The 91512-nt window shown below is 71.4% G+C and carries 87 protein-coding genes (1 of these 87 running past the window's edge); 19 read left to right on the top strand and 68 right to left on the bottom strand.

Going from position 1 to position 91512, the window contains the following annotated elements; translation table 11 throughout:
* Window positions 1–608: 608 nt before the first annotated feature.
* From tyrS to argC, 11 genes are all read right to left on the bottom strand, one after another.
* Complete coding sequence (tyrS, locus tag AC2AXK_RS10930) at window positions 609–1868, bottom strand: tyrosine--tRNA ligase (protein WP_484345395.1); 1260 nt, start codon at window positions 1866–1868, stop codon at window positions 609–611.
* 88 nt (window positions 1869–1956) lie between these two features.
* Window positions 1957–2610 carry a DNA-3-methyladenine glycosylase gene (locus AC2AXK_RS10925; RefSeq protein WP_484345394.1) on the bottom strand — a complete coding sequence of 218 codons (654 nt, stop codon included), beginning with the start codon at window positions 2608–2610 and terminating at the stop codon, window positions 1957–1959.
* Window positions 2607–3197 (bottom strand): AAA family ATPase, encoded by a 591-nt coding sequence (locus AC2AXK_RS10920; RefSeq protein WP_484345393.1) that lies wholly within the window; start codon window positions 3195–3197, stop codon window positions 2607–2609. The genes AC2AXK_RS10925 and AC2AXK_RS10920 overlap by 4 nt, the downstream gene beginning before the upstream one ends.
* Before the next feature lie 46 nt (window positions 3198–3243).
* Entirely contained in the window at window positions 3244–4665 is a 1422-nt protein-coding gene (argH, locus tag AC2AXK_RS10915) for an argininosuccinate lyase (protein WP_484345392.1), read from the bottom strand.
* Window positions 4658–5902 carry an argininosuccinate synthase gene (locus AC2AXK_RS10910; RefSeq protein ID WP_484345391.1) on the bottom strand — a complete coding sequence of 415 codons (1245 nt, stop codon included), beginning with the start codon at window positions 5900–5902 and terminating at the stop codon, window positions 4658–4660. The genes argH and AC2AXK_RS10910 overlap by 8 nt, the downstream gene beginning before the upstream one ends.
* Before the next feature lie 87 nt (window positions 5903–5989).
* Complete coding sequence (locus AC2AXK_RS10905; RefSeq protein WP_484345390.1) at window positions 5990–6535, bottom strand: arginine repressor; 546 nt, start codon at window positions 6533–6535, stop codon at window positions 5990–5992.
* On the bottom strand, window positions 6514–7446 hold the full coding sequence (gene argF, locus AC2AXK_RS10900) for an ornithine carbamoyltransferase (RefSeq protein ID WP_484345389.1): 933 nt from the start codon (window positions 7444–7446) through the stop codon (window positions 6514–6516). Before argF ends, AC2AXK_RS10905 begins: the two co-directional genes overlap by 22 nt.
* Window positions 7443–8720, bottom strand: a complete 1278-nt coding sequence (locus AC2AXK_RS10895) for an acetylornithine transaminase (protein WP_484345388.1) — start codon at window positions 8718–8720, stop codon at window positions 7443–7445. The genes argF and AC2AXK_RS10895 overlap by 4 nt, the downstream gene beginning before the upstream one ends.
* Entirely contained in the window at window positions 8717–9790 is a 1074-nt protein-coding gene (gene argB, locus AC2AXK_RS10890; protein WP_484345387.1) for an acetylglutamate kinase, read from the bottom strand. The genes AC2AXK_RS10895 and argB overlap by 4 nt, the downstream gene beginning before the upstream one ends.
* On the bottom strand, window positions 9787–10962 hold the full coding sequence (gene argJ, locus AC2AXK_RS10885) for a bifunctional glutamate N-acetyltransferase/amino-acid acetyltransferase ArgJ (protein ID WP_484345386.1): 1176 nt from the start codon (window positions 10960–10962) through the stop codon (window positions 9787–9789). Before argJ ends, argB begins: the two co-directional genes overlap by 4 nt.
* A complete protein-coding gene (gene argC / locus AC2AXK_RS10880) occupies window positions 10959–12038 on the bottom strand; it encodes an N-acetyl-gamma-glutamyl-phosphate reductase (RefSeq protein WP_484345385.1) in 1080 nt (359 codons plus the stop codon). Before argC ends, argJ begins: the two co-directional genes overlap by 4 nt.
* Before the next feature lie 64 nt (window positions 12039–12102).
* Between argC and AC2AXK_RS10875 the strand changes: the two genes are divergently transcribed.
* Window positions 12103–12351 (top strand): hypothetical protein, encoded by a 249-nt coding sequence (locus tag AC2AXK_RS10875; RefSeq protein WP_484345384.1) that lies wholly within the window; start codon window positions 12103–12105, stop codon window positions 12349–12351.
* Here AC2AXK_RS10875 and thiD read toward each other — a convergent pair.
* From thiD to AC2AXK_RS10835, 8 genes are all read right to left on the bottom strand, one after another.
* A complete protein-coding gene (gene thiD, locus AC2AXK_RS10870; RefSeq protein WP_484345383.1) occupies window positions 12339–13187 on the bottom strand; it encodes a bifunctional hydroxymethylpyrimidine kinase/phosphomethylpyrimidine kinase in 849 nt (282 codons plus the stop codon). The two genes, AC2AXK_RS10875 and thiD, sit on opposite strands and share 13 nt — an antisense overlap.
* A gap of 11 nt (window positions 13188–13198) precedes the next feature.
* Complete coding sequence (gene pheT, locus AC2AXK_RS10865) at window positions 13199–15778, bottom strand: phenylalanine--tRNA ligase subunit beta (protein WP_484345382.1); 2580 nt, start codon at window positions 15776–15778, stop codon at window positions 13199–13201.
* Window positions 15778–16884 carry a phenylalanine--tRNA ligase subunit alpha gene (gene pheS, locus AC2AXK_RS10860; RefSeq protein WP_484345381.1) on the bottom strand — a complete coding sequence of 369 codons (1107 nt, stop codon included), beginning with the start codon at window positions 16882–16884 and terminating at the stop codon, window positions 15778–15780. Before pheS ends, pheT begins: the two co-directional genes overlap by 1 nt.
* A 92-nt stretch (window positions 16885–16976) precedes the next feature.
* On the bottom strand, window positions 16977–17858 hold the full coding sequence (locus AC2AXK_RS10855; RefSeq protein WP_484345380.1) for a TrmH family RNA methyltransferase: 882 nt from the start codon (window positions 17856–17858) through the stop codon (window positions 16977–16979).
* 70 nt (window positions 17859–17928) lie between these two features.
* Window positions 17929–18315 carry a 50S ribosomal protein L20 gene (gene rplT / locus AC2AXK_RS10850; RefSeq protein WP_484345379.1) on the bottom strand — a complete coding sequence of 129 codons (387 nt, stop codon included), beginning with the start codon at window positions 18313–18315 and terminating at the stop codon, window positions 17929–17931.
* 73 nt (window positions 18316–18388) lie between these two features.
* Window positions 18389–18583, bottom strand: a complete 195-nt coding sequence (gene rpmI / locus AC2AXK_RS10845) for a 50S ribosomal protein L35 (RefSeq protein ID WP_484345378.1) — start codon at window positions 18581–18583, stop codon at window positions 18389–18391.
* 110 nt (window positions 18584–18693) lie between these two features.
* Window positions 18694–19800: a translation initiation factor IF-3 gene (gene infC, locus AC2AXK_RS10840; protein ID WP_484345377.1), complete on the bottom strand. Its 1107-nt coding sequence runs from the start codon at window positions 19798–19800 to the stop codon at window positions 18694–18696.
* 291 nt (window positions 19801–20091) lie between these two features.
* The gene (locus tag AC2AXK_RS10835) at window positions 20092–20928 is read right to left on the bottom strand and encodes a helix-turn-helix transcriptional regulator (protein ID WP_484345376.1); all 837 of its coding nucleotides are present in this window, start codon (window positions 20926–20928) and stop codon (window positions 20092–20094) included.
* Window positions 20929–21005: 77 nt separating this feature from the next.
* On the opposite strand from AC2AXK_RS10835, the gene ilvD reads away from it, so the two are divergent.
* Genes ilvD through AC2AXK_RS10815 form a run of 4 tightly spaced genes read left to right on the top strand, consistent with a single transcriptional unit; the run spans window position 21006 to window position 24835 of the window.
* Window positions 21006–22859 (top strand): dihydroxy-acid dehydratase, encoded by a 1854-nt coding sequence (ilvD, locus tag AC2AXK_RS10830; RefSeq protein WP_484345375.1) that lies wholly within the window; start codon window positions 21006–21008, stop codon window positions 22857–22859.
* A gap of 52 nt (window positions 22860–22911) precedes the next feature.
* On the top strand, window positions 22912–23292 hold the full coding sequence (locus tag AC2AXK_RS10825) for a DUF1844 domain-containing protein (RefSeq protein WP_484345374.1): 381 nt from the start codon (window positions 22912–22914) through the stop codon (window positions 23290–23292).
* Window positions 23289–24068, top strand: coding sequence for a hypothetical protein (locus tag AC2AXK_RS10820; protein ID WP_484345373.1), 780 nt, complete (start codon window positions 23289–23291; stop codon window positions 24066–24068). Before AC2AXK_RS10825 ends, AC2AXK_RS10820 begins: the two co-directional genes overlap by 4 nt.
* Window positions 24065–24835 carry a S1C family serine protease gene (locus AC2AXK_RS10815; protein WP_484345372.1) on the top strand — a complete coding sequence of 257 codons (771 nt, stop codon included), beginning with the start codon at window positions 24065–24067 and terminating at the stop codon, window positions 24833–24835. The genes AC2AXK_RS10820 and AC2AXK_RS10815 overlap by 4 nt, the downstream gene beginning before the upstream one ends.
* Window positions 24836–24844: 9 nt before the next feature.
* Here the strand turns inward: AC2AXK_RS10815 and AC2AXK_RS10810 are convergent, their stop codons facing one another.
* The 6 genes from AC2AXK_RS10810 to AC2AXK_RS10785 form a co-directional block, all read right to left on the bottom strand.
* Window positions 24845–25591 (bottom strand): SseB family protein, encoded by a 747-nt coding sequence (locus AC2AXK_RS10810; protein ID WP_484345371.1) that lies wholly within the window; start codon window positions 25589–25591, stop codon window positions 24845–24847.
* Entirely contained in the window at window positions 25588–26319 is a 732-nt protein-coding gene (gene priA, locus AC2AXK_RS10805) for a bifunctional 1-(5-phosphoribosyl)-5-((5-phosphoribosylamino)methylideneamino)imidazole-4-carboxamide isomerase/phosphoribosylanthranilate isomerase PriA (protein ID WP_484345370.1), read from the bottom strand. Before priA ends, AC2AXK_RS10810 begins: the two co-directional genes overlap by 4 nt.
* A 136-nt stretch (window positions 26320–26455) precedes the next feature.
* Complete coding sequence (hisH, locus tag AC2AXK_RS10800; RefSeq protein WP_484345369.1) at window positions 26456–27106, bottom strand: imidazole glycerol phosphate synthase subunit HisH; 651 nt, start codon at window positions 27104–27106, stop codon at window positions 26456–26458.
* Complete coding sequence (locus AC2AXK_RS10795) at window positions 27103–27564, bottom strand: hypothetical protein (RefSeq protein ID WP_484345368.1); 462 nt, start codon at window positions 27562–27564, stop codon at window positions 27103–27105. Before AC2AXK_RS10795 ends, hisH begins: the two co-directional genes overlap by 4 nt.
* Window positions 27561–28178: an imidazoleglycerol-phosphate dehydratase HisB gene (hisB, locus tag AC2AXK_RS10790; protein WP_484345367.1), complete on the bottom strand. Its 618-nt coding sequence runs from the start codon at window positions 28176–28178 to the stop codon at window positions 27561–27563. The genes AC2AXK_RS10795 and hisB overlap by 4 nt, the downstream gene beginning before the upstream one ends.
* Window positions 28175–29350, bottom strand: a complete 1176-nt coding sequence (locus AC2AXK_RS10785) for a histidinol-phosphate transaminase (RefSeq protein ID WP_484345366.1) — start codon at window positions 29348–29350, stop codon at window positions 28175–28177. Before AC2AXK_RS10785 ends, hisB begins: the two co-directional genes overlap by 4 nt.
* 96 nt (window positions 29351–29446) lie before the next feature.
* Here AC2AXK_RS10785 and AC2AXK_RS10780 point away from each other — a divergent pair, with 96 nt between their 5' ends.
* Window positions 29447–32167, top strand: coding sequence for a RecQ family ATP-dependent DNA helicase (locus AC2AXK_RS10780; RefSeq protein WP_484345365.1), 2721 nt, complete (start codon window positions 29447–29449; stop codon window positions 32165–32167).
* A gap of 56 nt (window positions 32168–32223) precedes the next feature.
* Window positions 32224–33051, top strand: a complete 828-nt coding sequence (locus AC2AXK_RS10775) for an alpha/beta fold hydrolase (RefSeq protein WP_484345364.1) — start codon at window positions 32224–32226, stop codon at window positions 33049–33051.
* On the opposite strand, the gene hisD is transcribed toward AC2AXK_RS10775, so the two are convergent.
* The gene (gene hisD / locus AC2AXK_RS10770) at window positions 33044–34369 is read right to left on the bottom strand and encodes a histidinol dehydrogenase (RefSeq protein WP_484345363.1); all 1326 of its coding nucleotides are present in this window, start codon (window positions 34367–34369) and stop codon (window positions 33044–33046) included. The genes AC2AXK_RS10775 and hisD overlap by 8 nt on opposite strands.
* A 76-nt stretch (window positions 34370–34445) precedes the next feature.
* Here hisD and AC2AXK_RS10765 point away from each other — a divergent pair, with 76 nt between their 5' ends.
* Entirely contained in the window at window positions 34446–34664 is a 219-nt protein-coding gene (locus AC2AXK_RS10765; RefSeq protein ID WP_484345362.1) for an RNA-binding S4 domain-containing protein, read from the top strand.
* Between the two features lie 8 nt (window positions 34665–34672).
* Here the strand turns inward: AC2AXK_RS10765 and AC2AXK_RS10760 are convergent, their stop codons facing one another.
* The 27 genes from AC2AXK_RS10760 to AC2AXK_RS10630 all read right to left on the bottom strand — a co-directional run bounded on the left by AC2AXK_RS10760 (window position 34673) and on the right by AC2AXK_RS10630 (window position 63998).
* Window positions 34673–35080, bottom strand: coding sequence for a PPOX class F420-dependent oxidoreductase (locus AC2AXK_RS10760; RefSeq protein ID WP_484345361.1), 408 nt, complete (start codon window positions 35078–35080; stop codon window positions 34673–34675).
* Between the two features lie 11 nt (window positions 35081–35091).
* Window positions 35092–35598 (bottom strand): NUDIX hydrolase, encoded by a 507-nt coding sequence (locus tag AC2AXK_RS10755; RefSeq protein WP_484345360.1) that lies wholly within the window; start codon window positions 35596–35598, stop codon window positions 35092–35094.
* A 23-nt stretch (window positions 35599–35621) separates the two neighbouring features.
* Window positions 35622–39176 carry a DNA polymerase III subunit alpha gene (gene dnaE / locus AC2AXK_RS10750; RefSeq protein WP_484345359.1) on the bottom strand — a complete coding sequence of 1185 codons (3555 nt, stop codon included), beginning with the start codon at window positions 39174–39176 and terminating at the stop codon, window positions 35622–35624.
* 9 nt (window positions 39177–39185) lie between these two features.
* On the bottom strand, window positions 39186–39752 hold the full coding sequence (locus AC2AXK_RS10745; RefSeq protein ID WP_484345358.1) for a GNAT family N-acetyltransferase: 567 nt from the start codon (window positions 39750–39752) through the stop codon (window positions 39186–39188).
* The gene (locus AC2AXK_RS10740) at window positions 39739–40677 is read right to left on the bottom strand and encodes an RluA family pseudouridine synthase (protein WP_484345357.1); all 939 of its coding nucleotides are present in this window, start codon (window positions 40675–40677) and stop codon (window positions 39739–39741) included. Before AC2AXK_RS10740 ends, AC2AXK_RS10745 begins: the two co-directional genes overlap by 14 nt.
* The gene (locus AC2AXK_RS10735; RefSeq protein ID WP_484345356.1) at window positions 40677–41327 is read right to left on the bottom strand and encodes a signal peptidase II; all 651 of its coding nucleotides are present in this window, start codon (window positions 41325–41327) and stop codon (window positions 40677–40679) included. The genes AC2AXK_RS10740 and AC2AXK_RS10735 overlap by 1 nt, the downstream gene beginning before the upstream one ends.
* 107 nt (window positions 41328–41434) lie before the next feature.
* Window positions 41435–41878 (bottom strand): TraR/DksA family transcriptional regulator, encoded by a 444-nt coding sequence (locus AC2AXK_RS10730; protein ID WP_484345355.1) that lies wholly within the window; start codon window positions 41876–41878, stop codon window positions 41435–41437.
* Between the two features lie 158 nt (window positions 41879–42036).
* The gene (locus AC2AXK_RS10725) at window positions 42037–42699 is read right to left on the bottom strand and encodes a DivIVA domain-containing protein (RefSeq protein WP_484345417.1); all 663 of its coding nucleotides are present in this window, start codon (window positions 42697–42699) and stop codon (window positions 42037–42039) included.
* 154 nt (window positions 42700–42853) lie between these two features.
* Window positions 42854–43141: a YggT family protein gene (locus AC2AXK_RS10720; protein ID WP_484345354.1), complete on the bottom strand. Its 288-nt coding sequence runs from the start codon at window positions 43139–43141 to the stop codon at window positions 42854–42856.
* A gap of 3 nt (window positions 43142–43144) precedes the next feature.
* Window positions 43145–43639: a cell division protein SepF gene (locus AC2AXK_RS10715; RefSeq protein WP_484345416.1), complete on the bottom strand. Its 495-nt coding sequence runs from the start codon at window positions 43637–43639 to the stop codon at window positions 43145–43147.
* Window positions 43640–43792: 153 nt separating this feature from the next.
* Complete coding sequence (gene pgeF / locus AC2AXK_RS10710; protein ID WP_484345353.1) at window positions 43793–44575, bottom strand: peptidoglycan editing factor PgeF; 783 nt, start codon at window positions 44573–44575, stop codon at window positions 43793–43795.
* Between the two features lie 5 nt (window positions 44576–44580).
* The gene (gene ftsZ / locus AC2AXK_RS10705) at window positions 44581–45930 is read right to left on the bottom strand and encodes a cell division protein FtsZ (RefSeq protein WP_484345352.1); all 1350 of its coding nucleotides are present in this window, start codon (window positions 45928–45930) and stop codon (window positions 44581–44583) included.
* A 196-nt stretch (window positions 45931–46126) separates the two neighbouring features.
* Complete coding sequence (locus AC2AXK_RS10700; RefSeq protein WP_484345351.1) at window positions 46127–46915, bottom strand: cell division protein FtsQ/DivIB; 789 nt, start codon at window positions 46913–46915, stop codon at window positions 46127–46129.
* A gap of 389 nt (window positions 46916–47304) precedes the next feature.
* Window positions 47305–48792 (bottom strand): UDP-N-acetylmuramate--L-alanine ligase, encoded by a 1488-nt coding sequence (gene murC, locus AC2AXK_RS10695; protein WP_484345350.1) that lies wholly within the window; start codon window positions 48790–48792, stop codon window positions 47305–47307.
* A complete protein-coding gene (gene murG, locus AC2AXK_RS10690) occupies window positions 48789–49928 on the bottom strand; it encodes an undecaprenyldiphospho-muramoylpentapeptide beta-N-acetylglucosaminyltransferase (protein WP_484345349.1) in 1140 nt (379 codons plus the stop codon). Before murG ends, murC begins: the two co-directional genes overlap by 4 nt.
* Window positions 49925–51241, bottom strand: a complete 1317-nt coding sequence (locus AC2AXK_RS10685) for an FtsW/RodA/SpoVE family cell cycle protein (RefSeq protein WP_484345348.1) — start codon at window positions 51239–51241, stop codon at window positions 49925–49927. Before AC2AXK_RS10685 ends, murG begins: the two co-directional genes overlap by 4 nt.
* Before the next feature lie 17 nt (window positions 51242–51258).
* Window positions 51259–52719 (bottom strand): UDP-N-acetylmuramoyl-L-alanine--D-glutamate ligase, encoded by a 1461-nt coding sequence (murD, locus tag AC2AXK_RS10680; protein WP_484345347.1) that lies wholly within the window; start codon window positions 52717–52719, stop codon window positions 51259–51261.
* Window positions 52701–53786, bottom strand: coding sequence for a phospho-N-acetylmuramoyl-pentapeptide-transferase (mraY, locus tag AC2AXK_RS10675; RefSeq protein ID WP_484345346.1), 1086 nt, complete (start codon window positions 53784–53786; stop codon window positions 52701–52703). Before mraY ends, murD begins: the two co-directional genes overlap by 19 nt.
* Window positions 53783–55183 carry a UDP-N-acetylmuramoyl-tripeptide--D-alanyl-D-alanine ligase gene (locus AC2AXK_RS10670; protein ID WP_484345345.1) on the bottom strand — a complete coding sequence of 467 codons (1401 nt, stop codon included), beginning with the start codon at window positions 55181–55183 and terminating at the stop codon, window positions 53783–53785. Before AC2AXK_RS10670 ends, mraY begins: the two co-directional genes overlap by 4 nt.
* Window positions 55184–55194: 11 nt before the next feature.
* Window positions 55195–56808: a UDP-N-acetylmuramoyl-L-alanyl-D-glutamate--2,6-diaminopimelate ligase gene (locus AC2AXK_RS10665; RefSeq protein WP_484345344.1), complete on the bottom strand. Its 1614-nt coding sequence runs from the start codon at window positions 56806–56808 to the stop codon at window positions 55195–55197.
* A 76-nt stretch (window positions 56809–56884) separates the two neighbouring features.
* On the bottom strand, window positions 56885–58645 hold the full coding sequence (locus AC2AXK_RS10660) for a peptidoglycan D,D-transpeptidase FtsI family protein (protein WP_484345343.1): 1761 nt from the start codon (window positions 58643–58645) through the stop codon (window positions 56885–56887).
* Between the two features lie 653 nt (window positions 58646–59298).
* On the bottom strand, window positions 59299–59718 hold the full coding sequence (gene ftsL, locus AC2AXK_RS10655) for a cell division protein FtsL (protein WP_484345342.1): 420 nt from the start codon (window positions 59716–59718) through the stop codon (window positions 59299–59301).
* Window positions 59715–60740 carry a 16S rRNA (cytosine(1402)-N(4))-methyltransferase RsmH gene (gene rsmH / locus AC2AXK_RS10650; protein ID WP_484345341.1) on the bottom strand — a complete coding sequence of 342 codons (1026 nt, stop codon included), beginning with the start codon at window positions 60738–60740 and terminating at the stop codon, window positions 59715–59717. The genes ftsL and rsmH overlap by 4 nt, the downstream gene beginning before the upstream one ends.
* 141 nt (window positions 60741–60881) lie before the next feature.
* Window positions 60882–61346: a division/cell wall cluster transcriptional repressor MraZ gene (gene mraZ, locus AC2AXK_RS10645; RefSeq protein ID WP_484345340.1), complete on the bottom strand. Its 465-nt coding sequence runs from the start codon at window positions 61344–61346 to the stop codon at window positions 60882–60884.
* A 415-nt stretch (window positions 61347–61761) separates the two neighbouring features.
* Window positions 61762–62199, bottom strand: coding sequence for a DUF3040 domain-containing protein (locus AC2AXK_RS10640; RefSeq protein ID WP_484345339.1), 438 nt, complete (start codon window positions 62197–62199; stop codon window positions 61762–61764).
* Window positions 62200–62239: 40 nt separating this feature from the next.
* On the bottom strand, window positions 62240–63499 hold the full coding sequence (gene dinB, locus AC2AXK_RS10635) for a DNA polymerase IV (RefSeq protein WP_484345338.1): 1260 nt from the start codon (window positions 63497–63499) through the stop codon (window positions 62240–62242).
* Window positions 63500–63518: 19 nt separating this feature from the next.
* The gene (locus tag AC2AXK_RS10630; protein WP_484345337.1) at window positions 63519–63998 is read right to left on the bottom strand and encodes an SAV_6107 family HEPN domain-containing protein; all 480 of its coding nucleotides are present in this window, start codon (window positions 63996–63998) and stop codon (window positions 63519–63521) included.
* Window positions 63999–64053: 55 nt separating this feature from the next.
* On the opposite strand from AC2AXK_RS10630, the gene AC2AXK_RS10625 reads away from it, so the two are divergent.
* Window positions 64054–64986: a spermidine synthase gene (locus AC2AXK_RS10625; protein ID WP_484345336.1), complete on the top strand. Its 933-nt coding sequence runs from the start codon at window positions 64054–64056 to the stop codon at window positions 64984–64986.
* Here AC2AXK_RS10625 and AC2AXK_RS10620 read toward each other — a convergent pair.
* From AC2AXK_RS10620 to AC2AXK_RS10605, 4 genes are all read right to left on the bottom strand, one after another.
* Window positions 64974–65912: a PAC2 family protein gene (locus AC2AXK_RS10620; RefSeq protein WP_484345335.1), complete on the bottom strand. Its 939-nt coding sequence runs from the start codon at window positions 65910–65912 to the stop codon at window positions 64974–64976. The genes AC2AXK_RS10625 and AC2AXK_RS10620 overlap by 13 nt on opposite strands.
* Before the next feature lie 94 nt (window positions 65913–66006).
* The gene (locus AC2AXK_RS10615) at window positions 66007–66447 is read right to left on the bottom strand and encodes a response regulator (protein WP_484345334.1); all 441 of its coding nucleotides are present in this window, start codon (window positions 66445–66447) and stop codon (window positions 66007–66009) included.
* A complete protein-coding gene (locus AC2AXK_RS10610; RefSeq protein WP_484345333.1) occupies window positions 66444–68201 on the bottom strand; it encodes a sensor histidine kinase in 1758 nt (585 codons plus the stop codon). Before AC2AXK_RS10610 ends, AC2AXK_RS10615 begins: the two co-directional genes overlap by 4 nt.
* Complete coding sequence (locus tag AC2AXK_RS10605) at window positions 68198–69469, bottom strand: PP2C family protein-serine/threonine phosphatase (protein WP_484345332.1); 1272 nt, start codon at window positions 69467–69469, stop codon at window positions 68198–68200. The genes AC2AXK_RS10610 and AC2AXK_RS10605 overlap by 4 nt, the downstream gene beginning before the upstream one ends.
* 137 nt (window positions 69470–69606) lie before the next feature.
* Between AC2AXK_RS10605 and AC2AXK_RS10600 the strand changes: the two genes are divergently transcribed.
* Window positions 69607–71850 carry a HelD family protein gene (locus tag AC2AXK_RS10600; protein ID WP_484345331.1) on the top strand — a complete coding sequence of 748 codons (2244 nt, stop codon included), beginning with the start codon at window positions 69607–69609 and terminating at the stop codon, window positions 71848–71850.
* Window positions 71851–71895: 45 nt separating this feature from the next.
* Window positions 71896–73107, top strand: a complete 1212-nt coding sequence (gene serA / locus AC2AXK_RS10595) for a phosphoglycerate dehydrogenase (protein WP_484345330.1) — start codon at window positions 71896–71898, stop codon at window positions 73105–73107.
* A 113-nt stretch (window positions 73108–73220) separates the two neighbouring features.
* On the opposite strand, the gene AC2AXK_RS10590 is transcribed toward serA, so the two are convergent.
* The 3 genes from AC2AXK_RS10590 to AC2AXK_RS10580 all read right to left on the bottom strand — a co-directional run bounded on the left by AC2AXK_RS10590 (window position 73221) and on the right by AC2AXK_RS10580 (window position 74377).
* Window positions 73221–73412 carry a DUF5302 domain-containing protein gene (locus AC2AXK_RS10590; protein ID WP_484345329.1) on the bottom strand — a complete coding sequence of 64 codons (192 nt, stop codon included), beginning with the start codon at window positions 73410–73412 and terminating at the stop codon, window positions 73221–73223.
* The gene (gene nrdR, locus AC2AXK_RS10585) at window positions 73409–73924 is read right to left on the bottom strand and encodes a transcriptional regulator NrdR (protein ID WP_484345328.1); all 516 of its coding nucleotides are present in this window, start codon (window positions 73922–73924) and stop codon (window positions 73409–73411) included. Before nrdR ends, AC2AXK_RS10590 begins: the two co-directional genes overlap by 4 nt.
* Before the next feature lie 93 nt (window positions 73925–74017).
* Window positions 74018–74377 carry a LysM peptidoglycan-binding domain-containing protein gene (locus AC2AXK_RS10580; RefSeq protein ID WP_484345327.1) on the bottom strand — a complete coding sequence of 120 codons (360 nt, stop codon included), beginning with the start codon at window positions 74375–74377 and terminating at the stop codon, window positions 74018–74020.
* Window positions 74378–74642: 265 nt separating this feature from the next.
* On the opposite strand from AC2AXK_RS10580, the gene lexA reads away from it, so the two are divergent.
* Window positions 74643–75377, top strand: a complete 735-nt coding sequence (gene lexA / locus AC2AXK_RS10575; protein WP_484345326.1) for a transcriptional repressor LexA — start codon at window positions 74643–74645, stop codon at window positions 75375–75377.
* 103 nt (window positions 75378–75480) lie between these two features.
* On the opposite strand, the gene AC2AXK_RS10570 is transcribed toward lexA, so the two are convergent.
* From AC2AXK_RS10570 to hflX, 3 genes are all read right to left on the bottom strand, one after another.
* Window positions 75481–76488: an L-lactate dehydrogenase gene (locus AC2AXK_RS10570; protein WP_484345325.1), complete on the bottom strand. Its 1008-nt coding sequence runs from the start codon at window positions 76486–76488 to the stop codon at window positions 75481–75483.
* Between the two features lie 52 nt (window positions 76489–76540).
* Entirely contained in the window at window positions 76541–78634 is a 2094-nt protein-coding gene (locus tag AC2AXK_RS10565; RefSeq protein ID WP_484345324.1) for an ATP-dependent DNA helicase, read from the bottom strand.
* 88 nt (window positions 78635–78722) lie between these two features.
* The gene (gene hflX / locus AC2AXK_RS10560) at window positions 78723–80273 is read right to left on the bottom strand and encodes a GTPase HflX (RefSeq protein ID WP_484345323.1); all 1551 of its coding nucleotides are present in this window, start codon (window positions 80271–80273) and stop codon (window positions 78723–78725) included.
* Window positions 80274–80393: 120 nt separating this feature from the next.
* Between hflX and AC2AXK_RS10555 the strand changes: the two genes are divergently transcribed.
* Window positions 80394–81044 (top strand): class I SAM-dependent methyltransferase, encoded by a 651-nt coding sequence (locus AC2AXK_RS10555; RefSeq protein WP_484345322.1) that lies wholly within the window; start codon window positions 80394–80396, stop codon window positions 81042–81044.
* On the opposite strand, the gene dapF is transcribed toward AC2AXK_RS10555, so the two are convergent.
* Together dapF and miaA are read right to left on the bottom strand one after the other, a co-directional pair.
* Complete coding sequence (gene dapF / locus AC2AXK_RS10550) at window positions 81041–82012, bottom strand: diaminopimelate epimerase (RefSeq protein ID WP_484345321.1); 972 nt, start codon at window positions 82010–82012, stop codon at window positions 81041–81043. The two genes, AC2AXK_RS10555 and dapF, sit on opposite strands and share 4 nt — an antisense overlap.
* Window positions 82009–82977 (bottom strand): tRNA (adenosine(37)-N6)-dimethylallyltransferase MiaA, encoded by a 969-nt coding sequence (gene miaA / locus AC2AXK_RS10545; protein ID WP_484345320.1) that lies wholly within the window; start codon window positions 82975–82977, stop codon window positions 82009–82011. Before miaA ends, dapF begins: the two co-directional genes overlap by 4 nt.
* A 64-nt stretch (window positions 82978–83041) precedes the next feature.
* Here miaA and AC2AXK_RS10540 point away from each other — a divergent pair, with 64 nt between their 5' ends.
* Both AC2AXK_RS10540 and AC2AXK_RS10535 read left to right on the top strand, forming a co-directional pair.
* Window positions 83042–83659, top strand: coding sequence for a type III secretion system chaperone family protein (locus tag AC2AXK_RS10540; RefSeq protein ID WP_484345319.1), 618 nt, complete (start codon window positions 83042–83044; stop codon window positions 83657–83659).
* Window positions 83656–84198 (top strand): type III secretion system chaperone family protein, encoded by a 543-nt coding sequence (locus AC2AXK_RS10535; RefSeq protein ID WP_484345318.1) that lies wholly within the window; start codon window positions 83656–83658, stop codon window positions 84196–84198. Before AC2AXK_RS10540 ends, AC2AXK_RS10535 begins: the two co-directional genes overlap by 4 nt.
* 4 nt (window positions 84199–84202) lie before the next feature.
* On the opposite strand, the gene miaB is transcribed toward AC2AXK_RS10535, so the two are convergent.
* Window positions 84203–85885 carry a tRNA (N6-isopentenyl adenosine(37)-C2)-methylthiotransferase MiaB gene (gene miaB, locus AC2AXK_RS10530; RefSeq protein WP_484345317.1) on the bottom strand — a complete coding sequence of 561 codons (1683 nt, stop codon included), beginning with the start codon at window positions 85883–85885 and terminating at the stop codon, window positions 84203–84205.
* Between the two features lie 125 nt (window positions 85886–86010).
* Here miaB and AC2AXK_RS10525 point away from each other — a divergent pair, with 125 nt between their 5' ends.
* The 4 genes from AC2AXK_RS10525 to AC2AXK_RS10510 all read left to right on the top strand — a co-directional run bounded on the left by AC2AXK_RS10525 (window position 86011) and on the right by AC2AXK_RS10510 (window position 89346).
* On the top strand, window positions 86011–86808 hold the full coding sequence (locus AC2AXK_RS10525) for an amino acid ABC transporter ATP-binding protein (RefSeq protein WP_484345316.1): 798 nt from the start codon (window positions 86011–86013) through the stop codon (window positions 86806–86808).
* Between the two features lie 58 nt (window positions 86809–86866).
* Window positions 86867–87712: a glutamate ABC transporter substrate-binding protein gene (locus AC2AXK_RS10520; protein ID WP_484345315.1), complete on the top strand. Its 846-nt coding sequence runs from the start codon at window positions 86867–86869 to the stop codon at window positions 87710–87712.
* A 156-nt stretch (window positions 87713–87868) separates the two neighbouring features.
* Window positions 87869–88489 carry an amino acid ABC transporter permease gene (locus AC2AXK_RS10515; RefSeq protein WP_484345314.1) on the top strand — a complete coding sequence of 207 codons (621 nt, stop codon included), beginning with the start codon at window positions 87869–87871 and terminating at the stop codon, window positions 88487–88489.
* Window positions 88486–89346 carry an amino acid ABC transporter permease gene (locus AC2AXK_RS10510; protein ID WP_484345313.1) on the top strand — a complete coding sequence of 287 codons (861 nt, stop codon included), beginning with the start codon at window positions 88486–88488 and terminating at the stop codon, window positions 89344–89346. The genes AC2AXK_RS10515 and AC2AXK_RS10510 overlap by 4 nt, the downstream gene beginning before the upstream one ends.
* A 31-nt stretch (window positions 89347–89377) precedes the next feature.
* Here AC2AXK_RS10510 and AC2AXK_RS10505 read toward each other — a convergent pair whose 3' ends face one another.
* Both AC2AXK_RS10505 and AC2AXK_RS10500 read right to left on the bottom strand, forming a co-directional pair.
* On the bottom strand, window positions 89378–90835 hold the full coding sequence (locus tag AC2AXK_RS10505; protein WP_484345312.1) for an Rnase Y domain-containing protein: 1458 nt from the start codon (window positions 90833–90835) through the stop codon (window positions 89378–89380).
* A gap of 148 nt (window positions 90836–90983) precedes the next feature.
* Window positions 90984–91512: the 3' portion of a regulatory protein RecX gene (locus AC2AXK_RS10500; protein ID WP_484345311.1), read on the bottom strand. 68 nt of this gene lie beyond the right edge of the window; the window shows 529 of its 597 coding nt (coding positions 69–597); its start codon lies off the right edge, out of view — the gene reads right to left on this strand; it ends in the stop codon at window positions 90984–90986.

Here is a 91512-nt window from a genome sequence, read left to right as displayed (position 1 = left end):
AAAACTTGCGTTTTCATATTTCGTACCAAATAAACCCCGCCACAACCAACCCGCACACCATGATGACGCACGGACCATGCCACGACGGAGGGTCTTGGCACTGACTATTAAGCACACTGTTGAGTTCTCAAGGAACGGACGCTCACCTCAACCAGACCAACCGGCCTGCTCTCGGGGCAACCTCTCCAGCCTAACCGAACCAACCCCCGCTGTCCAACCCCGCCCTCCCGGACCGAGCCACACACCGAAGACCACCTCAGCGGCCACTTCCGACCCGAACCCCATCCACCCGCTCACCGAGCGACCGAACACCAGTTCGAACCAGAACCCCACACTACAACACCCGCGAACCAGGTCCGCGCGCATCCTTCACATGTGGGTACCAACCCCGGGACCAGCCACTTCGCCGGCTCGTAACGAGCTTCGCAGTGGTGTCTGTTCCTCCCAGTCGGGCTGACGTCCAGAACATTACGTCGACATGAACGCGATCGTCAAGCGAGGTCCCGGGTGATCCGCCCCGGCGCCGGGGCGGAGCGCCGTCGGGCGCCGCTCCGCGCTCGGGCGCCAGCGACGAAGCGCTGGCGCACGCGCCCGGTCCGAAGCGCTCGTTATCCCGCCACGGCGACCGCGAGCGTGCGCTTGCCGCGTCGCAGCACGGCCCACCGACCATGCATGAGGTCCCCCGCCGCGACGGTAGCGTCCGCGTCCTCGACCTTGACGTTGTTGACGTACACGCCCCCCTCGGCCACGGCGCGCCGAGCCGCACCCTTGGAGGCCACGAGGCCGCTGGCGACCACCGCGTCGACCACGAGGTCTCCGACCTGCACAGGAGCTGACGGCAGCTCCGCGACCGCCGCGCCGAGCGTGGCCTCGTCCAGCTCGGTGAGATCACCCCGACCGAAGAGCGCCTGGCTCGCCGCGATCGCGGCGTCCGTGGCCTCCTTGCCGTGCACGAGCTCGCACACGTCCCGCGCCAGGACGCGTTGCGCCTCCCGGGCAGCCGGGCGCTCGACGACAGACGCTGCGAGCGCCTCGATCTCCTCAGCTGAGCGGAACGTGAAGATCTTCAGCCACCCCACGACGTCGGCGTCGTCGGCGTTGACCCAGAACTGGTAGAAGGCGTACGGACTCATCATCTCGGGGTCGAGCCACACGGCTCCCCCCTCCGACTTGCCGAACTTCGTCCCGTCGGCCTTGGTGATGAGCGGGGTCGCGAGCGCGTGAACCGTGCGCTGCTCCGACTTGCGGATGAGCTCGACACCGGCGAGCAGGTTGCCCCACTGATCGTTCCCGCCGGTCTGCAGCGTGCAGCCGTGCCGCCGGTTGAGCTCGAGGAAGTCCATGCCCTGGAGGATCTGGTAGCTGAACTCCGTGAAGGAGATCCCCTGCTCGCTGTTGAGCCGCCGGGCGACCGTCTCCTTCGCGAGCATCGTGCCGAGACGGAAGTGCTTGCCGACGTCCCGGAGGAAGTCGATCGCCGACAGGGAACCCGTCCAGTCGAGATTGTTTGCCATGACCGCAGGGTTGTCACCCTCGAACGACAGGAACCGGGAGATCTGCGCCTGCAGGCGCCCGACCCACTCGGCCACGGTCTCGCGGGAGTTGAGCACACGTTCCCCCGACATCCGGGGGTCGCCGATCAGCCCCGTCGCGCCACCGACGAGGGCGATCGGGTGGTGCCCGGCGAGCTGGAGATGCCTGAGCACGACGAGCTGCACGAGGTGTCCGTGGTGCAGGCTCGGCGCCGTGGGGTCGAAACCGCAGTAGTACGTCACCGGCCCGGCCTCGAGAGACTCACGTAGCGCCTCAAGATCCGTGGTCTGACTGATCAGACCACGCCACGTCAGCTCGTCCAGCACGTTGCTCACTGCTTCTCCTTCGGTTCCCACGGCGCCATCTCGTGCGACGCACCCGCCTAGTCTGCCGTGCCGACCCGCTCCGGGAGAACGCGCGCCCTCAGGCGCCGCGCCCGGGGGCGGCCGGCCGTCGACCGCCGGGGCGGAAGACGGAGACCGTCGGGTCACCCGCGAGCCAGAAGCGCCACGGATAGACCGCACCGTCCCCACCCGGTCCGGCGACACCGACCCGCGGGCCGGTGTCGATCGTCGACCCGGGCAGGACCCGCCCGGCCCGCACCACCACGCTGCCGCGGGGATCCGTCACATCGACCCCGTCGAGCTCGTGGGAGATGCCCAGAGCCACCGTGAGGCGCGCTGGACCGCTCGCGAGCATCTCGGGCCGACGGACCACCCCGCGGCGGAGCCGACGTTCCGTCGCCACGTCGGCCCCCTCGACGATCTCGCCGGCACGCAGCAGGACCGCGGAAGCGGCGCCGACCTCTCCTGCGACGACGTTCATGCACGAGTGCAGGCCCATGTGCCGGTAGACGTAGAGGCGTCCGGGCTCACCGAACATCGTCGCGTTGCGGGGCGTTCGACCGCGGAATGCGTGCGAACCCGGGTCCCGGTCGCCGCGGTACGCCTCCACCTCGGTGATCCGGGCCGTCACCGTACCGTCGGGCCACGTCGTCGTCACGTGCGCGCCGAGCAACGCGACAGCGAGCTCCAGGGCGTCGCGCTCGTACCAGGACCGGGGTAGGACACCGCTCATTCGCGCACCTCGGCGTCCGGCCAGCCGCAGACGGCACCCGCACCGTCGAGACGCACATGTGCCCGCTGCGCTGTCGCGTTGGCGGCGTAGTGTGCTCGCTCGTCGACCATGAAACGCTCCCAGTGGCTCCGCGGGGCGTCACCGTCACGGGCGAGCCCGCGCCGCAGGCGCAGGGCATCGTCCGCCTCCACCCAGACGATGAACGGCGCGAACACGTCGACGGCACGGGACGCCGATCCGCAGCCCTCGACGACGAGGTGCTCGGCGGGCAGCACGGTGTGGCGTTCGGCCCGCCGGCCGGTCGACCAGTCGTAGCGCGCGTAGGTCCCGGGCCGGTCGCGCGCGAGGGGCGCCAGCACCTCGTCGCACAGGATGCGGACACCCTCGTCCATGCCGGTCCATCCCTCGTAGAGGTCGTCCATGTGGACGACGGACGCGGGCAGCACCGCACCGAGCTGCGCGGCGAGGGTGGTCTTGCCTGAACCCGCCGGACCGTCGACGAGCACGAGCCGCGTCGAACCCAGGCCTGCCGGTACAGAGCGCAGGACCGCGACGAGTCGTTCGAGGACGCCGGAGGGGACGGTCACGCCGCAGCTCCGCGCGCCGTGCCCGCCCCCAGCAGCGACACCGCGGTCAGCTGTTCGCCCAGAACCGGAACTCTGCGGCGCGGACCTTCGCCTCGTCGAGCTGCTCGGCGACGCGCGCCGGTGCCGTCCCGCCGACGGCGTCCCGGGAGGCGAGCGACCCCTCGACCGTGAGCACGCTGCGCACAGCGGGCGTGAGGTGCTCCGAGATCGACGCGAGGTCGTCGTCGCTCAGGTCCCACAGCTCGATGCCGCGCTCCTCGCACACCCGGACGCACGCTCCGGCCACCTCGTGCGCGACGCGGAACGGGACACCGGAACGCACGAGCCACTCGGCGATGTCCGTCGCGAGGGAGAAGCCCTGGGGCGCCAGCGCAGCCATGCGCTCGGTGTCGAACGTCATCGTCTGCACCATCCCCGCGAACGCCGGAAGCAGCACGGTGAGGGTGTCGACCTGGTCGAAGACCGGCTCCTTGTCCTCCTGCAGGTCACGGTTGTATGCGAGCGGCAGGCCCTTGAGCGTGGCGAGCAACCCCGTGAGGTCGCCGATCACTCGTCCCGCCTTGCCGCGCGCGAGCTCTGCCACGTCCGGGTTCTTCTTCTGCGGCATGATCGAGGAGCCCGTCGAGAACGCGTCGTCGAGCCGGACGAAGCCGAACTCCTTCGTGTTCCAGATGATGATCTCCTCCGCGAACCGCGAGAGGTCCACGGCGAGCATCGCGGAGACGAACGCGAACTCCGCGACGACGTCCCGGCTGGCGGTCCCGTCGATCGAGTTCTCGACAGAACCGTCGAAGCCGAGCTCGGCCGCGACAGCCTCGGGGTCGAGCCCGAGCGACGATCCTGCGAGCGCACCCGATCCGTACGGCGACCGGGCCGCACGCACGTCCCAGTCGATGAAGCGGTCGACGTCGCGCAGCAACGGCCAGGCGTGAGCCAGCAGATGGTGCGCGAGCAGCACGGGCTGGGCGTGCTGCAGGTGGGTGCGGCCCGGCATCGGTGCCCCGGGGTGCGCCTCGGCCTGTGCCACGAGTGCGTCGACGACGTCGAGCACGAGGCGCGCGATCGTCCGCGACTCCTCCCGCAGGTACATCCGCACGAGCGTCGCGATCTGGTCGTTGCGTGACCGCCCGGCGCGCAGCTTGCCCCCGAGATCTGCGCCGGCCCGCTCGATGAGCCCACGCTCGAGAGCCGTGTGCACGTCCTCGTCCGCGGGGACCGGGAGGAACGCGCCGGACTCCACGTCCGCGGACAGCACGTCGAGGGCGGCGAGCATGTCCGTCAGCTCAGCCTCGGTGAGCAACCCCGCGGCGTGCAGCACGCGGGCGTGCGCGCGGGATCCCGCGATGTCGTGCTGCGCGAGCCGCCAGTCGAAGTGCGTGGACAACGACAACGCCTGGAGGGCCTCGGCGGGGCCGCCGGCGAACCGGCCGCCCCACAGGCGCACCCGGGTCTCGTCCTGCTCAGGCACCGGTCGACCCGAGGTTGCCCGCACCGAGGTCGACACCGTTGCCGAACTTCACGTCGCGTGCCGCGGAGAGCTTCGCGGTGAGACCGAAGATCTCGATGAAGCCCTTCGCCTGGGACTGGTCGAACGAGTCTCCCTCGTCGTACGTCGCGAGGTTGAAGTCGTACAGGCTCGACTCGCTGCGTCGGCCCGAGACGGTCGCCCGGCCACCGTGGAGCACGAGGCGGATGTCGCCCGAGACGTACCGCTGCGTGTCGTCGATGAAGGTCTCGAGCGAACGCTTGAGCGGGGAGAACCACATGCCGTCGTAGACGAGCTCCGTCCAGCGCTGCTCGACCTGGCGCTTGAACCGCGCCTGCTCGCGCTCGACCGTGACGTTCTCGAGCTCCTGGTGCGCCGCGATGAGCGCGATCGCACCGGGCGCCTCGTAGATCTCCCGCGACTTGATGCCCACGAGACGGTCCTCGACGATGTCGATGCGCCCCACGCCCTGAGCACCGGCACGCCGGTTCATCTCCTGGATGGCCTGCAACGGCGTCACGGCCACACCGTCGAGAGCGACCGGGATGCCCTTGTCGAACGTGATGATGACCTCGTCCGCGACCGGCGGGAACGTGGGGTCGTCCGTGTAGTTGTAGACGTCCTTCGTGGGCGCGTTCCAGATGTCCTCGAGGAAGCCCGTCTCGACAGCACGGCCCCAGACGTTCTGGTCGATCGAGAACGGGTTGTGCTTGGTCGTCGCGATCGGCAGGTTGTTCTGCTCGGCGTACGCGATGGCCTTCTCACGGGTCAGCGCGAGGTCACGGACAGGTGCGAGGCACTTGAGGTCCGGGGCGAGCGACGTGATGCCCACCTCGAAGCGGACCTGGTCGTTGCCCTTGCCGGTGCAGCCGTGCGCGACGGTCTGCGCGTCGAACTGCCGGGCGGCGCGGACGAGGTGCTTGACGATCGTCGGACGCGACAGCGCCGAGACCAACGGGTACCGGTCCAGGTACAGCGCGTTGGCGCGCAGCGCCGGCATGCAGTACTCCTCGGCGAACTCGTCGCGGGCGTCCGCGACGTACGCCTCGACGGCGCCGCAGTCGAGGGCACGCTGGCGGATGACCTCGAGGTCCTCCCCGCCCTGGCCGACGTCGACGGCCACGGCGATGACCTCGGCGCCGGTGCGGTCGGCGATCCAGCCGATGGCAACGGAGGTGTCCAGGCCGCCCGAGTAGGCGAGCACGACGCGTTCAGTCATGGCACTTCTCTTTCTCAACGATTGTGTACTGGTCAAGTGTGTCATCCACCGGTGCGCCCTCGGCGCCCGGCGGTCGGTCGGGGAGGATCAGGGGGCGTCGCTGGCGAGGGCGACGAAACGGGCTGCGAGCTCGTCACCGCCGTCGACGGCGCGGGCGATCACGAGGACGGTGTCGTCCCCGGCGATCGTGCCGAGGACGCCGGCGAGGACCGAGTGGTCGATCGCCGACGCGAGGTACTGTGCGGCACCCGGCGGGGTGCGGAGCACGACGAGGTTGCCCGAGCTCTCGGCGGAGACGAGGAGCTCTCCGCACAGGCGCGCGAGCCGGGCGGCGAGGTACTCCGCGTCGGTCGTCGCCTGCACCGAGCGGTCGCCCCCCTCCCCCGGCACGGCGTACACGAGCACGCCTGACGACGTGCGCACCTTCTCGGCGCGGAGCTCGATGAGATCCCGGGAGAGCGTGGCCTGGGTGACGTGCAGGCCGTCCTCGGCGAGCGCCCGTGCCAGCTCCGCCTGGGAGTGGATCTGCTCGCGCAGGAGCAGGTGCACGATGCGCGCGTGGCGGGCGGCCTTGGTGGCGGGAAGCGAACGCACCGGGCCGGGGCCGAGGCTCACGACCGCTCCAGGAGCCACGAGAGCAACGCCTTCTGGGCGTGCAGGCGGTTCTCGGCCTCGTCCCAGACGGCTGACTGCGGGCCGTCGATGACCTCTGCGGTGATCTCCTTGCCACGGTATGCCGGCAGGCAGTGCAGGACGATCGCGTCCGGCGCCGCGAGCGCGAGGAGCGTGCCGTCGACCTGGAACGGCACGAACGGGGCGTTGCGGTCCGCAGCCTCGTCCTCGTCCCCCATCGAGATCCACGTATCCGTCGCCAGGGCGTGCGCGCCTCGTGACGCCTCGGCCGGGTCGTCGGTGACGAGCACCGAACCACCGGTGAGATCCGCGATGCGCTGGGCGTCGGCGACGACGGACGGGTCGGGGTGGAAGCCGACGGGCGCGCCGATACGCACGTGCATCCCCGCCACCGCGCACCCCAGGAGATAGGAGTGCGCCATGTTGTTCGCGCCGTCACCGAGGTAGGCGAGCGCCAGGCCGGGCAGCGCGCCGACACCGCCCCTGCGCTGGGCGAGGGTGAGAAGGTCAGCGAGGATCTGGCACGGGTGGAACTCGTCGGTGAGGGCGTTCACCACGGGGACGCTGCTCGCTGCGGCCATCGCCTCGACGCGCTCCTGCCCGAAGGTCCGCCAGACGATGGCGGCCACCTGCCGGTCGAGGACCCGCGCCGTGTCGGCGACCTCCTCGCCGCGACCCAGCTGGGACCCGACCCCGTCGATGACGAGGGGGTACCCGCCCATCTCGGCGATCCCCACGGAGAAGGACACCCGGGTCCGGGTCGACGGCTTGTCGAACAGCACGGCGACGGCGCGCGGGCCGCTGAGCGGAGTCCGGGCGAACCGGTCCCGGGAGAACTCGAGCGCGAGCTCGAGCACCTCGGCCTGCTCCGCCTGCGAGAGGTCGTCGTCGCGCAGGAAGTGGCGGGTCATGACGCTTCACCGGGGAGCAGCTCGGACGCGGTCGCGGGCAGCGAGCCGAGGAAGGCCACGAGGTCGTCGGCCTGTTCACGCGTGAGGATGAGGGGCGGGGCGAGACGCAGCGCCGTGGGGCTGACGGCATTGACGATGAAGCCGGCATCCAGGGCACGGGACGCGACGGCGGGCGCGACCGGGTCCGTCAGCTCGATCGCGACGAGCAGGCCGACCCCGCGCGCCGACGAGACGAGGGGGTGCCCGAGCGCGCCGACCGCTGTCCGCAGGTGCTCACCGACGGCCGTGACGCTCGCGAGCAGGTCGTCCCGCTCGATGACACCGATCGTGGCGAGCGCGGCAGCCGCTGCGACGGGGTTCCCGCCAAAGGTGGTGCCGTGCTGCCCACGCGCCAGGAGCGTCGCCGCGCGTTCGCCGAACGCCACGACGGCGCCGATGGGGAACCCGCCCCCGAGACCCTTGGCGAGCGTGACGACGTCAGGGACCACTCCCTCCCCGACGAGCGGGAGCTGGTGAGCGAACCAGGCACCGGTACGGCCCATACCCGTCTGCACCTCGTCGAGGACCAGGAGCGCACCGTGCTCGGCCGTGAGCTCCCGCGCACGGGCGAGGTAACCGGCGGGCAGCGAACGCACCCCGGCCTCACCCTGCACAGGCTCGATGAAGAACGCCGCGACGTCCGCACCGGTACCGTCGGCGAAGGCTGCCTCGAGAGCATCCAGGTCACCGAAGGGCAGGAACTCGACCCCACCCGGCAACGGCTCGAACGGCTCCCGGTACGCGACCTTCGAGGTGAGCGCGAGCGCCCCCATGGTCCGTCCGTGGAACGCACCCTCGAGGGCGAGGATGCGCGGACGTCCGGTGCGACGCGCCATCTTGAACGCTGCCTCGTTGGCTTCGGTACCGGAGTTGGTGAAGAAGACCCGGGAGCCCTCGGACGCGCCCGCCAACTCCAGGAGCCGCTCAGCGAGCGCAACCTGTGTGGGCGTGGCGAAGAAGTTCGAGACGTGCCCGAGGGTGCCGAGCTGTGCGCTGATCGCGGCCGTGAGCGTCGGGTGCGCATGGCCCAGGGCGTTGACGGCGATGCCGGCGAGGAGGTCGAGGTAGCGCTTGCCGTCGGCGTCCCACACGTACGCACCCTCGCCGCGCACGAGGATCCGCTGCGGAGGACCGAAGGTGTCCATGACGGACGCGGTGTACCGCTGGGTCCACGCGGTGCTTGCCCCGCCGTCGGCCGCCAGGGTGGACGTGGTCGTCCGGATGGTCTCGGTCATGACGTCGTTCCGTCCGTGCTCGGTGGTGCGGGGGGTGCGGGGGGTGCAAGATGCTCGCCTGCGGGCGCAGGGACCGTGGTGCTCGGGGCGCGCACGACGTGTGCGGGGACGATCGGGATGGAGCTCGTCGTCGTCCCGGCGAGGCGCCCGTCGCTGTCCGGGACGACCATGGTGCCGATCCCCCGGGCCGTGAAGACCTCCATGAGGACGGCGTGGGCCACCCGACCGTCGATGACGTGCGCCTGGCGCACACCACCACGCACGGCCCGCAGGCACGCCTCCATCTTCGGCACCATCCCCGACTCGAGGCTCGGGAGGAGCTCCGCGAGCGCAGACACGGTGATCCGGCTGGCCAACGAGGACCTGTCCGGCCACGACGTGTACAGGCCCTCGACGTCCGTGAGCACGATGAGCTTCTTGGCCCGCAGCGCCACGGCGAGCGCCGCCGCCGCCGTGTCCGCGTTGACGTTGAGCACCTGGGTCGGGTCGGCGATGTCCGGGGCGATCGTCGAGACGACAGGGATGCGCCCGGCATCGAGCAGGTCCTGCACCGCACGGGGGTCGACCTCGACGACGTCGCCCACGAGACCGACGTCCACGGCCTCGCCGTCGACCGTCGCGTGCCGCCGGCGTGCGCGCAGCAGGCCGCCATCCTCGCCGGAGAGCCCCACCGCGTGGGGACCGTGGGCGTTGAGCAGCCCGACGAGCTCACGCGAGACCTTGCCCGTGAGCACCATCCGCACGACGTCCATCGCCTCAGGGGTGGTGACGCGCAGACCACCCTTGAACTCGCTCGCGATCCCGAGCCTGCTGAGCATCTCCGAGATCTGGGGACCGCCGCCGTGCACGATGACGGGGTGCAGCCCCACCTGGCGCAGGAAGACCATGTCCTGGGCGAACGCCGCCTTGAGGCGCTCGTCGATCATCGCGTTGCCGCCGTACTTGACGACGACGAGGGCACCGTTGAACTGCTGCAGCCATGGCAGGGCCTCGAGGAGGACCTCGGCCTTCTGCGCGGGGTCGAGGTCCGCGGTGTCGATGTGGCTGAGGTCGGTCGTGGATGTGCTCATGAGGAGTACGCGCTGTTCTCGTGGACGTAGTCGTGCGTGAGGTCGTTGGTCCAGACGGTCGCCTCGGCAGGTCCCGCGTGGAGGTCGACGAGGACGTGCACCTCGCGCCCCGCGGACAGGTCGACGAGGTCACGGTCGTCCCCGACTCCCCCTGCACGGCAGACCATGACGCCGTTGATCGACACGTCGAGCCGCGCAGCGTCGAACGCCGCCACGGACTCGGGAACGGTGCCGACCGCGGAGAGCACCCGGCCCCAGTTCGGGTCGTTGCCGAAGACGGCGGCCTTGAAGAGGTTCGAGCGGGTCACGGCGCGGGCGACCGCGACCGCGGCGTCCTCGTGCTCAGCACCCACGACGCGCACCGCGATGTCGTGGCTCGCACCCTCGGCGTCCGCGACGAGCTGACGTGCGAGGTCCGCGCAGACCTGGGTGACGGCGCGGGAGAGCTCCTCGAGGCCCACGGTCACGCCGCTCGCACCGGAGGCCAGCAGGATGACGGTGTCGTTCGTCGACATGCAGCCGTCGGAGTCGACGCGGTCGAACGTCGACCGTGTCGCTGACCGCAGCGCGGCGTCGACAGTCGCGGCATCGGCCACGGCGTCGGTCGTCAGGACGCTGAGCATGGTCGCGAGCCCGGGCGCGAGCATCCCCGCTCCCTTGGCCATCCCGCCGACCGTCCATGTCGCATCCCCGTCGCCCGCACTGACGACGGCGGTCTTGGGCACGCTGTCGGTCGTCATGATCGCCCGTGCGGCGTCGGCGCCACCGTCCACGGAGAGCGCGCCGACCGCGGCGTCGACCCCGGCGAGCAGCGCGTCCATGGGCAGCCGCGTGCCGATGAGTCCCGTGGAGCACACGAGCGTGTCACCCGCCGAGACGTCGAGCGCTCCGGCGAGATGCTCGGCGGTGCGGTGGGTGTCCCCGAAGCCCTCCGGGCCGGTGCACGCGTTGGCCCCGCCGGAGTTGAGGACGACGGCGCTGGCCCGGCCGTCGGCGACCACCTGGCGCGACCAGGCCACAGGGGCGGCGAAGACCCGGTTCGTGGTGAAGACGGCCGCGGCCGCGTCGAGAGGGCCGTCGTTGACGACGACCGCGACGTCCGGCAGCCCGGTCGACTTGAGCCCGGCCGCGACCCCTGCCGCCCGGAACCCCTGCGCTGCGGTGACACTCACGGGGCGACTCCCACCGTCGTCAGGCCGAGGGTCTGTGGCAGGCCCAGGGCGATGTTCATGGACTGCACGGCGGCACCCGCCGTGCCCTTGACGAGGTTGTCGATCGCCGTGACGGTGACGACGCGACCGGCGCGCTGGTCGAGCGCGACCTGGACGAGGGCGGTGTTCGCGCCCGTGGTCGCCGCGGTCGTGGGCCACTGCCCCTCGGGCAGGAGCTCGACGAAGGGCTCGCCGTCGTAGGCCTGCTGCCAGGCGAGGCGCAGGTCGGCCGGACTGATCGCGTCGTGCTCGGGCAGCAGACGCGCCGTGGCGGTCGCCAGGATCCCGCGGGACGTCGGCACGAGGACGGGCGTGAACGAGATGCTCACGCCGTCCCGGGCGCCGGCGGCGCGGAGGTTCTGCTCGATCTCCGGCACGTGCCGGTGCGAGCCACCGACCGCGTACGGCTGGAGAGAACCGAGCGCCTCGGATGCCAGGAGGTGCGGCTTGAGGGTGCGCCCCGCCCCGGAGTACCCGACCGCGAGGACGGCGACGAGGTCCTGGGGATCGAGGATCCCCGCAGCGACCCCGGGCTGCAGCCCGAGGGTGACGGCGGTGACGTTGCACCCGGGTACCGCGATGCGGCGCGCGCCGACGAGCAGCTCGCGCTGCTTGGTGTACGGCCCGTCGCCCGGGGCGACGTGGAGGAGCTCCGGGAGCCCGTACGGCCACGTGCCTGCGTGCTCCGACCCGTAGAAGTCCGCCCACGCGGCGGGGTCCACGAGCCGGTGGTCGGCTCCGAGGTCGATGACGAGGACGTCGTCGGGGAGCTGGGCGGCGATCTCACCGGACGCGCCGTGCGGCAGCGCGAGGACGACGACGTCGTGACCGGCGAGGTGCTCTGCGGTCGTGTCGAGGAGCACCCGGTCCGCGAGGGGCCGGAGGTGGGGCTGGTGCGCCCCGAGCGGGGTTCCCGCGTTGGAGTGGGCGGTGAGCGCCCCGATCTCTGCGTCGGGGTGCGCGAGCAGGAGCCGGAGCATCTCGCCCCCCGCGTACCCGCTGGCACCCGCCACCGCTACCCTGAACGTCATATGCATAACCATACACAGACCCGAGTTCTATACCAACAACAGGGGGCGGGCGGGCCGCTACCCTCGTGCCATGAACCACTCCTGGGCTGACGGCGGGTACGAGAACCAGGGACCGGGGCCGTCCCGAGGAGCTCGGGTCGCCCTGACCGTGCTCATCCTCGTCGTCTCCGCGCTGAGCGCCGTCGTGTACGCCAAGATCGGGATGGACCAGTCCAGGGCGCAGTGCTACGCGGACGCCCCTGCGGGCTCGCGGGTCGACGACGTCACGACGACCCTGCGATGGTTCCCACCCGGGTACGACTGCAGCTACACGGACTGACCGCTGCCGGCCACCGGAGGCTCCGCGGGCAGCAGGTGGTGGAAGTGGTCGATCGGCCCCCGGCCGCCGCCCACCTGCAACGCGTCCGCCGCGGCGAGCGCCCCCCCGAGCCAGTCCTTGGCGGCTCGGACACTGTCCTCCCACGTCGCGCGGCGCGGCCGCAGCGCGGCGACCGCCGCAGACAACGAGCATCCCGTGCCGTGCGTGTTCTCCGTGACGACCCGGGCGCCGTCGAGCTGCACGACGCCGTCCGCGGTGACGAGCGCGTCAGGGCTCGCGCCACCCTCGAGGTGCCCGCCCTTGACGAGGACCCTCGTCCCGCAGCGCTCGAGCAGCCGTCCACCCTGCGCCACCGCCGCGTCCCACGTCGTGGCACAGGACTCACCCAGCAGCGCCGCGAGCTCGTCGAGGTTGGGTGTGACGAGATGGGCATGCCCCAGGAGTGCCCGGAGCGCGTCCTCACCGTCCGGGTCGAGCAGGCGATGTCCGCTCGTGGACACCATGACGGGGTCGACGACGACCACCGGAGGACCGACCTCGCCGAGCCACTCGGCGATCACCCGTGCGTTCGCTGCCGTGGCGACCATGCCGATCTTCACGGCGTCGACGATGACGTCGTCGCTCACCGCGGTGAGCTGGTCCGCGAGCAGCTGTGCGGGCGGGACGTGCGAGGACCGCACACCTCGCGTGTTCTGCACGACGAGCGCCGTCACCACGGCCATGCCGTACGCACCGTGGGCGGCGAACGACTTGAGATCAGCCTGGATCCCCGCGCCGCCCGTCGGGTCGGTGCCCGCGATGCTCAGCACCCGTGGTCGCGACCCGACGAACGACACCTCGCGGGCCCTCAGGCCCGCAGCGTCGCGCCGACGCGACGGGCCGCTTCCGCGACCGCTGCGTCCCGGACCGCGGCTGTGTCCTGCGCCGTGAGCGTCCGGTCCGCCGCCCGCAGCCGGAGCGAGAACGCGAGCGACTTCTTGCCCGCGCCCACCTGCTCGCCGGTGAAGACGTCGAAGAGCCGGAGCTCCTCGAGGAGGTCTCCCGCACCGTCCCGGACGGCGTCGAAGACCGCACCCGCGGTGACGCTCTCGTCGACGACGAGCGCCAGGTCCTCCTTCGCGAGCGGGAACGTCGAGACGACCGCACCCTGGCGGGGCTCGAGCGGCGCTGCAGCGAGGAGCGCGTCCAGGTCCACCTCGAACGCGACGGTCCGGGCGGGGAGGTCGAGCTGCTCGACGACCTTCGGGTGCAGCTCCCCCGCGTGCCCGACGACGGTGCCGTCAGCGAGCGTGAGACGAGCACACCGCCCGGGGTGCCACGGCGCCCGCTCGGTGTCCCGCTCGACGGCGACGTCGACCCCCACGCGCTCGGCGACGAGCCTGGCTGCCGCGAGCGCGTCCGTCCAGTCGGCCTGACGCGCCGGGCCCCACCAGCTCGCCCGTTCGCGCTGGCCGGCGAGGACACCCGCGACGTGACGGGGCTGGGCGGGCACGGCGGCGTGCAGAGCAGCGAGCTCGGCGTCCGACGGGCGCGCGCCACCCGGCAGCTGAGGCGCCACGCTGGCCCCGTCCCGCGGGAGCGTGACGAGCCCGAGCTCGAAGACCGCAAGGTCGGTCGTACCGCGCGCGACGTTGCGCCGCGCTGTGTCGAGGAGCGTCACGAGGAGGTTCGTCCGCATGCGGGACCGCTCCGCCGACAGCGGGTTGGCGAGCGTCAGGGCACGGCGTCGCTCGTCCTGCGGAGGCAGGCCGAGCGCATCGTCCTGGTCGGTCCCCACGAACGGGTAGCTGAGGGTCTCGACGAACCCGTCCTCCGCGAGGGCGCGCGCGACCGAGCGTCGTGCCGTCTGGCCGCGGGTCAACCCGCGGCCGGGGGGTGCCACGGGCAGGATCGACGGGATCTGGTCGTACCCCGTGATCCGCGCCACCTCCTCCACGAGCTCAGCAGAGCCGACGAGGTCCGGGCGCCACGACGGCGGGACGACCTCGACGGTGCGCGTCGCCTCGTCGGTCACCGGACCCACGACGCAGCCGATCGTCTCGAGCGTCCCGACGACGACCTCCTCGGGGTACGGGACCCCGACGAGGCGCTCCGGGTCGGTGAGGGAGAAACGGATGGTGGACGGAGGCGTCACGGCGTCGAGATCGCTCACGGCATCGTCGACGACACCTCCACCGAGCTCGACGAGGAGCTCCACCGCGCGCTGCGCGGCCACGGCGGGCAGGCGCGGGTCGACACCCCGCTCGAACCGCTTGGCGGCCTCGCTCGGGAGCTTGTGCCTGCGCGCGGTGCGCGCGACGGACACCGGGTCGAAGTGGGCGGCCTCGACGAGGAGGTCGGTCGTCGTGGCCGAGACCTCCGTCTCGGCCCCACCCATGACGCCCGCGAGACCCAGCACGCGGGCACCGCGCCCCCCGGCGCTGTCCGTGATGAGGAGGTCCTCCTCGCTGAGCGTCCGGTCGACGCCGTCGAGCGTCACGAGGTGCTCCCCCGGTGCGGCGCGCCGCACGACGAACGGCGCGACGAGCGTCGAGAGGTCGTATGCGTGGAGGGGCTGGCCGAGGTCGAGCATGACGTAGTTCGTCACGTCGACCGCGAGCGAGATGGGACGCATCCCCGCCTGGGTGAGACGGCGCTGCATCCAGGCCGGCGAGGGACGTGCGGCGTCGACACCACGGACGATCCGGGTGACGAACCGGTCGCACCCGACCTCACCGCGGACGGGAGCCGTGTCGTCGACCTCGACGACGAAGCCGGACGGCGTCGCCGTCGGGACGTCCGGACGTCGGCCATGATCGGTGAACGCCGCACCCGTCGAGTGGGAGAACTCCCGGGCCACACCGCGCATGGAGAAGCAGTACCCGCGGTCCGGGGTGACGTTGATCTCGAGGATCTCGTCGCCCAGCCCGAGGAGGGCGACCGCGTCCGCGCCCGGCTCCAGCTCGACCCCGCTCGCCGCGTACGCCGCCGGGTCCAGGACGAGGATGCCCTCGTGCCCCTCCCCGAGGCCGAGCTCGCGCTCCGAGCAGATCATGCCGTCCGAGACGTGCCCGTACGTCTTGCGTGCGGCGATCGGGAAGGGACCGGGCAGCACGGCGCCCGGCAGCGCGACGACGACGAGGTCACCCGCCACGAAGTTGTGCGCCCCACAGACGATGCCCCGCGGGACGGTCGGCGCCCCGGACTCGTCACGGTCGTTGTGCGTACCGACGTCGACCTGGCACCAGTTGATGACCTTGCCGTTCTTCTGCGGCTCACCCACGAGCGAGACCACCCGGCCCACGACGAGCGGGCCGGTCACGGCAGCACCGTGGACCGCTTCCTCCTCGAGCCCGACGCGGACGAGGTCGGCGGCAAGCTGCTCGGCGGTGAGGCCGTCCGGGAGCTCGACGTGCTCAGCGAGCCAGTCGAGGGCGATGTACGGCATCAGAGCTCCATTCCGAAGTGCTGGGAGAAGCGGACGTCGCCCTCCACCATGTCGTGCATGTCCGCGATGCCGTGCCGGAGCATGAGGGTCCGCTCGATGCCCATGCCGAACGCGAACCCGGAGTAGACCGTGGGGTCGATCCCGGCGGCGAGCAGCACGTTCGGGTTGACCATCCCGCAGCCGCCCCACTCGATCCAGCCGGCGCCACCCTTCTTCTGCGGGAACCACAGGTCCATCTCGGCGCTCGGCTCGGTGAACGGGAAGAAGGACGGACGCAGCCTCGTGCGCGCTTCGGGCCCGAACATCGCCCGCGCGAAGTGGTCGAGCGTGCCGAGGAGGTGCGCCATCGTCAGGCCCTTGTCGACGGCGAGGCCCTCCACCTGGTGGAAGACAGGGGTGTGCGTCGCGTCGAGCTCGTCCGTGCGGAAGACCTTGCCGGGGCACGCGATGTACACCGGCAGCTCACGCTCGAGGAGTGTCCGGGCCTGGACCGGCGACGTGTGCGTGCGCAGGACGAGGTGCGGGTCCTGCGGCTGCGAGCCGTCGTCCCCCGGGGTACCGGCGACGAAGAAGGTGTCCTGCATCTGGCGGGCGGGGTGGTCCGGCCCGAAGTTCAGCGCATCGAAGTTGAACCACTCGGCCTCGACCTCGGGGCCCTCGGCGATCTCCCAGCCCATCGAGACGAAGAAGTCGCTCACGCGCTCCTGCAGCGCCTCGAGCGGGTGGCGCGCGCCCGCAGCCCGTCGTTCGACCGGCAGTGTCACGTCCACGGACTCCTCGACGAGCACCCGGGCGTCACGCTCCGCCTCGAGCTCGACCTGCCGGGCAGCGAGGGCCTTGCCGATCCGTCCGCGCGCGGGTCCGAGGAGCTTGCCGGCCGCCGCCTTGTCGGCCGGGGCGAGCCCGCCGATCTCGCGGTTGGCGAGGGCGAGGGCACTGCGATCGCCCGTGTGCGCGATCCTCGCGGCCTTGAGCGCATCGAGGTCCGCGGCTGCCGCGATCGCGGCGGTCGCCGCGTCCACCGCGGCGGCGACGGCGTCCGGGTCGAGCGGCGAGAGCGGCGCTCCGGACGTGGCGGACGGATCTGCGGGGGCAGGGGTAGACATACGTGCCTTCAGCTCCAGGCTTGTGCGGACGGGCGACCGAGCGGCCACGACGATTCTAGCCAGCGTGGCCCGTCGGTCCCCGCCGCGCAGACCTAGCGCTGAGCGCGGGAGCTCGCGTACAGGCAGACCGTCGCTGCCGCCGCGAGGTTGAGCGACTCCGCACGTCCGCGCAGGGGCACCCGCACGACGGCGTCGGCGAGGGCGCGGTCCTCAGGACGCAGGCCCCACGCCTCGTTGCCGAAGACCCACGCAGTCGACGCGCCCAGGTCCGGGAGGGCGCCGGACGGTTGGGCGCCACCGACACCGTCGGGGCCCGGTCCGCCGGTCCGGCGCACGGCGTCGGCTGCGTCGAGCAGCTCGTCGAGGTCGAGCTGACCCGATCCGTCGGCCGCGAGGATCGTGATGCCGGCGCCGCGCAGTGCGCTGCACGCCTCGTCCAGCGTGACGCCGGCGACCACCGGCAGGTGGAAGAGCGAGCCCGCCGTCGACCGGACGACCTTCGGGTTGTGGATGTCGACGCTCTCGGACGTCACCACGACGAGGTCGGCGCCCGCTGCATCAGCCGCCCGGATGACTGTCCCCGCGTTCCCGGGGTCACGCACGTGTGCGAGCACCGCGACGAGCCGGGGCGCACCCACGAGCACGGCATCGAGCCCGGCCGCCCCGTGCCGGGCCACGTCGAGGACCGCGACGAGGCCCTGGGCGTCGTCGCTCATCGCGGACAGCACCTCGTCGGTCGCCTCGTGCACGGCGAGCCCGGCACCGCGTGCCTCGCGGACGATCTCCGCGTACCGGTCCCGCGCCGTCTGCCCGACGTACACCGCGCGGGTGCGGTCTGCGGCGAACCGCACGGCCTCGCGCACGCTCTGCGGTCCTTCGACGAGGAAGCGCCCGGCCCGGGCACGCGCAGAACGCCCGGCCAACGAGCGCACTGCACGGACCCGCTCACTGCGGGGGTTCGTCAGCTCGATCATCGTCCGGGCGTTCTGTGTGTGTCGTCGCGTCCCGCCGTACCACGGCGGTCCCGCTCGTCGTCCGACAGGGTCAGACCGCGACCCGGGGAGCGTTGACGTCCTCGGGCAGGGCAGCCTTGGCGACCTTGACGAGAACGTTGAACGCTGCGACATCGCTCACCGCGAGCTCCGCGAGCATGCGGCGGTCGGTCTCGACGCCGGCAGCCTTGAGGCCCTGGATGAAGCGGTTGTAGGTCATGCCCTCGGCGCGTGCCGCAGCGTTGATGCGCTGGATCCACAGCCGACGGAAGTCTCCCTTGCGCGCCTTGCGGTCACGGTAGGAGTAGACGAGGGAGTGGGTGACCTGCTCCTTCGCCTTCCGGTAGAGACGCGAGCGCTGGCCGCGGTAGCCGCTGGCGCGCTCGAGAGTTGTACGACGCTTCTTCTGGGCGTTGACCGCCCGCTTCACGCGTGCCACGTGATGCTCCTTGCAGTTGGGGTCGGAAGGTGAATCGGTCGGCGCAGGCCCTCACGGGCCCGGCCGGGACGAGTCACTTGCCGAGCATCTTCTTGATGTTCTTGACGTCTGCGGGGCTGACGACCTGGTCGGAGGACAGTCGGCGCGTGACCTTGCTCGACTTGTGCTCGAGCAGGTGGCGCTTGCCGGCCTGCTCGCGCATGATCTTGCCGGTGCCCGTGGTTCGGAATCGCTTCTTGGCGCCGGAGTGCGTCTTGTTCTTCGGCATGGCTGCCGTTTCTCCTCAGGTCGGGTCGGGTGTCGTGTCGACATCCGACGTCGTGCGGGCGGAGCCGGTGGGCTCCAACCGGTGAGGTCCAGGACCTCGTCAGGTGGTCGTTACTCGCTCGGCTTCGGAGCGGGCTTGGGTGCTGCCGGCCGTGGGGCTCCAGCAGGCTTCGCAGCAGCTCCCGGCTTGGCGGTCGGACGCGGCGTTGCAGGCTTGGGAGCCGCCGCCGGCTTCGCTGCCTCTGCCGGCTTCGCTGCCTCTGCCGGCTTCGCTGCCTCTGCGGGCTTCGCTGCCTCCACGGGCTTCGCGGGGTCAGCAGCAGCGGGTCGAGCAGCAGGCCTCGACGCAGGCGCAGGACGTGAGGCCGGCGCCGGACGCGAGGCAGGTGCGGGACGCGAAGCAGGTGCGGGACGCGAGGCCTGGGCCGGACGCGACGCGGGCGCGGGACGCGACGCAGCAGCGGGTGCTGCGGCTGGCGCCTCGGCGGGCGCGGCGCTGGCGACAGGCACCTCCGCCTGGGCGACGGCGACCTGTGCCTCGAAGTCCGACGGTCCGGACTCCTCGGCAGGCTCGGGCGCCGGACGCTCAGGACGCTCCGCCTTCGCGGGCTGCGCCTCCTGTGCGCGACGGCGCTGCTCGTTCTTGGCCTCGGCCTTCTTCTTCGTCGGGCCGAGCACCATGATCATGTTGCGCCCGTCCTGCTTGGGCATGGACTCGATGAAGCCGAGCTCCGAGACGTCCTCGGCCAGGCGCTGCAGGAGCCGGACACCCATCTCCGGACGCGACTGCTCACGCCCGCGGAACATGATCATGACCTTGACCTTGTCGCCGGCGCTGAGGAAGCGCTCGACGTGGCCCTTCTTCGTCCCGTAGTCGTGCGGGTCGATCTTCAGGCGGAACCGGATCTCCTTGAGGACGGTGTTCGCCTGGTTGCGGCGCGCCTCACGGGCCTTCATGTCCGACTCGTACTTGAACTTGCCGTAGTCCATGAGCTTGCACACCGGCGGGCGTGCGTCAGGGGCGACCTCGACGAGGTCCAGGTCCGCGTCCTGGGCAAGGCTCAGGGCGACCTCAATGCGGACGACGCCGACCTGCTCCCCTGCGGGGCCGACGAGCCGGACCTCGGGGACACGGATCCGATCGTTGATGCGAGGCTCGCTGATGTGATGCTCCTCAAGACTTGTGGGAGTTCCGTCGGGAATGAGAAAGGCCCCCATCCCTGAGCACAGGGTGGGGGCCAGCAATCCGATGCCCGAGCGTCCCGCACGCTCACGCGTACGTCGATGCTCGACGCGGTCGCTCGGACGCGCGAGCGTCCGGTCGACTCGGACCGGAACCCGGACTCTGTTGTCACCATGGGTGAGCGATCGAGACTCGGGTGGGATGGACTCCACTTGTGCACCGCTCATCCGTTCTGACGCCTCCCCGGGAACTTCCGGGCGGGCAGCAGGTGGTCGAGCGGTCGGTCGACTGCTGACTCTAGCACGACCGGCGGGTCGTCATCATCCTCATGCGGCACGGAGCAACGTCGAGAGCCTCGTCGGTGTCATGCCGTCGTCGAGAGGCGTGTAGACGACGATGTGCAGCTCGGGGTGGTCCGCCGGCGTGAGCGTGTGCTGCTCGAGGTGCAGGTGCCCCACGCGGGGGTGGTGGAACAGCCGCTCGCGCGAGGCGAAGCCCTCGATGTCGTGGCTGAGCCACCCCTCGCGGAACTCCGGGCTGGCGTCGTGCAGCCGCGCGACGAGCCGGGCCACCGCAGGGGCACCGAGGTGAGGCCCCACCTCGGCACGGAACTCGGCGAGGAACCGTCGGCTGTCGACGTCCCAGGCGGGCAGGAGCTCACGGACGTACGGATCCGTGAACACGAGCCAGAGGAGGTTGCGGTCGCCCGGAGCCACGACCGCGACGTTCGGGTACAGCGCCGCGTAGGCAGGATTCCATGCAGCGATGCTCCAGTCCGGGGCGATCGCGAACGCGGGTGAGGAGTCGAGCGAGTCGAGGAGGCGCCGGACGTGGCCCGGCGCGGTCGCGTCGACGGCATCCGGCACCGCGGAGGGTGCGGCATACCCGGCGAGCGACAGCACGTACGTGTGCTCGGCCGCTGACAGGCGCAGGGTGCGCGCGACGGCGTCGAGCACCTGCCGGGAGGGACGGATGTCGCGGCCCTGCTCGAGCCAGGTGTACCAGGTGACCGAGACGCCGGAGAGGTAGGAGACCTCCTCGCGCCGCAAGCCCGAGGTGCGTCCGCGTCCGACCGCCGGCAGCCCCAGGTCTGCCCGGGCGAGCTGCCCCCGCCGGGCACGCAGCAGCGCTCCGAGCTCGTGGCGCTGCTCCTGGGTGGTCACGCGCTCATGCTAGTAGTGCCAGTACTAGCATCCGGACCGTCTTCCCGGGCATGCCCGCCGTCGGGGAGACTGCGAGCATGCCCACACTCCGCTCCCGCACAGTCACCCACGGCCGCAACATGGCCGGCGCCCGCGCCCTCCTGCGCGCTGCCGGCGTCGAGCGGGAGGACATCGGCAAGCCGATCATCGCCGTCGCGAACAGCTTCACCGAGTTCGTGCCCGGCCACACCCACCTGCAGCCCGTCGGACGCATCGTCTCGGACGCCATCAAGGCGGCGGGCGCGGTGCCGCGCGAGTTCAACACCATCGCCGTCGACGACGGCATAGCGATGGGCCACGACGGGATGCTCTACTCGCTCCCGTCGCGCGACCTCATCGCCGACTCCGTCGAGTACATGGTCGAGGCGCACCGCGCGGACGCGCTCATCTGCATCAGCAACTGCGACAAGATCACCCCCGGCATGCTCATGGCAGCGCTGCGGCTCAACATCCCGACGGTCTTCGTCTCGGGCGGGCCCATGGAGGGCGGCACGGCCGTCCTCGTCGACGGCTCCGTGCGGACCCGGCTCAACCTCGTCTCGGCGATCGCCGACGCGGTCGCCGACGACGTCTCGGACGCCGACATCGCCCGCATCGAGGAGGCGGCCTGCCCCACGTGCGGCTCGTGCTCCGGCATGTTCACCGCGAACTCGATGAACTGCCTCACCGAGGCCCTCGGCCTCGCGCTCCCCGGCAACGGCTCCGTCCTCGCGACGCACACCGCGCGGCGCGGCCTCTACGAGGACGCGGGACGGGCCGTCGTCGACATCACGCGCCGGTACTACGACGACGGCGACGAGTCGGTGCTGCCCCGGAGCATCGCCTCGCGCGCCGCGTTCGACAACGCGATGTCCCTGGACATCGCGATGGGCGGCTCGACGAACACCGTCCTGCACCTGCTCGCGGCCGCCCAGGAGGCCGGGCTCGACTACACGCTCACCGACATCGAGGAGCGCTCCCGTGCGGTGCCGTGCCTGAGCAAGGTCGCACCCAACGGGATCTACCTCATGGAGGACGTGCACCGCGCCGGCGGTGTGCCCGCGATCCTCGGTGAGCTCTACCGTGCCGGGCTGCTCGACGAGGACGTGACGACCGTCCACTCGCCGTCGATGAAGGAGTGGCTGACCGCGTGGGACATCCGCAGCGGCTCCCCCTCCCCGGAGGCCGTCGAGCTCTTCCACGCCGCGCCCGGCTGCGTCCGCTCCGCGACCGCGTTCTCCCAGTCGGAGCGGTGGCACTCCCTCGACACCGACGCCGCGAACGGGTGCATCCGCGACGTCGCGCACGCCTACTCCGCGGACGGCGGGCTCGCCGTGCTGCGCGGGAACCTCGCGCCCGACGGCGCCGTCGTGAAGACCGCGGGCGTCGACGAGTCGATCTGGACGTTCAAGGGCCCGGCGGTCGTCGTGGAGTCCCAGGAGGACGCCGTCGAGGCGATCCTCTCCGGACGGATCGTGCCCGGAGACGTCGTCGTCATCCGGTACGAGGGCCCCCGTGGCGGACCGGGCATGCAGGAGATGCTCTACCCGACGTCCTACCTCAAGGGTCGGGGCCTCGGCGCAGCCTGCGCGCTCATCACCGACGGACGCTTCTCCGGCGGGACGTCGGGGCTGTCGATCGGCCACGTCTCCCCCGAGGCCGCGTCCGGCGGAGCGATCGCCCTCGTCGAGGACGGGGACACGATCGTCATCGACATCCCCTCGCGCACCATGCACCTCGACGTCCCGGACGCCGTGCTCGACGAGCGTCGAGCAGCGATCGAGGCGGGCGCTGGCTACGTACCGCGCACCGTGCGGCCGCGACGCGTCTCGACCGCACTGCGGGCGTACGCCGCGCTCGCGCTGTCCGCCGACAAGGGCGCCGTGCGCGACGTCACGCGGCTCGGCGGGTAGCCGCAGGTGTTCATGGTCGACCGCAGCACCCCGACTTTGTGACAATGGGGCCATGACCTCCGAGCAGACCGACCCCCGCCAGCCCGCACCCCACGAGCACAGCGCGCCGCAGGCGATCCGTGACATCGCGGACGTGGCGGCCGTCGAGGTCATCACGACCGCGGCCGTGCACCTCATGAGCGCCGCCGCGGTCAAGTGCGGGCTGGCCGACGAGGCGGACGCCGGACGGCATCTCGACCTCGACGAGGCACGCAAGCTCATCAACGCCCTCGCCGCGCTCGTCACGACAGCGGCGCCGGACATCGGCAGCCAGCACGCACGCTCGCTCCGCGACGGGCTGCGCTCGCTCCAGCTCGCGTTCCGTGAGGCGTCGATCTACCCGGACGCTCCGGGCGAGGGCCCGGGCGAGAAGTTCACCGGGGCCGTGAGTTGACAGACCCCTCGCCCTGGGCCGGCGAGCGCCCCGCCCGGGACCACGGCGACGACGGGGCGAGGGACGTCCCGGCGGACTATCCTCCTGCGGCGAGACCGAGCTTCGACATCCCGGTGTCCGCGCCCGTGAGCGTGCACCTCGGCGGGACCGACCCCGCCCTTCCCGTGCCTGTCCACGCTCCGCGGCCCGACGACGCCGCACGTGCCGGGGCGGACGGACGCCGCGACGCCGGAGATCTCGGCGTCCGGTCGCGCCGCGTCCGGCGACGGCCAGGTGCACGTGCCGGGCTCTGGGTGCTGTCGGTCCTTCTCGTGCTCGCCCTCGCCGGCGGCGCCTACGTCGGATACCTCGCGGTCCGGTGGGCGGACCGCAGCGACGCGTGGGAGGCGGAGTCCCGGGCCCTCGGCGCCGAGGTCGCGGAGCTCACCGGCGACGTGAGCGGCATGACGGCGGAGCTCACGACGGTGCGGGACCAGCTCGCGACCGCGCAGACGAGGATCACCGAGCTCGCCGACGAGAAGGCCCAGGTCGGAGACGACCGGGAGAGCCAGAAGATCATCGCCGAGGACGTCCAGGAGGTCGCTGAGACCGCGCTCGACGTCTCGGCCGCCCTCGGTGACTGCATCACGGCCCAGAACACGCTCCTCAACCTCATGGCGGAGCCTGACGCGACGACCCCCGAGGCCGTCCAGACGGCCGTCGACCAGGCGGAGTCGGTGTGCTCAGCGGCGGTGGACGACTACAACTCGCTCCAGGACGACCTGGCGGAGCTGTGACAGTCACCGCGCGCCGTACCGGCGCTGCCGCTCTCCCCCTCGCCGTCCTCTCGCGCGCAGCAGCAGCGGTCGTCGCACTGGCCGCCTGCACGGCGTGCGGCATCCTGCCCGACGCGCCGCCGCCGATGCCCGAGACCGTGGTGCCGAGCCTGGCCCCCGGGCCTCCGGAGGGCCAGGGCAACCTCTCGGCCGACGGGTTCGACGCTGCGCAGCAGATGGCCGTGCGGATCCGCAACGTCAGCTGCGACGGCGTCGTGCGTGGGACCGGCTTCGCGATCGACGCCCGCACCCTCATCACGAACAAGCACGTCGTGGAAGGCAGCACGCAGATCCAGCTGAGCACGTACGACGGGCGTGATGTCGACGTGACGAACTCCGGGACGGCTGATCTCGCCGATCTCGCGATCGTCCGCACGACCGAAGATCTGGACGCGTACCCCGACCTCGCGGTCGAGGACCCGCAGCCCGGTGACGACGTCACCGTCGTCGGCTATCCCAACGGGGGGCAGCTCACTGCGACCAAGGGCGCGGTCATCGCCTACACGTCGGACCCGCTCAACGCCAACCTCGGTCAGGTGCTCCTCACGGACGCGCCCGTGGAGCCCGGCAGCTCGGGTTCCGCGGCGCTCGACGAAGAGGGGCGGGTCATCGGAGTCGTCTACGCGAAGAACGGCCAGGGTCAGAGCTACGTCGTCCCCGTGAGCACCCTGCGCGGCCTGCTGGACGACGACGCCGGATTCGCAGCACAGACCCCACCGACCTGCTGAGGCAGCCGGTCAGGCGCGGTCGGCACGCCCGACGCGCAGCTCGAGCGAGTCGACCCGCTCGCTGATCACCGTGCTCGCGCCGAGCGCCTGGTTGACCTCGGCGAGCACGGCATCGAGCTGCCCCCGGGTGAGGCCCCCGTCGATCCCGAGCACCACCGCGACCTCGGCGCCCCGCCCGACGTCGGCACGCACGCGGACGACCGAGGGCACGGCACCGACGGCCTCGGCGATCGCGGCAGCGACCTCCGGGTCCACGACCCCGTCGGCGACGGCCGGCGTCCACCGCTGCCCCCGGGCGATGGCCCACACCGCCGGACGCGGCACGACCACGCTCACCGGCCCGCCCGGATCGAGGACGAGCAGCGCCCAGCCCTCCTCCACCGCGGACAGCGCGGCACGCGCGGCGTCCGCCGGAACGGGACGTGCCGCGGGGCTCCAGGCGGCCATCGAGGCGACGCTCGAGAACACCGGCAGCGCCTGACGACCGTCTGCGGACTGCAGCGCGACGACGCCCGCTGACGCCTCCTTGTCCACCTCGAAGCCGTGGTCACCGGCCCCGCTCGCCTCGAGCTCGGCCAGCACGGGGACGAGCACGCGGGCAGCAGCGAGCCGCGTCACCACCTCGGCGAGCGCCGCCTCGCCCCGCGCGTAGCGGTCGAGCGTCGCGGCGAGTGCGGGATCAGCCGACCCGTCGTCACCGGCGAACGGTGAGGCGCCGGGCAGCGCCCGGCCGGAGGGCTGTGCGTCGTCGGTCACGGACGCCCTGCGACGTCGAGCGCCTGCGGAAGGGTGAACGCGCCCGCGTAGAGCGCCTTGCCGACGATCGCGCCCTCGACCCCCGCGGGGACGAGCTCACGCAGCGCCTCGAGGTCGAGCAGGCTGGAGATCCCGCCGGACGCGACGACCGGCGAGCTCGTGCGGCTGCTGACGTCGCGGAGCAGGTCGATGTTGGGGCCGCGCAGGGTCCCGTCCTTCGTCACGTCGGTGACGACGTACCGGGGGCACCCCGCTGCCTCGAGGCGGTCGAGCACCTCCCAGAGGTCTCCACCCTCCTGGGTCCAACCACGGGCGGCAAGCGTCGTGCCGCGGACATCGAGGCCCACGGCGATCGCGTCTCCGTGCTCGGCGATGACCCGTGCGGTCCACTCCGGGTTCTCCAGCGCCGCCGTGCCGAGGTTCACGCGAGCGCATCCCGTCGCGAGTGCGCGCGCGAGCGACTCGTCGTCGCGGATACCGCCGGACAGCTCGACCTTGACGTCGAGCCGGCCGACGACCTCCGCGAGCTGCTCCGCGTTCGACCCACGGCCGAACGCGGCGTCGAGATCCACGAGGTGCACCCACTCCGCCCCGCCGTCCTGCCAGTCGAGCGCCGCGGTGAGCGGGTCGCCGTAGGAGGTCTCGGAGCCGGCCTCCCCCTGGACGAGCCGGACGGCCTGTCCGTCGGCGACGTCGACAGCAGGGAGCAGGATGAGGCGGTCTGACATGGTGGGTGGATCCTCTCGGGGACCGTGGGTACGGGCTGGACGGAGACGAGCGGTGGCGGCCCGAGGGGCACACCGGGGGAAGAGCCGCGGGGCCGAGGACGGACGGTCGCCGGGCCGGGTGCGGCTCACGGTCGGGTCAGAGCGTGCGGATCCAGTTGCGGAGCAGCTGTGCGCCGGCGTCCCCCGACTTCTCGGGGTGGAACTGGGTCGCCGACAGCGGGCCGTTCTCGACGGCCGCGACGAACCGACCCCCGTGGTCGGACCACGTGACGAGCGGAGGGCGGAACCGGTCGTCGTGCGCGGCTCCGGCGCCCAGCGTGAAGTCGCGCGCCGCGTAGGAATGGACGAAGTAGAACCGCTCCTCCTCGATGCCCTCGAAGAGGACCGAGCCCTCGGCCACGTCCACGGTGTCCCACCCCATGTGGGGCACCACGGGCGCTTCGAGGCGGTCGACGACCCCGGGCCACTGGGCGAGGCCGTCCGCGTGGACGCCGTGCTCCTCGCCCGCGTCGAACATGACCTGCATCCCGACGCAGATGCCGAGGACGGGACGTCCGCCAGCGAGCCTGCGCTCGATGATCTGCCCGCCCCTGACGGCATCGAGGCCCCGCATCACCGCCGCGAACGCCCCCACCCCGGGAACGACGAGGCCGTCGGCCTCCCCTGCGGCACGCGGGTCCGCGGTGAGCTCGACGGTCGCTCCGGCACGCTCGAGCGAACGGACAGCGGACCTGACGTTGCCGAAGCCGTAGTCGAGGACGACGACCTTCTTCCCTGTCCCGTTCACCGCTTCCCCCGGGCTGCTCGTGCGGTGGCGGTCAAGGACCGCATCGCCTTCCAGCGGGACATCCCGACGCTCGACACGACACCCTCGACGTCGTGGACCGAGACGGCACCGAGGAGCAGGTCCTCGAACTCGTGGGGGGCGCCGTCGAGCACGAGTCCCGGCGCGAGGTCACCGGTCCGCGTGCCGTCGAGCCACTGGCCCGCACGGATCTGGCCGTTCTCGGCCTCGACGAGGAGGAGGGGGACGGATCGCGCCACGGTCGAGACAGCCGCCGCGATCGCGGGCGCGCTCTCCGGGTCCCGGCAGACCGCGTACGCGCCGATCGGGGACGTGACGGCATCCACCTGCGCCTTGTGCACGGCGCAGGCGGCAGCGAGCGCCTCGGCGGTCGCGATCTGGGTGAGCAGGATCGCGATGCGTGGGCTGGCCTCGGGCCGGTCCGGCGTCGGGGCGCTCATAGCGCGCCCTTCGTCGACGGGATGCCGACGACGCGTGCGTCGGGCTCCACCGCGGCGCGCAGAGCGCGCGCGAGGGCCTTGAACTGGGCCTCGACGATGTGGTGGGGGTCGCGGCCGGCGAGCACGCGCATGTGGATGCAGATCCCCGCGTGGTGCGCGATCGACTCGAGGACGTGCCGGGTGAGCGATCCCGTGAAGTGGCCGCCGATGAGGTGGTACTCCTGACCAGCCGGCTCGCCCGTGTGGACGAGGTAGGGGCGGCCCGAGACGTCGACGACCGCCTGCGCGAGGGCCTCGTCGAGCGGGACGGTGGCGTCGCCGAAGCGTCCGATGCCGCTCTTGTCCCCGAGGGCGACACGGAGCGCCTCGCCGAGCGCGATGGCGACGTCCTCCACCGTGTGGTGGGCGTCGATGTGCGTGTCGCCCGTGGCGCGGACCGTGAGGTCGACGAGGGAGTGCTTGCCCAGCGCGGTGAGCATGTGGTCGTAGAACGGGACCGACGTGGAGATCTCCGTGCGACCCGTCCCGTCGAGGTCGATCTCGACGAGGACGCTCGACTCGCTCGTCGTGCGCTCGATGCGCGCAGCGCGCCGGGCCGTCTGGTCAGCGGTCACAGTCCTGCTACCTCCACGAGTGCTTCCTTGAATGCGGTCATGTCCTGCGGGGTTCCGACAGAGACGCGGAGCCAGCCCTCGGGCCCGGTCTCACGGACGAGCACGCCGCGGTCGAGAAGACCCTGCCACACGGCGTGACGGTCGTCGAACCTGCCGAAGAGCACGAAGTTCGCGTCGGTGTCCGCCACGACGAGCGGCTGCCCGCCGCGGCGCTGGGCGCGCAGCCACGCGACGGTCTCGTCGCGCTCGACCCGCAACGCGTCGACCTGGGCGAGCAGTGCCCCGGAGTGCTTGAGTGCCGCCCGAGCCACCGCCTGGGTCACCGCGGACAGGTGGTACGGCAACCGGACCACGCGCAGGGCGTCGACAAGGTCCGTGGACGCCGCCAGGTACCCCAGACGCGCACCCGCCAGCGCGAAGGCCTTGGACATCGTGCGGCTCACGGCGAGGTTGGGGTAACGGTCGAGGAGCTCGAGCGCCGACGGCACGCCCGAGCGACGGAACTCGGCGTACGCCTCGTCGACGACGACGACCGCTGCCGCCCCGTCGAGGTCCACGGCGAGCGCCGCCTCGCAGACCGCCTCGACCGTGGACAGCGGCAGCGTGGTTCCCGTGGGGTTGTTGGGGCTCGTGAGAAGGATCACGGCGGGCTGGTGCTCGGCGATCGTGGCGACGGCGACCTCGGGGTCGACCGTGAAGTCGGGCTCGCGCGGGCCCGCAACCCATGCCGTGAGGGAGTCTCGTGCATACTCCGGGTACATCGAGTAGGTCGGCGCGAACGACAGCGCCGTACGTCCCGGACCCCCGAACGCCTGCATGAGGTGCAGCATGACCTCGTTGGACCCGTTGGCCGCCCACACCTGCTCCGGCGCCACCCGGACGCCGGACTCGGTCGCGAGGAAGGCGGCCAGGTCGCCGCGCAACCCCAGGAACTCGCGGTCCGGGTAGCGATTGAGGGTGCCGGCCGCGACGGCGACGTCGCGCGCGATGGTCTCGATGACGTCGGGCGCCGGCGGGTACGGGTTCTCGTTGACGTTGAGCAGGTGCGCGACGTCCAGCTGCGGGGCTCCGTAGGGCTCCATGCCGGCGATGCCGTCACGGACGGGCAGCCGGAAGGGTCGCTCGGCTGCAGGACGCGCGGAGGCGGCTGACGAGAGGGAGGGCGGGGTCACCGTCCCAGTCTACTGAGCGTGTCGAGGCGATAGCTGCGTCCACAGCCTGCGCGGCGGGGTCGTCGACCAGGGCGCACGCTCCGTAGGCTGGAGACCATGACCTCACCCGGTGAACCGACCCCTGCGGACGACGCCGAGACTCCCCCGGCCGCCTCGTCGCCGCGGCAGCGCGGGCCGAAGCGGTGGGGGGTCGAGCCCGACTGGTCGAAGCTCCCGTCGACCCCCCGGCGCCGGCCCATGATCGACGACGGGCCGGGGTGGGGGGCGTCGTCGTTCGACGCCCGGGCCTCGGACGACGAGGCGCAGCACGGGGCGTCGCCGGCGCCCGCCTGGCAGACGCCGGGCTTTGTCACCCCCGAGCCCACCGAGCCTGCGCCGAGCACACCAGCACCCGCAGCAGACCCGGCTCCGCGCCGGGAGCCGGCCGCCCCCACGACTCGTCCGGAGACAGACATGACGGCACGACCGACCCACGCCCCCGACCCGGCGACGGACCGACGACGGACGACGGCCTCCGACGACCCGTACGCGGACGTCCCGTACTTCGACGAGCCCGCTCTCGAGGACCCCGACGACCACCGTCCAGGAGACGTGTCCGGCCAGGCACGCACCACCGGACCGTCCACGCCCGGGACAGATCGACCGACGGTGCGAGCGACAGCCGCCCGCCCCCGGGTCACGGTGGGTGCGGACGAGGACCTGCGGGGCGAGGCCGAGGCTGCCCTGCAGCGCCTCGTGGGGCGCAGCGACGCGGTGCTGCGGGACGACCAGTGGACCGCGATCGACGCCCTCGTGCGAGAGCAGCGACGAGCGCTCGTCGTCCAACGCACAGGGTGGGGCAAGTCCGCCGTGTACTTCGTCGCCACCGCCCTCCTGCGCGCTCGCGGCGCAGGGCCGACGATCATCGTCTCGCCCCTCCTCGCGCTCATGCGGGACCAGATCGCGGCGGCCGAGCGGGCTGGTATCCGCGCCGCGACGATCAACTCAGCGAACGTCACCGAGTGGGACGAGATCCACGAGCGGATCGCCGCGGGTCAGATCGACGTCCTGCTCTGCTCCCCGGAGCGGTTGAACAACCCCGCCTTCCGCGACGAGGTCCTTCCACGCCTCGCGGCCGACGCCGGTCTCGTCGTCATCGACGAGGCGCACTGCGTCTCGGACTGGGGGCACGACTTCCGCCCCGACTACCGCCGCATCCGCACGCTGCTCGCCGAGCTGCCGGAAGGCATCCCGGTGCTGGCGACGACCGCCACGGCCAACGCACGCGTCACCCAGGACGTCGCCGAGCAGCTCGAGATCGCCGGCGACGACGCCCGGACCGAGGTCCTCGTGCTGCGGGGCGGTCTCGACCGCGAGTCGTTGCACCTTGCCGTCCTGCGGCTGCCGGACCAACCCAGCCGCGTCGCGTGGCTCATGGAGCTGCTGAGCTCGACGACGGGCTCCGGGATCGTCTACTGCCTCACCGTGTCCGTCGCCGAGCAGGTGGCGTCCCAGCTCAAGGAGGCAGGCATCCCGGTGGCGGCCTACACCGGCCGGACGGACCCGACGGAGCGCGAGGCGCTCGAGGCCGACCTCAAGGCGAACCGGGTGAAGGCGCTCGTCGCCACCTCCGCGCTCGGGATGGGTTTCGACAAGCCGGACCTCGCGTTCGTCGTGCACATGGGGGCACCGAGCTCCCCCATCGCCTACTACCAGCAGGTCGGGCGCGCCGGCCGTGGCGTCGACGAGGCACTCGTCGTGCTGCTGCCCGGCGAGGAGGACCGGCGGATCTGGGAGTACTTCGGGTCCCTCGCGTTCCCCCGCGAGGACCAGGTCCGCGCGACCCTCGACGCACTGGCCCGCGGCGGCACCCAGTCGGCACCGTTCCTCGAGACCCAGGTCGACCTCACACGCTCCCGCCTGGAGATGATGCTCAAGGTCCTCGACGTCGACGGGGCGGTCAAGCGCGTCAAGGGGGGGTGGGAGTCCACCGGCCGGGGATGGACGTACGACGCGGAGCGGTACCGCAGGGTCGAGCAGGCGCGGCTCGCCGAGCAGGCCACGATGGTCGACTACGTGACGACGGACGAGTGCCGCATGGCTTTCCTGCGGGCCACCCTCGACGACCCGGAGCTCGTCCCGGGCACCCGGTGCGGGCGGTGCGACACCTGTGGTGGGGTGACCCTGCCCGCTGCTCCCTCGACCGACCACGTCGCACAGGCCCGCAGGGCCATGGACACGCCCGGCGTCGTCGTGGAGCCGCGCAAGATGTGGCCGTCCGGGATGGCCTCTCTCGGCATCGAGCTCCAGGGGAAGATCCCGCCCGCCGCCCAGCACGCAGCCGGTCGCGCGGTCGCGCGCCTCGACGGGCTCGGCTGGTCGCAGCCCCTGCGCGAGCTCTTCGCTCCCGAGCGCGCGGACGGCGAGGTCCCGGTGGCGCTGCGCAGGGCCGCCGTCCAGGTGCTCGACGCCTGGCCCGAGGGCACCGCCGTCGACGGGGTGGTCGCCCTGCGGTCCGTCACCCGGCCCGTGCTCGTCATGCACCTCGCGCAGGGCCTCGCGAAATACCTCGGCAAACCGTTCGTCGGGACGGTGGGACCGGTTCCGGCGCACCAGGATCCTCCACGGCACGACGTGAACTCCGCCATGCGCCTCGCAGCGGTGCACCATCGCCTCGCGCTCGAGCTCGCCCCCGCCGCGCTCGCCGGGCTCGCGGGCCGCTCGATCCTGCTCGTCGACGACTACGTGGACTCCGGATGGACGCTCGCCGTCGCGACGCGACTGCTGCGCGATGCCGGTGCCGCGAAGGTCGTCCCGCTCGTGCTGGCGCAACGGTGACCCGCGGCGCACCATAGCAGGGGGGCAGCACCCGACCGTCCGACGGGAGCCACGGCATGACCGAGCACAAGATCCGTCTGCCCGACGGGCGCGTCCTGCGGGCGCACGCCGCGGGGCCGCAGGATGCGACAGCAACCATCCTCTGGCATCACGGCTCGCCCCAGACGGGTGCCCTGCTGCCGCCCGTGGTGGCCGCGGCCGAGGCCCTCGACGCGCGGGTCGTGTCGTACGGGCGACCGAGCTACGGGGGCTCCACACCGTCCCCCGGACGTGATGTCGCCTCCGCGGCCCTGGACGTCCTCGCCGTGCTCGACGCTCTCGACGTCCGCACGTGCGTGACGCTCGGAGCGTCCGGGGGCGGTCCGCACGCACTCGCGTGCGCCGCGCTGCTCACGGACCGGGTGCGCGCCACGGTCTGCCTCGCCGGGCTCGCGCCGATCACGGCGTCCATCGACTGGTTCGCCGGGATGCACTCCGACGCCGCGCTCCGGGCGGCGTGCGCCGGGCGCGAGGCGCGTGCTGCGCTGGCCGCGGAGGAGGAGTTCGACCCGCGCTCCTTCACGGACGCGGACTGGGCGATGCTCGGGAGCACCTGGGCGTCCCTGGGGCAGGACTCCGGACGTGCCGAGGAGGCTGGCGTGGACGGGCTCGTCGACGACGACGTGGCGTTCGTCCGCGACTGGGGGTTCGACCTCGCGGCTCTCCGCACACCCGTGCTTCTCGTGCACGGCATGCGGGACCGGGTGGTGCCCGTGTCGCACTCCCGCTGGCTCGCGCGGACGCTGCCGACAGCCGAGCTGTGGCAGCGTCCGGACGACGGGCACGTCTCCGTGCTCGCGGCGCTCCCTGCCGCGGCGGCCTGGGCGGTCGCCCGGATCAGCTGAAGCGCGCCTGCACGGCCTCGCCGTGGGCGGGGAGGTCTTCCGCGCGCGAGAACGCGACGATCTTCGAGGCGATCTCCGCCAGGCCCTCACGCGAGTACTCGATGACCTGCACGGCCTTGATGAAGCTGTGCACACCGAGCCCGGACGCGAAGTGCGCGCATCCCCCGGTCGGCAGCACGTGGTTCGAGCCCGCCATGTAGTCACCGAGGGACACGGGCGAGTACGGACCGACGAAGATCGCCCCGGCGCTCGTGATCCGGTCAGCGACGGCCGAGGCGTCGACCGTCTGGATCTCGAGGTGCTCGGCCCCGTACGCGTTGACGACCTCGATGCCGTGGTCGACGCTGTCGACGATGACGATCCCCGACTGCGGGCCGGACAGGGCCTGCAGGATCCGCGCCGAGTGGGCCGCGACGCCGGCGCGTCCGTCCAGGCGGGCCTCGACCGCACCGGCCAGCTCGACGCTCGGCGTGACGAGCACCGATGCAGCCGACGGGTCGTGCTCGGCCTGGCTGATGAGGTCCGCCGCCACGTGGTCCGGGTCGGCGGTGCCGTCGGCGAGCACCGCGATCTCGGTGGTTCCTGCCTCCGAGTCGATCCCGACGACGCCCCGCACCGCACGCTTGGCTGCCGTGACGTAGACGTTGCCGGGACCGGTGACCACGTCGACCGGCTCGCACAGCACCGCGCCGTCCTGGGGTTCGCTGCCGCTCGCGCCGTACGCGAACATGGCGACCGCCTGCGCACCGCCGACGGCGTACACCTCGTCGACGCCCAGGAGTGCACACGCGGCGAGGATGGTGGGGTGCGGGAGACCGTCGTTCTCCTTCTGCGGCGGGGACGCCACCGCGAGGGAGGGCACACCGGCCTCCTGAGCAGCGACGACGTTCATGACGACCGACGAGGCGAGCGCGGCAAGCCCACCGGGGACGTAGAGCCCCACCCGACCGACCGGCACCCACCGCTGCCGGACCCGGGCGCCGGGGGCGAGGTCGACGGTGAAGCCAGCGGGCTTCTGCGCCGCGTGCACGGTCCGGACGCGGGAGATGGACTCCTCGATCGCGCTGCGGACCTCGGGGTCGAGGCCCGCGAGCGCTGCCTCGAGGGCAGCCGACGGGACGCGCAGGTGCTCCGGACGGACCCCGTCGAACCGCTCCGCGAGATCACGGAGCTCAGCCGCACCACGGGAACGCACGCCGGCGATGATCGGTGCCACGCGCTCGGCGGCGTCCGCGACACGCAGCTGGGGGCGCGGGAGCACGGCGACGAGCTGACGGGCTGACAGGGAGCGACCGCGCAGGTCGAGTCGGTTGATCACCCTTCCATCCTAGGCGGCGACAGGGCGGCTGCCGAGGAATTTTCGCGCATGCTCCCCGGGGACGACAATGGTCTCCATGAGCACCGTTCCCATCAGCGACGACGTCATCCGCCTCGGGCAGTTCCTCAAGCTCGCGAGCCTCGCCGAGTCCGGTGCGCAGGCGAGGGACCTCATCGCCGACGGTGAGGTGAGCGTCAACGGTGAGGTCGACACCCGGCGTGGCCGCCAGCTGCGCAAGGGTGACGTCGTCGAGGTCGACTCCCCGACCGGCAGGGCGAGCGCCACGGTCGGCTGAACCGGTCCTCAGCGCTGCATGTAGCTCGAGCTCATGACCCGGTCGGCGGTGATCTCGATGACGACGCGGCGCGGGTTGACGGACGGTTCCTTGTACCGGCGCGCGTAGCGGCGCTCGGCGTCGAGGACGCGGTCCGGGTCGTCCGACACGCGCGTGGGCCCTTCGAGCGTGATCCAGCGGCCGCCGTCGACCTGGCAGACCGCGGCCCGCGGCGCCGTCCCACCCGGTCCGGGTCGAGCGGCGTTGCGGGCCTTGACCGACGGGCCGCTCGTGATGATCCGGACGAGGCCCGTCTCCGGGTCCCACGTGAAGCCCACGGGCACGACGTGCGGGCTGCCGTCGGCGCGCAGGGTCGTCAGGGTGGCGAGGTGCCGTTCGATGAGGAACACGTGCTGCTCTGGGGTCAGGTGGATCACGAGGTCCGAGTCTAGGCGTGACGTGGCCGGGCGGCCTCGCGGTGCGGGCGCGGGCCGTCGACCTCCTGCGGAGCCGCGAAGCCGAAGGTCATGAACGACGGTGGCGTCCCCACGGCCAGGGCATCGAGCACCGCGCGTTCGTGCGGGACCACCGGGTCGGGGAGTGCGTCGAGGGGGAACCACCGCAGGTCTGCCGCCTTGTCGTGCTCGCGGAGGCGCGGCTCTCCGTCCCACTCCCTGCACGCGAAGAAGAAGTCGACCCGTTCCTCGTCCGGCCCGATGCCGGCATTCGTCCGGTGCATGACGGTCACCGGTGCGAGGCGGTCCGGACTCAGGTGGAGGCCGAGCTCCTCGAACGCCTCGCGGCAGGCGGCCGCGTCCGCGGGTTCGCCCTCCTCGACGTGCCCCGCGGCGCCCGCTGCCCAGTGCCCGTCCATGTAGCCCGTGCCGCGGCGCAGCTGCAGCAGCACCGATGGTCCGGGCTCGTCCCTGACAAGGAACACGTAGGCCGCTGGCACCACACGGAACCGCCGAGCGGGCGTCACGGGGCGAGACACCCCGGCCCGAGCAGAGCCTTGAGGTCACCGAGCAGGGACGGCGTGCGCTCCACCCGGAGGTTGTCGTCCAGGCGGAGCACCTTGGCGCGGCCCGGTGTCGTGAGCTTGAGGTGCACCTCGGTGACCCCGGGGTGGGTCCGCAGGATCTCCCGGATCCCCTCGACGACCGGCTGGGTGCACCGGGACTCCGCGAGCGTGACGAGCACGGGTGCGTCCGCCACGGCCGAGACGTCGGGCAGCGACACCTCCATGGCCTGGAGCTGCATCGTCTCGTCGCGTCGTCGGACACGTCCCCGCAGCACGACGACCTGGTCCTCCGCGAGGATCGTCGAGTACGCGAGATACGTCTCACCGAAGAACATCACCTCGACACCGCCGTCGAGGTCCTCGATCGTCACCGCCGCCCACGGGTTCCCCTGCTTGGACATCTTGCGCTGCAGCGAGGTGATGAGCCCCGCGATGACGACCGTGGAGCCGTCGGGCCGGGCGTCGTCGGCGAGCAGCGTGGCGATCGACACCTCGGCGGCCTGCTGGAGCACGTGCTCGAGGCCGGAGAGCGGGTGGTCGGAGACGTAGAGCCCGAGCATGTCGCGCTCGAACGCGAGCAGCTGCTTCTTGTCCCAGTCCGGCAGGTCGGGGATGTCGACGCTGAACGACATCCCGTCGTCGGCGCCGTCGTCCCCGCCGAACCCGGCGAAGAGGTCGAACTGTCCCTCTGCCTCCTTGCGCTTGACCCCGATGACCGAGTCGACCGCCTGCTCGTGCACGACCTGCAGCGCCCGCCGCGTGTGCCCGAGAGAGTCGAACGCTCCTGCCTTGATGAGGGACTCGACGGTCCGCTTGTTGCATACGACGGCCGGGACCTTGTCGAGGAAGTCCGTGAACGACGTGAAGTCGCCCTTGGCCTCGCGCGTCGCGACGACGGCGTCGACGACGTTCGCGCCGACGTTGCGCACCGCCGTGAGTCCGAACCGGATGTCGGTGCCGACGGCGGTGAAGTTCGCCGAGGACGAGTTGACGTCCGGCGGCAGGACGGTGATGCCCATGCGCCGGCACTCGTTGAGGTAGAGCGCCGACTTGTCCTTGTCGTCGCGGACGCTCGTGAGCAGCGCCGCCATGTACTCGGTGGGGTAGTTCGCCTTGAGGAACGCCGTCCAGTAGGACACGACCCCGTACGCGGCGGAGTGCGCCTTGTTGAACGCGTAGTCCGAGAACGGCAGGAGGATGTCCCACAGCGCCTTCACGGCGGCCATCGAGTACCCGCGCTCGACCATCCCGCCGGAGAAGCCCTCGAACTGCTTGTCGAGCTCCGACTTCTTCTTCTTGCCCATCGCGCGACGCAGGATGTCGGCCTGACCGAGCGTGAAGCCGGCGACCTTCTGCGCGATCGCCATGACCTGCTCCTGGTACACGATCAGGCCGTGCGTCGTGCCGAGGATCTCCTGGAGCGGCTCCTCCAGCTCCGGGTGGATCGGCACCACCGGCTGCGCGCCGTTCTTGCGCAGCGCGTAGTTCGTGTGGGAGTTGGCGCCCATGGGGCCTGGTCGGTAGAGCGCACCGACCGCGGAGATGTCCTCGAAGTTGTCGGGACGCATGAGCTTGAGCAGCGTCCGCATGCCGCCGCCGTCGAGCTGGAACACCCCGAGCGTGTCTCCACGTCCGAGCAGTGCGTACGTCGCGGGGTCGTCGAGCGTGAGCGTCTCGAGCTCGACAGGCTCCTTGCCGTTCATGACGATGTTCTCGAGGGCGTCGTCGAGGATGGTGAGGTTCCGCAACCCCAGGAAGTCCATCTTGATGAGCCCGAGCTCTTCGCACTTGGGGTAGTCGAACTGCGTGATGACGGCGCCGTCCTGCGGACGGCGCATGATGGGGATGATGTCGATGAGCGGGTCGCTCGACATGATGACGCCCGCCGCGTGGACACCCCACTGGCGCTTCAGCCCCTCGATGCCCTTGGCGAGTTCGACGACGCGCTGCGCATCGGGGTCCGTGGCGTGGACCTGGCGGAACTCCTCCGCCTCGTTGTAGCGCTTGTCCGCCGGGTCGAAGATCCCGGTGAGCGAGATGTCCTTGCCCATGATGGCCGGGGGCATGGCCTTCGTGAGCTTCTCGCCCATCGCGTAGGGCAGCCCGAGCAGCCGGCTCGAGTCCTTGAGAGCCTGCTTGGCCTTGATCGTGCCGTAGGTGACGATCTGCGCGACGCGGTCCTCGCCGTACTTCTCCGTGACGTACCGGATGACCTCGCCGCGCCGGCGCTCGTCGAAGTCGACGTCGAAGTCGGGCATCGAGACGCGGTCAGGGTTGAGGAACCGCTCGAACAGCAGACCGTGCTGGATGGGGTCGAGGTCCGTGATGCGCATCGCGTACGCGACCATCGAACCGGCACCGGAGCCACGCCCCGGACCGACCCGGATGCCGTTGTTCTTCGACCAGTTGATGAAGTCGGCGACGACGAGGAAGTACCCCTCGAACCCCATCTGCGAGATGACCCGCGTCTCGTAGTCCGCCCGCTCGCGCACCTCGGTCGAGATCCCGTCCGGGTAGCGGTACCGCAGCCCGGCCTCGACCTCCTTGATGAACCACGAGGTCTCGTCCTCGCCCGGCGGGCAGGGGTAGTTCGGCATGTAGTTGGCGGAGGTGTTGAACGACACCTCGCACTGCTCGGCGACGAGCAGCGTGTTGTCGCAGGCCTCGGGCAGCTCCGCCCACGTGCGCCGCATCTCCGCGGCCGACTTCACGTAGTAGCCGTCGCCGTCGAAGGTGAACCGGTCCGGGTCCGCGAGGGTGGAGCCGGAGTTGATGCACAGCAGCGCGTCGTGCGCGTCGCTGTCCTCCTGCTTGACGTAGTGCAGGTCGTTCGTCGCGAGCAGCGGCGCACCGATGTCCTGCGACAGGCGCATGAGGTCCTTGAACACGCGCGTCTCGATGTCGAGACCGTGGTCCATGAGCTCGACGTAGAAGTACTCCTTGCCGAAGATGTCCTGCAGCTCGCCAGCCGCCCGGACGGCCTCGTCGTACTGGCCCAGGCGCAACCGGGTCTGCACCTCGCCGGAGGGGCACCCGGTCGAGGCGACCATGCCCGAGCCGTACCGCGAGAGCAGGTCGCGGTCCATCCGGGGCCACTTGCCGAGCTGCCCCTCGAGCGAGGCGAGGGAGCTCATGCGGAACAGGTTGTGCAGCCCGTCGTTGTTCCGTGCCCACATCGTCAGGTGGGTGTAGGCGCCGCGCGCCGAGACGTCGTCGGCCTCCTGGCCCTTCTCGCCGAAGCGGACCCGCGTCTGGTCGAACCTGCTCGTCCCGGGTGTGACGTACGCCTCGACGCCGATGATGGGCTTCACGCCCGCGTCGGTCGCCTGCTTCCAGAAGTCGTAGGCACCGAAGAGGTACCCATGGTCCGTCGTGGCGATGGCCCGCTGACCGAGGCGCTTCGTCTCCTCGAAGAGGTCTCCGAGCCGCGCGGCCCCGTCGAGCATCGAGTACTCGGTGTGCACGTGCAGGTGGACGAAGTCCTCGGACGTCGAGGAGACAGCAGACGGCATGCGACGAGTCTAAGTCGCGCGGACGACCTTCCAGGCGTCCCGGTGCCAGATGTTCGCGTCGAGGTAACGGTCGTCACCGATGACGTACCCGAGGCGGCGGTAGAACCCCGCGGCCGACTCCTGGGCGCTGAGCTCGACCCTGACCGACCCGTCGACGGCGTGCTGGGCGAGCGCGACGCGCTCGAGCTCGGTCATGAGCCGCGCACCCGTCCCCGTGCCCCGCCACGGCGCACGGACGGCCACCCGACCGATGTGCACGACACCGGGCTGAGCGGGATCCCACAGGACCCGCCCCGTCGCGACCGCCGCCTGGCCAGGCGTCTCCGCGCCGCCGGGCGCGTCTGCGCCGCGGAGCTCCCCCGCAGCGGCGACCTGGTCGCGTGCCACCAGGAGCAGGTGCGTGGTCGTCGGATCGGTGTCGGCCGCGTCGATCTCCTCCTCGACGGGTACCCGCTGCTCGACGACGAACACCTCGGTCCGCACGTGCCACGCAGCCTCGAGCTGCTCGCGCGTCGCCACCCGGACGACGTCGAGGGCCTCCGTGCGCGCCGGAGGCTGCCCGTCAGCGATAGACATCGCGCACGACCTCGAGGGCGTCCGCAAGGTCCTGCGGGTACTCGCTCGTCACCTCGACCCAGGCGCCCGTGGCCGGGTGCTCGAAGCCGAGCCGGTGCGCGTGCAACCACTGCCGGGAGAGCCCGACCCGCGCGGCGAGCCTCGGGTCAGCGCCGTACGTGAGGTCGCCGACGCACGGGTGGCGCAGCGCCGAGAAGTGCACCCGGATCTGGTGGGTGCGGCCGGTCTCGAGGTGCACCTCGACGAGCGACGCGGCAGAGAGCATCTCGAGCACCTCGTAGTGCGTCACCGAGGGCTTGCCCGACGCTGTGACCGCGAACTTGTAGTCGGCGCTCGGGTGCCGACCGATCGGCGCGTCGATGGTGCCCGTCGTCGGCTCGGGATGACCCTGGACGAGCGCGTGGTAGACCTTCTCCACCGTCCGCTCCTTGAAGGCCCGCTTGAGCACGGAGTACGCGTGCTCGCTCTTGGCGACCACCATGAGCCCGGAGGTCCCGACGTCGAGCCGGTGGACGATCCCCTGCCGCTCCTGGGCACCCGAGGTCGAGACCCGGTAGCCCGCAGCCACGAGCGCGCCGACCACGGTCGGGCCGGTCCACCCCACGGACGGATGGGCAGCGACGCCGACGGGCTTGTCGACGACGACGATGTCGTCGTCGTCATACATGATCGACATCCCCGGCACGGGCTCGGCGACGACCTCGGGGCCCGGCCGCGCGTCCGGCCCCGGGAGCTCGACCTCGAGCCAGCCGCCGGCGTGCAGACGATCCGACTTGCCGACGGTCGCGCCGTCGAGGCGGACGCCGCCCTCGGCGGCGACCTGCGCCGCGACGGTCCGGGAGAGTCCGAGCATGCGCGCCAGGGCGGCATCCACCCGCTCCCCCGCGAGCCCGTCAGGCACCGGGAGCGCGCGCAGCTCTCCCATCAGTCCTCGTCCTCCACCCCGTCACCGGCACCGGCACCGGCGCGGCCCCGCGGACCACCGTCCAGCGGCACGTTGAGGAGGGTGAGCACAGCGATCCCCACGGCGGCAGCGACGATGGCGATGTCGGCGACGTTCCCGACGAAGGGGCCGTAGTCGATGAAGTCCACGACATGACCCTCGGGGAAGCCCGGAGCCCGGAACAGCCGGTCCACGAGGTTGCCGACTGCCCCGCCGAGGACGAGTCCGAGGGCGACACCCCACGGCACGGATCGCACCGACCGCGCCATGATGACGACGGCGACGACGACCACCGCGGCGACGAGTGTCAGCAGCCACGTCATCCCGCTGCCGAGCGACAGCGCCGCACCGGAGTTGTAGATGAGCCGGAGCTGGACGAGCTCGCCGAGGAGAGGCTCTGCCGCGGCTCCGGACGTGAGCGTCGACTCGGCCCACATCTTCGTCAGCTGGTCGACGACGAGCACCACGACGGCGAGAGCCCCGATCCGCAGGAGTGGGCCAGCACCGCGCCCCCCCGACCCGGACGTCGGCGCGCCGCCGTCCTCGTTCGAGGTGGTCCGGCTCGGCGCCGCGGCGGGATCCGCGGGGGTGTCCTCGTGGCCGAGGGCGGGGTCGTCAGCAGTCTCAGACATCACCGTTGAAGTCTCGCACGTCCGAGCAGCGACCTCTGTCACGGCCGTCTCCATCGTCCGGTCGTCCGCCTGGAGGACCGGACGGCTCCCCCGGCCTGGTGGGACCGTCAGCGACGCTCCTCGCGCTGCTTGCACACGACGCACAGCGTTGCCCGCGGGAACGCCTGCAACCGCGCTTTGCCGATGGCCTGCCCGCACGACTCGCACGCCGCGTAGGTGCCCGCACCGATTCGCGCCAGCGCACGCGAATTCTGGTCGAGCAGGTCGCGCGTGTTGTTCACGAGCGTCAGCTCCTGCTCGCGCTCGAGCGCCGACGAGCCTGAGTCCGCCTGGTCGTCACCCGCCCCGTCGCCGGAGTTGCGCAGCAGGTCGGAGAGCTCATGGTCAGCGCTCACGAGCTCGTTCTCGAGCCTGCCGTGCTCGGCGATGAGCTCGTCAGCAAGGGCTTCGATCTCCGCCACCTCCCACGAGGTCTCGCCGTCCCGCACGACGAAGTGACGGACGTCCTGCGCCAGGTTGGGGAACCGCTCCTTCGCTGGAGCGGTGCTCATTGCGTCACGAGTCGACATCGCGGCTTCTTTCATCAGATGTGGCAGAGGTGGATACACCGGAGCCGGTGCGCACAGGTCCGCGGAACCGCGTGCAGCGGCTGCGCTCGTGTTCGCACCGGCTCCGGCAGTCGGCGTACGACCGCCAGTCCAGCTGTGGCTCAGATGCCTTGCTTGCCCTGGCCGTCCGGGCGAGCGTTGGGAAGGGCGCTCCCGCGGTTGTCCAGGTCTCCGAGCAGGTTCTGCAGGTAGCTCTTCAGGCGGGTCCGGTAGTCGCGCTCGAAGATTCGCAGCTCGTCGATCTTGCGCTCGAGCAGCGAACGCTCCTGCTCCAGCTGGGACAGCGTGCGCTTCGAGGTCTCCTCGGCCTCGCGAACGATGCGCGATCCTTCGGCCTTCGCCTCGGAGATCAGCCGGTCGCCCTCCTCCTGGCCGGCGCGCACGTGGTCGTCGTGCAGCTTCTGGGCCATCTGGATGATGCCCGTGGCCATCTCCGGCTCGCGCGGCGCGGCTGCGGTCGCGGTGACGGGTGCGGCGACCGGCGCCGGAGCCACGACGGGAGCCGGCGTCGGCTCCTCGGGCGCCTTCTGCACCGGTGCAGCCGGGGCCTGCTGCTGCTGCGCGTTCGCGCGGCTGAGCTCCGCGACACGACGCTCGGAGGCCTCCAGCTTTGCCTTCAGGTCGTCGTTCTCCGCATAGAGCTCCCGCAGAGTGTTGAGCACCTCGTCGAGGAAGTCGTCCACCTCGACGACGTCGTAGCCCTCCCGGAACTTGGTCGCCGGGAACTTCTTGGTCAGGACGTCATCTGCTGTGAGCAGTGCCACCATCGTTTTCACCTCGAATACTTGCGCTGGTCTCTTCGGTCATGAACACCGACCGCCACGGGTCACGCTAGCGGATGTTCGCAGGTCCGCGCGCCCGGGAGGGGTCGGTGAGGTGTCGACGCTCGTCGACATCAGGGGACGGCCGACTCCTCGCTCATAGTGTCGCCAGGGCACGGAACAACCCCATGACGAAGCTCGTGGCCACGATGAGCACGAGGAACGCGAGGTCGAGCCGCACCGGTCCGATGCTCAACGGCGGGATGACCCGCCGCAGGAACCGCAGCGGCGGGTCGGTCACGGTGTAGATCGCCTCGACGACGACGAGCATCGCGCCCCTCGGACGCCAGTCGCGCGAGAAGACCTGGACCCACTCGAACACCGCGCGCCCGAGGAGCGTGATGATGAAGACGAGGCACAGGAATGCGAGAAACTCCCAGATCACGCGTCAGCTCTGGTTGTAGAAGCCGGCACGCGGCACGCTCGACTTCTCGGCGGCCTGCTCCTCGCCCGAGACCTCGACGTGCTCGGGCGAGAGCAGGAAGACCTTGCTCGTCACCCGCTCGATGGCACCGTGCAGGCCGAAGATCAGACCGGCGGAGAAGTCGACGAGCCGCTTTGCGTCGGCGTCGTCCATGTCGGAGAGGTTGATGATGACGGGGGTCCCGGCGCGGAAGGCCTCGCCGATGACCCGTGCGTCGTTGTACGACCGCGGGTGCACCGTGGTGATCCGGCGCAGCTCCAGGGGCGGCACGGGAGCGACAGGCGCCTCGCGACGCGACATCGACCGGTTGATGGGCGTGACCTGGGCCTCGTACTCCTGCGGCACGTCAGCTCCTACCTCGTCGTAGTCGTCATAGTCGTCGTAGCTGTCATTCACGACCTCGCCTCGATCGTCAGCGAGGCCTAGGTACAGCATGGTCTTGCGCAGCGCTCCGGCCATCGCCATTTCTCCGTTCCTGCTCGGGATCGTCAGCGGACTCGCCCGGCTGCCCGGCTGCTGACGCGTTGCCCACGCTAGCCCAGCGGTGCGGAACCCACCGGTCGACACGCCCGGCGCCCGTGGCTGATCCGGCAGACGCCCGTCCACCATGCGTCATCCGTCGCGGCCGGGCGGAAGGACGATGATGCCCGCGAAGCGGCCGGTGGTCCGTCCGGCCGCTGTGGCCCGGCGGTGCGAGAAGAGGTCCTCATCCGTCATCGTGCACCTGGGGACGTCGCGCACGTCGCGCACGCCGGCCTCCCGCGCCTGGGCGCGGACCGCGGCCGGGAGGTCCAGCCCGGGCGTCCCCGCCCTCGTGCGGGAGCGCGCAGCCGGGACGCGCGCCACGACGGAGTCGGCCATGTCCTGCGGCACCTCGTAGCAGGAGCCGCAGACGGACGGGCCGACGACGGCGACGATCTCGTCGAGCCGCGCTCCCCGGTCGACCATCGTCGCCACCACGGCTCCGACGACCCCGCTGACGACCCCGGCGCGTCCGGCGTGCGCGACCGCCACGACTCCGGCCGCCGCGTCGGCGAGGAGCACGGGCACGCAGTCCGCGACGAGCACCCCGAGTGGCACGCCGCGGCGTGACGTGACCATCCCGTCGGCATCACCGCGCGCTCCCGCCGACGTCGGCGGTGGCTCGTCGACACGGAGGACGGCCGCACCGTGCACCTGCGTCGCATACGAGACAGGTGCACCGGCCCGGACATCGACCCGCTCCCGGTTCCGCGCGACGGCTGCCGGGTCGTCCCCCACGTTCGTCCCGAGGTTGAGCGAGCACCACGGGTGGCTCGACACGCCGCCGTGGCGGGTGGTGAAGAAGGCGCGGACACCCGGCCCGAGGTCGATGTCGATGACCTCGGACCGGGCGTCCTCGCGACCGTCACCCATCCGACCTACTTGAGGAAGTCCGGGATGTCGAGCTCCTCCGCACGACGGCGGGGCGGCTCCTCGTCGAAGATCCGAGGAACTTCGAGCTGTCCGGTCCGCTGCACGGCGTCGGGATCGGTCGACAGGAATGCTGGCGTCGCCTGCTGCTGCGCCGTCGCCGTGCCCTGCTGGTGCTCGACGTACACCGGCTGCCCCGCCGGGTCCACGGGCCCGGCGTCATGCGTGTCGTAGCCGGAGTCCAGGGGGACGACGGGCCGGGCCAGCGCGTGCGCGCCCGTGGTCGTCGGGACCGGCGCCTGGGGAGCCCTGCTCGCGGGCACCGGGACCGGTGCGGGCGCGGGAGGAGCGGGCGCCTCGGGAGCGCTCGCGACGCGACCGGTGCCCCGCGAGTCCTTGCGGGTGAGCGGCGCTCCCCCGTCGAACCCGGCGGCGATGACGGTGACGCGCACCTCGTCGCCCAGGGCATCGTCGATGACGGCTCCGAAGATGATGTTCGCCTCGGGGTGGGCTGCTTCGTGGACGAGGCGCGCTGCCTCGTTGATCTCGAACAGACCGAGGTCCGAGCCACCCTGGATGCTCAGGAGCACGCCGTGCGCACCGTCGATGCTCGCCTCGAGCAGCGGTGAGGAGATGGCGAGCTCGGCAGCCTGCACCGCGCGGTCGTCGCCCCGGGCGGAGCCGATGCCCATGAGCGCACTGCCCGCGCCCTGCATGACGGACTTGACGTCGGCGAAGTCGAGGTTGATGAGTCCGGGTGTCGTGATGAGGTCCGTGATCCCCTGGACACCTGAGAGCAGGACCTGGTCCGCCGAGTGGAAGGCGTCGAGCGCGGACACGTTACGGTCCGACATCGACAGCAGCCGGTCGTTCGGGATGATGATGAGGGTGTCGACCTCGTTGCGCAGCGCCTCGATCCCTGCGTCCGCCTGGGTGGCGCGTCGACGCCCCTCGAAGGTGAACGGCCGGGTCACGACCCCCACGGTCAGGGCGCCGAGCGAACGGGCGATCCGCGCGACGACGGGTGCGCCACCCGTACCTGTCCCGCCGCCCTCACCGGCGGTGACGAAGACCATGTCCGCGCCGCGCAGGACGTCCTCGATCTCCTCCTCGTGGTCCTCGGCGGCCTTCTTGCCCACCTCGGGGTCGGCGCCGGCGCCGAGCCCACGGGTCAGCTCACGTCCGACGTCGAGCTTGACGTCGGCGTCCGACATCAGCAGCGCCTGGGCGTCGGTGTTGATCGCGATGAACTCGACACCCTTGAGGCCGACCTCGATCATCCGGTTGACGGCGTTCACCCCGCCGCCGCCGATGCCGACCACCTTGATCACTGCTAGGTAGTTCTGCGGAGTTGTCACGTCCGTGCCTCTCGATCTCGGGACCCTGGACCCTCACCCTCAAGTAGAGGGTTATAGTTATGTCAGGCTGTCTGTGCGTGACGCTATGCGGGCAACCGTCTCCTATCAACGACCTCCGCCGCGTGTCGGCGAACGAGTTCCCCAGGCTGTCCTCCCCCGACGGCGGGCCGCGCGCTCCGAGCGGCCCGGACCGCCGTCACCGGGTGATGGGGAACGTCGGAGCCGACAGGTCGAACACCTGCGCGCCAGCTGTCTGCTCCGCCCCACGCAACGTCTGCAGGACACGGATCTTCAGCGCAGAGTCCTGGGAGCTCCCCCACTCGACGACGACGCCGTCGCGAAGAGTCAGGGTGACCGCATCCTGCGTCGTCGCCGTGATCCCCCCGACCTCTGCGCTGAGCTCAGGCGGCAGGGCACGCAGGATCGCCAGCGCAGCATCGAGCGTCCGACGGTCGTCACCCGTGAGCGGGATGCTGATGACCGGAAGCTCAGGCGGCGCCTCAGCAACCCGGTCGACCTCGACCGCCTCCTCGTCGAGCAGTGCGACGCCCCCGTCGACCGGGACCGCTGCGACCGGCTCACGGGCGACGATCGTCACGGCAAGGCCCGCAGGCCACTGTCGCCGTACCGTGACGTCTCGCACGTTGGGCACAGCGAGCAGCTCGTCGCGCAGGCCGCCGGTGCTCACCAACGCCAGAGCCGTCCCGTCCTGCGCTGCCACGACGTCCGCCACCGCAGCGGCATCCACCGACGTACCGGTCCCGCTCACCGTCACGCGCGATGCATCGAACCTCAGGAACTCGGAGTAGAAGACCGCCCAGACCGCGCCCGCGAGGAGCAGGACCGCGACAAGGGCGAGCAGCACCCGCCGGACGAGCCTGTGCCGCCGCATGGACCGTTGCTCCGCGAGGCGTTCAGCCATCCCGGTGGAGAGCACGGAGATCTTGCCGCTGGCAGGTACCGCACCCGCAGGGGGCGGCACCACGAGAGCACGCGAGCCGCGCGGAGCGGTCGTCGACGTCGCACCCGTCGGGGGCCCAGGAACTGGCCGCGCGGTGCGCGCAGCGGTGGACCGCGGCGTCGCCGGACGGCGTTCGGCCGGCACCGGCGCAGCGCCCGGAACCGAGCCCGACGCCGTGCCGCCCCGCCCCCCGTCGGGCGCGGCACCCGGCCGAGGCGATCTCTGGCGGGGCGCAGGTGGGCGCGGTACGGGCGGGCGCGGCGCGGGCGGACGGGGCGCGGGCGGACGTTGGCGCGATGACGGCTCGGACCCGCTCGTGTCGCCGCGGCGCACACCTTCCTCGGCGCCCTGTGTCGCCGGAGCGGCCGGGCGCGGTCGCGGCGGCACCGGCCTGCGGGGTGCGACGGGAGGCTTCACGAGGCCGGGCCCCCAGGCAGAGCGCCAGGCGCAGCGCCATCCGCCCGCACCCTGAGCACGTCGAGGACGACGTCGCCGAGCTCCGTCACGTCACCGGCCCCGACCGTGAGGACGAGGTCGCCCGGGCGGGCGCGCGCAGCCAGGTACTGGGCGGCGGCGACGCGGTCGGCGACCACGTGCCCGCGCCCCGGGGTCCGCATCCGGTCGACGACGAGCTCCGGTCCCACCGCCGGGTCCGGGTCCTCGCGCGCGCCGTACACGTCGCACACCACGACGTCGTCAGCCAGCTCGAGGGCCTCGGCGAACTCGGTCGCGAAGATCCTCGTCCGGGAGTACAGGTGGGGCTGGAAGAGCACGAGGATCCGGCCGTCGCCCGCGATCCCCCGTGCAGCGCGCAGAAGCGCAGCCACCTCCGTCGGATGGTGCGCGTAGTCGTCGACGACCCGCACCCCCGCAGCCTCGCCCCTCGCTTCGAAGCGTCGACCTGTGCCCCGGAACGCCGCGAGCGCGTGTGCCGCGGCCGCAGGCTCCACACCCAGCGCGATCGCCGCCAGCAGGGCAGCGGTCGCGTTGCGTGCGTTGTGCTCACCCGGTGCGCGCAGACGGACCGTGACCTCATCGCCGTCGGCGCACGACGGCAGGCCCGGCGCCAGGGTCACCGTGAAGCTCGAGCCACCTCCGGCGGTCACCGTGTAGCCGGAGATCCGCGCTGCGGCGTCGGCCGCGGTCCCATAGGTGAGGACGCTGCGACCCTGGCGCGCGCACGACGCGGCGAGCGCTGCGGAGCCGGCGTCGTCGGCACACGCCACGAGGTGTCCGCCGGGCTCGATGTTCCCGGCGAAGGACTCGAAGGCGCGCTCGAACGCCTCGGTCGTGCCGTAGTGGTCGAGGTGGTCCGGTTCGACGTTCGTCACGATCGCGACGGTCGGGCGGTAGGCGAGGAACGAGCCGTCGGACTCGTCGGCCTCCGCGACGAGCGTGTCTCCCCGGCCCAGGTGCCCACCGGGCAGCGGACCGTCCTCGGTGAGCACCGACCCGCCGATCGCGAACGACGGGTCGAGACCGCACTCCCGCAGGACGACCGCCGTCATCGCAGACGTCGTCGTCTTGCCGTGGGCGCCCGCCACGGCGACCGAGCGTCGTCCTGCCATGAGCAGGGCGAGCGCGTCCGACCGGTGCAGCACCCGCACCCCCGCCGCACGTGCGGCGACGAGCTCAGGGTTGGACTCCCGCACCGCGCTCGAGACGACGAGAGTCGTTGCGCCGGCGACGTTGCGCGCATCGTGCCCGATGAACACATCGATACCACTCGATCCCAGGGTGGCCGTGACGGCACTGGCCCGGGCGTCCGAGCCCTGCACCGGCACCCCCTCGGCGGCCAGGAGCTGAGCGACGACCGACATGCCCGCTCCCCCGATCCCCACGAGGTGCACCCGGCCGAGATCCTCGAGCGCGAGGCCGTCCACCGACGCGGCCGTCCTCATGCCCGCCCCCGTCCGGCAGAGCGCTCGACGAGGTCCGCGACCCGCGCAGCTGCATCGGGGACCCCCACGCCGAGGGCTGCGGCGGACATGGCAGCCAACGCGTCAGGGTCCGCGAGGAGGGGCAGGACCGTCGCCTCGAACCACTGGGGTGTGAAGTCGTCGTCGCTCACAAGCACCCCACCGCCCGCCCCGACGAGGGGCTCTGCGTTGAGCCGCTGCTCCCCGTTGCCCACCGGCAGGGGGACAAAGACACCCGGCAGACCGAGGACAGCGAGCTCGCAGACCGTCCCGGCGCCCGATCGGCACACCACGAGGTCCGCGGCCGCGTACGCGAGGTGCATCTGCGAGAGGTACTCCTGGACGTGGTAGAGCGCAGCCTGCTCGGCAGGCAGCCCTTCCAGCGATGCGCGCACCGGAGCGGACTTGCCGCGACCTGTGAGGTGCAGCACCTGGATGCCGGCCCCCGTCACTCGCGCCGCGACGGCGGCCAGCGTCTCGTTGAGCCGCTGCGCACCGAGCGACCCCCCGGTGACGACGAGCACCCGCCGAGCCGGGTCGAGGCCGAGCTGCTCAGCAGCGTCGACCCGCGCCGCGTGGCCGTCGAGGGCACGCGCGGCGACGAGGTCCGCGATCTCCCGCCGCAGCGGCAGGCCGGTGACCGTCGCGCCCCGGAGAGGCGTCCCGGGGAACGTCGCCGCGACCTCGGCAGCCCAGCGGGCACCGAGCCTGTTCGCCAACCCGGGCCGGGCATTCTGCTCCTGCACGACGATGGGCACACCCCGGCGCCGCGCGGCGAGGTACGCGGGCGTCGAGACATACCCTCCGAACCCCACGACGACACGCACGTCGTTGTCGTCGATGGCTGCGCCGGCGGCACGCACGGCGGCACGGAGCCGACCAGGGAGGTGGAGCCACGCACCGCTCGGTCGTCGGGGCAGCGGGACGCGTGGCACGAACCGCAGCGCATAACCGCGCTCCGGCACGAGCTCGGCCTCGAGGCCCTCGCGCGTCCCGAGCACGGTGATCGTGCGCTCGGGGTCACGGCGCCGCAGCTCGTCGGCGACCGCGAGGAGCGGGTTCACGTGGCCTGCGGAGCCGCCACCGGCGAGCAGGACAGAGTTGGTCACGTCGATCATCCTCGTTCTGTGGTGCGGTTCGGGCCGGTGCGCGCCTTCTGCGTGGCGCGCCCGACGACGGCGATCGACCGGCGCACGACGCTCGGTCGCGTCGCGAGGGCCTCCCGGGCACCGGGCTCGTCCCGCGCGAACGCGATGACGATGCCGAGAGCGAGCATCGTCGCCACGAGGGCGGACCCGCCGGCGGAGACGAGCGGGAGCGGGACGCCGATGACGGGGATGAGCCCGGTCACGACACCGATGTTGATGAGCGCCTGGCCGACGATCCAGCAGGCCAGCGCAGCGGTGGTCACCTTGACCATGGGGTCGGGGTGCCGCTGCACGACGCGCACCATCCCGACGCCGAGGATCGCGAACAGCGCGAGGACGAGGAGCCCTCCGAGCAGCCCGAGCTCTTCCCCGATCACCGCGAAGATGAAGTCGTTGTGCGCCTCCGGCAGGTACGACCACTTCTCTCGACCCGCACCCAGCCCGACACCGGTCACGCCGCCCGTGCCCAGCCCCTCGAGCCCCCGCTGGACCTGGTAGCAGGCGCTCGTCACGTCGCACTCCCCGCTGAACGTCGCGAGGATCCGGGAGATGCGGTTCTTCGAGCTGAGCACGAGGGCCGCGACGGCGAGCACGACGCCGCCGGCAGCCACCGCGAACATCCGGCCCGGCACTCCCGCCACGAACATCGCGCCGGCGACGAGGAGCATGAGCACCATCGCCGTGCCGAGGTCGTTCCCGCCGAGCACGAGCGCGATGACGAGCCCTGCCATCGGCACCGCCGGGACGAAGGCATGCTTCCAGTTCCCGAGCAGCGGCGTCTTGCGGCCGAGCACGACCCCGAGCCAGACCGCGAGCGCGACCTTGGCGAGCTCTGACGGCTGGATCGTGATCCCACCGCCCAGGTACACCCAGTTGGTGTTGCCCATCACGCCTCGGGCCATCGGGGTGAAGATGAGCAGCTGGAGACCGATCGCACCGAAGAGGCCGAGCCATGCGACGCGCTTGAAGAAGAACGGACGCAGGTGTGCCGCGGCGATCATGAACGGCAGGCCGATGAGCGCGAACTTCGTCTGGTCGAGGAACACGGAGTACGCGGACTCGCCCTCCTGCAGAGCATCGACCGCGGAGCTCGAGAGCACCATGACGAGGCCGAGCACGAGCAGGAGCGTCGTGGCCCCGATCATGAGGTAGTAGCTCGTGACCGCGCTGTCCCACTGGGCCGTCCACGCCTCGCGGAGACCCACCCGCTCACGCCCACGCGCCGCGACCGTGCCCTTCTCGCGGGAGGGCACGGGTGGCGGCGCGGTCCCTGGAGTCCTCACCGTCGACCCGGCCACGCTCAGGACCTGCCCTGCGTGCCCGCCAGCCGGCGGGCCTCGCGCGCGAACATCTCACCACGCTCGGCATACGACCGGAACTGGTCCATCGACGCGCACGCGGGCGCGAGCAGCACCGTGTCACCGGCCCGGGCCAGGTGGGAGGCCGTCTCGACGGCACGCTGCATCACCGTCCCAGTGTCGCCAGGATCGACCTCGACGACGGGGACGTGCGCCGCGTGTCGGGAGACCGCCTCACGCAGCTCGCTGTGGTCCACGCCGATGAGCACGACGGCCCGGAGCCTGTCGGCCCGCTCGGTCACGAGCTCGTCGAACGTCGCCCCCTTGGGCAGACCGCCGGCGATCCAGACGACAGACCCCGCAGGGAACGCAGCGAGGGACGCGGACGCCGCGTGCGCGTTGGTCGCCTTGGAGTCGTCGACGTACGCGACCGTCGTGCCGTCACCCGTGTCCCGGACGGCGACCGTCTCGATGCGGTGTCCACCCGGGGAGAACGCCCGCAGCCCGTCCCGGACGGCGCGCGCCTCGACCCCGTAGGCACGGGCGAGCGCCGCGGCCGCCAGCGCGTTCTCGACGACGTGCGACGGCACCCGGCCGTCGGGCCCGGCCAGGTGCCCGAGGTCGTCGAGGGTAGCCAGCTCAGCGGCGCTGCGGTGCCGCTCCGGGTCATCCTGGGCCGCGTGGAACGCGCGATCGCACAGGATGCCGTCGACGACGCCGAGCTGTCCCCGGGCAGGAGCGCCCCGGGTGAAGCCGACGGCTCGTGCCCCCTCGACGACGTCCGCCTCACGGACGAGCTGCTCGGTCCGCGCATCGGCGACGTTGTAGATGCATGCGACCTGCGCGTTCCGGTACACGACCCCCTTGGCCTCGGCGTAGGCATCGAGGGAACCGTGCCAGTCCAGATGGTCGGGCGCGACGTTGAGGACCGCCCCGGCGAGCGCGGACATCGAGTGCGTGTAGTGCAGCTGGAAGCTGGAGAGCTCGACCGCCAGGACGTCGAGGGTCGCATCGAGGGCCGCCTCGACGAGCGGGCGCCCGATGTTGCCGACAGCGGCCGTGGCGCGCCCGTCCGCGCGCAGGATCGACGCGAGCATCTCGACCGTCGTCGTCTTGCCGTTCGTCCCGGTGACGGCCAACCATGGCGCCGGCTCCCCCTTCTCCGCCGGGACGCGCAGCTGCCAGGCGAGCTCGATCTCGCTCCACACGGGGATCCCCGCCCGGGACGCGGCGTCGAGGACGGGCGAGGAGGGCGCCCACCCGGGAGAGGCGATCACGAGGTCGACGTCCGCGAGGTCGACCTCGCTCGGGTCCGCGAGGTCCGCGTCGGGCGCCTGGGCGTCCACGGTCCGCACGTGGGCGGCCCGCCCGTCCAGCGCAGCCACCACGGCGCGACCGGTGACACCGAGACCGAGGACGAGGACGCGGGACCGGGCGAGGTCTGTCACAGCCGGGTGATCCATTCCGCGTAGAAGATACCCATGCCCAGCGCGACGAACAGCCCTGCGATGATCCAGAACCGGATGACGATCGTCACCTCGCCCCAGCCGGACAGCTCGAAGTGGTGGTGCAGCGGCGCCATCTTGAACACCCGCTTGCCGGTCATCTTGAAGAAGCCGATCTGGATGACGTCGGAGAGCACGACGAGCACGAACAGGCCACCGATGATCACGGCGAGCAGCTCGGTCCGGGAGAGGATCGAGAGACCGGCGAGGGCTCCGCCGAGCGCGAGCGACCCGGTGTCCCCCATGAAGATCTTCGCGGGAGACGCGTTCCACCACAGGAACCCGAACAGCGCACCGACGATCGCCGCCGCGACGATCGCCAGGTCGAGCGGATCACGCACCTCGTAGCAGCGGGGCCCCGCCGAGCTGAGGAACTGGCAGTTCTGGTTGTACTGCCAGATGCCCATGATCACGTAGGCACCGAAGACGATGAGGGAGACGCCGGTCGCCAGGCCGTCGAGCCCGTCGGTGAGGTTCACGGCGTTGGACCACGCGGTGATGATGAGGTTGGCCCACAGCACGAAGAGGATGAGCCCGACGGTCGTGCCCGCGAAGGCGAGGTCGAGGTTCGTGTCCCGGATGAAGGAGATCTTCGTCGAGGCCGGCGTCCGGAAGTTCTCGTTGGGGAACTGCAGGGCGAGCACCGCGAAGGTGATGCCGACCACCCCCTGCCCGACGATCTTCCACCGTGCGGAGAGGCCGAGACTGCGCTGGCGCGAGATCTTGATGTAGTCGTCGAGGAAGCCCACGAGGCCGAGGCCGGTCATGAGGAAGATGACGAGGATCGCAGACATCGACGGCACGTCGCCGCGCACGATGGCCGAGGCCGCCCACCCTGCGAGGGTCGCGCCGATGATGACGACGCCGCCCATCGTCGGCGTACCGCGCTTCGTGTAGTGCGCCGTCGGACCGTCCTGCCGGATGAACTGGCCGTAGTTGCGCCGGACGAGCAGCCGGATGAACAGGGGGGTACCGAGCAGCGCGACGAGCAGCGCGACTCCGGCGGCGACGAGGACGGCGATCACGGGGCGACCGACTCCCCCGCGAGCTCGTCCCCGAGGCGCCAGAGACCGGATCCGTTCGACGACTTCACGAGCACGACGTCCCCCGGACGCAGCTCCTCCGCGAGCAGCGCGGAGGCTGCGGCGACGTCGGCGACCTCGACGACCTCGTCGCCCCAGGACCCCTCCTGCAGAGCGCCGTCCGCGATCCCCGACGCGCCGGGACCGACGACGACGAGCCGCTTGATGTTCAGTCGCACGGCGAGCCGGCCGATCTCGTCGTGCTGCTCGCGCGAGTCCTCCCCGAGCTCGAGCATCTCGCCCAGCACGGCGACGGAGCGCCGCTCGCGTCCAGCGACCACCGCGAGCGCCTTGAGCGCGGCGCGCATGGAGTCAGGGTTGGCGTTGTAGGAGTCGTCGATGACGGTGATGCCGTCGGCACGCTCGGTGACGGCCATCCGGTGCGGGCTCGCCGGCGTCGCGCGGCTCAGCCCCTCGGCCACGACGTGGACGGGGAGCCCGAGCTCGATCGATGCGGCCGCCGTGGCCAACGCGTTGGTGAGGTGGTGCTCGCCGACGAGGCGCATCCGCACGGGTGCGGCCGATCCGCCCGCCCGGAGCTCGAACGAGACGCATCCATGGGGATCGATGCGTACGTCGTGAGCAGCCACGGCCGCGTCGCGGACCGTCCCGAAGGTCACGACCCGCCCGGGCGCGAGGTCACGCATCGCCACCACACGGAAGTCGTCTGCGTTGAGCACGGCGACGCCGCCCGGCGCGAGCCCTGTGACGATCTCCGACTTCGCGCGCGCGACTGCCTCGATCCCGCCGAAGCCGCCCAGGTGCGCGCTGCCCACGACGAGGACGATCGACACGTCCGGGGGCGCGATGCCCGTGAGGTACGTGAGCTCGCCCGGCGCGGCCGCGCCCATCTCGAGCACGAGGAAGCGCGTGTCGCGGTCCGCCCGGAGCACGGTGAGCGGCAGGCCGATCTCGTTGTTGAACGACGCTTCAGGGGTCACCGTGGCCCCGGAACCTCCGAGCACCTGCCCGAGCAGGTCCTTCGTCGTCGTCTTGCCGACCGAACCCGTCACGGCGACGACGCGCAGGTCGCCGCCCTCCCGCAGCCGCCGCAGGTGCTCCGCCGCAAGTCGGCCGAGCGCCGCCGGGACGTCGTCGACGACGACGCAGGGCACCCCGTCGATCTCGTGCGCCGCGAGCACGAGGGCTGCACCGGCAGCCACCGCGGCGCCGGCGTGCTCGTGGCCGTCAGACTTCTCACCGCGGATCGCGACGAACAGCGAGCCCGGCACCACCTTGCGCGAGTCGACCACGACAGGCCCATGGACCCGGACGTCGTCCGCGGCCGAGAGCCGACCATCCGTGGCGTGGGCCACCTGTGCTGCAGTCAGATCGATCACTCAACGCTCCGTCACTTGTCGTTCTCGTGCCCACGCCGGGAGAGCTCCCGGCGGGCGGCCCACGCCTCCAGGACCGCGTCGCGGTCGTTGTACCGGTGGAACACGCCAGCGATCTCCTGGACAGGCTCATGGCCCTTGCCGGTGATGATCACGGTGTCGCCCGCGCCTGCCAGCGACACACCGTACGCCACCGCTGCGCGGCGCGGCTCCACCTCGTGGACGTCAGCTCCGCCGGGCCGCTGGGCCCTGGCACCGTCGAGTATGGACGACCTGATCGAGGCGGGCACCTCCGAGCGAGGGTTCTCGTCCGTGATGATGAGCACGTCCGCGAGCCGGGCGGCGATCTCGCCCATGAGCGGCCGCTTTCCGCGGTCACGATCGCCGTCGGATCCGAACACGATGATGAGCCGGCCGGGGGTGATGGACCGCACACCGGTGAGCGCGAGCTCGAGAGCGTCCGGGGTGTGCGCGTAGTCGACGAGCACGAGCGGTCCGTCCGGTGTGCGCTCGACCACCCGTTCCATCCGCCCGGGGATCGCGGCGCAACCAGCGATCCCTGCGGCGGCCTCGTCGAGAGGAACCCCGGCCCTGTGTGCGACGACGAGCGCGACCGCCGCGTTCGAGACGTTGACGGTGCCGGGCAACGGACTGCGCGCCTCCACCCGCTCGCCGGCAGGACCGGTGAGCACGAAACCCGAGCCCACACCGTCGAGCCCGACGTTCGCCTGGGTCACCGTCCAGTCCGCTGCCTCGTAGCCGGGCGAGCCCGGACGCGACGCGACCGTGTCGACGGGGATCATCGCGTCCTGCGCCAGCCGGACACCCCACTCGTCGTCCACGCAGACGACGCCACGGGCGGCAAGGCCCGGTGCGAAGAGCCGGGACTTGTCCCGGAAGTAGCCTTCCATGTCCCCGTGGAAGTCGAGGTGGTCACGCTGCAGGTTCGTGAACGCCACGACGTCGAACGTCATCCCGGCGACGCGCTCCAGCGCGAGGGCGTGCGAGGAGACCTCCATCGAGGCGGCACTGACGCCCTTCTCGAGGGCGAGCGCGAGGATGCCGTGCAGGACAGGCGCCTCGACCGTCGTGCGGGGGCTCTCGATGGACTCGTCGCCGATCCGCAGCTCGATCGTGCCGACGATCGCCGTCGTGCCGTGCAGCCGGCCCAGCGCCGCGTCGACGAAGTAGCACGTCGTCGTCTTGCCGTTGGTCCCGGTCACACCCACCGTGACCAGCCGTGATGCCGGCTCGTCGTAGAACCACGCGGACAGCGCCCCCAGGGCCCGACGGGCGTCCGCCTCCTCGGGCAGCACGAGGACGGGCGTCTCGGGGATCCGCCCTTCCGCGACGGCGGCACGGACGAGCTCGGCCCCCTCGGCGTCGGTGAGGACGGCGACGGCTCCCGCGGCGACGGCGGCCGCGGCATACCTCGCGCCGTGCGCCGTCAGGCCGCGCAGACCGACGAAGAGGTCGCCCGGGAGGACGTCGGCGCTGCCCACCGCGAGACCGCTCGCACGGACGTCGGGGACGGTCTCCCCTACGGCGATCTGGAGAGCCTCCGCGATCTCAGCGAGGGTACGGGAAGGGCGTGCGGTGGGTCGCAGGCGACCCTGCTCGGACGTCATAGGGCCAATCTATCGCGGGTCTCCGGGCACGCCGCGCGCGCTCCGGTGGCGGAGTCGTGGACGCCGGTGAGCGCCGTCACCACGTCGCCGGGAACAGGTCAGGAGCGGTCCCGGTCGGGGCGACCCCACGCTGCTGCAGCCCGAACGCCATGAGCTCGGAGAAGACCGGAGCAGCGGCGGTGCCACCGAAGATCGTGACCGTCGGATTGTCGATGAAGACCCCGATGGCCAGCTGGGGGTCGTCGACGGGAGCGACGCCGATGAACGACGCGAGGTACCTGTCGAGCCCTCCGGCACCGTCGGGCATCTGCGCGGTCCCGGTCTTTCCTGCGACGCGGTACCCGCTGATCGCCCCGTTGGACCCGGTGCCCTCCACGACGGCGGACTCCATCATCTTGAGCACCTGGTCGGCGGTGCTCTCCGAGACGACGGGGACGGGATCCGGCACCTCCTTCGGGGTGAACTGACCGTCCGGCGACGACGTCCCTGCGACGAGGTGCGGCGTCGTGCGGACACCCCCGTTGGCGATCGTCGCGAAGACGTTCGTCGCCTGGAGCGCCGTCACCGACAGCCCCTGGCCGAACAGCACGTTGTACTGCGTCCGTCCGTCCCACTCGGCGGCGTCGCGCAGGAGGCCCTTCTCCTCCCCCGCGAGCTCGATGCCGGTCCGCGCACCGAACCCGAACTTCGTCAGGTAGTCGTGGCGCACCTGCACGGGTATGTCCTGCCCGGCCATGACCGTGCCGGCGTTGGACGAGTCGGCGAGGATGCCCGTCAGCGTCCAGTTCTCCACCGGGTGCGGGTGCGAGTCGTTGATGAGCTGGCCGTTGGGGGTCGTGTACTTGTCCCCCACCTGGTACTGCGTCGTGGGAGTCGCGAGCCCGGTCTCGATGAGCGCGGCCATCGTGATGACCTTCGCGGTCGACCCCGGGTCGAAGATCGTCGAGGTCGCCTTGCTGCCACCGAAGCCGACGGGCGCGTTGGGGTCGATGGAGCCCGCGTCCGCGAGAGCGAGGATCTCGCCGGTCCGCACGTCCTGCACCACGGCCCACCCGCCCTCGGCCCCCATCGCCTCCACCTGTCGGTCGAGGGCCGCCTGGGCCGTCCACTGCAGGTCGTTGTCCAGCGTGAGCCGCACGTCCGAACCCGGCACGGCCGGGTCGGTCGACTGCTCGCCCGTGGGGATGCGGTGGCCCTTGTAGCCCCGCTCGTACGTCATCAGCCCCGGCGTCCCCGACAGGACGTCGTCGAGCGCGTACTCGAGCCCGGACTGGCCGGTCCCCTCCGCCCCGACGAACCCGATGAGGTTTCCCCCGGTCGTGCCCGCAGGGTACGACCGCTTCGGGTCGGGGGTGCCGAAGACACCGGAGATCCCCAGGCCGCGGACGGCCTCCCACGTCTCCGGAGCAACGTCCTTCGCGATGATCTTGTGCTTGTTCTCGCCGACCATCTGCGCTGCGAGCTCGGGGGCAGAGAGGCCGAGCAGCGGTGCGAGGAGACGCGCCGCCTCGGGAGCTCCTCCGACCATCGCGCCCTCCACCTCGTGCTCCCACTCGGCGATCAGGGGTTGGTCGATGAAGATCTCGTAGCGGGTGACCGAGGTGGCGAGCACGACACCGTTCGCGTCGGTGATCTCTCCTCGCACGGCTGGGATCGTGACCTGCTTGATCCGCAGCGCCTGGGCCTTCTCGGCGAGCTCGTCGCCGAGATAGCCCTGGATGTAGACGAGACGGCCGGAGAACACGACCAGCACGAGCATGACGATCACGCTGAGGTAGCGGATCCGCCGATCAGGGTGGCCGGGCGCCGGCTCCTTGCGCGGACGATCGGCGCGCACCCGGTCCAGGACGCGTCGGTCGGCTCCGCCGCTGGCGGACCGTGGGGGCCGCCCGCCGGCCACGTCGCGTGACGCGGTGCGGGCGGGCGCGGCAGCGTTCCGCACGCGTGGTCGCGCTGCACCGGCGGGAGCACCGGTCCGTCCGGTGCGTGCACCGTCCGCGGGGCGTCCCGTACGCGCCGCACGTGCGGCACCACTGCTCCGGGCGGGACGCGGGTCGCCTGCTGCCACACGTGGGCTGCGAACCCGGTCCGGGACAGGTCGAGAGACCGTGGTGGCGCTCGGCCCCGCAGGTCGAGCCTGAGGCGACCTCTTCGCCACCGGCCGCTGGTCCGTCGCACGCTGACCCGACGCCGCGCCATCCTCCCGGACAGGCCGGGCGGGCCGCGCGTCGCGCTGACGGGCGGCCGACGTCGGCCTCGGCGTCGGCCTGGGCGTCGTGCGTCCCGTCGCGCTCGTCGTCGGACCGTCCGCACGTGGACGGACGGCGGGGCGCGCCGACCGCGCGCCCGCCGTCCGCTCGCCCCCCGCGACCGAGGCCGCGCGCGGCTGCCGGGTCGTCGAGGCCTGCGACCGCCCACGCGGCGTCGCCCCCTCGCCGCGGGAGCCCGTGGGGCGCGGCACCCCGGCGCCACGCTCCGGTCGCCGCTCCGTCACTGCGTGCCGCCTGCTGCCGGGGCTCCGCCGTACACCGTCTGGTCGGCGAGCCGCAGCGTCCCCGGGTTGTAGAACCGGACCATGCCCAGCTCCGTAGCGCGCGCAGCGAGTGCCTGCGGCGACTTCTTCTCGTCGAGCGCTGCGCGGAGGTTGTCCCCCACCTCTGCCTCCCGCGCGAGCTCCCGCTGGAGGGTCTGCGCTTCGTACGCCCCGTTGGCCATCGCCGTGTTGAGCACGAGCGTACCGAGCAGTGCCGCGGCCAGGATCCCGATGCACAGGAGGACGAAGGGGACCCGGCTGCGGGAGTACGAAGGGGCTTCGACGAGCTGGAGCCGGGGCGCTTCGTTCGCGACCGAGGCGACGGGCGACCGGTCGGTCGACGTGACGCGTACGGCAGCGGCATGTGCACGGCTCATGGTGTGCGCTCCCTACGGGTCTTCATGTGGTCGGGGGTGGGACGGATACGTTCGACGGCGCGCAGGCGCACCGATGCGGATCGAGGATTACGAGCGAGCTCGGCCTCGTCGGCCTCCTCGGCTCCTCGGGTGAGCAGCCTGAGATAGGCCCGGTGCGTCTCGGGCTCGACAGGAAGGTCGGGTGGCGCGCTCGAGGTGACTCCCCGCGCGAACGCGCGCTTCGTGAGCCGGTCCTCGAGCGAGTGGTACGACTCCACGACGAGGCGCCCTCCGACGGCCAGGGCCTCGATGGCAGCCGGCAGCGCTCGCTCCAGCACCTCGAGCTCACCGTTCACCTCGATCCGCAAGGCCTGGAAGGTGCGCTTGGCGGGATTGCCCCCGGTCTTGCGCGTCGCGGCCGGGATGCAGGCCCGGACGAGATCGACGAGATCGGCTGACCGCTCCCACGGCCTCGTGGCACGCCGCGCGACGATCGACCGGGCGATCTTCGCCGCGAACCGCTCCTCGCCGTACTCACGCAGGATTCGAGCGAGGGCGCGCTCGTCGTAGGTGTTGAGGACATCCGCCGCCGTCAGCTCAGCGGTCGCGTCCATACGCATGTCGAGCGGTGCGTCGTGCGCGTAGGAGAAGCCGCGCTCGGACTCGTCGATCTGCAGGGAGGAGACACCCAGGTCCATGAGGATCCCGTCTGCTCCCGAGATCCCCAGGCCGCTGAGGACCTCGGGGATCTCGTCGTACACCGCGTGGACGCCCACGAACCTGTCCCCGAACACTGCGAGCCGCTGCCGCGCGAGCGTCAGCGCCTGCGGGTCCCGGTCGATGCCGACAGCCCGGACGTCGGGAAACCGTCTCAGGACCTCATGGGTGTGCCCGCCCATACCGAGCGTGCAGTCCAGGTAGACGGCGCCGGGCTTGCTCAGCGCGGGCGCGAGCAGGTCGACGCACCGCTCGAGCAGGACAGGGACATGACGGTCCGCCGCATCGGTCGGACGTGCTGCATCCCCACCGGCGTCGTTCGTCATGGGTGTGTTCCTGTCCCTGGTCATGTCGGATGGTGTCGTGCTGATCGTCCGGGCCGCCGGATCAGGTCTCCCTCCGCGTCCCTCTGGCACCGGGGAAGTGCGCCAGAGCGGGCGGGAGGAGGCCTCATCCGACGGCCGCGCTCACATCCGCAGTCCTGGAAGGATCTCTTCCGCGGTGTCCGCATAGGTGTCCACCTGTTCAGCGAGGTAGGTCTCCCATGCGGCGGCGTCCCAGATCTCGACACGGGTCCCCGCACCGATGACGGCGACGTCGCGGGAGAGGCCGGCGTACTCCCGGAGGCTCGCCGGGATGGAGACCCTTCCCTGCTTGTCAGGCACCTCGTCGCTGGCTCCGGAGAGAAAGACCCGCAGGTAGTCGCGCGCCTGCTTGCTCGTCACCGGAGCCTGTCGGATCTGCTCATACATGCGCGTGAACTCGTCCATCGGCAGCAGGAAGAGGCAGCGCTCCTGCCCCCGAGTCATGACGAGCCCAGGTGCCAGCCGAGACCGGAACTTGGCGGGAAGGATGAGGCGTCCCTTCTCGTCGAGACGTGGCGTGTACGTGCCGAGCAAGAGGCCTGGGCCGCTGCCGAACAGTTCTGTCACTGTCCGCACCCCTTCCTTTTGCTCCAGCAATCCCCACGGTACTCCACTTTCCTCCACCTGCAACGAGAGCATGGGCAGAATTCACCCACTCTCGGGCCATTTGCGCAGGTCACGCAGCTGAGGCGTGGTGGAGGGCGTTGACGGTCCTGCGGCCGCGCAGCGGTCCGCGGCCGCCGAGGCCTGATGCCCGGGGCGCCCCCGGCTCCCGACGGCGCGCGCACGACGGGCGCCCGCACAGTCAGGCGCCCAGGCGCGTCAGGAGCGCCGGGACCCGAGGGTGGAGGGAAGTGGGGCGGCGGGAAGCGGACCCACAACGCACATGAGCCCTACCGCAGTGCGGTAGGGCTCATGGGTGGTACGTGTCGTGCGGCCGGACGTGGGTCCGGTCGCCGTGGGACGTGGCGCCGCGTCGGGATCAGCCGCGCTCGTCGCGGCGACGCTCCCAGCGCTCCTCGAGTCGTTTCATGAACGACTGGCTCCGCCCGGAGGTCGCGCTGCCCGGCCGGGCTCCCTTGCCGCGCGGGCCCGAGCTCCGCGGTCGTTCGATCTTTCCGTCGCCGGCGACGATCCCCGTGGGCCCCGACAACGGCGCGGGTCGCTTCGGTTGTGCAAACGCGTACGTCACGGCTCCGAACATGATGACGAATCCCACGACGCCCACCCAGGGAACGGACTGAGCGACACCGAGCACGAGGAGCAGCAGGCCGACGAGCAGCCCTACCCCGGCGACGACGTAGCGGAGTCCCGACCGGGGGGACGAGGACTGGAGCGTCGTGGCGAGCCGTGGGTCGTCAGACGTGAGCTCTCGCTCCATCTGCTCCAGAACACGCTGCTCGTATTCGGACAGAGGCATCTCTACCCCCGCGCTCTCGGTGGTCGGACCGTGTCACTTCTCAGGATAGTTGCACATCCCGAACTACGGTAGTCGAGGAGGTCGGGCGCACCCCTGCACCGATCGCCCCGTGCCCGAAGCGCTCGCGCACCTGATCGACCGCGAGCTCGACGGACCTCGTCTGTGCGTCAGTGTCCTCGACCGCGTCCTCCAGCGTCGGCTGGACACCAGACCGCGAGCGCACCTCGAGCCCCTCCGCCCGAACGCCCACGAGTCGTACCGGAAGCCCGCGCAGATCCACCGACGAGACGAGCTGGCGCGCGACGAGATAGACCTCCCGGCCAGAGTCCGTCGGCGAATGGAGCGTCCGGGAGCGGGTGAGCGTTCGGAAGTCGCTCGTGCGCACCTTGACGCTGACGGTGCGCGCGAGGAACCCGTGGGAGCGGAGACGCGCACCACACCTGTCTGCCAGCTCGAGGAGCTTCGACTCGACCACAGAGACGTCGTACTCGTCGCGCGCGAACGTGCTCTCGCCACCGATGCTGCGCTCCTGCCGGACGGGCTGGACCGGTCTGGGGTCGCGCCCCCACGCCAGGTCGTGCAGGTGCGCAGCGGAGGCGACGCCCAGGATCTGTCGGAGCACGCCGCGGTCCGAGTGCGCCAGCTCCGCCACCGTCGTGATCCCCCACCGAGCCAGGTTGTGCTCCGTCTTCTCGCCGACTCCCCAGAGAGCGCCCACCGGCAGCGAGTGGAGGAACGGCACCGCGGCGGCGCGAGGGACGAGCATGAGCCCGTCGGGCTTCGCGTGCGTCGACGCGAGCTTCGCGACGAACTTCGTCGAGGCGACACCCACCGAGCACGTGATCCCGAGCTCCCCGGAGACCCGCTCCCGGATGGCACGCGCGATGTGCACGGCTGGTCCGAGCCGCCGTCGCGCACCGGAGACGTCGAGGAACGCCTCGTCGACGCTCACCTGCTCGACGACCGTCGTGACGTCCCGCAGGATCTCCATCGCGCGGCCCGAGACCTCGCGGTAGGTAGCGATGTCCGGTGGGATGGTGACCGCCTGCGGGCACAGACGTCGTGCCATCGCAGCAGGCATGGCCGATCGCACGCCGAACGCCCTGGCCTCGTATGTCGCTGCGAGCACCACCGCGCGGTCGGAGCCTGCGACGATCACCGGCTTGCCGCGCAGATGAGGCCGACGAGCGATCTCGACCGAGGCGAAGAACGCGTCCATGTCCACATGAAGGATCGAGCAGCCGTCCTCGTCGTCCCCCCACGACCGTCGGGCGTCGCGCGCCCGGGGCGCCCGGCTCACGGCGTGGCCCCTCGTCGGATCATGACGCCCAGCCAGCGTCCGCGACAGCGTCGCCGCCGAGGTGCGCACTCACGACATCCCTGAAGTCCTCAGCCGCAGCCACCCACCGCGCTGCCAGCGCATCGTCGACCATGTCCGAGCGTCCTGCAGCGACAGCCGCTCGGAGCCGGGCGCCAGCCTCGAAGTACGCGGCCCAGTCCGCGAGCCGGGGCTCCGCCTTCTGCAGCTGCTGCCAGGCGCTCCGTGGGCGACCCCGCGGGGGATGGACTCCCGCTGCGGCGAGCGCGGCTCCCGCGATGCGGAGCGCCGCGAGGTGCGCGTGGAGGAAGCGCTCGGCGGGGTCGGACGCAAGCTGGGAGGCCAGCAGCTCTGCATCACCGCGGCCGAGCATCTCCATGGAGGCGCGCGAGATGGGAGCCCGCCCGCGTGGAGGAGCGTCGACGAGCGTCCGCCCGACCGCCCCGCTGTCCCTCGTGCCCATGATGACCTCCCCGCTCATTCTCGAACACCTGTTCGAACACTGTCAAGCAGTCCGGACCACCTACGCTTGCTCCATGGCCCGTCGCCCGTCCCGCACCGCATCCTCCACCGGGCCACTGACACCCGGCTCGCGGGCCCCCCTCCCCTCCGGACCCGTCACCACGGACCACGGGGTGGTGGAGATCGTCCGCGACCGGGACGCCCCCACGGCACTCACCCTTCTCGTCAACGGTGCACCCAGCTCCTTCATCGACCTGGACGATCCGCGGCACGTCGGGTTCGAGTACATGGAGATCATGTGCGCGATCATCGACGAGGTCCGCGAGGGTCCGGTCGACGCCGTCCACCTCGGCGCCGCAGGGTGCGCCATGGCCCGGTACATCGACGCGGCCCGGCCGGGGTCACGACAGATCGGGATCGACATCGACGGACGCCTGCTCGAGCTGGTCCGGGACTGGTTCGCCCTCCCCCGCTCGCCCCGGCTGCGCCTGCGCGCCGGAGACGCGCGCGACCAGCTCGCGTCGCTCCGATCGGCGTCCGCCGACATCGTCGTCCGCGACGTCTTCGCCGGGGACCGCACTCCCGAGCACCTGCTCACGCGCGAGTTCGGGGAGGAGGTGCTCCGCGTGCTCCGGCCCGGCGGGGTCTACCTCGTCAACTGCGCCGACCGCCCGCCGCTCGTGACAGCCAGGTCCGAGATTGCGACGCTCCGCGCAGCGCACGCCGCCCACCTGGCGGCCGGCGCAGGGAGCACGGCGGACCTTCAGCTCGCCCTCGTCTCCGAGCCCGCACTGCTCAAGGCGCGCAGGTACGGCAATCTCGTCCTCGCGCTCGTCGCCCCCGGCGGAGAGCCAGGGGACCCGCTCCTCGGATCAGCGACGCTGGCCCGGCGTCTGCGCACGCTCGCAGTGCCGGCACACATCGTCCTCGGTCCCGAGCTCCGCCGCTTCGCCGGACAGGCACCGGAGCTGCGCGACCCGCAGGAAGCGGCCGGTCAGCTTCCCTGAACGTCGCCGCGGTGCTGCGAGAGGAACTTCTCGAACTCCGCGCCGAGCTCGTCCGCCGTCGGCAGGTCGGTGGCGTCGGCGAGCAGGTTCTCGCGGGCGGCCGACTGAGCGAACGCGTCGTACTGCTCCTCGAGCGCCTTGACCACCCCGGCGACGTCCTCGGACTCACGCATCTGACGGGCGATCTCCTCGTGGGCCTCGTCCGCGGCCGGGGCGAGCTCCTCGACGCGCAGTGCCAGACCGGTGAGGCTCTCGACCTGGGTGAGCGCCGCCGCCGTCGCCGGCGGATACACGGACTGCGCAAGATAGTGCGGCACATGGATGGCATACCCCACCGCGTCCCGACCTCGCTCGCCGAGGCGGAGCTCGAGGAGGCTGGCTACGCTGCCGGGCACCTTGACCCTGCCGAACCACGAGACCGATGCCCCGGCGAGGGTCTCGCGCGTTGCGTGGGTCGTCGAGGACACGGCGCGGGTGTGCGGCACGCCCATCGGTATGCCGTACGCCGACACCGTCAACGACACCGCGAACCGCTCGACGAGCTGGCACACCGCTTCGACGAACCGCTCCCACTGCACATCGGGCTCGCTGCCGTGGAGCACGAGCACCGCGGTGCCCTCGGCGTCCCGCACGAGATCGATCGCCAGCACCGGCGCTTCGTACTCGGCCCACGACCGGGCGTCGAACACCATCATCGGTCGCCTCGAGCGGTAGTCGAGCAGCTGGTCGACGTCGAACGTCACAAGACGCTGGGCGTCCCCCTGCCCGAGCAGGTGCGTCGCGGCCGTGCCGGCGACCCCACCTGCGTCGACGAGACCCCGCACCGTGTTGATGAGCACGGGCCCGGTGCCGCCCGCCGTCGCCGGCAGCCCGAGCTCCGACTCGACCACGGCGTCCACCTCGTAGATCCCCTGAGGATCAAGCACCACACGTCTCCTGTCGCTGGTCGTCCGCGGACCGCGCTGGCGGTCCGAACCTCCGAGGGGTACAACGCTCCCGGCGGTCCGATTCTTCCCGCGGTCAGCGAGAGGGGAGGCGCACCACGGACACGAAGAAGTCGTCGATCTGGCGGACGACCTCGATGAAGCGGTCGAAGTCGACGGGCTTGGTCACGAACGCGTTCGCGTAGAGGGAGTAGCTGCGCACGACGTCCTCCTCGGCCTCCGAGGTGGTGAGCACGACGACAGGGATCTTGCGGAGCTCGGGATCCGACTTCAGCTCGGAGAGGACCTCGCGCCCGTCCATCCTCGGCAGGTTGAGGTCGAGCAGGATGAGGTCCGGCGTCGTCGCCCCGGCGTAACCACCCTCCTTGCGGAGGTACTCCATCGCGCTGACGCCGTCGCTCACCACCGAGAGGCGGTTGGCGACCTTGTTGTGCTCGAACGCCTCCTGGGTCATGAGGACATCACCCGGGTCGTCCTCGACGAGCAGAACCTCGATGATCTGGGTGACGTCGCTCACATGTTCTCCTTGCGATCCGCGGACGGACCGTCGACTCGGGCGGGCGCAGCCACTTCGGCGCTCTCTGCGGACGAGGATACCGCCACCCCCGTGCCATGGGGTCCGACGACGTCCCAGCCGGCCGGAGCCGCCTCGTCGATCGTGGTGGAGATGACGTCAGGCAGCGTCCACCGCACCGTGGTCCCGTCGGTCCGTTCGGGGCTGCTCGCGTCGTCGTCGCCGGCCTCCACCTGGGTGGGCTCGTCGATCCAGATCTCGCCTCCGTGGAACTCGACGATCTTCTTGCACAGCGCGAGGCCGATGCCGGTGCCCTCGTAGACGTCCTTGGCGTGCAGACGCTGGAAGATGACGAAGACCCTGTCGAGGTACTGCTTCTCCACCCCGATGCCGTTGTCGGTGCACCACAGCTCCCACATCTCGTCCCTGCGGCGCGCGCCGACCCGCACGTGCGGGTCGCGGCCGGGTGCCCGGAACTTGATCGCGTTCCCCACGAGGTTCTGGAAGAGCTGGACGAGGAGCCCGTGCTGGCCGATCACCGTCGGGAGCGGGTCACGGTCGACCCGGGCGCCGGTCGTCGCGATGGTCTCGCCGAGGTTCGCCAGCGCCACGGCCAGGGCGTCGTCCAGGTCGACGGGCTCAGGGTCACCCAGCGAGCGCCCGACCCGGGAGAACCCGAGGAGGTCCTGGATGAGGCGCTGCATGCGCTTGGCGCCGTCGACGGCGAAGTCGATGTACTGGTCCGCGCGGTCGTCCAGCTGGCCGCCGTAGCGCTTCTGCAGCAGCTGCGTGAAGCTCGCCACCTTGCGCAGCGGCTCCTGCAGGTCGTGCGACGCGACGTAGGCGAACTGCTCAAGGTCACGGTTGGACCTGCGCAGCTCCTCGGCCTGCTCCGTCACGAGGCGGTGCGCCTCGGCGATCTCGGCCCGGGACGTGCTCGCTGCGGCCATCTGGGTGACGAGGGCGACGCGCATGGTGTCGACCGCACCGGCGAGCGCCGCGATCTCTCCCGGGGCCTGCGTCCGGACCGCCTGGTCGAGATTCCCGTTGCTCACGGTCTCGGCCTTCGCCGCGAGGTCGGCGATCGGCTCGAGCACGCGCTGACGAAGAGTCCGCCAGAGCGCCAGGCCGACGACGAGGCCGGCGAACGCGAGCATGATCACCGTGAGGAACAGTGCCTGCGTCCACGACGCCAACGTCTCGGCGGCATCGTTGCGGGCCTCCCGCAGCCCTGAGACGAACGCGTCGGCGGCCTTCTCGGCCTCGGCGCCGAGCGTGGCCCCCTCGGTGAGGAGGTCCGCAGGCACAGCGTCCGGTCCACCGGCGCGCACGAGCTCCCTGACGGGGTCGGCGAAGTCGTCCTCCCAGGCGCGCGCTGTCGCCGACGCCTCGTCGAGAGACTCGACGAGCACCGAGTTGCTGCCGAGCTCGCGGACCACGTCGCTCCGCACGCTCTCCGGGCGTCCGCTCTCTCCGTCGACCGGTTCGAGCGTGCGCTCGTAGCCGGTGACGAGGTAGGCGTCCATCGCGACCTGGGCGTCGTCGATCCATGCCTGGTGCTCCTGGGCCGCGACGATCGCACGGAAGTAGAAGTCGGTGACACGAGACTGGTAGTTGACGACCTGCACGAGCGCGACCACGGCGAACGCCACGATGACGAGGAGCACGGCAGCGGACGCTCCGAGCATCCGGGCGAGGTGGTGTCGGAGCGTCGGCGACGCCTCGGCGTCGGCGGTCGGGGTGCCGGACGTGCTCACTGCCACTCCTCCGCGTCCGCGAGCGTCGCCGTCCGTCGGCCCGCGGCATCGTCACCACGACCAGGCCAGCCGACGAGGAGCACGGCGGCGTCGTCTGCCAGGCGTCCCCCGTGCGCCGAGTGCACGCGGTGCAGGAGCCGCTCGACGAGGTCGTCCGTCCCCGCGGCGAGCTCTGCGTCCACGACCTCGAGCAGACCGTCGAGACCCAGGCGGGCAGCGACCTGCACGCCCGGCCCCTCGAGCACCGTCGGCGGGGCGTCGAGGATCGTCGTCTCGAGGAGACCGTCGGTGTAGATCATGAACCACCAGGTGTCGCCCAGCTCGACGCGCGTCGGCTCCCACCGGCCGTCGACCGGGATGCCGAGTGCCGGCCCACGCCCCTCGGCGGACATCGGGGTGCTCACGTCACCCAGGACGATCGGGGCCGGGTGCCCGGCCAGGTAGAGGTCCGCCGAGCGCCGGTCGGGAGCCACGACGACCTGGCACAGGGTCGTGAACGTCTCGGGCCGTGCCCGTTCGTGGACGAGCACGCGTTCCACGAGCGACAGCACCTCGCCGAGCGGCACCCCCGCGAGCACGAGCGTGCGCCAGGCGGTGCGCAGCGTGGCACCCAGCGCTGCCTCGTCCGGGCCGTGCCCGGCGACGTCGCCGACGATGCACGCCAGACTTCCGTCCGGCCGCTCGAGGACGTCGTAGAAGTCGCCCCCCAGGAGTCCGCTGCCTCCGGGTAGGTACCCGACATGGATCGAGAGGCCCGTGTCACGTACGACCGGTCGAGGGAGGAGCGCCCGCTCGAGGCGCGCGGTCTCCTCCGCACGCACGGCGTTGCGGTAGATGGTCCGCTCCTGCTCGTCCGAGCGACGGCGCTGGACGGCGTACCGGACGGAGCGTGCAAGGAGGTCGGGGTCGATGTCGTTCTTCACGAGATAGTCCTGCGCGCCTGCAGCGACGGCCGCGACGCCCATCTCCACGCTCGACAGGCCGGTGACGACGACGAGGGCCGGCTGCTCCGGGGCGGCCCTCAGCGCCGTGACGCCGGAGAGTCCGACGGAGTCCGGCAGCCCGAGGTCGAGGAGCACGCAGTCGACGTCGAGCATGCCGAGAGCCTCGTCGACGGAGCGCGCCCGGGTGAGGAGCACCTTCAGGCCTCCGTCCTCGAACATCGTCTCGACGAGGACGGCGTCGCCGTCGTCGTCCTCGACGAGCAGGACCCTGACCGGCCCCTCCTCGCTCGGCGCTGTCACGTCGGGGTCTCCTGGGTCGGGCATGCCCACGATCGTAAACGGTGGCGAGCGCTCCTCCTCCCCCCGGTGACGGACGGCGGCGCACGAGTCACCGCGGATCAGCCATAATGGACGGCCGCGATCGGCTGACGACGCGATCCCCTCGTCCCGGAAGGACACGTGTGAGCGACCAGGCCGCTGAGGTCAGCCTCGAGCAGCAGACCGTCGATGCCCTGTACGCACGCCTGGACGAGCTTCGCGCCGCCGCCCGCGGCCGACTCCGGGACGTCCGGCGCGGAGGCCCGAGCGGGTCACCGCAGAACCGGAGCGAGCGTGACGCCTTCGCCACGCTGTACGAGGACCGCATCGCGCTCCTCGACGCCGTCGAGGACCGGCTGTGCTTCGGTCGTCTCGACTTCGACGCGGGTCCCCCGCGGTACATCGGGCGCATCGGCCTCACCGACGTGGAGCACACGTCGATCCTCACCGACTGGCGCGCCCCGGCCGCCCAGGCCTTCTACCGGGCGACGGCTGCCCACCGGGACGGCGTCGTCCGACGCCGTCACCTCGTCACGCGCAGCAGGCGGGTGACCGGGATCGAGGACGAGATCCTCGATCTCGAGATGTCGAGCGAGGATCAGGCCGGGCTCGCGCTCTCCGGCGAGGGCGCCCTGCTCGCGGCACTCACGGCCGGCCGCACCGGACGGATGGGTGACATCGTCGCGACCATCCAGTCCGAGCAGGACACGATCATCCGCGGAGAGCTGCAGGGCGCGCTCGTCGTGCAGGGCGGCCCCGGGACCGGCAAGACCGCCGTGGCGCTCCATCGCGCCGCCTATCTCCTCTACGCGCACCGCCGGCTCCTCGAGCGCTCCGGCGTCCTGCTCATCGGGCCCAGCCAGTCGTTCCTGCGGTACATCGACCAGGTCCTCCCCTCGCTCGGCGAGACCGGCGTCGTCAGCACGACCATCGCCGACCTCCTGCCCGGCATCAGCGCGCGTGGGGACGAGGACCCCCGGGTCGCCGAGATCAAGGGGCGCCCCGAGCTCGCCGGCGTGATCCGTCGCGCTCTGGCGGCCCGTCAGCGCGTGCCGGAGGCCGACGTGCACGTGCGCGTCGACGGGCACGACATCGTCGTCCGTCGACGCGACGTGCGCGACGCCATCGCCCGCGCGCGTCGGCACCGCAAGCCGCACAACCTCGCACGCGTCTCCTTCGTCCGGGACATGCTCTCCCGGCTGGCCGACCAGTACGTCGAGCAGATGCGCTACCCCCTCGCGGACGACGAGCGCGGCGAGATCATCGAGGAGCTGCGGACCACCCGCGAGATCAGGATCGCGCTCAACCTCGCCTGGATGCCCCTCACCCCCCAACGGCTCGTCGAGGACCTCTACATCAAGCCTCACCGGCTCGCGGAGGCGGCCCCGGGGCTCTCGGCCGCGGAGCGCGCTCTGCTCGCGCGTCCCGCCGGCTCGCCCTGGACGGAGGCCGACGTCCCGCTGCTCGACGAGGCCGCAGAGCTGCTCGGCGAGGACGACCAGGCAGCCCGGGCGCAGGCACGCCGCGACTCGGAGGAACGTGCCCGCGACCTGGACTACGCGCGTCAGGTGCTGGAGAGCTCCGGTGGCGGCGGCATGGTCAACGCCGAGGTGCTCGCTCAGCGGTTCAGCGCTGGTGGTGGATACCTCACGACGGCGGAGCGCGCCGCGAAGGACCGTGCGTGGACCTTCGCTCACCTCGTCGTCGACGAAGCGCAGGAGCTCTCGGCGATGGCGTGGCGGATGCTGCTGCGCCGGTGCCCCACACGGTCCATGACGATCGTGGGAGACGTGGCCCAGACGTCGTCGCCCGCCGGTGCCCGGTCGTGGTCAGCCATGCTCACTCCGCTCCTGCGGGACTCCTGGCGCCTGGCCGAGCTCACCGTCAACTACCGCACACCGCAGACCATCGCGTCCGCCGCTCGTGCGATGGCGCTCGAGGCGGGGCTCCCTGTCTCCCCCCTCACCTCGGCCCGCGAGGTGCCGGACGCGCTCGTCGTGCGGACCGTCCCCGCCGCCGAGGTCGTACCGGTGGCAACCCGCGAGGCCCAGGACGCCGTCGCGCGTCTGCACCGCGCGGGCCAGGGCGGGACGGTCGCCGTCATCGCACCCGCACCGCTCGTCGCGACGACGCGGGACTCCGTCGGCGCAGCCCTGGCGTCGGACGAGGCGTCCACAGCCATGGTCTCCGTCCTCAGCCCGAGAGAAGCAAAGGGCCTGGAGTTCGACGTGGTCGTCCTCGTCGAACCCGCGCAGGTGCTCGCTGGCCCCGGCGGCGCCTCAGACCTCTACGTCGCCATGACCCGCCCGACGCAGGCACTGCGCATCGTGCATGCCGAGCAGCTCCCCCCGGGCATGCGCGATCAGGGCACGCCGATGTCCGAGTGACAAGACCCGTTTGGCTGGCGGCGCAGGAGAGAGGAGCATGACTACGTGCTCAAAGCCCTGCTCCTGGAAAACGTCCACCCGCTCTCCGTCAAGATCCTCGCGGACCACGGCATCGATGTCGAGGTCCGGTCCGGAGCGCTTGACGAGGACGAGCTGATCGAAGCGCTCGCGGGCGTCCACATCCTCGGCATCCGCTCCAAGACCCAGGTGACCGAGCGGGTCATCGCCGCGTCGAGCGAGCTGTTGACGATCGGTGCATTCTGCATCGGGACCAACCAGATCGACCTGCGCGCCGCTGCGAGCCACGGGGTCGCCGTGTTCAACGCACCCTTCTCGAACACGCGGTCCGTCGTCGAGATCGCACTGGCCGAGATCATCTCCCTCACGCGTCGCCTCACGGAGCGGGACAAGGCCCTGCACGACGGCGTCTGGGACAAGTCCGCCGAGGGCTCCCACGAGGTGCGAGGTCGCACGCTGGGCATCGTCGGGTACGGGAACATCGGCACCCAGCTCTCCGTGCTCGCTGAGAACCTCGGCATGTCCGTGGTGTTCTTCGACACCTCTGAGAAGCTCGCGCTCGGCAACGCACGCCGGCTGGACACCCTCGAGGAGCTCCTCGCCGTCGCGGACATCGTCACGCTCCACGTCGACGGCCGAAGCGGCAACGCCGGCCTCTTCGGTGCCGCGCAGCTCCAGCAGATGAAGCGAGGGGCGGTCTTCCTCAACCTCTCCCGCGGCTTCGTCGTCGACACCGCCGCGCTCCGCGAGGCCATCGTCTCGGGCCACCTCGCGGGTGCCGCGATCGACGTGTTCCCGCACGAGCCGAAGAAGCGGGGTGACGCATTCGAGTCCGAGCTCCGCGGTCTGCCGAACGTCATCCTCACGCCGCACATCGGCGGTTCGACCCTTGAGGCGCAGGAAGCCATCGGGGTGTTCGTCGCGAACAAGATCCGTGACTACGTCCGCACCGGCACGACGACGCTCAGCGTGAACATGCCCAACCTCGCGCTGGAGAACTCCACCGGGGTCGCCCGCGTTGCCCACCTGCACCGCAACACCCCTGGCGTGCTGGCCGCGGTGAACAAGACGTTGGCCGAGCACGGCACGAACATCGAAGGCCAGCTGCTGGCTACCCGCGGGGAGATCGGCTACGTCGTCACGGACGTCGGGTCGACGCTCGAGGCAGCGGTGATCGAGGCGCTGCGGGGCATGGACCAGACGATCAAGCTCCGCGTCCTCACCGAGGCGCGCGCCTGACCTGCCCCGGACACGACGAAGGGCCCGAACCGTTGACCACGGTACGGGCCCTTCGTCGTCGCGGACGCGCAGTAACAGGAGGCACCGCCACGGCCTGTGACGGTGAGCGGGACTCAGCCCGACTTGCGTCGGAACGTGCGCTGCACGGGTCCGGTGGTCTCAGAGGAGTGCACCGACCCGGTGTTCGACGATCCCTCGCTCGTTCTGTGGCGCGCTGCGTTCTTGCGCTCCAGCGCCTCCTTGAACTTCGCCTTCGTGTCCGCGCTGACCGCCGCGGTGTCCTTGTCCTCGCTGTCGTGCGTCATGAGGCCTCCTCTTCGTCGTCGTGCCGGTCGCTGCCTGGGCCGTCGTTGTCCGCCGCTGCGGCCTGCTCGTGCTCAGCACGGAGCAGGTTGATCGCTGCCTCGAAGTCCTCGAGGGAATCAAACCCCTGGTACACGCTCGCGAAGCGCAGATACGCGACCTCGTCGAGCTCGCGCAGCGGGCCGAGGATCGTCAGGCCGATCTCGTAGGCGTCGAGCTCGGCGCTTCCCGTCGCGCGGACCGACTCCTCGACGCGTTGTGCGAGCAGCGCGAGGTCATCCTCGCTCACCGGCCTCCCCTGGCACGCCTTCCGTACACCGTTGACAACCTTCTCGCGGCTGAACGGCTCGGTGACTCCGGATCGCTTGACGACGGAGAGGCTCGCGGTCTCCAGGGTGGTGAACCGTCGGCTGCACTCAGGGCACTGGCGACGTCGCCGGATCGAGGCGCCGTCGTCGGAGGTGCGGGAGTCGACCACACGAGAGTCCGGGTGACGGCAGAACGGGCAGTGCACGGGCGCCTCCTGAGCATCGACTGCGAGCGTCGATCGACCCGCTGTCCGGTGCCACCCTACGCGGGACCCGGCCGCCCGCGCACGTGCTTACCCTCAGCGCACGGGCAGGAGGATCTGCTCGCCCACCTGCAAGGCAGCGCTGCTGCGCCCGTTGAGGGTGATGATGTCGGCGACGACATCACGCACGTCCTCCCCCGGCAGCGCGACCGAGGAGGCGAGTGCCCACACCGTCTCGCCCTGGGCGATCGTGTACGGCACCACCTCGACGGGATCCCCCGGTCCGCCTGCGAGCGCGCGCCCGCCGAGGAGCACGCCCCCGAGCACGAGCATCACCGCGAGCATCCACAGGACGACACGTCCGCGGCGCGTGAGGACGAGGTCGGGTTCCCGGATCGTGCGGGCGCTCGTCGGACGGGCCGCCAGGGCCCCGGTTGCGCTCGTGCTGTGCGCCATGATCGCTCCTTCCAGTTCGCGGGTCGGCGTCAGCCGGACCCCGCGATCGAACACATGTTCGTAGAACAAGTGTACGAACGACGCCCCAGATGGCAAGGGGTCGGGCCCAACACGCTCGAACATGTGTTTGAAACGTGGGCGGCACAGCCCTAGGCTGAGGCAGAACCGTCGAGACGCACTCGACCACGACCCACTGACACCGGGCGCGGACAGGGTGGCCACCAGGCGCGCGACGGGCGCGGACGACGACCGGAGGACCCTCGTGGTGACGAACATCAGCAAGGCCGCTGCGCAGAGCGTCGCTCCCGGCCAGGGAGCTGCGTCGAGCGAGCCGGCCGACGGACTCAGTGCGCGCCAGCGGCGGGTGCTCGAGACGATCCGGTCGTCGCTCGACGCCCGCGGCTATGCCCCGAGCATGCGGGAGATCGGTGACGCCGTCGGCCTCAACAGTCCCTCGAGCGTCAAGCACCAGCTCACGGCACTTGAACGCAAGGGATACCTGCGACGCGACCCCAACCGCCCACGGGCGATGGAGCTCGTCCTTCCCGCAGGCGACGACCCGGCCGCCCGGCAGCAGGAGAGCTGGGAGGAGGGCGGGAGCGAGGGCGAGCTCGATGCCCGTCCCGCTGCCACGTACGTCCCCCTCGTCGGCCGGATCGCCGCCGGTGGCCCGGTGCTCGCCGAGCAGGTCGTCGAGGACGTGTTCGCACTCCCCCGACAGCTCGTCGGCGACGGTGACCTCTTCCTCCTGCGGGTCAGCGGGGAGTCGATGATCGACGCGGCCATCTGTGACGGGGACTGGGTGGTCGTGCGACGTCAGCCGGTCGCGGAGAACGGACAGATCGTCGCTGCGATGATCGACGGCGAGGCGACGGTCAAGACGTTCAAGCGCAGCGACGGCCATGTGTGGCTCATGCCGCACAACCCGGCGTTCAGTCCGATCCCCGGAGACGAGTCGACGATCCTCGGCCGCGTCGTCTCGGTCCTTCGCAGCCTCTGACCGCCCCAGCCCACGACGCGCATCGCGCGCAGCCAGAACGCACACCGCCCCGCGACCCCTTCCGGGGCCGCGGGGCGGTGTGCGTACGCGCGCGCGTGGTGGGTCAGAACCCGAACCGTCGAGCGACCTGCGTGAGCGCGGCGGCCGAGCGCTGCAGGCCCCGGATCTCGGTCGGGGACAGCGGCACGGCGAGTCGTTCCGTACAGCCTGCGCGTCCCACGACGGACGGCACGGACAGGCAGATGTCGCTGATGCCGTAGTAGTCGTCCAGCAGGGTCGAGACGGGCAGGATCCGATGCTCGTCCTGGAGGATCGCCTCGATGATCCGCGAGCCCGCGAGGGCCACCGCATAGTTCGTCGCGCCCTTGCCCTCGATGATCCGGTAGGCCGAGTGCACCACCTCGTGGGCGATGGACTCGCGCACCTCCTGGGTGAGCGGCCCGCCCCCGCCGACACCGTTCCAGTCGAGGAGCGGAACCCCGCCGATGGATGCAGAGCTCCACAGCGGGATCTCGCTGTCGCCGTGCTCCCCGGCCATGTACGCGTGGACGTTCTGCACGGCCACCCCGCAGTGCGCGGCCACGAGGTAGCGCAACCGGGAGGAGTCGAGCACCGTGCCCGAGCCGAAGAGCTGGGTCGGGGGGAGCCCGGAGATCTTCAGCGCCGCGTACGTGACGATGTCCACCGGGTTGGTGACCATGACGTAGATGGCGTCCGGAGCGACCGCCTGCAGCTGCGGGAGGATCTTCGACACGAGGCCGATCGTGGCCTCGGCGAGGTCGATCCGGGTCTGGCCCGGCTTCTGCTTGGCGCCAGCCGTCACCATGATGACGTCCGCGCCCTCGCAGACCGAGATGTCGTCAGAGCCGAGCACCTCGGCCATCGGCATGAACTGGATGCCGTGCGCGAGGTCGAGCGCTTCGGCCTCGACCTTCGCCTTGTTGATGTCATAGAGCGCGACGGTTCGCGCGGAGCCCCGCATGAGAGCGGCGTAGGCCATCGTCGAACCGACCGCGCCAGCCCCCACGACCGCCACCTTCGTCGTCTTGCGACGGGCCGAGGCGGGTATCGGGCCGGTCTCGCCGATCTCGGGCGATTCTTCGTCGGTCATTCTTCCTCCACGCGGTCCTGGTCACTGGGGCGGGCCGGAGAGACCCTTCACGTCAGGGTAGGCCAGCGAGTCGGCTCAGCGCCGCTTCGGCGACCGCCCGGTCGGTGGTCCGCCAGAAGTCAGGAAGGGTCCGGACGAGGAACGGCCCGTACCGGGCGGTCGCGAGGCGCGGGTCGAGGACCGCGACGACTCCCCGGTCCGACGTCGTCCGCACGAGCCGGCCAGCCCCTTGTGCGAGCAGCAACGCCGCATGGGAGGCCGAGACCTGCATGAAGCCGTTGCCGCCGTGCGACTCGACGTAGCGTGCGCGGGCGGCCTTGACGGGGTCGTCCGGACGGGGGAAAGGGATCCTGTCGATGAGGACGAGCTGGCAGGCGGAACCGGGCACGTCGACGCCCTGCCACAAGGAGAGCGTGCCGAACAAGCAGGTGGCGTCGTCCTCGGCGAACTGCCGGACGAGGGTCGGGAGCTGGTCGTCCCCCTGGCACAGGATCGGCACGTCAAGACGCTCGCGGAGCAGCTCGGCAGCGCGCTCCGCGGCCCGCCGCGACGAGAAGAGACCGAGCGTGCGCCCCCCTGCCGCGGTGATGAGGGCAGCCATCTCGTCGATCTGAGCATCGGTCGTGGCCTGCTGGCCCGGCACCGGGAGCTTGCTCGCGATGTAGAGGATGCCCTGCCGCGGGTAGTCGAACGGGCTCCCGACGTCCGTTCCCCGCCAGCGTGGCGCGGGCGCAGCGCTGGCCTCACCCGGCACGGCGGACGACGGCTCGAGGCCCACCGAACGGGCGATGGGGTCGAAGGAGTCCCCCAGCGCGAGCGTCGCGGACGTGAGCACTCCGACCTTCTCGTCCCACAGGCCGGTGCGCATGAGGCCGGACACGCCCAGCGGTGCCGCATGGAGCTTGGACATGCCCGCACCGAACCCGCCTTCGCCCGCGCGCGAGCACCACAGCACGTCGAACTCCGAGGACTCGCCCGTCATCCGCTCCGCGATCTCGAAGACGACGAGCATGCTCGAGGACGCCATCTTCAGACCGCTGCTCGCAGCTCCACCGTCCCCGCTCGTGGGCGTGTCGGGCTTGAGCTCGCTCATGACCGCGCGCGCCGCATCGCGCACCGCCGCGACCGCGGCGCGCGCCGCTTCCGGGAGGCCGTCAGGGAAGCGCTCTGCCGGGAGGGAGGCGAGGACCGCGCCGAGCTGGGCGGACGCGGCGTCCAGGTCGGTGGTGAGGACACCGCCGTGGCGCCGCGCCTGCCGCGCAGCATGCTCGACGGAGGCGACCGACAGCTCGACGGTCGCGGCTGCCGTGACACGGTCGGGGAGCTCGTGCGCCTCGTCGACGACGAGGACGGCGTGCTCGGGCAGGACGTTGGGCGACCCGGTGGCAGCGATACCGAGCATGGCGTGGTTCGTCACGACGACGTCCGCCTCACGAGCGAGACCTCGTGCCCTCTCGGGGAAGCACTCGGTGATGAGCGGGCACCGCTGCCCGAGGCACTCGAGGGAGTTCACGGAGACCTGCCGCCAGGCCCGGTCCGAGACGCCGGGCGTCAGGTCGTCGCGGTCACCCGTCTCCGACTCCTCCGCCCACTCGCGCAGCCGGAGGATCTGCTGCACGAGCCCGGCACTGCTCTGCTCCTGTCGCGACGGGGACGCGCCCGGTGGAGCGTCGAACGGGTCCGGGGGGCCGTCCGTGCGGGGCATGTCGAACAAGGTGCCCGCGTCGTCGGCCGGGTACCCGCCGGCGATCTTGTGGCGGCAGGCGTAGTTGTGCCATCCCTTGAGCAGTGCGAGCCGGGGACGCCGCGGCAGGTGCGGGGCGAGCGTGTCGGCGACGAGCGGCAGGTCCCGCGTCATGATCTGACGCTGCAGCGCCAGGGTCGCCGTCGAGACGATGACGCGCTCTGCGCTGTGGACGGCGTGCTGGACGGCGGGGACGAGGTAGCCGAGCGACTTCCCGGTCCCTGTGCCGGCCTGGACGAGGAGATGCTCGCCGCTCGTCATCGCAGACGCCACCGCCGCCGCCATGACGTGCTGGCCTTCCCGCCGCGCGCCGCCCAACCTGGCCACAGCGAGGTCGAGCAGCTCGTGCACGGCCTCCGTGTCCGGCGTCGCCGTCGGCCGGGGCGTGCTCGTGGAACTCACCGGGTGAGTCTACGGTCACCGGGCGGACCAGAGGCGGCGTCCTCAAGGAACGCGGGGGTGTACCGCGACCGCAGCCGCGCACGCCGCGTCACCCGCGCACGGCCACCGCAGACAGCTCCGCCGCCAGGCCGTCCTCGACGCGGCCACGCAGGAGCGTCCCTGACTCGATGTGCTCGAGGTGATCGATCTCGCCCTCCAGGTGAACCCGGCTCAGCAGGTCCCCCCGGTCGTACGGCACGACGAGGTCGACGGACACACCGGGACGGGGCAACGACGCCGAGATGTAGTCGAGCAGCTCGGGGATCCCCTCACCGGATCGCGCCGAGACGACCACCGTGCTGCGTTCCCGGCTCTGCAGCCGGGTGATCGTCTCGGCGCTCGCGACGTCCGCCTTGTTGAGGACGATGACCTCAGGCACGTCCTCCATCCCCGGGATGTCGGCGAGGACGTGGCGCACGGCCGCGATCTGGCCCTCGGGGTCCGGGTGGGACGCATCGACGATGTGCAGGAGAAGATCGGCGTCTGCAACCTCCTCGAGGGTCGAGCGGAACGCTTCGACGAGCTGGTGCGGCAGGGAACGGACGAACCCGACCGTGTCCGCGAGCGTGTAGACGCGCCCGTCCGGGGTCTGGGTGCGTCGCACCGTCGGGTCGAGGGTGGCGAAGAGCGCGTTCTCGACGAGCACCCCGGCCCCGGTCAGCGCGTTGAGGAGACTCGACTTGCCGGCGTTGGTGTAGCCGGCGATGGCGACAGCCGGGATGGCGTTGCGCTTGCGTGCCGCGCGCATCGTCACCCGGGACGGCTCCATCGCGGCGATCTCGCGCCGCAGCTTGGCCATCCGGTCGCGGATCCGGCGCCGGTCGAGCTCGATCTTCGTCTCACCAGGACCGCGGGAGCCCATGCCCGCGGCAGCGCCTCCCACCTGACCACCGGCCTGGCGAGACATCGAGTCTCCCCAGCCCCGCAGACGCGGGAGGAGGTACTCGAGCTGGGCGAGCTCGACCTGTGCCTTGCCCTCCCGGGACTTGGCGTGCTGCGCGAAGATGTCGAGGATCAGTGCGGTGCGGTCGACGACCTTGACCTTGATGACGTCCTCGAGGCTGCGGCGTTGCGACGGTGCGAGCTCGCCGTCGACGATCACCGTGTCCGCGCCGTTCGCGGCGACGAGGGCAGCGAGCTCGGCGGCCTTGCCCGAGCCGAGGTACGTGCTCGGGTCGGGCTTCTGGCGCCGCTGGAGGATACCGTCGAGGACGACGGACCCCGCGGTCTCCGCGAGCGCCGCGAGCTCGCGGAGCGACACCTCCGCGTCCACCATGTCGCGGGACCACAGCCCGACGAGGACGACCCGTTCCAGACGGAGCTGGCGGTACTCGACCTCGGTGACGTCCTCGAGCTCGGTCGACAGACCAGCGACGCGCCGCAGCGCCGTGCGCTCCGCGAGGTCGAGCTGGTCCCCGTCGTGCACGGAGTGGTCCGTGCCTCCCTCCGAACGAGCGGTTCCCGCTCGCGCGAGCACACGCGCGACGACGTCGCTCGCGATGTCCCGGGCGGCCCGCGGGGCGGGGTCAGCCACAGCCGCGCCCGTCGCCTCGAACTGCTCGTCCGACGTCCCGCTGTGTGGCTCGTGACTGTTCGTCATGCATCCCTCTGTCTGTCTGGTGTCGTGTGGACTCAAGCGTCCCATGCCGGTGCTGCCCGCGCTAAGTGATTACGCGCAGGGAGGACGGCTCCGGCCACACCCGGACTACGATGGCCCACTGTGAGCGAGACGAGCCCGGACCACTACTTCACGGCGCGACCGGCGTCCTCCGACGAGCGGCGCCTGCTCACGGTCCGCCTGGACGGCGCGGACCGTGAGGTGGAGACCGCAGGTGGTGTCTTCTCCCCCGGGCGCCTCGACCTCGGCACCCAGGTGCTCCTGCGGACGGTCGAGACTCCCCCGGCCGGCGACGTCCTCGACCTCGGGTGCGGGTGGGGGCCGGTCGCCCTGACGATGGCGCTGCGCAACCCGGCAGCCACGGTGTGGGCCGTGGACGTCAACGAACGCGCGCTCGACCTTGTCCGTCGCAACGCTGCGCGGCTGGGACTGACCTCGGTGCGAGCAGTCCTGCCCGACGACGTGCCGGACGACGTCACCTTCACGACGCTGTGGTCCAACCCGCCGATCCGGGTCGGCAAGGAGGCGCTGCACGCGATGATGGACCGCTGGATCCCCCGGTTGGCACCGCAGGCGTCGGCTTTCCTCGTCGTCCAGCGCAACCTCGGGGCGGACTCGTTCCAGACCTGGCTGGCAGAGCGGTTCGCCAGCCTGTCCCCGGCCGCGGGCCCGGCCACCGGTTCCCGGGGCGTCACGGTCTCCCGGGTGGCCAGCGCGAAGGGGTTCCGGGTCCTGCAGGTCGTCCGACCCTAGCCAGCGAGCAGACGGTCGAGACGGACCCGGCCGCGTGCGACGACGACCGCCGGGCCCGCGAGCTCGACGTGGCCGTCCTGGCGCATCGTCACCCGGACGGTGCCGCCCGGGACGTCGACGAGCCACTCGTCCGGAGCCGCGGCACCCGCCCACGCGCGCACCGCGAGGGCGGCGGCGCACGCACCCGTCCCGCACGAGAGCGTCTCCCCCACGCCTCGTTCGTGCACCCGCATGCGTACGCGCCCCACCGTCCGGCCGTGCGCACCCGTCTCCTCACCGAGGGGCACGACGAGCTCGACGTTCGTCCCCTCGGGCGGGACGGGCACGACGTCCGGCGCTCGGAGCAGGTCGGCGCGCTCGAGGTCAGCGAGGGTCGGGAGCGCCAGGACCGTGTGCGGGTTGCCCAGGTCGACGCTCAGCGCGGGTCGGACGACCTCGGCGCCGGCGGGCTCGCACCCGTAGGCGCGGACCTCGGCATCGAACCCCTCCGCGACTGCACCGGCGCCCCCCGGGAAGGACCAGGCACCCATGTCCACGACGAACCACCCGGCGTCCTCCTTGCGGACGCGCCGCGCCCCGGCCCGGGTCCCGACGACGAGCTCGGGTGTCCGCGCGTCGAGCTCGACGAGCCCGAGGTCCTCGAGGAAGGCGACGAACACGCGCACACCGTTGCCGCACATCTGCGCGATCGATCCATCGGCGTTGCGGTAGTCCATGAACCATTCCGCGTCCGGCTCGTGCCGCAGGACGGCCCGCCCCTCGGCGAGGTGCGCGGACCGGACGACACGGATCACTCCGTCACCGCCGACCCCGGCCCGCCGGTCCGCCAGGAGCCGGACGAGCTCGTCGGTGAGGTCGAGGTCGTCGTCGCGGTCGTCGATGAGGACGAAGTCGTTCTTGGTCCCGTGCCCCTTCGCGACGTCGAGCTCTGCCGGGTGGGCCAGGCCAGGTGCGGCGGCGTGCGTCATGATCCCAGCGTACGGCGGACGGGCGTGTCCGCGACCGCCGTGGGCCCCTGGTCCCCTGCCCGACGGACGACAGCCAGCGCCTCCTCCACGAGGTCGTCGGACTCAGCAGAGAGCCAGTGCACACGCGGGTCGCGGCCGAACCATCCCATCTGCTTGCGGGCGAGCCGCCGGGTGTTCGTCACGACCGCCTCACGGGCCTCGTCCTCGCTCGTCGCCCCGTCGAGGTAGGCAAGGACCTCGGCGTAGCCGACCGCCCGCCGGGCGGTCCGCCCCATCCCCCGCTCCGCGAGGGAGCGCACCTCGTCGACGAGCCCGTCGCGCCACATGGCGTCCACACGGGCCGCGACCCGTCGGTCGAGGACGTCCCGGGAGCAGTCGAGACCGATCTGCACGGTGGGGCGGACGTAGACCTGCCGGGGAAGGTTGGCGGTGTACGGCCGTCCCGTGATCTCGATGACCTCGAGGGCCCGGACGACGCGGCGGACGTTGCGGGGTCCGATCGCCGCGGCCGCGGCCGGGTCGAGTCGTGAGAGCTCGGCGAACAGCGCGCGTGTGCCCGCACGCTCGAGCCGTGCCTCGATGGCTTCCCGCACCACGCTGTCCGTCCCCGGGAACGTCATGTCGTCGAGCAGTGCGCGGACGTACAACCCGGATCCTCCGACCACGACGGGGAAGCCGCCCCGGTCGAGAATCTCGGCGACGTCGGTCCGGGCGGAGTGCTGGTAGCGCGCGACCGACGCGTCCTCGGACGGTTCGATGACGTCGATCTGCCTGTGCGGGATGCTCCGCCGGTCGGCGACCGGGACCTTGGCCGTACCGATGTCCATACCGCGATAGAGCTGGAAGGCGTCGGCGTTGACGATCTCGTTGGTCCCGGCAGGATCCACGCCGAGGCGTTCGGCGAGGTCCATCGCGAGATCCGACTTCCCGGTGGCCGTGGGTCCCACGACAGCGACGATGAGCACTCGACGACGGTACCGTCTCACGGTGAGGCGAGGGCTGCGTGGGCGGCGCGGGTAGGGTTGCCTCATGGCGTTCTTCAGGGATCGGCGGTGGAGCTGGTCCGCGCGGCCGGCATCTGGCGCGCGAGCCGCACACGGGGCACCCATCGCCCGGGCACCACGTCACGTGTCGGACGCCGACCTCCGCACGGACGTCGAGCTCCTTCTCGAACGGGAGCTGGGTGCGTCGACCCTGGCAGACGAGACACCCCTGCGGCCCGCGCCCGTCACCAGGGACAGGCTCCTGCGCTGGATCTCCGAGTACGGCTACTCCTCCTTCGTCGACTCCGACGGTGACGTCGGAGGACTGTGGAACTCCCGGGTCTTCTACTTCCTGCTCTTCGGTGCGCACCAGGAGATCCTCCAGGTGCGGGGACAGTGGAACCGGGAGATCACCATCGAGCGGGTGGAGGAGATCCTGGAGTTCTGCAACGACTGGAACACCGACCGGATCTGGCCGAAGGCGTACTTCCGGGTCCGGGACAACGGGATGATCCAGGTCTACGGGGAGGTCGCGGTGGACCTCGAGCACGGCGCCAGCGACGAGCAGCTCGACCAGATGCTCACCTGCGGGCTGAGCACGGGCGCCATGCTCTTCGACGCGCTCGACGAGCTGTACGTGGACCCGGCGGGGACGGCACCGTGAGCGCCGCCCCACCGACCCGCTGGCTGCAGCGTCTCCTCATGGCACGCGCGACGGACACCCGCACCGCGCCTCCCGCTCCCCTGCCGACGCCGGTCACGCGCGACCGCGTCGGGGCGTACCTCACCGGTCGCGGCTACAGCTTCCGGTTCGACGAGGACGACGACATCACCGGCACGTGGGACGGCAACCGCTTCTGGTTCCTCCTGCTGGGCACCCAGGACGAGATCCTCCAGGTCCGCGGGCGCTGGCACCGGCCGCTCCCGCCGAACGCCAAGAAAGCCGTCCTCCAGACGATCAACGACTGGAACCGCGAACGCATCTGGCCGAAGGCCTACGTCCGCACGGAGTCGACCGGGCTTGCGCTGTACACGGAGGTGTCCGTGGACTTCGCACCCGGCGCTACCGACGACCAGCTCAACCAGATGCTGGGCTGCGGCCTCGGCACGGCCGTGCAGCTCTTCGCGTCGGTGTCCGCGATGCTCCCACCGGAGTCCCGGGACGACTTCGAGCAGGACGCAGGCGACACGCCCACGGACTGAGCCCTCACACCCGCCGGACGGTGGGGAGCCCGAGGTCGACCTTCGCTGGGTTCGCGAGCACCGACGTCTGCTGCGGCGTGGTCCCGTGGGAGTGCGCCTCCCGGTCGAGCCCGACCCGGACCCGCTCCCGACGGACCCACGCGTCGCCGGCAGACGTGCGGCGGACGGCGTACACCCGGTCGTCCGGGTCCACGGCCAGCACCGAGTCGGCGATGAGGTGGTACGGCGACGAGCGGGTGACCTGGACCGTCACGACGTCGCCCGGGCGTGGCAGCAGCGGGTCAGGGTCCTCGGCCAGACGCGGGTCGACCGCGCTCGCACCGCCAGGTCCCACGACCGCGAGGTGCGCGGGGACGGCGAGGTGCACGAGCCTGTTGTCCGCTGCCCGTCCGGTGAGTCGGTGGGTCGCTCCGTCCTTCCGGCCCGAGCCGTCGGTGACGAGGACCTCGACCGTCCGGCCCACCTGGAGGGCGCTCTGCTCCGCCGACACCCGGTCCTGGAGCGCCATGAGCCGCTCGTACCGTTCCTGGACCACAGCCTTCGGCAGCTGGTCCGGGAGGTCGGCAGCGGGTGTGCCCGGACGCGGGGAGTACTGGAACGTGAAGGCCGAGGCGAACCGGGACTGCTCGACGACCCGCATCGTGTCGAGGAAGTCCGCCTCCGTCTCGCCCGGGAAGCCGACGATGATGTCGGTGGTGATCGCGGCATCGGGGATGCTTGCGCGGACACGGTCGATGATGCCGAGGAACTTCCCTGCCCGGTAGGAGCGCCGCATGGCGCGCAGGACCCGGTCCGATCCGGACTGGAGCGGCATGTGGAGCTGGGGCATCACGTTCGGCGTCTGGGCCATCGCCTCGATGACGTCGTCCGTGAACGCCGCGGGGTGCGGTGAGGTGAAGCGCACGCGCTCCAGCCCCTCGATCTCCCCGCAGGCGCGCAGGAGCTTGGCGAACGCCCCGCGGTCGCCGAACTCCACGCCGTAGCTGTTGACGTTCTGTCCCAGGAGAGTGACCTCGATGGCACCCTCGGCGACGAGCGCCCGGACCTCCGCGAGGATCTCGTCGGGCCGCCGGTCGCGCTCCTTGCCGCGCAGGTGGGGGACGATGCAGAAGGTGCAGGTGTTGTTGCACCCGACACTGATCGAGACCCAACCCGCGAAGACCGACTCACGACGGGTGGGCAACGTCGACGGGAAGACCTGGAGCGACTCGGCGATCTCCACCTGCGCGGCGTCGTTGTGCCGGGCACGCTCCAGGAGCACCGGCAGGGCGTCGAGATTGTGCGTGCCGAACACGACGTCGACCCAGGGCGCCTTCTCGACGATCCCCGCGCGGTCCTTCTGGGCGAGGCAGCCACCTACGGCGATCTGCATCCCCGCTCGCCGGTTCTTCACCGAGGCCAGCTGACCGAGGTTGCCGTAGAGCTTGGTCGCCGCGTTCTCGCGGACCGCGCACGTGTTGATGACGACGACGTCCGCCTCGTCGCGAGCGTCCTGCTCCGGCGTCGCACGCCGGTACCCCGCGCGCTCGAGCATCCCCGACATGTGCTCCGAGTCGTGGACGTTCATCTGGCAACCGAGAGTACGGACGACGTAGGTCCGCCCGTCGGCGCTCGGAGGGACGGGTGGGGCAGCTGTGCCAGCACCAGAGGGGGCGGTCGCACCCGGCACCAGGAGGTTCGTGGACATCACACCCCAGGATACGGCGCCCCACGGCTCGATCCCCGGCGCGTGCCCGGTTGTGTGGCGGTCACGTGAACAGATTGTTACGCCATTCGATGGCGTCCGACACAAATGTCCCCTACGTTCAGGGCATGCCCGAGAGCGAGCGTCGCACGACCCCACCGGACCACACGTCGGAGCCCCGACCAGCAGCTGACAGCCTCGTCAGCCTCACCGGGGTGAACAAGCACTTCGGTGCCCTGCACGTGCTCAAGGACATCGACCTCTCCGTCGCGCGCGGCGAGGTCGTCGTCGTCATCGGCCCGTCGGGCTCGGGCAAGTCGACGCTCTGCCGGGCGATCAACCGGCTCGAGACGATCGACTCGGGCGTCATCGAGCTGGACGGCGAGAAGCTCCCCGAGGAGGGCAAGGCGCTCGCCCGCCTCCGCGCCGACGTGGGCATGGTCTTCCAGTCGTTCAACCTCTTCGCGCACCGCACCGTGCTGGAGAACGTGACGTTGGGGCCGCGCAAGGTCCGCAAGATGAGCCGCGGGGACGCGGAGCGCCTCGCGATGGAGCTCCTGTCCCGGGTGGGGGTGGAGTCGCAGGCGAAGAAGCTCCCCGCGCAGCTCTCGGGTGGTCAGCAGCAACGCGTCGCGATCGCGCGTGCGCTCGCCATGCAGCCGAAGATCATGCTCTTCGACGAGCCGACCTCGGCCCTCGACCCGGAGATGATCAACGAGGTCCTCGACGTCATGGTGGCGCTCGCCCGGGACGGGATGACGATGATCGTCGTCACCCATGAGATGGGGTTCGCCCGCAAGGCCGCGGACCGCGTGGTCTTCATGGCCGACGGCGAGATCGTCGAAGAGGCAGAGCCCGAGACCTTCTTCCTCCATCCGTCGTCCGAGCGTGCCAAGAGCTTCTTGTCCAAGATCCTCACCCACTAGACCCACGACACCCGTTCACGCGGCACGGCGCACAGCTGGCCGTGACTAAGGAGGAACCATGCGGCAGGCACGACGGCCCCTGATGACGACGATCGCTCTTGTCGGGGTCTGGGCCCTGGCACTCGCGGGATGCAGCTCGGACGACGGCGGCGGTGAGAGCAGCGACGGGAGCGGCGGCATCAAGATCGGCATCAAGTTCGACCAACCCGGCCTCGGCTTCAAGGACGGCGACACGTACTCCGGGTTCGACGTGGACGTCGCGAGATACGTGGCGGGCGAGCTCGGGTACGCCGAGGAGGACATCGAGTTCGTGGAGACCCCGACGCCGCAGCGCGAGACGATGCTGCAGAACGGTCAGGTCGACATGATCTTCGCGACCTACTCGATCACCGACGCTCGGAAGGAGACGATCTCCTTCGCGGGGCCGTACTTCGTCGCTGGTCAGGATCTGCTCGTCGCGAACGACAACACCGACATCAACGGTCCGGAGGACCTCGACGGCAAGAACCTGTGCTCCGCGGCGGGCTCGACCTCCGCCCAGCGGATCAAGGACGAGTTCGCCGAGGGGGCGAACCTCGTCGAGCAGCCGGGGTACGCCGAGTGCGTCACGCTCCTCGCCTCGGGTTCCATCGACGCCGTCACCACCGACGACATCATCCTCGCCGGCCTCGCCGCACAGCCGGCCAACGCCGGGAAGGTCAAGGTCGTCGGCAACCCGTTCTCCACCGAGAACTACGGCGTCGGGTTGCCGAAGGACAGCGACCAGTGCGAAGCGGTCAACGAGGCGCTGACGAAGATGATCGCCGACGGTGACTGGGAGGCCGCCGTGGCCGCCAACACCGAGGGCACCGGGTACTCCGCGAACGCGGACTCCAACCCTCCGACCGTCGACGCCTGCGCCTGACCGGCTCACCGGCCGGTCCCCCGGCCGGTGAGCCCTCTGGGCCCGGACACCCGGGCCCGAGCCGACGCCCGACCGAAGGAGTGAGCTCCGCTGGGTGACTACCTGAACCAGTTCACCGAACTCTTCAGCTCGTACGACGTGCCCGGAGCGTTCTGGATGAACATCAAGCTGGCGTTCTTCGCGGGGATCGCCGCCCTGGTGCTCGGCACGGTGCTCGCGCTCATGCGCATCTCCCCTGTGCCGAGCCTCCGGTGGCTCGGCGCCTCGTACGTGACCCTCGTGCGCAACACGCCGCTGACGATCATCATCGTCTTCTGCACGCTCGCGGTCTGGGGGCAGCTGAAGATCGTCCTGTCGGACGACTTCGCGGAGAACTTCTTCCGTCTCGCCGTCGCGGGCCTTGCGGTCTACCACGCTGCGTTCGTGTGCGAGGCGATCCGCAGCGGAGTGAACACCGTGCCGCTCGGCCAGGCCGAGGCCGCGCGGGCCATCGGCCTCGGGTTCCTGCCGTCGGCCCGGCTCGTCATCATGCCCCAGGCGTTCCGTGGCGCGGTGGCCCCCCTCGGCAACGTCCTCATCGCGCTCATCAAGAACACGACCGTCGCCGCGGCGGTGAGCGTCGAGGAGACCTCCGGACTCATGCGCACCATGATCGAGAACCGACCGGACGTCATCGTCGCGATCTTCCTCACGTTCGCACTCGGGTACGTCATCATCGTCATCCCGGTCGGGCTCGCGACCACGTCCCTGTCCCGAAAGCTGGCGGTGGCCCGGTGACCAACCAGTCCGTCCTCTTTGATGCACCGGGCCCCAGGGCACGGCGCACGATCGCGATCGGGAACGTCGTCGGCGTCCTTGTCGTCGCCGCCATCCTCGCGCTCGTCCTGCGACGCTTCGCGGACGAGGGCCAGCTCGCCGCGGACAAGTGGACACCGTTGATCGAGCCCCGTGCATGGGTGGACTTCTTCCTGCCCGGCCTCATGAGCACGCTGCGGGCCGCGGCCCTCGCGGTGGTCGGGGCCGGGGTCTTCGGCGTCGTGTTCGGCCTTGGCCGCCTGTCGGAGATCGCGGTCGTCCGTGTTGTCGCGGGCGCCGTGGTCGAGTTCTTCCGAGCAGTCCCGGTGCTCATCATGATGGTGTTCCTGTACTTCGGCCTCGGGCAGATGCGGGTCCTCGACCCGTCCGACGTCCCGCTCGTCGCGGTCGTCATCGCCCTGACGCTCTACAACGGGAGCGTCGTGGCCGAGCTCATCCGGTCCGGAGTGCACAGTCTTCCCCGGGGGCAGCGTGAGGCTGGTCTGGCGATCGGACTCACCTCGCAGGCCTGCCGTCGGCTCGTGGAGCTGCCCCAGGCGCTCATCGCGATGCTTCCCGCGCTCATCAGCCAGCTGGTCGTCGTCCTCAAGGACTCGGCGCTGGGCTCGATCATCACGTACTCCGAGCTGCTGCAGGAGGCACGTCGCCTCGGCTCGGCCGACAGCAACATCCTGCAGACCCTGCTCGTCGCCGCGCTCATCTTCATCGTCATCAACTACGTGCTCTCCGCGGGCGCGACGCTGCTCTCCCGCCGCCTCTCCGGTCGGACCGCGGGTCGGACCCGCGCGCCGCTCAGCGTCGGGACGCCGGTCACGTGAGGACGCCGGCGTCGTCGCCCGGCGTTCGCGCTCAGCCCGCTGTGGCGGTCGCCCGCAGCTCTCGCACGACGGTGATGGAGATCTCTCCCGGGTAGGTGAGGTCCCGCTCGAGGTGGCGTGCGATGTCCGCTGCGAGCGTGCCGAGCTTGTCGTCGGGTACCTGGGAGGGCTCGACGACGACGCGTACCTCGTGCCCGGAGGACATCGCCAGCACCCGCTGGACGCCTGCGTGCCCGGCGACGAGCTCCTCGAGGCGCTGCATGCGATCGATGTAGTGCCCCGCGTCGTCCTTGCGTGCTCCCGGCCTCGCCGCTGAGCAGGCATCGGCCGCACGGACGAGCACTGCCTCCACCGACTGCGCCTCCACCTCGTCGTGGTGCGCCGCGATGGCGTTGACCACGACCGCGGTCTCGCCAGCATCCTGTGCGAGCCGGGCGCCGAGCGCAGCGTGCGTCCCGTCCCCGGAGATCCCCTTGCCGATGTCGTGCAGGAAGGCGGCACGTCGCGCAGCGACGACGTCGGCCTGGATCTCTGCGGCCATCGCCGCAGCAATGAGCGCTGCCTCGACGCTGTGCTCGAGCACGTTCTGACCGAACGACGTCCGCAGCCGGAGGCGCCCCATGGCCTCGATGAGCTCAGCCGGCATGTGATCGACGCCGGCTCGCTCGGCCGCCGAGTGTCCCGCATCGACGGCGCGCGCCGCGGCACCGGCGGTAGCGGCGGCGAACGCAGCCTCGATGCGCTGGGGGTGGATCCGGCCGTCCTCGAGGAGCTCTCGCATCATCACCTCCGCGACCTCCCGGCGTTCGGGGTCGAACGAGGACAGCTGGACGGTGTCGGCGTCGTCCTCGAGGAGAACGTTCACACCGGTGATCGCCTCGAACGTCCGGATGTTGCGCCCCTCCTTGCCGATGATCCGTCCGCGCATGTCCTCCGAGGGGAGCGGGAGCACGGTGAGCGCTCCGTGGGTGCTGGTGGGGACGGCGAGCCGCTGGACGGCGGACGCCACGATCATCTTCGCCCGCCGGTCCGCGTCCCGGCGAGCGGCGGCCTCGGTTCGTCTGATGACACCGGCGGCGTCCTGCACCGCACTCTCCTGGAGCTCCGCCGCCAGCTGTGCGCGGGCCTCCTCGGCGGACAGGTCGGCAGCACGCTCGAGGACCTCCACGGCGCTCGCCCGTAGCCGGGCAGCCTCGGCGAGCGCGTCGTGTCGCACGGCTTCGGCGTCGGAGAGGCGGTTCTCGGCCTTCTCCGTGGCTGCGTCGGCGCGCAACCTCTCGGAAGCCAGGTGACGCTCGGCCTCCCGGATCTCTGTCAGGCGGACCTGGGACTCGGCCTCGCGCCGCTTGACCTCGGCCCGCAGCTCCTCGACATCCCGTGCTGCCTGCTCGCGGACCGCTGCCGCCTCCCGGCGGGCGACCTGGACGAGCAGCAGCGCGACGAGAGACGCGCCGAGCAGGCCGAGGAGGATGCTCAGCTCACCTGTCACAGCCGTACACCTGGCCTTCGTCGCGATCCGTGTGGTCCTGCACCCCGGGTCGTGGAGTGATGGTTCATCATCCCTGATGCCGGACCAGGACTCGTCGAGCAACACACTGCTGCAGGTCGGGCTCTCTCACTATCGTCCGGGTACTGGTTCAGTCACCGCTGGACGCGTCCAGGTCGTCGAGGTACTCGGGCACACCGGCGTCGGCACTGCCGACCTCGTCGGCCAGCGCGGCGCGGACGCTCGCGAGGGCGACACCCGGTGGATACCCCTTGCGACCGAGGGCAGCGAGAGCGCGCCGCGTGCGTACCTCCACGGGCAGCCCTCGGGTGCGCCGCACACGTGTCCGCGCCACCTCGTCGGCCGCACGCTTCTCGTCGTCGGAGGTGATCTGCGTGAGCGCATCGTGGGCATGCTCGGCAGAGATCCCCTTGCGGGAGAGCTCTTGTGCGATCGCCCGGCGGGCCTGGTGACGTTCCGCGAAGCGGGTCCGGACGACGGCACGCGCATATGCCGCGTCATCAATGAGGCCGACGTCCTCGAACCGGTCGAGGAGAGCTGTGCTGAGAGTCTCGTCGACGTCCGCCGCTGCCAACCGCTCCTCGAGCTGGGACCGCGTGCGCGGAGCGCCTGCGAGTGCCCTGAGTGCCAGCGCCCTGGCCCGCTCCTCCTCCTCGTGA

Source organism: Sanguibacter sp. Z6_81 (genome assembly GCF_057180625.1).
This window is presented reverse-complemented; position numbering and strand designations above follow the sequence as displayed.

What these genes read in the sequence shown, in the direction of transcription:
- AC2AXK_RS10925 (WP_484345394.1), bottom strand. Translation starts at nt 2,610, where the DNA reads ATGAGCGGTGTCCTACCCCGGTCCTGGTACGAGCGCGACGCCCTGGAG.
- AC2AXK_RS10910 (WP_484345391.1), bottom strand. Translation starts at nt 5,902, where the DNA reads ATGACTGAACGCGTCGTGCTCGCCTACTCGGGCGGCCTGGACACCTCC.
- argF (WP_484345389.1), bottom strand. Translation starts at nt 7,446, where the DNA reads ATGACCCGCCACTTCCTGCGCGACGACGACCTCTCGCAGGCGGAGCAG.
- AC2AXK_RS10895 (WP_484345388.1), bottom strand. Translation starts at nt 8,720, where the DNA reads ATGACCGAGACCATCCGGACGACCACGTCCACCCTGGCGGCCGACGGC.
- argB (WP_484345387.1), bottom strand. Translation starts at nt 9,790, where the DNA reads ATGAGCACATCCACGACCGACCTCAGCCACATCGACACCGCGGACCTC.
- argC (WP_484345385.1), bottom strand. Translation starts at nt 12,038, where the DNA reads ATGCATATGACGTTCAGGGTAGCGGTGGCGGGTGCCAGCGGGTACGCG.
- AC2AXK_RS10875 (WP_484345384.1), top strand. Translation starts at nt 12,103, where the DNA reads ATGAACCACTCCTGGGCTGACGGCGGGTACGAGAACCAGGGACCGGGG.
- pheT (WP_484345382.1), bottom strand. Translation starts at nt 15,778, where the DNA reads ATGCCGTACATCGCCCTCGACTGGCTCGCTGAGCACGTCGAGCTCCCG.
- pheS (WP_484345381.1), bottom strand. Translation starts at nt 16,884, where the DNA reads ATGTCTACCCCTGCCCCCGCAGATCCGTCCGCCACGTCCGGAGCGCCG.
- AC2AXK_RS10855 (WP_484345380.1), bottom strand. Translation starts at nt 17,858, where the DNA reads ATGATCGAGCTGACGAACCCCCGCAGTGAGCGGGTCCGTGCAGTGCGC.
- rpmI (WP_484345378.1), bottom strand. Translation starts at nt 18,583, where the DNA reads ATGCCGAAGAACAAGACGCACTCCGGCGCCAAGAAGCGATTCCGAACC.
- infC (WP_484345377.1), bottom strand. Translation starts at nt 19,800, where the DNA reads ATGGGGGCCTTTCTCATTCCCGACGGAACTCCCACAAGTCTTGAGGAG.
- ilvD (WP_484345375.1), top strand. Translation starts at nt 21,006, where the DNA reads ATGCCCACACTCCGCTCCCGCACAGTCACCCACGGCCGCAACATGGCC.
- AC2AXK_RS10825 (WP_484345374.1), top strand. Translation starts at nt 22,912, where the DNA reads ATGACCTCCGAGCAGACCGACCCCCGCCAGCCCGCACCCCACGAGCAC.
- priA (WP_484345370.1), bottom strand. Translation starts at nt 26,319, where the DNA reads ATGTCAGACCGCCTCATCCTGCTCCCTGCTGTCGACGTCGCCGACGGA.
- AC2AXK_RS10795 (WP_484345368.1), bottom strand. Translation starts at nt 27,564, where the DNA reads ATGAGCGCCCCGACGCCGGACCGGCCCGAGGCCAGCCCACGCATCGCG.
- AC2AXK_RS10780 (WP_484345365.1), top strand. Translation starts at nt 29,447, where the DNA reads ATGACCTCACCCGGTGAACCGACCCCTGCGGACGACGCCGAGACTCCC.
- AC2AXK_RS10775 (WP_484345364.1), top strand. Translation starts at nt 32,224, where the DNA reads ATGACCGAGCACAAGATCCGTCTGCCCGACGGGCGCGTCCTGCGGGCG.
- AC2AXK_RS10765 (WP_484345362.1), top strand. Translation starts at nt 34,446, where the DNA reads ATGAGCACCGTTCCCATCAGCGACGACGTCATCCGCCTCGGGCAGTTC.
- dnaE (WP_484345359.1), bottom strand. Translation starts at nt 39,176, where the DNA reads ATGCCGTCTGCTGTCTCCTCGACGTCCGAGGACTTCGTCCACCTGCAC.
- AC2AXK_RS10745 (WP_484345358.1), bottom strand. Translation starts at nt 39,752, where the DNA reads ATGTCTATCGCTGACGGGCAGCCTCCGGCGCGCACGGAGGCCCTCGAC.
- AC2AXK_RS10740 (WP_484345357.1), bottom strand. Translation starts at nt 40,677, where the DNA reads ATGGGAGAGCTGCGCGCGCTCCCGGTGCCTGACGGGCTCGCGGGGGAG.
- AC2AXK_RS10735 (WP_484345356.1), bottom strand. Translation starts at nt 41,327, where the DNA reads ATGTCTGAGACTGCTGACGACCCCGCCCTCGGCCACGAGGACACCCCC.
- AC2AXK_RS10730 (WP_484345355.1), bottom strand. Translation starts at nt 41,878, where the DNA reads ATGAGCACCGCTCCAGCGAAGGAGCGGTTCCCCAACCTGGCGCAGGAC.
- AC2AXK_RS10715 (WP_484345416.1), bottom strand. Translation starts at nt 43,639, where the DNA reads ATGGCCGGAGCGCTGCGCAAGACCATGCTGTACCTAGGCCTCGCTGAC.
- pgeF (WP_484345353.1), bottom strand. Translation starts at nt 44,575, where the DNA reads ATGGGTGACGGTCGCGAGGACGCCCGGTCCGAGGTCATCGACATCGAC.
- murC (WP_484345350.1), bottom strand. Translation starts at nt 48,792, where the DNA reads ATGAGGACGGCCGCGTCGGTGGACGGCCTCGCGCTCGAGGATCTCGGC.
- murG (WP_484345349.1), bottom strand. Translation starts at nt 49,928, where the DNA reads ATGATCGACGTGACCAACTCTGTCCTGCTCGCCGGTGGCGGCTCCGCA.
- murD (WP_484345347.1), bottom strand. Translation starts at nt 52,719, where the DNA reads ATGGATCACCCGGCTGTGACAGACCTCGCCCGGTCCCGCGTCCTCGTC.
- AC2AXK_RS10665 (WP_484345344.1), bottom strand. Translation starts at nt 56,808, where the DNA reads ATGACGTCCGAGCAGGGTCGCCTGCGACCCACCGCACGCCCTTCCCGT.
- ftsL (WP_484345342.1), bottom strand. Translation starts at nt 59,718, where the DNA reads ATGAGCCGTGCACATGCCGCTGCCGTACGCGTCACGTCGACCGACCGG.
- rsmH (WP_484345341.1), bottom strand. Translation starts at nt 60,740, where the DNA reads ATGACGAACGACGCCGGTGGGGATGCAGCACGTCCGACCGATGCGGCG.
- AC2AXK_RS10640 (WP_484345339.1), bottom strand. Translation starts at nt 62,199, where the DNA reads ATGCCTCTGTCCGAATACGAGCAGCGTGTTCTGGAGCAGATGGAGCGA.
- AC2AXK_RS10630 (WP_484345337.1), bottom strand. Translation starts at nt 63,998, where the DNA reads ATGAGCGGGGAGGTCATCATGGGCACGAGGGACAGCGGGGCGGTCGGG.
- AC2AXK_RS10625 (WP_484345336.1), top strand. Translation starts at nt 64,054, where the DNA reads ATGGCCCGTCGCCCGTCCCGCACCGCATCCTCCACCGGGCCACTGACA.
- AC2AXK_RS10605 (WP_484345332.1), bottom strand. Translation starts at nt 69,469, where the DNA reads ATGCCCGACCCAGGAGACCCCGACGTGACAGCGCCGAGCGAGGAGGGG.
- AC2AXK_RS10590 (WP_484345329.1), bottom strand. Translation starts at nt 73,412, where the DNA reads ATGACGCACGACAGCGAGGACAAGGACACCGCGGCGGTCAGCGCGGAC.
- AC2AXK_RS10580 (WP_484345327.1), bottom strand. Translation starts at nt 74,377, where the DNA reads ATGGCGCACAGCACGAGCGCAACCGGGGCCCTGGCGGCCCGTCCGACG.
- AC2AXK_RS10570 (WP_484345325.1), bottom strand. Translation starts at nt 76,488, where the DNA reads ATGACCGACGAAGAATCGCCCGAGATCGGCGAGACCGGCCCGATACCC.
- hflX (WP_484345323.1), bottom strand. Translation starts at nt 80,273, where the DNA reads ATGACGAACAGTCACGAGCCACACAGCGGGACGTCGGACGAGCAGTTC.
- dapF (WP_484345321.1), bottom strand. Translation starts at nt 82,012, where the DNA reads ATGACGCACGCCGCCGCACCTGGCCTGGCCCACCCGGCAGAGCTCGAC.
- AC2AXK_RS10540 (WP_484345319.1), top strand. Translation starts at nt 83,042, where the DNA reads ATGGCGTTCTTCAGGGATCGGCGGTGGAGCTGGTCCGCGCGGCCGGCA.
- miaB (WP_484345317.1), bottom strand. Translation starts at nt 85,885, where the DNA reads ATGTCCACGAACCTCCTGGTGCCGGGTGCGACCGCCCCCTCTGGTGCT.
- AC2AXK_RS10525 (WP_484345316.1), top strand. Translation starts at nt 86,011, where the DNA reads ATGCCCGAGAGCGAGCGTCGCACGACCCCACCGGACCACACGTCGGAG.
- AC2AXK_RS10520 (WP_484345315.1), top strand. Translation starts at nt 86,867, where the DNA reads ATGCGGCAGGCACGACGGCCCCTGATGACGACGATCGCTCTTGTCGGG.
- AC2AXK_RS10515 (WP_484345314.1), top strand. Translation starts at nt 87,869, where the DNA reads ATGAACATCAAGCTGGCGTTCTTCGCGGGGATCGCCGCCCTGGTGCTC.